Raw genomic sequence first — 115,343 nt, forward strand, 5'->3', positions numbered from 1 at the left:
GTTCGGTTCCACTAGGTCTAATCATTACCCAATTTTTAGGATCATCAGAAATTTTGATTCCATCAGTGATATCTGAACTTGGAAACTCTTCTTTAAGAGAGGAAATCAATTCTTCTACTTTTTCAGAGGGGCATGATACCTTGTCCTTTGTAGTAAAGGAGGGGGGTAAAAGAGAAATCTCGTCAGATAATGATTTTCCAGAAGTTGCCAAAAGATCAAGCATTAATCCTAACGTCATACAACCATCTCGTACTTGATTATGTTTACCATACATAAATCCTCCATTTTCCTCAAATCCAATTAATGCATTAGTTGGAACCATCTTCCTAGAAACTTCAACACTCCCAACTTTGGTTCGAATAACTTTAGAATTAAACCTCTCAGCAATTTTTTCAATGTTAGAACCCGAATTCAAACAAGTTACAACCAAAGAGTTCGTATTCTTCTTTAAGATATGTTGAGTAAGTAAAAGTGCAGACTTGTCACCGGTTAAAATATTACCTTTATTATCACAAAATATACTTCTATCACCGTCACCATCAAAAGCAATTCCAAGATCCGCATTGTTTTCAATTACTGTATTTGATAGTGTTGAGAGATTTTGGGGTGTTGGCTCTGAACCACGTCCGGGAAAATTGCCATCAATGGTTTGATTTACCAAAAAAGTTTCACATTGTAACTGTTTACAAAAATCTGGTGCAGATACTGCCTGTGCGCCATTTCCTAAATCTAAAACAACTCTAAACTTTTTTGATTCTATAAGCCTAGAATCAATATGAGAAAATATTCCATTCAGATATGTCTCAATTGTTCGCGTCTCTATTCCTGTAGTACCCCATTTTGAAGGACGTGTAATCCAATTTTTTTTAAAGTAAATATCTTCAATGATTAATTCATCATCACGAGAAATCTCCACACCATCTTTTGCAGCAGGCTTGATGCCATTGTATTGTGGAGGATTGTGCGATGCAGTGATCATTATACCACCAGAATATCCCAAACTCTTTACACCAAATTCAAGACATGGTGTTGGAACAATTCCTGCAACATTGCAATCAATACCAATTGAATTAAGAGATGAACTGACAACCTTGGAAATAATTGGACTTGATTCTCGTCCATCATATCCAATTAGAACAGGTCCTTTCTCAAAATAAGTTCCAATAGCCAAAGTCATATCATGTACAAATTCCAAAGTAAAATCTTCAGAGAAAACACCACGTATTCCATTAGTTCCAAAAAATTTTGCCATGTCATTGTTCAATAATAGATAAATTTGTGTTTAATGGCAAAATCGTTGCGGGAGTCGCCCAGCCTGGTCAAAGGCGTAGGGCTTAGGACCCTATCTCTTAGGAGTTCGTGGGTTCAAATCCCACCTCCCGCACCATTTTATTTCTGTGAATGATTAATAATGAGAAAATATTCATGAAACAAAGTCATGAAAAAGACAGTAGTTGGAATTACAGTTGTTGGTAAAGATAGAGAGGGAATTGTAGCTACATTCACTAATTTTGCATTTTCAAAAGGTGGTAACATTGAAAAAGTAAATCAAAATGTAATCAAAGGTCTTTTTGGAATGTATCTGGAAGTATCATTCTCAAAATCAGTTGATGTAAAGGAATTTGATTCAGAGATTCAAAGTTTAGCTAAAAAAGAAAAGATGGATGTAAGTACACATCATGAAACTAATTCGCAAAAAAACATTGCAGTATTTGTAACAAAAGAACCATTGTGCCTTGAAACTATTCTTAAAAATGCAAAGTCACTAAAAGGAAAAATATCAGTTATAGTTGGTACTGAAAAAACATTAGAGCCATTAGCAAAAAAGGTAAATATTCCATTTGTATCAGTAGACGAAAAAAATCAAGATAAAGCAGAAGAGAAAATTATTCAAATCTGTAAAAAATACGATATTGATTTGATTACTCTTGCAAGATATATGAGAATTCTTAGTCCCAACTTTGTTTGGAGATACCCAAACAGAATCATTAACATTCATCCTTCATTGTTACCTGCATTTCCAGGTGCACTAGCATATGCACAGGCTTTTGAGAGAGGCACAAAAATTGTTGGTGTAACTTCACATTACGTTACAGAAAACTTGGATCAAGGGCCAATCATATTCCAAGATTCCTTCAAGGTTGATCCTAATGATACTCTTGAAAAAATAAAGACAAAGGGGCAAAAACTGGAGGCAGATACACTACTCAAAGCAACAAAAATGCATCTAGAAAACAAGCTTGAAGTTCGTTGGAGAAAGGTTCACATTAAATCTAAGTGAATTAGATGGTAGAAATTAAATCTCAGTTTGATCCAAATCTTAGAAGATTAATTTTAAAGAAAAAACAAATTGCAGTAATTCCAGTAGGTTCAATTGAACAACACGGTCCACATTTGCCAATATCTACTGATACAGATATTGTAAGTGAGGTTGCAAAAAGAATTTCTGAGAAAAATGGATTTTTCCTACTTCCAACTATTACATATGGAGTTTCATTTGAACATGCACCATTTTTTAATCTGAGTATTAAAGAATCAACTCTTCGTACAGTTCTTTCTGATTTGTGTATGTCGTTATTATCAAATGGAATTAAAACAGTTTTCATAATTAATGGGCATCATGGTAATCTAAAACCAATAAAAAATATGGATGTCAAACTAAAGAAACTCTCTAAAAATAAGCTGAAGGTCTTCCCATTATCATATTGGCATTTTATGAAAAAAGAGTTTGATCATGCAGGGTTTGTTGAAACATCACTAATGCTTGCAATTTCAAAAAATGTCAAAATGCAATCAGCTAAAAAAGGACTGATCACAGATAAAATGACAAAAAAGGAAATTCAGAAACTTGGAAAACTAGCCAATCAGTCATTTCCAAAAGCAACAAAAAATGGAATTTGGGGAGATCCAACAAAAGCAACAAAGAAAGAAGGGCAAGCAATTTTAGCTGAAATCATCAATAATCTATCAAAAAGGTGTCAAACTTGCCTTACTGGGCATAGCTCATAGTTTCACCAATGGAAATTTAATATAACGCCTCAATATCCAAGTCAATAAGTGATTATAGATGTCCGTTGATATGGCAGTAAAAGTATTGGATGAGAGTATCAATCAAGTAGTATTGATAAAACTCAAAGGAAACAAAACCATTAGAGGCTTGCTTCTAGGTTTTGACCAACACATGAACCTGCTACTCGATTCTTCAGAGGAAATTCCTGCTGAAGGCGATTCAAAAAGCCTTGGAAGCATTGTAGTTAGAGGAGACAATGTTGTTATGATATCTCCTCCACCAGCACAACATTAGGTGATTTGAGATGACTAAAGGCACAACTTCTATGGGTGGTTTTACAAAGAAAAAAGTTCACATCAGATGTAGACGATGTGGTAAAAACTCACTCCATAAGCGTCATCACGAATGCGCAAGTTGTGGATTCCCAGAGGCTAAACGCAGAAAGTATTCCTGGATTAAATGGTATACATAGATGCAAGAAATTGTTTTAATTCTTAGTTCATTAGCAGGTGTTGCAACTGCTGCTGCAGTACGAAAAATGCCAAGAGATAAAAATCAACTACTTAGTCTAGGAGCAAGTTCTCATATTAAAAGTCAAATTAGTTCTTTAAAAATTGAAAAAGATATTCTTACCAAAACAATTTCAAGATTATATCAAGCAGACACAGAATTTTCTAAAATTCAAAAAGATAAACTGTTACTCAAATATCAACATCAACTAGGAATTGTTTTAGCAAAGCTAGAAAAACTTGAACAGGCAAGCAAACATCCAGACTTGGGCCCAGTTGGCGACGGTTTGATTACTTTGATGGATCAAAAACTATCAAAACTAGACGATAGATTGTACGAGTTATCATCAAAGATTGTAACATCTAAAGTTGAAGCAGAAAGTAAAGAGAAAGAAGTAAAGAAAGAATCAAAACAAGATATTTCAAAATCTTTCAAAAATACATTCAACTTTGATATCCCAAAGAAGACAGAGTCAAAACCAATTGAAATTCCTGCAACAAAATCAAGACAATCATTTGAATTAACTACACTAACAAACATTTCAAAAAGTGAACCAAAATTCCCACTCTTTGAGAAAGAAGAAAAACAAGTTGTGAAACCAATGCCAGAACCAAGAGTGATGCAAACTGAACTAATCAAACCTAAAGAGGAGATAGTTGAAGAAATAATTCAACCAAAACCAAAAGTTGAAGATAAAATAGAGATTATTCAATCAGTTACACCAACACCAGAAACAAGTATTGAAACTAAACCAGACATTAACAAAGTAGCAAAAATTACAGAACACAAAGCATTACCAGAACCAGAAAAACCAAAAACTACAACATTAGATGATGACTTTGATGATGATACTGATGATTTAGACAAAATCAAAGGAAACATCATGAGAGTTTTATCAAAGCTCGATCAAGCAGAGGTAGAGTAATTGTCCTTCGATAATGCCATCGTGGCATTGTCAAATGATGCATTAAAGTTGGTTAAAGACAATCAGATCATTGGTTTAGGTAGTGGAAGGGCAGCTACTACACTTGTAAAGTCACTTGGAAAATTAATCAGACTAAAAAATTATAACATAACAGGAATTCCAACATCTTTGCAAATCAAATTGATTGCAGAAAAAGTAGGTATTCCATTAGTAGAAGCTGATCAAGTTAACCATATTGATGTCGTTTTTGATGGTGCAGATCAAATTGATTCTCAAAAATATGTTATCAAAGGAGGCGGAGGAGCATTATTACGAGAAAATATTTTGTTTAGTCTTGCAAAAAAAGTTGTAGTCATGGCAGATAAGACAAAGTTTGTAAAAAATTTCACAAGAACTGTCCCAGTAGAAATTCATCCACTTGCAAGAAATTCAGTAGTTAGATCCATTGAGAAATTAGGAGGAAAGACAGAATTACGCTCACTTGATAGAGGATATCCATTCTTTACAGAAAACGGCAACATAATCTTAGATTGTGATTTTGGAACAATAAAAAATCCCAAAATACTTTCTCAGAAAATTAAGCAAACAACAGGAGTTTTAGAGTCAGGCATTTTTCTGAGAAAACCAGATACCATTTACAGAGCCAAAACAAATGGCAAATTCGATATCATTTAGAATTTATTTTATTAAAAAAGAAAATCTTTACTTTTTTCCAAATTTTCCACGTAGTGGAACAAAGACATAATGTGATTCGTTTTTGATTTCAATAATTCCTTTTAAAGTCTTTTGTAACAAAACTAATGATTGTGAAGAGTCACCAACAGGCGCAATTATGAGTCCACCTTCTTTTAGTTGCTCAATTAGTGGCAAAGGAATTTCAGTACATGCTGCAGTAATTATGATTCTATCATAAGGTGATTCTTTAGCATATCCAATACTACCATCACCGAGAACTACATGAACATTATCTATGTTTAATTTTTTTAGATTTTCTTGTGCAAATTTTACTAGTTGTGTATGTCTTTCAACAGAATAAATAGTTCCTTCACCAACCAAGTAAGAAAGAATCGCAGCTTGCCATCCAGAACCAGTACCAATCTCAAGGATTTTTTGTCCGTTTCTAACATCTAACCATTCAGTCATTCTTGAAACTACACCTGGTTGAGAAATGGTTTGATTTTTCATAATTTGGAGTGGTTCGTTGTTATATGCATAATCTAATTCAGATGATGGAACAAATTCATGTCTAGGAATACTTCTAAAAGCATCTTCAACTTTTTTATCATTAAGAAATCGTGAATTTTTTAAATAATTAATTAAATCATTTAATGCTGTGTGGTATTTTTTTTCTATTGGAATTTTTATCAATTAATTTAATTTGTATTTTTTCCAATTAAAACACTCTGCAAATTGCCCTAAATGATTTTAATGGTCAGCATTTGTTTCAGAATTAGAATGTCTTATAGAGTTCATAAATTCAGGATGTTCTAACAATAATTCTATCATTTGCGGACGTAAATCTTCATCATTCATTATTGAATCAAGTATTGGATTCATCATTTGTTCTGACATCGTTGACATGTGTGAGGGATTTTGAATCATTAGTTGATGCATGTCATAACTCATGCCAGAATTAACCCACATTCCATGCATAATACCCATCATTCGATCTGAATTTGAAAATTCTGTTGAAATGAAACTAGAATCCATCTTGTAACTAGGACACCAGGAGCATAAAGTACCATGCATTCCTGTACCCATTCCAGAATTCATCATTGAGTGATGAACTGAATCCATCCACGCTGAATGTATTTTAAGAGAGTTTTCCATGTGAGGATGATTTTTCATTGCCTGAATCATTTTTTCACGTAATTGAGGTTCACTAGCCATAGGACCCAAGATATTTCTCATTAATTCAGGATTTTCTTTCATTTGAGATACCCAATCATTCATTGTATGCATCAAGATAGTTGGATTTTTCTGCATCATCTCATGCCAATGATACATTAATTTTTCATTTGATACCATATTTTGCATCAGTTGATTCATCATAACGGGACGTTTACTCATAATTGATGAATCATAGTTGCCATATCCTCTATCAATCAGTTTTAGGTATGTGGAAGGCATCACACAAGAAGGAGTACCATCATTTTTTTGCAATAATAAATGACCAGATTTACAGGTGATAGTATCAGGATCTGCGATAGTTGTCCATTGGTGGTGAGGAGACATATTTTGGGCAAAAGAATTTTCAATAGATACTATAGAAATGCCAAGAACAATCAAAAGTAAAAAAATAAAATAAAAATTCAATAGAATAAATTCAATTTTTATTCATAAAAAGTAATCGCACAATATTAAATATAAAATCCTGAATTAAATTTTAAGTAATTTTTCTATCTACTAGTTTGCCATGTCCAAGTTTACCGATGACTTCAAAGTTATCAGTAATGACTTCACCTCGCACAAGTGTTTTTACAGGCCAGCCTTTTAGATTTTTTCCCTCATATACAATATAATCAGAAAATCCCCCAAACAAATCTGATGTAACCTTTTTTTCTTTTTTTAAATCTATCATAGTAATGTCTGCATCTGAATTCTTTTCCAGAGTTCCTTTTTGTGGATACATTCCAAAGATTTGAGCAGCGTTTTGGCTAGTAAATTTTACAAATTGTTCTAAAGATATTCTATTTTGATTTACTCCATCATTGAGTAGTATTGGAAGTGCAGTTCCAATTCCTGGAAAACCTGCAAGTGCCCCCCATACATCATCTCCACCAAGTTTAAGTTTTAATTGATTTGCAACATGATCTGTACCAATTGTGTTTATCAAATTGTTTGCTAAAGCATCCCATACAGCTTTGGAGTCTTTTTCTGTTCTAATTGGAGGCATTACTTTAGCTAAATACCCCTGTTGTTTCTCATAAGATAGGGTAAGATAGTGAGGACAAGTTTCAACAAAAATTTTAGTTCCTAGTTTTCTTTCTTCTTCAATTTGTGCCAAAGCTCTCTCAGAGCCAATATGCACAAAGTAAATCACACAATTGTAATCCCGTCCAAATTTAGATACTGTCTTGATTGCTTTTGCCTCAAATTCAGGTGAGCGACTTTCAGACCAGGCATGCAATCCATCTTGTTTTTTCTCTTTTGCAGTCTTTATTCCACAACCACATGACTCGTAATCTTCAGCATGAACTAATACTGGACAACCAAGGGACGCTGCATTCTTTACTGTCTGTTCAACTATTTCATCAGTTACATCTACTTGGGCAGATACAAGATCAAACGAATCAGGGGGCATATCCATGTAAACATGACCAATTTCACCACCCAGATTCATGTAAATCTTAAAAGATGTGATTCCTTTATCAACACAAAAATTCATCTCATTGATTTGAGTTTTAGTAAAAATTGAAGCATGAATAGCATAATCTACATAATGATACTTTGATGCCGCATTGAGTTGAGCTTGCAATGATTTTGTAAATGGATCTCCTAATCGTAGCATCCTCATCATAGTTGTAATTCCACCAATTGCTGCTGCATGAGATTCAGTTTTTGCTGCTTCATTAATTGGAGAATAGACACCATAGTGAACATGAGTATCAATTGGGCCCGGGACAGAAATCAATCCATTTCCATTGATTTTATTATCACATGCAGGAGTATCATGTGTTAAACCAATTATTTTTCCTTCATCAATGATTATATTTTTGTCAACCATTCCTTGAGGAAGAATAACGTGTGAATCAATAATCACAGTGTCATACGTCATATGAGAACATTATGCTTGCAGTCTATTATGCGTTGAGAAAATGAATAAAAGCACAACTCTAAGAGATAGTTCATTGGGCCGGTGATTTAGGGGTATAATGCCTCGTTCGCAACGAGGATGTCGAGGGTTCGATTCTCTCCCGGTCCACCATAACTTTTCAAAGTAATGCAACTATAATTTTATTTTAAATTTAATTACCATTCATCTAGGTCATAATCAGCATCTTCAGAAATATTTTTTCTTGAAGGTCTAATTGGAATATAGATTCTCACAAATTTTCTACAAAATTATTACACTTAGTATGGTGTTTGATTAATCTGAAAACTGTGCATGGATTGAAATAATTGGTCTAGAATAAATACGGCAAAAGAGGAAAATTCCTAAAATTTCAACTTGCTCTACAAGTAAAATGAAATACAAGTGTTCTAACCATCCACCAGAAAACTCATTCATTATAGCATATGTAATTGAAAATGCATAATCAAATGTAGAGTATATTCTGTTCTCAGAATCATATACAATATGGATATTTTTTAGATTATTTGGATTAATTTGGTTTAAATCATTGTTTGAAATTATAGCATCATAAAACATTGCCTTGTCCTCAGAAAAAATAGATTCTCCTCTCTCCATGAAAAATATTGAACTGCCGAAATAAAGTAATGAGAGAACAGATATTCCAATTACAAATTTTCCAGTCTTTCCAAAAATGGTCTTTTTCATTTGCTTTTCTAAAATACTTCCAATTTTTCCCAATCTTTCTTTTCTGGCTAAAATAAGTATCAAAATACCTAATCCAGAAATTAGACCAAAATTGCCTAGCCAATAATCAGATACATATTCTACAAAAATCAATCTTAGAGGCAAAAATATTCCTACAAGAAATCCGATCACAATTAGCTTTTCTTTAAAATCACATTTTCCCATGCCCCTTAACCCAAACATAATAGCTATCCATTAAGTTAAAACATTTCGAATGAATACTATTCCAGAAACTATTATACATAAATAAAAAATATAATATTCATGGAAGTTTTTGACGGCAAAAAAGCTGCACAAGATTACATGTCAAAACATACTTTAGCATTCTCTACACCCGAATTAACTCTAATGAGATTTGCATTTTGGTTAGGCGATTCAGTACCAGATCCAAAAAATGAGGGAGAAGGAATTCCAAGAATGATGACTTATTTGATAGAACAGGATTTTCAACCAGTCTTAATTGATGATGATAAATATGAACCATCAGGAGCTGTCAGAAGTTCAGCAGTTGTAGGAAATGCATTCAATGAAGTACAGACAGATGGGAAGTTTTGCTCAGAATGCGGATCGAGTTTATCTGCTACTGCAAAGTTTTGTCCTGAATGTGGTACAACACAATAAAATAATTAAAAATTTTTTAAATAATTTTATGCTTTAGCGCCACATTTTGTACAAAATTTTGCATTGGCTCTTAATGCAGCACCACATGAAGTGCATCCATCAGCATTAGTTTGTGGAGCAGTTTGTCTAGGCACCAAAGCTGGATCAGGAGATGGTAAAGTTCCAACATCTCCAAATGCTTCTTGTGCAGAAACAATTCCTGGCGGACCGCCACCAACTGGATTTTGTGCAGTTCCGGCTCTAGGTGGTGCACCCATTCCTCCTGCCATCATTCCAGGATTAGCCATTCCAGGCATCAAACCAGGAGACTGGGTATTTCCAGAACCAGAACCCATTGATTTTTTCATTTCAAATATTACTTTGATTGCAAGAAATTCTAATGCAGAATATGCTACTGTATAATCACCTAATTTTTGGAAGAATTCTTTGTCACTAAGCTGACCTTTTTTGTACATGTTATTTGTATCTAGAAAAGATTCATAGTAGCCTTGAGATTCATCAAACAAACTCTGTAGTTTATCAAATAACATGTTTAGTGTATCTACTTCACCAAATGACATATTCTCACTAAAGTTTTGGAATATTAATTACTTTAGGATCAAAAAAGAGGAAAACGTGTTTGAGTTTATGCAAGTGCTCTATCAATCATATTTTTGTATGATTCTTTTGAAGCTGCACCTACTTGTTGGCTAACTATTTCGCCTTTGTTAAGGAGGATTAAGGTTGGAATACTAAAGACATTGTATTTAGATGCCAATTCATTGGCTTCATCAACATTAACCTTGACAAATTTTACTTTGCCATCATAGTCATTAGCCAATTCTTCAACTACTGGACCTACCATTCTACATGGACCACACCATTCGGCCCAAAAGTCTACAAATACAGGAACGTCAGAATTTATCACATCGACTTCCCACGACTTTGCATCTGAAATTTGAGTAATTCCCATTGTAATAATATTGAGTTAAACGTACCTAAAAATGTTCACCAGAATTAACACCATATTTTTTGTTGTACAATAAAATTTCATATATACTTAAATGACGTTTTGACAAAACCCAGACATGAGTTCGGAGCTTAGATTAAAGAAATTACGGGGTTCTGGAGGCTATGTTATGGCCACAGTTACAGATGAACAACAGATGAAAGGCAATCTAGGCGGCCCAGATCTATTTTTAGCACCAATTGGAAGACTAGAAGCTGAAAGAATCACTAAACATTTTTGCAATACTTGTGAAAAAGAATTTGAGGGTTCTCCAAAAATAGAATTTGAAAATCCCAATGAAGAAGTTGCTGAAAATCTTATACTATATGAAAAAGGTCAATACATTTGTAATTCATGTAATGCATCAATTGCGGAATATAGAGAATTTAGAAAACAAGATGAAGCTGGAGATGTAGGAGTTGCAAAACCATTAGAACCTTCAGTTGAAAGTGCACCCCAACAAGTTGTACAACCTACAGTAGAACCTACGGTACAAACCCCACAAGAAACAGTTACACAACCAGGTCCAGCAACATCAGTTAGTTCAATTGAAGGAAGAGGTGTATATGATGAAAATGCAAACAAGATTGGAATAGCAAAACAAGTTGGAATTGATTCTACACAATCAATGGTTTTAGTAATTACTAAAAATGATGGTTCTGAAGGTAGTATTCCATGGAGTAATATCAAAAAGGTTGGCGAAGTAATTCTTTTAGGAAATCCAGAAGATACATCTCAACCTGGAAAATGCTCAAATTGTGGATTTGGAAATAAAGAAGGTTCCAAATTCTGTGAAGAGTGTGGAACCAAGATTTAGTTAGCAAATTTAATCAATGACACTAAGGCGATAATGTAATTGGCAAAAAAATCCATCTCCAAAGGTGTTATCAAAGATATTGTCATTGTAGGCGTTGGAGTTTTAGTTATTTGGATAGGATTACAAGTTGCTTTTGGAACCCAAAATCCATTTTATGTAGTTGCAAGTGGAAGTATGATTCCTGTTTTAGAAGTTTATGATGTACTAGTAGTACAAGGACATGAACCTTTTGAAGATATTGAAGTTGGAGATATTATTGTTTTTAATCGGCCATCTGATCATAATAGAGTAATTGTGCATAGAGTAGCATCAATAATTGATGATGATCCAAAAACAATTAGAACAAAAGGTGATGCAAATCCTGCATCAATTCCAGGAACTGATTTTCCAATTACTGAAGAGGAATACATAGGCAAAGTAGCACATGTAGTTCCTCAGGTCGGATATGTTACACAGTTACTAAAACCACCAATCAACTATGTCATTATTGCAGTTGTGATAGGAATAATGGTTGTAAAACAGATGGCAAAGAAGAAAAGTGAAAAAGAACTACCACTTTCTGATCCGCTTAATTCTGAAAACGCTGAAAATATAGAAGAGTTATCAGATATTGATAAAATAGAAAAAGATTCTGAATATTCTGAGCATACAGAAAAATCTAAAGAAATTGATGAATTAGGAAACTCGGAGGATTCTGAATATTTAGAAAAAATGGAAGAAATGAAAAAAGAAATGGAAGGCATAGATGAATCCATCGAAGAATCAGTTGATGATAAAAAAACTGATGTAAAAAAGAAATAGATAAGTTCGGCTAAAAATCAGGCAAACAGGTTCACATATGCTTTTTTAGATTCAAGCAATAGATCGTCCTGCTTGCATGGTGATGTTATTACGAGAAATTTACTAAAAAAGGATACTCAGAAATTATTAGTTTCAATAGTAGAATCATTTATGAATTAGTAAAAAATCTAGGCTTGAATATCTACTTGTTAAATTGAATTGGGAATAATTTAAAGAACAGATTCTTTAGTTTTGAAAACTCGCTTAAAGTAATCAGATGGTTCATGTGGTTCTTCAACATCATTTGTAATGCCAGCCAAATGTTTTGCAAGATTCTTTTTGTATCCTACTTGCATTTGTCTTTGAATTTGAATTCTTTGTGCTTGTGGAGAACCTGCACCATGCATGGACTCGGTAAGATATCCAACTGCATTCCTACCAAGAGTCATGTTTTCAATTAATCTTAATATTCTCATTCTATTTTCAATATCAACGCCCTTGCGACCTGCCAAATATTTTTTCAATAGAGGTCCTGCTACTGGATGTCGAAAATCTTTTTCAGATGGAAGAGTTACTACCAGTCCTCCAGCAATATCTTGTGCAAGTCTACTAATCTCATATGGGAAACGAGTTACATTATGCTTACAAACTTGAGCAAGCATATCATCATTAAGATAAACACCAGATTTCATCTTATGTCCTTGGTGAGAAGATGCAAGTCCTGCAGCAAATATTGTTTCATTTAGATGAGTCATCTCAATTATTTTGTCTTTGATATGGGATACCTTTGGAACTCCATTGTAATCAGCAATAGTTGCTGCTGCACCAATTAGTACATCACCAAGGCCTGTTTTACAGACATAACTTCGTCTATGATAACAAGTAAAACGCTCTATGAGCATTGACGCAAATTCATATTCGCCATTCATGAAAACTTTATCCCATGGAATAAACACCCGGTCTAAAATGATTAATGCCTCTTGTCCACCATATTTTGCATTACCATCATCAATATCACCTTCCTCCATACTTCTAGTGTCACATGACTGTCTACCATAGATGTAAGTAACACCTTTTGCATCAGCTGGAATTGCTCCAACAATTGCCCAGTCTTTATCATTTTCTGTTAGTCTAACTGTTGGCATTAAAATAATCCAATGTGAATTGATACAACCCGTTTGATGAGCTTTTGCACCAGAAACATAGATTCCTTTCTCATCTTTATCTACAATTCTTGTAAACAGATCTGGATCATCTTGTTCTGCAGGTCCTTTGCTTCTATCACCTTTAGGATCAGTCATTGCCCCACCGATAACAAGATTTTCTTTTTGAACCATCTTTACAAATTCTAAAAATTTTTTATGATAATCTGTTCCGTGTTTCTCATCAATCTCAAATGTAGTAGAGTGTAAAGAATTCAATGCATCCATTCCAACACACCTCTGGAAACATGTTCCTGTATTCTGTCCTAGTTTTCTTTGCATTTTATTTTGCAACACTAAATCTTGAGCACTTTCTGCAATGTGTAAAAATCTGTTAACCTTTAATCCAGTAAGGGATGAATTTGCAGAAGCTAGTTCTTCCTCTCTAACTGCAAGATCATAAGTTTCAGCAACTGCATTTATTGATGGTCTAATCATTGGATGGTCTACTGGTTCTTTTACAAGTTCTCCAAAGAGGTAAATAGTAAGATCCCTACCTCTGAGACTTTCAATATAATCATCGCCTGTTCTAATCGTCTTCAAAACGTTAGCCATCTAACAATATTAGTTTCGATGTTGTATAAATATTCTAAAAACGCATGAATTAGATATAGGAATGAAATGCGATCAGAGTCCAATTCGGACATCAAGAATTCGACATCCCTTACCCTTTTCCATAACAAGTACTGGATTCATGTCTAATTCTTTAATTTCTTTAAAGTCAGAAACAAGTTGTGATAATCTCTGAATGCATTCAGAGAGTTTTGCAATATCAGATGGTTTCTCACCTCTAACACCTTGAAGAAGTTTTTGAGTTTTAATTGAGGCTATCATGTCATCAGCTTCAATATCAGTAACTGGTGCAAGTTTGAATGTAACATCTTTTAGAACTTCTACATAGATTCCACCCATTCCAAGCATAATAACTGGACCAAAACCAGGTTCAAGTTTTGAACCAATGATTAATTCCTTACCACCTTTTACCATCTCTACAATCAAAACTCCTTTAATCTCTGCGTTCTTGTTGTATTTTTTAGCATTTTTGATAATTGTTTTGAATGCATCTTTGATCTCAGTGTCATTTGTAAGATTTACTTTAACACCACCTGCATCAGATTTATGAATAATCTGAGGGGATGCAATTTTCATCACAACAGGATAACCAATCTTCTTTGCAATCTTAATTGCTTCTGCTTCATTTTTTGCAAGTGCACTTTGAGGTAATGGTAACCCATATGCTTTGAGTACTTCCTGTCCTTCTTCTTCAAGAAGATTAGGTCTCTTTTCTTTTTTGACTTTATCGAAGATCTTTTTTGCTTTTGCTTTGTTTACTTTGAATTTAGTAATTTTTCCATTTGGAGATTTAATCCAATTAGAAAATCTTATCATTGCAGAAAGTGTTCTAATTGCACCTTCTGCATATGTATAGTATGGAACATTTCCATCAGCTAAAATTTCCCTGTTTGTAATTCCTTCATCTAGTCCCATCAGACTTGCGAGCATTGTTTTTTTGTATTTCTTTGACATTTCAACAATTACTTCGGCAAGTTTATCATAGTTGAGAGTTCCAGATGGTGTACACATAGAAATTACAGAGGCAACTTTTGGATGCTTTAGTACTCTATCTAAAACATTATGGAATCTATTAAAATCAGCATCACCTACAATATCAACAGGATTTCTTGAACTTCCCCATGGTGGAATAACTTCGTCAATTTTTTTTCGGACACTAGTAATATCTGCCATTTTAATTTTCATTTTTGAACATGCATCAGTTGATATTATTGCAGGACCGCCAGCATTTGATACAATAACCAGATCACCACCTGTTGGTAATGGTTGTTTTGAAAATGCAGTTGCATAATCAAATAGTTCTTCCATAGTATCAACTCGGATTGCGCCAGATTGTTTTAGTAATGCATCATAGATTTCATCTGAACCCATCAAAGCACCAGTATGAGACATAGCAGCCTTTGCACCCTCTGGACTACGTCCTGATTTGAGCACAAGAACTGGTTTTTTGAGTTTTTTAGTAATATTTTTACAAACTTTAAGAAATTCTTGACCATCACCCATGTCTTCAAGATACATTACGATTACTTTGGTTTGTTTATGATTTGCAAGAATCTTTAGAACATCAACTTCGCTCATTACAGCTTTATTTCCAAGACTTACAACTGCTGAGAAACCTATTCCTTGTGCACTAGCATCTTCAACTAGTGCTGCACATATTGCACCACTTTGAGATACAAGTGCAATTTTTCCAGACTTTGGTGTAACCTTAAGGAATGTAGAATTCATCATTGTTTTTGGATCAAGATTCATTACACCAAGACAGTTTGGTCCAATTACATGAATGTTGTATTTTTTAGCGATATCTTTTAGTTCTTGTTCACGTTTTGCGCCTTCTTCATCAACTTCTTTGAAACCTGCAGTGATGATAATTACTCCTTTGATTTTCTTTTTACCACATTCTTCTAAGACAGGTGCAACTAGTGTATTTTTAATTACAACAACTGCAAGATCAATTGGTTTTGGAACATCCAAAACGCTCTTGTATGCTTTTTTGTAAAATACAGTTTCCCGTGATGGGCTAATAGGATAAACTGAACCTTTGAAACCATTCATAATATTAGATGTAATTGTAGCACCAACACTTCCTCTTTTATCAGATGCTCCTATGACAGCAATTGATTTGGGAGATAAAATTACAGAATCTGTCATGATAAATTGAATCTAAGGATTTTGTATAATAAAGTTATTCATAGAAAATTCTGATCTCTATTTTTTTAGCTTCCCAACATCTTTCCTGCCAGATTCTCTTTTCTAGGAATCCAAATAATTGAAAGATTTGAAAATCTACCCATTACATTCCAAGCTTCACGTGCTAGATCTCGAAGCTGTTCATTATTTATTGCAAATTCATGATTGAGTTGATTTACAGTATTTTTAGAATCACTGTAAATTATAATTTTATCATTAGAATTAACAAATTTGTTTAACGCAGAAATTATTGCCATGTATTCAGCTTGATTGTTTGTAATCTCTGGTTTTTTTTCATAAAATGATTCTCCTGTTTCTTTTACAAAAAATCCAAAACCACTATTTGGACCTCCAGAACCATCTACATAAACACTAATTCCCATCTTTGTATAACCTCGTAATCTTCACACTAAGATTAACTACTACCATGTAAATTATTGTTGATATTCCTTGTGATGCAATTGATGCCAAATACGGATCATAGTTAATTGTCAAAAAATAAAACTGTAAAACCCATCGAACAACGGTATATACAATTTCTGCTATTCCTAAAGACGTAACTAATTTTTTTAGATCTGCCTTTAGTTTTACAGTATCAGTGTCACCAGATACCAACCGATATTTTTTTCTATTTTCAAAATAAAATAATCCGCTAAAAACTGAGAAAAAAATCACATAATCGACAATTGTGGTATAAGTTGTATTTAGATAATCTGTTTGTTCAGATAAAATTTGTGCAATTAATGCAGAAATGATGATTGATGCTGCAAATGCAATTAGAATATTTTTGTTAAGCTTCAGATATTCTTGTAACATATTTTTTGGTTCTGTTTGTTACAATTAAACTCAATCTAAAGTAATCTTAAGGAAAATTAACAATCCCGCTAGCTCTGCAATTCCCACTCCTAACATGTATGGGAATATTTCATGAGAAAAAATTTCTTCCATTGAGAAATATGCAAGAGATCCAATAACATTATGTAAAAACAACATACCTGCAACAACAATCATTCCTAATGGAAGTTGTGCACGTGTTTTTGTGTACATATTTCCAAATATTGCAATCAAAATTCCCAATATTCCCATATTGGCAATTGAAACAATAGATAAGATTAGAGAAGTAGTTTCCATTTAGTCAAAAACACCTTTAGAGCTTTTATTTACTTTTGTCCAATTTTGCTTCAATTTCTTCAAATGTCGCCATATTTACTTCAAGAAAGTTAGAGATAAAGTATGCAACACCATATTTTTCCCCAACTTTGGTAACCATGTTATTCTTTTCAAGAACTCTGATGTGATGCTGAATGGCTTTGTAGTCTAATTTCATCTCTTTAGCTAGTTGATTAGTATTGAATGGTTTTTCATTTAATTTTGAAATAATTTTTAATCTATTTAATCCCCCACGTGAACCTGCAAAAACAAACCAAAGGAGTCTTTTTGCATCAGGATCATTTGCCATTAGATATGAAATTCTTTTGAATTACTACTAAAAGGTATTTTGGGGTTGAAAGAAAGTATAAAGTATAAAAACAGAATAAAACAAATTTCTTTGAAAGATATGATGTTAAATTATGATGCACCACTATACAGACCTCCATCAGAAGCTAGATCATTAATTTTTCAGGTGACATTAGGTTGTTCGTTTAATGAATGCTCATTTTGTGATATGTATAGATCAAAAGAATATTCAGAAAGACCATGGGATGATGTTAAAGCTGAAATTGACATGATGGCAAATTATCTTCCAGAAACTAAACGAGTTTTTCTTGCAGATGGAGATGCATTAAATCTTGATTCTGAATATATGATAAAAATTGTAAAGTACATTAAAGAAAAATTTGCAAATCTTGAAAGAATTTCATGTTATGCAATGCCAATGAATATTCTAAAAAAATCATCTGAAGAATTAAAGAAGATGAATGAAGCAGGTTTAGACATGTTTTATTTAGGAATAGAAAGTGGTTCAGATATTGTTTTAAAAAAAGTAACAAAAGGAGCCATTGGAAAAACAATCATCAAGTCTGTTAACAAAGCAAAAGAAGCAGGATACATTATGTCATGTATGGTGATTTTGGGATTAGGAGGGAAAAAATATTCAAAAGAGCACATCAAGGGGACTGCTGAAGTTATAAGCGCATGTTCTCCAAATTATGTAGGGGCGCTGACTCTCTATTTAGAAAATGGAATCAAACAAGAATTTCTTGACAAGTATAATGGGGAATTTGTCAGAATTAATGATGATGAATCATTAGAGGAACTTCATGATCTGCTAAGTCAAATTGATACAAAAGATGAGATTGTTTTTAGAGCAAATCACGGTTCAAATGCATATACAATCAAGGGTACTTTTCCTCAAGACAAGAAAGAGATGATAGAGAAAGTAGAATGGATGAAGCAGCATCCAGAAATTATGCGTCCACAAGGTCTGCGCGGATTCTAAATTAGATTTTCTTGATTAAGATAGACAACTTTGAATATCTTTACTGAATAATCCCCTTCAAATATTTTGGTTGTATGATGTTTGTCAGAATTTAGTATTCTAAATTTGTATTCGTAAACACCATCTTCTCCAATATCGGTTTGGGCAAAGTGAACAGCATCATTATTTTTGAAGATTTGAATTATCACAGGATATCCTTCAACATGATTTGTAACTGTTCCTTCAACAAATCCCCATGGTAATGTATTTCCTGAAGGAGCATGGAAGAAAACAGTTGATTTTTCAAGTCCAATCATTGAATTAATTGGAATAATCTCTATAAATGGTTCATGAGTGTGATTATTGATCAAAATATTTCCTGGATGTGGATGAGCAAAAGCTGGATCGAAAGAAAAAGACAAAAGAATTGTTAAAGTCAAAATGCTTGAAAATAAAATGAATTTTTTCATAATAAATCTAGAATTGGAGTGATTTAAGAATTTTTAGATTAAAGATTTTCAATTATGGATTTAAGGTTTTCTGGAAGTTCAGGAAGTTCGGTATGACTCTCGTTATTTTGAATATTTTCTGGACCGATTCTCCTTACTTTTTGAGTTCCAATAAGAGTATCGATATTTCTTTGAATGTCTTTTTCAGATAAGATATTTTTTAATTTTTCAAGGACTATTTCCTCATTTTCAAATTTTTTAATTGCATATTGAACAAGGATAATTTTTTCTTCAAAAGTGAAATCAGTCATAGGTTTTCTCATTCTTTTGTGGCTAAGAATCTTTGGTTGTATATAGTTAAAATATGATGAATTGTGAATTATCCTACTTGGTAAGCAAATTACAGTTAATTTCAAATGTTCTTACAACAAGAAGATATGCTACAATAGCCATAATTAGTGGTCTTGGATTGGGAATAATCTATTATTTTTTGACAATGTCAATGCTAGTATCTCATTTAGAGACTACAATGGAATTAATGCCATCTTATATCATTACAACAGTTGTATTAACAGTAATCATTTCAGCTTTGGCTGGGATCAATTTTGCAATGATGGCTTTTAAGATTAAAAGAATGAAGATGGTGAATTCCATCAAAGGTAATTCATCAGCTGTCTTAGGAGGGGCCTTTGCAGCATTTACTCCAGGATGTCCTGCATGTACCGCTCCACTAGCTGTAATTTTGGGGGCAGTAGGAGGATTATCATTATTTCCAATGCAAGGATTAGAATTAAAATTTATTTCAGTAGGAGTTTTGATTTTCTCCATTTTTTGGATTACAAGAGGTCTTCAAAGTAAAAATTGTTGTAAGATAGGATGAATGAATCCAGTGTTTTTCCATATTGAAAACCAAATATTCTAATTCAAAGAAAGGGTAAATGAAAGGCCAGATTGATCAAAGCCTAATTTTTTATAAAACTGGTGTGATTCATTTCGTTGATTGCCGGATTCAAGCCTAATTCTATGACATTTTTTCTCTTTTCCAATAGATATGCAATAGTTGATTAGTTTTTTGCCTACTCCCTTATGCTGAAATTTTTCACGTACAATCAATTCCGGAATATATAATTCTAAAGAATTTTGATTGAGTCTTTGCATAAAAATCATACTTACCATTGCAATTATTTCAGTATCATTAAGTTGCACAAGAAGAATTTTTTTATCATCATCATCAATGTGTTTTTTTACTAGTTTTCTAAAAGAATCAACATCTGAGTCTTTTTGGGGTTTTGGACGACCAAGTTCATAAAGCAATCCAAGAATAATAGGAATATCTTTAATTGAAGCCTCTCGTACATCCGTATTTTCCATATAGATCTCAGTACATCATACTTTAAGAACTGCTTGATACTAAAAGAAACATGGAAGATGTAGGACAGGCAATTATGATTGTACTAATAATATGTGCAGTTGGGATATTTGTTGGTTCCAGAATTTGGATGCTTTTTAGAAAATAGTTCAAAGTGTTAGCATCAGACAAAAACATTGTTCATGGTTAAATATTATTTTGAAGTATTATTCATAACGATAATCCCTTGTTCTGCGTAATAGAGTGATAGGTTTGGAAAACAATCCATGTTATAGAAATCATTCCTAGATTTACATATTTCCCAAGAATTTCTCGTTGTTTAAATTTTGAAAAATTATGGCTTTATTTTTGCTTCAGTATATTGTTGTGCAAGAGCAATTAATTCATCCACACCTAATGGTTTTGAAACTATTTTGATTAATCCTTCCTTTACAGCTTCTTGATTTTTTGGATCAAGTTGTGAATAACCAGTTACCATCACAACTTTAGCATTTTTATCAATCTCTTTGATTTGTTTAAATGCTTCATATCCATCAAGTATGGGCATATCACCATCCATTATTACTAAAGATGGATTTACATTTTTGAATTTTTCAATTGCTTCTTTTCCATTAACTGCTGTCTGAAGTTCAAATCCATGTAATTCTAGAATTTCTTTATAGATAGAGATTAGGTCTTTATCATCTTCAACTAACAGAATAACACTGTTCATGATACATCATATACTCATACTTTACTATTAAAGACTACGTTTGTCACAATTTATACATACTAGAATATTTTTTTAAAAAATTAAGCCTAAAACTATCAGCATATACAAAATACATCTTTATACATTCTCAAAATAGGTGATTCGGGAGGCTAATCGTTGAGCAGTAATAGTATTTTATCAAAATCAAGTGTAAATCATAAACAGGTTCTAATTTTTTTAATTTTAACTTTAGTAGCAATTAGCATCATCTATCAATTAAGAACATTTCTTAATGATGAACAATTTGGGTGGATTTCAATTCCAGTGTATGTTATTCTTCCAGGAATCCTAACTTTTTATTCATCCGTTCTTACAATAAAGTTATTTAGACAAAAACACTTTCAGGCAAAAGCATTTTTCTTTTTTGCATTAGGTGCAACATCATGGTTCATAGCTGAACAAATTTGGCAAGCTTATGATTTTATTTGGGAAGGAGAACCATTTCCATCAGAAGCTGATATTTTTTATTTTTTATCATATCCATTATTTACAATATTTTTATTTATTTCAATAAAACCAATAATAAAATCAGTTAGCAAAAAAGTTTGGTTATTTGCAATTGTGTTATCTTTTTCATTTTTGATTCCTTCACTTTTTTTTACATATGACGATATATCAGAAAAAGAAGTTTTTGCAGTACTAATTGCACTTTCATATCCAATATTAACATCATTTGAAATGATTCCAGCGATAATTGGAATTTTATTTCTTTCTAAAAAAGGTGCAAACTTTTTTTGGATTTTATTATTATTTGGAATAATAATATATTCAATCTCAGATACATTTTTTCTTTTTTCTACTTTAGATGATTCATACTATGACGGACATCCAGTTGATTTGATGTACAACTTTAGTTACATTGTATTAATTTTTGCGCTCTACACCCGTTTAAAAATTATAAGTTCATCAAATGATGAAAAGCAATCTTCATTTTTTTCTGAAAATATAAAATATGAATCAATCAAGCAGTACGGAATTCCATTAACTTTGACTATAGTATCTTTGGTAACCATTACATCAGTAATTAGTGCAATCTACATTCAAACAAATCAGAGTGTTTCTGCACAAAATCTATTATTTGGAGTGCTCACAATGCTTGCAGTTTTTATAATTATTGTTTTAGTTATCAACAAGAATCTATCAAAATTAGTCGAAATTAGAACTGATGAATTGGAAAAACAAAAAAATAATCTAGAACATCTGGTAGAGGTAAAAACTCAAGAACTATTAAAATCTGAACGCCTTTCTACGATAGGGGAGTTATCAGGTCGTCTAGCACATGACATGAGAAACCCATTGTCAGTAATGAAAATGTCTGTAGATTTGATAAATCAGAGTAACAGTGATACAAAAATTTCTGATGTTAAAGTAATGGAACGATTAGATTTGATTAAGAAGAGTATTGATAGAATCTCTCATCAGGTAGATGACGTCTTGGGTTATGTAAGAAGTTCTCCATTAAAATTAATATCAGTATCTTTATCAGAACTGATACAAAATTGCATAGAGAAAATTAACGTACCAGACAATATAAAATTAAAATTTATTGAAAATGATTTACAAATAAAGTGCGATCCAGTAAAACTAGAAGCTGTTGTAATTAATCTTATTGTAAATGCAATTCAAGAAATTTCAAATGGGGGCAATATTGAGATAAAATCATTTGAAAATAATGAATTCATTATAATCGAATTCATTGACTCTGGAGAAGGAATATCAAATGAAAATATTGACAAGGTATTTGAACCTCTATTCACAACTAAACAAAAAGGAACTGGTTTAGGATTGGCTAGTTGTAAAAATATAGTAGAACAACATCTAGGTAAAATTTCTGTGAAAAACAACCCTACAACATTTACTATAATGATTCCAAGATAATTAAAAAAATTTCTAAAATTAGAAATGATTCATAATTTCTTTAGTAGGGTAAATCTAGATTTATCAGGATCTATGTCTTCATGCATATCCACGTTACTTACAATACGTACATTGTAGTTTATCCATCTTTTGTAGACATTTCGAAATTTATGATTTTCATCTATCTGTTTTTCTGTTTCTTCAAATTTTTCACAATTCATAATATATTTTCCAGTAACCCTATACATTTCTGCAATTCCTTTATCTAATGTGTCATCATCTAAATAATTCAATAATTGATGTGTGAAAATAAAATCAATTGAAGAATCCTCAAAGGGCAAATCAATAATACTTGATTTTTTAAAATTTGCAAAAGGTATCTTTTCTTTTGCAATCTCTAGGGCATTATCATTAAGATCAACTCCATTAATTTGAAAGTCATTTGAAAATAATCTCAAGTCTATTCCAGTTCCACAACCTATCTCCAGTATACTGGTGCAGTGTAAGGATGTAGCCAAATCTCGAGTGAATTTTGCAAATTCTTCATTGTATCTTGCTTCATTCTCATTAGCATATTTGTCCCAAAATTCCTTGTTGTAACTCATAAAATTATTCATACAAAGCAGTATTTGATATTAATTATTCAGTGCTGACATTTACAAGGAATTAGTTTTGTGTCAAAAGTACAATCATGTGGTCCATCTGACCTACCTTGTGTTGGGATTTCTTTCATGCAATCTTCATGACGTCCTTTTCTACAAAACCAGCAAATATCATGAGTTTCACCTGGTGTACATGAATCCATAATGTATAATCAATTTTGCAGGTAAAAAACTTCGTGGAAAATTAGATAAATGTCAACCATGGCAAGAATCTTTCATCTTTTCCCATTACCACATCAGAAAAAGATTTTTGAAGTGCTTTTGTGATGTTGCCCATCTTACCGTTTCCAATCTTTACTTGATCAACCTGAGTCACGGATTTTACTTCAGCAGCAGTACCTGTCATAAAAATTTCATCAGCGGTATAAAGATCATCTCTTTCAAGATCTCGCTCAATTACAAATCCACTATTTTCTTCAATAATTTGAATAATACTATCTCTAGTAATTCCTTCCAATCCACCTGCTGAAAGCGGAGGTGTTTGAATGATATCATCTTTTACAACAAATATGTTTTCAGCACTTCCTTCTGCAACTTTACCATGTGAATTTAGCATTATTGCTTCATCGTATCCATTCTCTAATGCTTCCATTCTTGCAAGTGCAGCATTAGCATAGTTTGATGCAGCTTTTGCTTGCATGGGTTGAGATCTTGAATCAATTTTCATCCAGCTTGACATTTTACATTTTGCTCCAGAGAATTTACCAGCTTTTGATTCACCCATCTTCCATTCCCAACATGCAATAGAGACATCTACTTTATTCTCAGTAGGAGTCAAACCCATTGTCCCATATCCATAATATGCTAGTGGTCTAATGTATGATTCTTTAAGTCCGCTAGCTTTGACAGTTTTAATTATTGCATCTAAAATTTCTTTTTTTGTAAATTGCATTTTCATTGAATATAGTTTTGCAGATTTGAAGAATCTATCAAGATGTTCAGGTAATCGAAATATTGCTGAACCACCAGGAGTATCATAACATCGAATTCCCTCAAAGATAGATGTAGAATAATGTAATGCATGAGTTAGTACGTGTACTTTGGCATCTTTGAATGGTACTAATTTTCCATTCATCCATATTTTACCAACTTCTTTCATAGGAGTCGAAAAAAACAATGCTAATTTAAAGAATTATCTTTTTTTCATAGTTTTAGTAAATATAGAATCTAAATATCAGATAATTGACAAATAATGCTATGGAATGGACCATCGGATTTGTAGCAATTATTCTTCTCGTAATAGGATTAGTGGGTCAAGGTTTTGAGATGAGAAAAATTCGTTTAACTATCTACAAAGATGAAGATTTAGGCTCAGCAAATATTTTCATGAATAAAAAAAATCTAAAATGGTATGCAATATTGGGAATAGGGATTGTATTGTGGTACATCTCTGAGCGTATGTAAATTATCTATATAGATCAGCTCTATATACTAGAAAGAGTAACTTATAGTATCGCGTGTTTAGGGTAACGCCCGGACTGAATCTAGATAATGGTCCAAGAACAAACCCTCGATGGCGCTTACAGGTGTAAAAACCCGTACGCCACACTTTCACTAAATAAAATTAATTTTTGAAATCTCTTGATGAATTGCTTTGATTGCTTTTCTGATGTTGTCATTTGTATCTTCCACAACAATAATAATTCGTGAAGTTTCTTCTTGTGCATCCATATTCAATATGTTTAATCCTGCATCACCAATCTTTGCACTTGTCCTTGATGCAACTTGTTGAACTCGCCACATCTCATCACCAATTAGTGTAATTACACCTCTGTTGTATGTTATTGTTGCAAGAGAATCAAATGCCAACAGATATTTTTCATTTCTCTTAACATAATCTCCATCCAAAAATAAAATTCTAGAGAATTCTATTCCATCTTTTGTAAAAGGAGATAATATTACAAACTCACTGTAGCGTTTGTCTTTTTCTAATGATGTTAATAATTTTTGAATAGAACTAGTTTCAATTCTAAATATTGCGCAGTTTTTTTTTCCAGTTACTATTTTTATTGGATGTCCTTTTTGATCATCTAATACTCTCTTTATGGTAGTAATTTTTTCTGGATTATTCATATTGGTAATAATTATAGGCATATCTACACCGTTCTCTACAATCTCTTTTATTGCAATAGGATCTAAAATTTTCATCCCAAACATTCCTGCCAATCGCGCTTCATTATAGGATAATTGGAAAACTTCTCTTAGATCAGATTCTACAATTTTTGGATCTGCAGAAACTACTGCACTGTCTTTCTCAAAATCTATACGGGTGTCATATTTTTTGTGGAATAAAATTCCAAGATCTGCTGCAGTCCTATCTGATCCACCTCGCTCATAAGTGGTTGTAACATTCTCAATTGTTTTTCCAATAAATCCACCTATAGTAACTACTTCATTTTGTTCTACAAGTTGCGCAATTTTATCCATGTTCTCACGGGATTTAGATGCAATAAAATTAGTAGATTCAATGTTATTATCTGTGATTATTGGCCAATCATCAAAATCTACCGAATCAGATTTTATACCATTACTTTTTAGAATGTAATTCATCACATGAGACATTAGTATCTCGCCAGAAAATGCCAGTGCTCTTGAGCGTGTTTCATCTACAAATTCTTTGTTCCCAAATGCCTCATCAAGTGCTTTTTGTGCCTTTTCTAAATTCAAGTTTAGGATTTTTTCACAATTTTCTATGTTTTCAGAATTTATCATTCCAAGAATTTTTTGATAGGTAGATTTTACAATATCCAAAGAAGGAATTATTCCATTCTGTGCATTTTCGCCCTGCTCTAAAATTACATCAGTAAGTGAACGTTTTTTTCCATCATCCATAGTTAATGGTGCAGAAAAAACTGCAATTACTTTTGATTCTTTTTTTAAATTATTTATACGCTGAATAATTTTTGGGATGGATTCACCATTTGGACCTACAGCACTACCTCCAAATTTTGCAACTACAAGTTTAGTCATAGTATTTTATCAAAACTCATTGGCCTTCTATTAAGCATTTGATTGCTAGATTAATTTTTCAATAATATCTGAAGCAACTTTTGCACCATCAGTATTTACTGAATTTCTCTTTTCTTCAAGTTTTTCTAAAATTAGCATTTCCAGTCTATTGATATCATCAAAAGAAAATCCTTGTTCTCGAGCATTATCTTCTTGTTCAAAATGACCTTTAATTGGAATGAAAATTGCCGGTGTTCCATATGCATTTGCCTCATCTATTGTAGATTTTCCAGCTAGTGAAATGAGCAAATCAGCTGCAAAAATTAATTCGTGTAAATTATCAACAAAACCTAAATTTGTGACATTTTCAAATTTTTTAGTGACTGCAGGACCAGATACCAGAAAAACTTTGATGTCTTGATTTATTTTTGAAAGAGATTTTATAGCTTTTTCAATTAAAAATAATCCTGCATCGGTTCCACCAATAGATACAACAATAGTTCTTCCTTCAAATGAGAATTTTTTTCGTAGTTCAGATCTTGAAAAATTTGTAGATCTAACAATTGGACCTACTCTTTTTATGTTATCAGTATTATCACCATGTTCAGGAAGAATCACAAGATCACATTTTTTACTAATTTCTTTCATTGATTTGTTCATTTTTTTCTCAATTAGTGACACTAACCCTTTTGTGAAATGAGTCTCTAAGATATCAGTAATCAACACTGTTGGAATTTTCATTGTTTGTGCAACATTCAATGACGCAAAGTCTTCATCACTGATTACCATATTTGGATTATCATTTTGTAAAATCTTCTCTGAGATATTTTTACATTCTTTGTAATAATTATAATAATTCCAAAGCCATTTTGCTGGACTTTTCAAAGTTCCATTCTCAACAATAAATGATGGTGGATGATATACATCTTGAACTTTAAAATGTAAATTTTTTAGAATTTTGGCAGCACCACTACCTGTAACAAAATTTGTTGAGATGCTTTTGAAATTATTTACAATTGCAATATCTCGAGTTACATGGCCTAATCCAATAGGACTAGAAAAAAAATCACAATCATTCATAAAATTCTTATTTTTTTATCAAATTTCTAGATTCTCCCATGTCTCAAAGTTTAAATGGATTTTAACAAGGTAGGTTTCTGGGCTCATAGTCCAGGTCGGTTATGACGTCGCCCTTACACGGCGAAGATCCGGGGTTCAAATCCCCGTGGGCCCATATGAATTTCATAAAGTAATATTTTCTGAGATGATTTTGTGGCTGAATCCACGTGAAGTAGAATCAAGTAAAATGAATCCTATTCCAAACTGGTAGTATCTTTAAATGTTAAAACATTCTATTGTGTACATGGATTCAAAAGTTGCAATGTTTTCAATACTTGCATTAGCTGCAATATTCGCAATAGCACTTCCAATGAATTCGGTCTATGCACAAACCTCAGATATTATTCCTGATGGCGAAGATGGAGATCATGAAGGAAAATCATGTCCGTTCAAAAATAAAACAGCATCAGTAAACACTGGCTTGAATATCTAAATTTTTAGGTAATTCAAATTTAACAAAAATTTGTTTTAATCACTGTACTTCATTTTTCTTTTTATTGAATTTGTTGTATCCTTCTTGGTTGTATCCTTCTTTGTCGTAACCTAGGTGATCATATCCTAGGCCATCATACCCGTTATTATCATATCCATTTTCATCATACCCGTCTTTGTCATACCCATTTTCATCGTATCCATTTTCATCATACCCGTTACTATCATATCCATTTTCATCATACCCGTCTTTGTCATACCCGTCTTTGTTGTATCCTTTTTTGTTATAACCGTCTAGGCCATAACCGTCTTTGTTAAACCCGTTTTTGTTAAACCCATTTTTGTCGTATCCTTTTTTGTCGTATCCTTTTTTGTCGTATCCTTTTTTGTTAAACCCATTTTTGTTGTATCCTTTTTTGTTAAACCCATCTTTATCAAAAGCAATTTTTGTATAGATGTTAATTCCATCCATAGAAAAACCCCGATTATCATACCCGTCTTTGTTGTATCCTTTTTTATCATATCCTTTTTTGTTAAACCCGTCTTTATTGTAACCCTTGAAATCGAATCCATCTTTATCATACCCGTCTTTGTATCCTTTTTTGTCATAACCTTTTTTGTCATAACCTTTTTTGTTAAACCCTTTTTTGTTGTATCCATCCTTATCGTACCCATCTTTGCTGTATCCATCCTTATCGTACCCATCTTTGTTGTATCCTTTTTTGTCATAGCCATTTTTGTCATAACCATCTAGGTCATATCCATGCTTGTCAAACGTACGACTAAATCTATCCAACAAACCCATAACAGAATTTCATGAATTCAATTCAGATAAGCATTTTCACACCTATCTGCGTCTCAATTTATCCCCAAAATGGTAGCTGAGTCCCTGTGAATTCAAAAACGAAGAGTGATTCAGATAAGGAAGTTGAAAGAATTGTTGGAATTAGAAAGAGATTTTAAAATAATAAAGATTCTTTATTATTCAGAAAGTGATTTTGTAAATTCTATTGATTGTCTTTTCCACATAAAAACAACGCATAATGCCACAAAGTAAATAGATATTCCTAAAATCATTGCATATGAAGAACCATACAGAATACCTATTGCAACTGATAAAACTGCACCAAGTACTGAAAATGAACCATTTATTGCCCACATCCAAGGAACATGTGTTGGTTCATGAGACTTTAACAATCTCATTACTGTAGGTAATGGCATGCCCATCAATAATCCAATTGGGAAAAGAATACCAATACTAATCATTACTTTAATTTCAAATTCTTCTGCTATTACAGAATAGATGATTTCAGGCAATACTATTACATATGAAACGCCTATCACAAGTACTCCTGCTATGATGAATAACAGGTTTCTAGTATTGTGTTGAATTAAACGAGTACTAATTTGACTGCCAACTCCACTTGCTATAAGAATAGTAAAAAGCAATATCGCAAAAGTAGTTGTAGGGTTACCCAAAAGTAGAATAAATTTCTGTAATAATGCAAGTTCAATTAGAATGAACCCTAATCCTAATGAAGAAAAATACAAAACTACACTCCAAGTTTTCAAATCTGTTTTTTCAGTATGTTGTTTTCTTAACCAAATTAAGGGCCCCAAAATAAATGCCAAAACAATAATCAAACTCACGTAAACTAAAGACATAACAATTGTGGGAATGGGTTTCTCAAATGATAAAAAGAAGGGACTGTCATCAGTTACAGGATGAACTTTTGTTGAAAATAGTAAATAGAACTCTTCATTTGTAATTTCGCCATTCAAATAGGCTGGATATGGTTCTAATGTGACTAAATTAGGCACAAGAATTGGCTTGTATCCATTTTCAATGATTGAATCATACATGTATTGAGTTTCGTCACTTGTAAATGGAGATTTTGAAAAAATTGTCATTGTTACACTAGGATCTATCTCAACAGAATCAGAACTCACAATTATCAGATGCTTTTCTAGATCTGTAACTGCAAAACCATTTTGTTGTAATAGTTCAGCAAATGTAGTTACAAATCTCGGTGAATCAATTAGCCATCTAACTGTAATTATCTTACCATCTTCTTCTAAATGATCATAATATTCTTGAAACCCTTCAATTGTGTAAAGAAAGTTTTCAGATACGCCTAAACCGCCAGATGATACAGATGCCCAAGTATCAACAAATGGAATGTAAATAATATCAAACTTTTCATCTGAACGTGAAACAAAACTTCGTCCTTCATCTACATATGCACTAACAAATGGATGCGTATACAGATTACCTGCTTTATCACCATAGCTTTTGACAGTATCAAAAATTATGGGGTTTATTTCTACTGTGGTAACATCTTGACTTCCACTAACAAGTGACGCAACAACATCTCGTCCACCTCCAGAACCAATTATCAATACTTTGGGATTTTCTTTTGCTGTGAAAGGAAGATATTGCATCCAAGAGGATAATTCCTTTCTAGAGTTTACATCTCCATCCCAAGAAATTATGTTGGTTCCTGCACCTCCATCAATGAAAATTTTTGCAACCAAACCCTCACCTGCACATTGTGAAGGGTTTTGATCAGTAGCAACAAAATCAGAAATACAATCTCCAGAAATTCCTTCAACAACATCAATTCTAGAAAAAGAATTCCATTCTGTTTTAACAATATGTGAACCTGGATTCTCTCTTAGAAATATAGGCATATCTTTTTGTGCAGTTGGATCAGTAGGAATAGAAAAAATTTGAGTGACATCATTAATGTAGATTAATGATGATGCAAATACAATAAATGCAATTGATAAAAAGATCTTCTTTTTATTTTTAGATGCTATAGAGAATATAGTTACGCAAATTGCAGCTAGTAAACCAACAACAAGTGTAGTCCCTTCACCGCCCATCTTTTGTAAAAGAAAAACCACTAAGATAGCACCTAAAGAAGCACCTATCAAATCTGCAGCATATAATCGTCCTGCAACATTTGCAAAGGCACTAAACGCGGCAGAAATTATAATTCCTACAAAAAAGAATGGAATTGCAAAAAGTAACATGTAAAGTGGTAGATAAACAACTTGGGAGGCAAGAGAATGCATCACATAAAGTATCAGTGGAAGAATAACTACAATGCCCATAGAAGATCCAATAGTAAGATCTCCTGCCCAGTTTTCTTTGATCTTATTTAGTCTATAATGCACTAAAAGTCCTGAAGAACCTAAACCAACCAAAGCTACAGAAACTGCAACAAATGCAAAATGATACCAAATTGCAGCAGAAAATATTCTTGTAATTGCAATTTCTAGAACTATACTCGATAAGGATGCAAGAAATATACCAGAAAATAATATTCGACGATTAACAGATGATGGAACTATACCTAGAAAAGCCAACTAAATTTTCGTAAATTATTACTTTTATTATTCTTTTAAATTGATTATTCTAAATGTTGGAATGTGTATTGCTGCACCAACAATAGTTGCGTGGCAAATTAAAAAGAGAATTTAATTTTATGCCTATCTGCGTCCGTTTTTATCCCCAGAATGGTAGATGAGTCCCCGTGGGCCCACTTATTCTAAAAATTATAGTCATTTTTTAAAAAATTTAACATGATAATTCTTGAAATATCAGCTAAATCTAATATAGTATAATGGTATGATGATCATATCATACTATGACTATAACCAATAGGAATTACAAAGTATTGATAGTAGATGATTCATCATTTATGAGAACATTGCTTTCAAAAATTTTTTCAAATACATCTGGAGTAGGCGAGATATATCAAGCAAATAATGGTAATGAAGCTCTAATAACTTACAAGGATAAAAGGCCAGATTTGGTCACTATGGATATCGATATGCCTGAAATGGATGGAATTGAGGCTGCAAAACAAATAAAGTCAATTGATCCAAATGCAAAGATTGTGATGGTTTCATCATCTGATAAAAAAAATACTAGAGATGAAGCTGAAAAAATTGGAATTTCTCAATACATAAGAAAACCATTTGATCGCCTAGAAATTAAAAAAACAATTGAGAGTCTATCAAAAGAATAAATTTCCCAAATAATTTGAGAATGCCAGTGTGTTAGAAATGATCACACAAGATTATCTAATCTTTGAAAATAATATCAGTTTATTGTAAAATGAAAGTTATGATAATTAATGATTCAAGAGCAATGCGTCTCTTTATTGAAGATATGATAAAATCATTTTCAGAATGTGAAATAATTGGATCATATTTTGATGGAGAACAGGCATTAGATAATATTCAGTTTAAAAAACCAGATGTAATAATTTTAGATCTTGAAATGCCAAAAATGGATGGGATAACATTTCTTGAAAAATTAAATGATACTCAAATGTACCCCACAATTATACTCAGTAATTATGCAACAGAAAATTCCAAGATTGTTAATGATGCAATATCATTAGGTGCTGTTGATGCACTATTGCCTCCATCATCAAATAGGGACATAGACGTTAAAGCATTCAAAAGTATGCTTCACCATAAATTAATAAAAGCATCACTTAGATCTAAGAGATACTCTTTGTCTTGTCAATAAAGCATGAAACAGAATTTTATTGTTTATTGGTAAATTTGACGTATGAATTATTCTCAAAAAAATTAATCCAAATTATATCATGCTAAGAGATTTTAAAATAAGATCTAATTGTGATAATGAGCAAGGTTTTTCCATGATTTTGGATACGTTAAATGGTCTGATTTTTTCTCTATTTTTTTCATTATAGTGTCCGGTTAAAATTATGACTTTGGCATTAGGGTTAATTTTTTTGATATTTTCTAGACCATAAATTCCATCATAATTAGGCATTGAAAGATCTAATAGAACCACATCTGGTCGATACTCTTCATACAATTGAACTGCTTCTAATCCATTGTGACCGCATCCTAGAATGTTGAATCCTTTCATCTGAAGAAATTCACTGAGGGATTCAAGTAGATCATCATTATCATCCACTAGTACAACTGAGCCATTCATAATATTTGAGGCCTAAAAATTTCTTATAGGTATGAGTATGTATTTTTTAAGACACACTTTTGACATACAACATAAGTATCAGATAAACAGTGAGAGTATTAGAAATGGATGATGGAATAGATATTGAAAAGTGCGCAGATCCTTTAATGATTATTCAGAATTCATTGGAATTAATCAAACTTCAATACGATGGAGTGATGGATGATGGAATCAAGGCTTATCTAAATCGCATAGACAAATCTGCACAAAAAATAGAGCATTTACTCAAAGAGTTAAAATTAAAACACAAAATTTACAATTAGTATTTCAGTATTTTTAATCAATAAAGTATAAGATTATTTTTCAATTAAATCATCGTTAGAATTGAGAGCGGGTCTAAAGGGATTCGGACCCTTGACAACCGGATTAAGAGTCCGGTGCGCTACCTGGCTGCGCCATAGACCCACCAAAATTGATATGCCCAGAGTTGTTATTAATCTTAAGATTTTAAAATAAATTAAAATTTAGTTTTGGGTTTTTGCTTCAATTTCATTGTACTTTTCAATAATTGCTGTAAGTGCAGTTGAAACTGGAACATCGTTCATCTTTTTCTTTTCGGCAAGAAGTTTTTGGTATGCATCTAGTGTAATGTAAACTGGAATTGAACCATTTCCTTCTAGTAAACCTCTAACGTTGTAAAGAGCAGTTTCCATTCCTTTTTCAGCCGATTTTGCAAATTTTGCTTTATCCAAGATTGCTCCTAATGGACCAAATGGCATTTCATAATCTACTGACATGGTTACTCTAGTGAGATTATTTCCTAATGCTTTGAATTCATTTGTGATTTGCCATTTCTTAAATGGACCTTCAATTTGTACTGCTGAAATTTTCTCATTTCTAATGAATTCAGTTGTCTCACAATCCCACTCTAGACGTTTTCCGCTAAAGTCACCGATAATTCTAAAGGTTGTACCAACACCCATTCCTTCTTTGATATCCATAGGAACTACAGTCATACCTACTGTGTCATTTTTTATTTGATCAGAAACATGTTCTGGTCTTGCAAAATAGGTAAAAACATTGTCCACAGGTGTTTTAATATCGATTGATTTTGTAACGAGGGTCAACGATTGAGATTCTTGCCAATAAGGATTTAAAGGTTTTGAAGATTTTCGTATAATAATTGATTTACAATATATTCATCTAGATGATATAATATTTGAATGACTAAAAAGCGATCAGTTTTTTTGATCTTGATTTTGATATTTTCATCTTCCCCAATATTTAATGAAGCATATGCTCATTCTATGTTTAATTCTTCAGAGAAATTTGAGGCAGGGTATCGAGTGCAGGTAGCCACAGCGCCAGAATTTCCACAAATTAATGAGCCTTCGCAATTTTTAGTTCGAGTCACTGATGGGGACTTTAATGAGGTAGAGAGATTCACTATGGGGATTAGAGTGTATTTTAATGATCAACAAGTAGATGCAATACCACCAAAGTCAATTGAAGGTGCTCATTGGGATTTTGATTATGTTTGGAGACAACAAGGAAATCATATTGTAAAGATTGATTTGTATGATATGGGCGGAAAAGATGGAATTATTACGTATACGTTTAACATGGGAACTCAAAGCCCATTTGGAATAATTTTCTTTAGTGCAATAATTGTAGGTGCTCTAGTTTTTACAGGTATGATGATCTACATCTATTTGCCAAAAATGTTCAAAAAATCTAAACTGTAGATTTTAGTGGTATTTTAGAAATTCTAAATGCAAATATCACAGTCAGCAAAACCATAGCAAACAACCAAATTCCTATTCCCAAATGAATTGCAACTAGGACTGCATGAAGTTTAGTATCAATGACTAGTGCTCCAAGAGTGATTTGTGTAATTACTAAAGCAGTGGCAAGTGAACTTGTAATTTTTATTTTTATATCAGCATTCTTGTTAATCAGACTTGCAACCATAGTTGAAATCACCAATACTCCAGTGGTGGCAGCAGTAGTTCTATGAATCCATTCAATAAGATATTCTTCTGAAGGCATCACTCCGTTAGGACACAATGGCCATTCAGGACAAGTTAATCCTAGTCCTGCTGCTGAAATATATCCACCAATAAACATCAACGAATACAAAACTATCATTGTAGCTAATGCTAGATATTGAATTGCCAAAATTATTCTACGATAAAGCTACCTTGCATACCTTGTAATGCATGTCCTGGTACAGTACAAATGTAATAGTAAGTTCCTGGTACACCGGCAGTAAATGTAACACTGCCACCTTCACCAGGTTTTAATGGATTTGATGCTGCTGCAATTGCTGAATCCATCACTATGCTGTTAAAGTCTTCAGGATTGGTCACTACTCCAAATGCATGAAATGATTTACCCAAATTATTTGCAGTAACAGTTACTTCATCACCAGATTTTACACGAATCTCTGGGTTATGTCCATCTTCACCAGGTAATGCATTAAATGCCAAAGTTCTGAAATCACTAGATTCTACAAAGTCCAAACTAAAGTCATGAGATACACCTGTTGGTGCAGCTGCTTGTGAGACACTATCTTTTGATGGTCCAACAATTATTTCTCCAACCATTCCTTGTTCTCTATGACCTGGAACAGTACAAATGTAATAGTAAGTTCCTTCTTCACCAGCAATAAATGTAGACTCGCCGCTCTCTCCAGGCTTTAGAGGGTTTGATGCGGAAGCAATTGCTGAACTAGCGATAATTCCTGAAAATCCTTCAGTAGATTTTGTAACACCAAAAGCATGGAATGATTTTCCATCATTAACTATAGAGAAATTAATTTCATCACCTACATTCATGTTAATTGTTGGATTATGATCAGGCTCTCCTGGCAATGCATTAAATGCTAAAGTCTTAAAATCAGAGGACTCTATAAAAGATAAAGAGGATTGAATATGAACTCCTGAAAAAGCAGCTTTAACATCATGTTCAGTTGTTTCACTCATCATACCTACCACTGGAGGAGGTGTTGAAATCCAATAATCCCACATTGAAAAGAATATGACTCCACCAACAATACAAATGCCTAGCATAATTGCCATCATTTTTCCAGTTCTAGCTGGTGTTGTTCTGTAAATTGTTTGTTGGTTATCGTGACTCATTTCATTTATCTCCTAATGTGATGGGTTCTTTGCCTCAAATGGATAGTAATACTTGCCGCCTACGCCAAATGGGTCTTCGGTGTTTGCAAGTTTTCCTTTTCCAGAACTGTAAATCATGTTTGCCAAGAAAATTGCCATACTGACACCAATAATCATGGCACCAACTGTTGCAATCTGGTTCATAGCAATCCATTCTGGGATTGGAGGATAATCGAAAATTCTTCGTGGCATTCCATATAGTCCAAGTATATGTTGTGTAAAGAATACCAAAATTGTTCCTATAAATGACATTACAAAGTGTATCTTACCCATTGTTTCATTATACATTCTACCAGTTACATATGGGAACATGTAGTAGAGGAACCCAATTGAACCAAATGCAATAGTACCCATCACAAAGAGATGGAAGTGTCCAACTACCCAGTATGTATCGTGTGTTGAAAAGTCCAAAGGCATTGCACTGTTAACTACACCGCCTGCTCCTGCTCCAAAGAATAATGCAATTCCACCGACTGACCACATCATTGGTGTCAAGAATTTGATTCGACCATTCCACATTGTTGCAATAAAGTTAAAGACGTGCATTGCAGATGCTGGAACTGCTGCAAGAGTTCCTACCATAAAGACTGTTTTTTCAGTGAATGACATTCCGGTTGCAAACATGTGATGTGCCCATGATGAAAAACCTACAATGGATAACAAAACAAAGGCAAAGATTCCAGAGTTGTAGCTGTAAATTGGTTTTCTTGAAAATCTTGGAATAATCTCATACATCATACCAATTGCTGGAATTACAAGTACATACACTTCAGGATGGAATGTAAACCAGAACAGATGAGCATAGGCTATTGGATCCCCTCCCATTGCAGGATTGAAGAATCCACTAACACCAAGTCTGTCAGTAAGAAGCATTAGAAGTGCAGCTGCAAATGTTGGAATTGCAACAAGTATAATTAAAGATGATGATAGATAAGACCAAGCCAATAGTGGAACTTGTCCAATTGACATGTCTGGATGTTTACATTTAAGAATTGTAACTATGAAATTAATTGCACCAAGTACTGAAGAGATACCCAGAATTTTGAGGCCAAAGATCCACATGTCTGCTGCAGGTCCAGGGGCACTAATTATAGAATATGGCGGAGTGGCATACCATGTAAAGTCTGCAAAGCCTAACCAGATTAATGCACCTGCTGGTGGAATCATCCAAAATGCAATTGCGTTTAGTTTTGGATATGCCATGTCTTTGTATCGGACCATAATTGGAACGTAATAGTTTCCAACTGCAGATGCAAATGGAAGAATAAACAAGAAAATCAAAGTTGTTCCGTGAACTGTAAAGATTCTGTTAAACGTCATGGAATCAGTAATTATTTGTGCACCTGGCAAAAATAATTCGGCTCTAATTGCAAGGGCTAAGGAACCACCCAAGAACAAGAATCCAAGTGAAGTGATTAGGTAAAGTAGACCAACATCAGTATGATGTGTTGAAAACATTATTTGCCAAATTGGACGTGGCTTTTGTAATTCTAGAACCATTAGTTAATCTCCTCACTTGCGACAATTGAGAGTTGTGATAAAAGCGTTGTCAAGCTGGATCCTCCACATATAATGTTCCTCTCATGTTATAGTGAATTAATCCACAATATTCTCTGCATTGAATGTCATGAACTCCAGGTGCATCTGGTGCAAACCAAACAGTGTTAACTCTACCAGGAACTGCATCCATCAAAACAACATAATCATGAATATTAAAAGAATGTATCACATCTTTTGACACTACTTCAAATTTGTATGCTTTACCAGCTTCAACATGAAGTTCACCAATTTCTTTTGTACCATCTTCATGCTCAAAAGTCCAGAACCATTGTTGACCTGTAACTATGATAGTCTCAGCATCAGCTGGAACATGTTCTACTAGTCTTTCAGCTTCCCAAGCTTCAGCTCCGACCCAAGTCATTAACGCAATAACGATACCGACGTAAATCCATTCAGGCCAGTTAGAATGTCCACCCATTTCTACCAGTCAGTCCCCTCATATGGAGTTGGTTTTGCTTTTGGATGAGATTCTCTAAATCTCCAGACTTGCCAAATCATAGTTCCTGCAACTACTGCTCCAACGGTAAATGCAACGGTCATCATTCTAAAGAATAAATTCCAAATTATTACTCTACGATCAAGATATTCTCCAGGTTCATCACCAGCAGCAAATGCTGACTCTATAGCTGGAATAACTACTATAACTGCCAATACTAAGAATAATCCGACCAATTTCTTCATTAGCGATTGAATGACGTGGCCAATAATTTCTATTTAAGGGTTTTCAAGATTATTAGATGTTAACACAGATCGAAACGAGATGGGTGCATTACATTAAGTCCGGAAAGAGAGAACTTTCGATCTTTTTCACGAAAGAGATTCAGAGATGCATTTTCTATAATTAGTTCAAATAGATTGGTAGGAGATAAATCGACTATGGTAGACAGCATTGCTTTGATTGGATCCATGTGTGTAACAAGAACTACATTTTCATCAGGATGTTTTTCAATGACATGATCAACTATTCCCAAAACGCGTTTTTTAACTTCTGAGAATGTTTCAACTCCATTATGTGCAATTTCTAATTCCCCGTTGTAAAATTTCATAAAGACATTTCCATGACTAGTAAAAATTTCATCATATGGAACACCAGTAAATTTTCCCATATCAAGTTCAATTAAACGATCATCAATTGTTACATCAAGTGAATTATGTTTTCCAACAATTTCTGCAGTATGTTTTGCCCGCTGAATTGGACTTGAATAGATTGCAGAGACATTCATGTGTTCAAGTAATTCAGCAGTATGTTCTGCTTGCTTTATTCCAACATCAGTTAGTGGGACTCCTTCTGTTCTACCTGCTAAAATTCGCTCAGTGTTATTTTTTGCCTGACCGTGTCTTAGGAAAATAATATGCCCCAACTTGATCGGAAATTCAAATAAAGATAATAATAAGATTATCAGATGATTTATCATGAAAGTTGGGATTATTGGTGGAACAGGCGGAATGGGCAAAGGTTTCGCTTTAAGATGGTCACAAAATCACGATGTCATAATTGGCTCTAGAGATGCTGCAAGAGCATCAGAATCAGCAGTTGAATATACAAATCTTGCAAAAGAAGCATTTGGTGAAATTAAAGGAACAATTTCTGGAAATGATAATGTTTCAGTTGCAAAAGAAAGTGATGTTTTGATTTTATCAATACCTTATGAAAATATTGATTCTGTGTGTTCTGGAATTTTATCTGAAGTCAAAGACAGTTGCGTTGTTGTATCTCCAATTGTTCCAATGACAAAGACGGATGTTGGATTTGAATGCATTTCAATAAAAGAAAATAAACCATTCTCATACAAACTTGTACTTGATCATATGAAAAATAAATCAAAATTGGTTTCAGCATTTCATGTAATTTCTGAGAAAAAATTAGTAAATCCAACATTAGAACTAGATTATGACATATTTGTTTGCGGAGATGACAATGATTCAGTTCAAGTAGTTAATACTTTGATTGATGAAATCAAAGGTCTAAGATCAATTTACTTGGGACCAATTGAATTATCATATCTTGCAGAAATGTCTACACCATTGTTACTTAATGCAATGATTAAAAACAAGATAAAAAATCCAGGTATCAAAATCATCTAAGTCTATTTCATTTATCATGAGTCACGAATACTATAGACGTGGTAGAAATTGGTTTTCTGCAATTGGAGTTTTATTTTGTGTGATGGGCGGAATTGTTCTAATTCAGCAATTATTGATTTGGGGAGTAGAATTTGTTGAAGAGTTTTTGGTAAATGGAGAATTTACTAATGAGAAAGTTTCCGTGGCAATGCTAGGATTTGGGATTTTTATGATAGTATTGGGATTTAGAAAACATGAGCAAAAGAGATGAATTTCTAAAATCTCAAAAAATATTACGATTATCAACTATTGGAAAAAATAAAACACCACATATTGTTCCTGTTTGGTATAGGTATAGTAGAAAAAAATTCTACATTGGGACAAACACTAAAACTGAAAAAGTAAAAAATGCAAAAAAAAACAAACACGTTGCATTTTGTGTAGATGTAGGTGTAAAATCACCAGATATCTATGGAGTAATGGGACAAGGAGAAGCCAATCTAATTTTAGATAAAATTAAAGTAAAAACAATTGCAAAAAAAATTCTCTTGCGATATTTTGATACAATAGAGAATAAATCTGCAAAAGAATTGCTAGATGATACTGACTGTATCATAGAAATTATTCCAAAAAAGTTTTCTGTTTGGAGTTACTGACTAACAAAGTCTTGGATTTTATTCATTGCAGAATCTAGAATTTCAAGACTAGGAAGATAGACCAATCTGAAATGCCCACTACCATACTGTTCTCCAAATCCAGAACCATGTACTGTAAGAACGCCTTTAGTTTCCAATAATTGGGTTACAAATTCTTTGTCCGTTCCAAATCTATCATCTTCAATTTTTGGAAATGCATAAAATGCACCCTTTGGATTGGGACAAGAAAGACCAGGCATCTCATTAAGACGTTTTACAACCAAGTCTCGGCGTTTTTTGATTTCTGAAACAAATTCACTAATATAGTTTTGAGGACCACGAAGAGATTCCAAAGCTGCATGTTGTACTGGAAGACTGGTTGCAATTCTTACTCTAGCTAGTTTTGGCAGATGCTCTCGTAATGCATCTAATTGAGATGATTGATTAAATGCAATGTATCCAATTCTCCATCCTGACATCAAATGTACTTTGGAGAAACCATTGAGAACAATTACAGGTGAATCCCCTGCAACTTTACCAATGCCTACAAATTTATCATCAAAAATTATTTGATCATAAATTTCATCACAAATGATATAGAGATTATTCTGATTTGCAATATTTACTAGTTCTTTGAGGGATTTTTCATTGAATACAACTCCAGTTGGATTATTTGGACTGATAAGACAAATTGCTACAGTCTTTGCAGTGATTTTGGATTTTATATCATCAATGTCGGGTGTAGAGTTTTCCAAGTCAACTGCAAATTCTATTGGGATTCCACCATGAAGTCTGACATATGAGGCATATGGTGGATAGTATGGCCCAGGTAATAACACCTCATCACCTTCTTCTACAATTGAAGAGATTACCATATCTAGTCCTTCTGAAACTCCATTTGTAACTAGAATTTCATCAGCACCAATTGAGAGACCCTTTGCATTTTCTTTTTTAGCGATTTCTTCTCTTAATTCCAAGAGGCCTTCTGATGTAGAGTAATAATTTTCACCCTTGTTAATTGCATCAATCAAAGCTTGTTTTACATTGTCAGGTGGCTGAAAGCCAAATTGTACAGGGTCACCAATGTTCAGATAGTCAACTTGCATTCCTTTTTGTTGGACTTTACGTGCGGCAACTACAATATCTCGAATTGCATATTCAACACCTATGACTTTTTTTGACACTTTCAAAGTATCTAGACAGATATTTAGGCCTGTTAAATTCTTACTTGTTTGGACTCGTTGCACAGTCTGGATAGTGCGAGCGGCTTCGAACCGCTAGGTCGAGGGATCGAAGCCCTCCGAGCCCTTTAGATTATCTTATAAAGTAAATGAATAGTCAATATGATGAAATGAAAATATCACTATTAGTAATATCATTAGTATTAGTGATTGTGGGAATGGTTTGGGTAGCAGAAGTATTTTATGAAACTGAAAAAATGTATGATTCAATTTTATTAAAAGAATCAGATTCTTTTGAATCAAAATCAGAATTTTTAGGTCATGGTATTGGATACTATAAAATGTACATGCCTGAATTTTCAGGAGAAGCAATATTTGTCCAGATATTAGATACTAAAAATAACATTATTCAAGAAGAAAAAATTCAGACAAAACTGTCAGTGGGTTATTTTGATTTTAATGAAGATGGCAAATATATTTTAAAAATTACAAATATATCAAATAATTCAATTAATTTAGAAACAGAATTTGGTGATACAAATTCTCAAAAAATGCTTTTACCAGGAATGGTGATTCTTTTTGGTTCTTTGATAATGATGATAACATGTTATTTTAAAATAAAGAATTACAGAATAGAGCAGCCTGAAGAAAATATTTCATAGATTTGAATACATTGAATGGTATGACCAAATAACAAAATTATATTAAAAATCAGCCAAGTTGCAAAAAACAAGAATGCAATAATTGAGAAAGGAAGAAATGTTTTGAGTTTGGTGTGTTCTCTATTTTTTAATATTAAAACTGCCCCTAATGATGCAAGTACTAGTCCTAATTCAAGAGGTTGGTGTGACCAAGAGATAAGACCATCAATTCCATAGACATCATGAGATAAAGAATCTCCAAATCCTGAAACAATTTGTAATATCGAACCAAAAATTACCAGTTTAATTCCAGTTTTGAGAGAACCATGAACTGATTTTCTAAATATTAACATGCAACCCATTATTGCAGCACAAGCAGTCATTGAAACCCCAAAGTATACTACCATATGAGATGGACTCCAGAAAAATTCTGGTTCTTGTTGAAGATGAGATATTGCATCCCAAAACCCTGCTGAGACTATAATAATAGGACCAATTACTGCGAGAATTGATACTAGTGAAACTAGAGTGGAAGATTTAGCAAGTCTAGAATCAGATAATCTTTGAATTAGTCTCATTTTGATTATTCAATCTATTGAGGGTTATTTGTAATATTGTAAGAATATTAGAAAAATTCAACATTATGAGTAATTTTATGAGTAATTTTATGATTTAACTAAGTCCTGTGTATAACACTCTGATAACCACTTGGGTTTTTTATCAGTAGTCATACCTAGACACCTTAATGGCAGAAAATGACAGATATGAAGAGGCAGACAAGGTATTGCAGAATTTCCTTGATGCGGTATTTTCCACATCTAGCAGCCATGCATCTGTTCGCAGTTACTATTCAGCAATCAAAGGAAGAAAGAATGGCTTTAGAAAATTCCTTGACGAGAGTTACAGCATGGATGAATTGCAATTACAGGAAGAGGTAAGCAATAACAGAATAGACATCTACAAAGTTCTCAGCGATTATGTAATATTTTTGTCAAAGACTGAAATTTATCCGAGAACTGTGAAGCAGTTATTTTCAGGAGTCAAGGGATATCTTACACATATCGGTATTGAGATATACAATGAAAAATGCAAGCAACGAGTTAGATTACCAAAGATTCACAAGATTAGAGAAGAGCCACTCACAAGAGATCTCATAGTCAGAGTTCTCAATGTGTTGCCTTTCAAGCTTAGAACTGTTTTCTATGTTGCAATAGCCAGTGGGATGCGAATAGGTGAGATTGCAGAGTTGCTTTTATCGGATATTGATTTTAGTAGTAATCCTACAAAAATATTCATCCGTGCTGAAACAACAAAGACACGAGAAGATCGTGAAACATTTCTCACTGCAGAAGCTACGAGTGCACTAAAGGATTATCTTAATCGTTATTTTGCATGGAAAGAAAATGATCCTAATATTAATTTGCAAAATGTGAAAATCTTTGGAAGGACATCATTAGCAAAAAGAAAGATAATGCCAAAAAAAGACGAACAGCGTGGAACTGTTGACATTCTGGAGCAGTCACTTAACAATTATCTCAAAAATATTCCTGAATTTAACATGAGAAAGCGTAACGGTAAGAGATTAATCCACTATCATGCACTGAGAAAATTTTTCTATACTACAGTTAGCAACATTGCAGGATCAAACTTTGCGCATGCATTGATGGGACATCATAGTTATTTGGATACATATTATTCACTATCAGAAAAGGATCAGGTCAAGATGTATCTAAAATGTGAGGCACAACTTACAATGTCAGACTTTAGAAAAATAGAAGAGGAATTGGAGAAGACTAGAGAGAAACAAGTAGAGATTGAGGAAACATATGTAAAGCTTGCAAAGTTTCTTAAACAAAAAGATCCTTCATTTGAAAAATTTATTGAATTGATTAAATGAAAAAGCTATTTTTAATATAGAAAATTAGGATCCTTTTTAGAATATTAGAAAAATATAACATAGGTTTGACAAATCCAGAAACAAAGATCCAAGAAGAAAAAATTATAGAATTTCTTAAAAATTTAGAATTTGACTGGATCATTTCGAATCCAATCATCAAAGATGGTAAGGATCAGATAGGAGAAATAGATTCATTATTTGTGCATGAAGATTATCTTTTCATTATTGAGGTAAGTACAAAACAAGAACTAGATAATCAGAAAAAGAATTTCTTTTTTTCAAAATGGTCTGACGGGTATAATTTAAGAAAACTTAGAAAACAATGCAATGTTAATAAAAAGAAAACAGTTCGAGTATATTTTGATAGAGTTACAAATGCGCCTGAGAATCATGCAGGGTTAGATCACATTACAGAGAGAAGAAAAGGAAACAAGGTAATTTATGCTGACAAGTATGAAGAATTGCAAGAAGATTTGAAAAAAAGTGCATCATCTGCAAGGAATAATTTTCTAAAGTTCATAGAAACATAGTTACTGAGTCAGATCGGCTCGAACCAAATACGTTTAGGTCTTCATCAATCATTATCTCTATTCCCCCATTGATGATGACACGTGTTGCACTCCCATTTTGGATCATGGTCACTTACAATACAGCCTCCAAGAACAATTTCTTTTTTTTCTAATTGCTCCTAAATTGCATCTAAATTGCCAAGATATCCCCAGAAAATCTCTGCCATAGATTTACTTGAGCATAACGGACAGTTCATTATTTTCCTCCTGTATCTGGTGCAAGTTCCACTATACTATCCAAAGTAATACTCTCAATTCCACTTGAGAGTTCATTGTATGCTTTGAGTAGTTCCTCTTGCAAACTCTTTCTGTTTTTCCACAATGTTTGGTGATCTTTTTCTTCTTTTGATTGAAGATGGAACAGTTTCTCATTAAGATCAGACAGGGTCTTTAGAATTAATGCAAACTCTTGACTCATTATGTATGAGTATAGTTTGTCTTGTTTTTCTTGTCTGTCTTCTTTTCCTAGCGAGAGCTTTGATATCTCAATCATTCCATCACGGATTCTCTTTGACACCTCAACTACTATAGATGGATGTACAAGAATAATTCCATCCTTTTCTCCAAGTAATCCATTTGGCACACTAGTTTTTGGAAGATTGTTTCCTACTATCAAAACATAGGATGTTCCATGCATCTTTTGGTATTTTTTGGCCTTTGTGACATCGGCTTTGGTTATCGTGTTTGCGTTTTTGTTGTCATATACAATTGGCGTATCTAATACTGAAGAACCTGAACGGATTCTTTGTATCAAATCACCACTTGATATTCCTCTCTTTTGTCGTCTAAAGTTGTCTTGAGGAAATGCATCAGTCAGCGTAACAAAGAGGTCTAGCTCTCCGGCTTCACCTTTGAGTTCTGCCTGACTCTGAGTTAGTTGTTTTTTCAAACCATCAACTTCATCTTTGAATCGGGAAATCTGTATCTCACGTTCCCTAAGTTCTTCATGAAGATATCCCGATTTCAAATCAAACTCTGCCTTTGTTGCATTAATCACTGATTTTCGGAATGTGTCTTGTTCCTTTTTGATCAATTTGATTTGCTTTTCTTTTTCTACAAGGTCTTTTTTGTGTCCTGATTCTAGTTGTTTTTGCAAGTCTGCAAATTGTTTTTGGCTTTGTTTAGTCATCGATTCATAGTTTTTCTCCATGAATGTAAGTTGTTTTTTGTAGGTATCAGAAATGTCTGATTCTAGGCGTGAAATTTCTGCTTCGTGTGATTTCTTTTGAGACTCTAACAATTCTTCATGTTGTGCATGTAATTGTTCTAACTTTGAATTATGTTGATTCTCAAAAGTTTCTTGTTGTAGTTTGTAACTTTCTTCAACTTTGTTTTGTAGTTCTACTAATGCAGCATCATATTCTTCTGATGCCAAGTCTTGTCTGCATAAAGGACATTTTGATTCTTTAAGATTTGTAATCATTGTGATTCATCTCCTGTTGAATCTCTTACTGCATCACGAATACTGTTTTGTATGTGAGAAGTTCTTCGTTGTCGTCTAGTGATTTTTGTTAGTCTGTCTTGTTCTATTAGCAAGATAGAACCATATGTCATAGACATCTTTCTATGGTATTCGAGTTCTGCCTCCATTCTAGCAATATTGTATTCAGATTCAATTTTGGATATTTCACCCTCAAATCTTTTTGATTGTCTAGGCATTAGAACAATCCTCCAATTACTCGATGAACCCACACAGGTTCTCTATCAGACAATACTTGTTCTGAATCTCTCAAAATTTGCATTGTTGAGAGTTTTACTCCAAAGAGTCGCAAGATGTTCTGAATTGAATTTGTTGCAAGTTGCATGTCTTGGTGTAAGAATGCTATTGCTTCTTTACATGATTCAGTACGTCTAGCATGTGTTTTCTTACAGTTTACAATCGTATTGATTGCTTTCAAAGTATTGCCATAGGCATACTTGTTTAGACTCTTGTAAGAGTCGCCTACTGTTGACATTACAGTATCATAGTGATTTGGAATGTTGGATTTTTTGCAGACAATGTTTTCTTCAATAAGTTCGAAAACAAGATTGTCATATGATGCAGGAATTTCTCCTGTGACGATATGGCCGTCACCCATTTGGTATGAAATTTGTGTTTTCATACCATGATTATCACAATTAAATCATTGAGGTTTTTTTCGTATTATACGAAAAATTTCAGTATTAGTTTAATTTTTAGGCATGATTTTTGAATGACCAAACACATAAGTCATAATCATATCATTTTTGAATTTTTTTAAAGTTTCAATTTGTAATGAAATTTTATTTGAGAGTAATTGAATTTTGTCAATTTTTTTATCTAATAATTCTGAAATTGATTTCTGGTATTCAATTGGAGGAATGATACTAAAAAAAGCTCCAAGTTTTGATGAATTTATTGCGGGATATGAAACACCCACAGAATTTGCCATTACAGTATGAACATATCCATCAGTTAATAAAAAATAAAAGAGGAATTTTGGTATTAAGGTAGACTGCGGGGTAATAACTGCAAACCCAGTAGAACAAATATAATTATCCATATTATTTTCGATGAAACCTATCGCTTTCAAATTTGTTCGCACTGTTGAAAAAATTACATCATTATTAGATACTATTCGTTTAGCTCTACTAGGAGAAACTCCATAAAGCATTTTTGTTGGAGATTTGATAAATTCGCCTATTCTGACATCACCGATTTCAATGTAATTAATTTCTAAATCAGGATCTGTTTTATCAGATAAATCTTTTTGATTTATTATAGTATGATATTTCAATCTCTCCAATTTCCAATCTTTTGGTAATTTTCCTATCCAGTTATTAGATGAATTTGAAAAGTTTGGATTCATATGAAGGGATTGTGTAATGAAATTATTAATCATGGTTATTTTTTTTTCTTTCAATTTTGATAAAATGAAATTATAAAAATCAATTAGTTTTTCAATTTGTTGGTTTCTTTCATGAATAAAGAAAACAATGTTTTTTTGTTCTAATATAGAAGGTAAAAGTAAAGGTATTCTCTTTAAATCAGAAAATTTCATTGATTGTCTAACTCCCCCACCCATTCCATAGAAAACTTTACGAATATCATATGAATGAAGAAGGTAGTACAGATATTCAGGATTAAATTTTGAATTTGGTATCAATCCCACATATGCAGAAGTGATAATTCCTTTTTCTTTTGCAAGTCCTACTCTTAGACTTTTTTTGTCATTTTGTAGATCAGTTAATCGAAGTACTATAATTCCAGGTTTTAGAATTTGATAGGAATTGAAAGATTCAGGTATGAGTCCAAAATTATCCTCAACATTACGCCTAATTATATTTCCATAACTCAAAGAAAGGACATGGTCTACTTTTCCATCAGTATTCTTTTCATGATTTTCTTTACAATATGCAAAAAGTGGCTTTACATCCCATTCTTCAGGAATGTCTCCTATCCATGGAATATCTGAAGGTTTTGTGTTTTCATATTTTTGGAATTTCAACTAGATCCTCCCAACAGATGATAATGCTCAGAGCAATATGTTGGTCTAATACCATCAGGGGCAAATGGCACTTGGATTTGCTTTTCACATTCAGAGCATACAGCAGGATACATTTTCTTTGATTTTTGCTCAGAGATTTTCTTCTCAATTTTATCCCAATCTGAAATCAAATCTAAATTCCCAGAATTATTCCACCAATTATCAAATGGTGGTCTATTTGGTGTCTTTTTGATTTCACTGTATTGTCCCTTGTCTACTTGTTTTGCAGAAGGAACGTTATACACAACATTTTCTCCTTCAATAATTCTGTCATGCAATTCATAATGAAGATCCTTATCTACGATAACACGTAGTTTACAGTCAATTCCCTTGTTTTTCATCTCTTCTTGGAAATTCTTGAATTGACTGTAAAGATCTCTGTTCATTCCTGACTGGTAAATGCTAGCCAAGAGTTTCACCTCTGTTACATTTTCTGAATCCATGCCATCCATCAAATATTTCAGAGTGTCTGTTGCAAAGTATCTGTCTGTCCAGCTAATGTATCCCTTGCATTTGCCAATTGTTTGTCTGAAATTCATCCTGTTTAGTGCAGGAGTTGTTTTTGTTATTGGAGGAAGATTGTTTTGTTGTACCCATTTGTGATACAACTCTCCTGCTTTTTTACTGATTTCGTTTTTGAGCTTGTCATCACTGAAATATCTGGAAACTAGTTTTGGATTTGAATCAAAACTTCTAGAAACCACCTTATCAAATTCTTTTTCAAAATAGTTTTGGAAATATTCGTAATCATTGTCTTGTGCATATTCCCGCAATTCTGGAATGTTTTCTAAAATTTCTCTCCATTCATCAGCAGTGATTTTGTCCTCTGGAGTAAACTCGTATCCACCATTTCTATCATTAATTATTTTGATAATCTCTGACAGATACGCCAATTGCTCAGGCGTCTGGGGAGATGCAACAGTTCCCTGTGTTACTAGTTCTCCTGCCTCTTCGTCTAGCTTGATTGAATGTGTGCCTGTTTTTATCAGCCTATACTGCTTTAGTGTGAGATCTCCAGGCTCTGGAACATAGTCATAGTGACTTCCACCTTTGAGGAATTTTAGCAGATGAACACCAAATATGAACAGTCCTTCAAAATCAGGATTGTCATAAGTTGCAATCTGGCTGAGAAAAGAATAGTTTTTTGTAAATCTGCGAAGATTTAATCTAAATTCATCTTGTTTAACATCATCTAGTTTATCGTATGCAGAAATTATCGGAGAAATAATATTATTTTTCTCCTCTTCAATTTCATCAATTGGTCTTGTAGAGTCATCGAGCCACAATTTTACAAAATTATCAATATCATCTTTTGTCACCAGTCCTTTTCCTAAAATTAGATCATACAGTTCTTGTAAATATTTTGGACTAGTTTTATCTAGCAGTTCCGTTCTTGTATAGTATGGATCAAAGGATTCCTTGATGTCTTCTTCATCGTTTTTGAATAATAATACAAAGACATCGTGTTTTTCATCATATGTTCTATTTAGTCTAGATAATGTCTGAACTGCACGAATATCCTTTAGTTTCTTATCAACATACATTGTATGCAGTTTTGGCTGATTAAATCCAGTCTGATACTTGTCAGCTACAATTAAAATTCTAAATTCTGGCTTTTCAAATTCTTCTCTTAATTCCTCATCTGTTGCTGTACCGTTAATTTTTTGCTCGTTTAGTTTTTCTTTTGTTGTCTCATCAAAGAGATCTCCTGAAAAAGCTACTAATGTTTTGACGTCATCTCTCCCAAGTTCTTTTAGGTATTCGTCAATTTTTTGCTTGTACCTTAATGCCTGAGAACGCCTGGACGTTACAACCATTGCCTTTGCCTGGCCTAAAATTTTATGAATGGTATGTTTTAGGAAATGGTTTACAATCACCTTTGATTTTTGCTCAACATTAATCTCATGTTCATCAATGAACTGCATGATTGCACGTTTTGCCTTTGTAGCCTCTACAGCTTTGTCTTCAGGGATTGTTTTTTGAACCTCAAAGAATCGCTTGTATGTGATTACGTTTTTGAGCACATCTAGAATGTATCCCTCCTCTATTGCCTGATTCATGGAATACACGTGAAATGGTGGTTTTCCATTTTTTCCAGGCATGTCAAAGAGTTGTAATGTAGTATCTCTAGGCGTGGCAGTAAATGCGTAAAAGCTGAGATTCTTTTTTGGAGCCCTGTCCTTCATTGCTTTTTCTAATTTGTCAACAAAATCCTCATCTTCAAATTCAGTCTCTGATTTTTGAGAGTCCTCATTTAGAGACAATGTCATCTTTACCTTTGTGGAGCTTTTTCCACCTTGGGAGCTGTGAGCCTCATCTATAATTATTGCAAAATTATTTCCCTTGAGAGTGTCTAGCTTGTCCCCGTCTAAGAGATTATGGAATTTTTGCTGTGTTGTGATGAGAATTTTTCTTTCCTCTTTTAGATTATCAGCCAGACTTTGACTGGTCTTTATTCCCTCTACAACTCCCGATGTTTGCTCAAATTGTGATATTGTTTCTTGTAATTGGCCTACAATTCCCACTCTATCAGATAAAACAATCACAGAATCATAGACAGGCTTGTTGTCATTGTTGTGTAGTGAGAATAACTTGAATGCAAGCCATGCAATAGAGTTACTCTTTCCACTACCTGTTGAGTGCTGTACAAGGTAATTCTTTCCTGGACCGTTTTCCTTTGATGCATTTACTAAATCCAAAACACAATCTAATTGGTGGTATCTTGGAAAGATTACTGATTCTTTTGTTGGGACTAGCGCATCAACGGGATCTTCTGTTTCTATGTGAATAAAATTTTTGAAAATGTCAAGCCAAATGTCTTTTTGCCAGATCTTTTCCCAGAGGTATGATGTACGGTATGGCTTGTTGTCAGGATTTCCTGCACCGTCATTTCTTCCCTGATTGAACGGTCTGAATTTTGTTTTATTCCAATCAAGCTTTGTAGACATTGATACATTGTGCTGGTCTATTGCAAAGTGAACAAGGGTTCGCTTTTTGAATTGCAATAATTTTGCATCAGGATCTCTTGCTTCACGATACTGCTTTTCTGCATTCCTGTATGTCTGCTCTGTTTCAAGATTTTTTATTTCTGCAGTAGCTAAAGGTAATCCGTTTACACAGAGCAGAATATCAACTAATCCTGGCTTTACTGGATCAATTTTTGCCTCTCTGATGTATGAGAGAATATTCTTGTCATATTGCTCTTGGGCCTCTTTATTTAGTGTAGAAACAGGCTTGAAATAGGCACAATCAAATAAAATATCAGATATTCTAAGGCCATTTCGTATAACATCAATTGTTCCTCGAGAATCAAGCTCTGAGGATAAAGTATCCAAAACAAAATCATCCAAATCTGTTTCATGTATTTCTTGTAGTTTTTTCCATGAATATGGTTGAGATGTTTTGAGAAATTCTAAAACTAAATCTGCATCCAATGTTCTTTGAGGATCTAAATTTTTTGGGATTCTTTCTCGATAATTTCCATCTTGTAGTTTTGATACAATATGATCTCCAAAATTACTTTCTTGAAATTTCATTTTGCGATAACCTCACTCAAATCAATTTTCCCTGTTGAAATTTTTTCTATTAATGAATCTCTATAATGTTGTAATTGTTCAATCAAATTTTGAGTATTAGAAATCAAACCATTAATTTCATCTTCTTTTTTGGTTAGAACTTCAATTAAAATATCCTGCTCAGTTATAGGAGGGATAATTATAGGTAATCGTGTAAAATCATATTCTGTCATCCTTGAAGAATTAGGCCTAATTCCTCTAAGGTATTTTGGATATTCATTTAGATACAAATCGCTTCTTACTAAATAATTAAAAAATTTTGGACGAATGATTTTTGAATTAATTTGATATACATGATAATCAGGACTGACAATGCCTGTTGTAAACGATATTCCTATTCCTCTAAATTGCAACCACATTACATTGACAACTAAATCTGAAGGCTCAACAATAAAACATCTCAATGTGTCAACAATATCTTTAATTTGAGTGTCAGAATCATATTCTTTTTTAATTATACCCAAAGACTGAGATACAGAAAGCATGTTTGTTTCTAATCCAAATTGATTTCTAAGATTTTTTTTCTTAATTACTTTTCGAAATTTTGTTAGTTCCCAATTTTCAGGAATGTTTCCTAACCAAGAAATATGTGTTTTTTGTGTTAAATTATTTGATTTTAATCCTTTGGAAATAATTTTAGAAATTTGTGCAGATCTCTTTTTTTCTAACTTAGAAACGATTTTAACATAAAGTGAGATTTGATCATTAATTTTTTCAATTTTAATTTTTAAGTAGTTAGAAATTTGTTTTTGTGTAGATTCATCTAAAGGACAAATAATTTTAAAATTACCAAGACGGTTTTTATTTAAAATTGGTACTACAGTGGTATTTGCAAATGATCCTAAGATTTTTGAGTTTGTTTTGAGAATAAAATATAAAAATTCGTGATCAATTTTTGTAGAAAAAATTGAATTTATTTGTTGATTTGTAGACATTTCTGTTTTTGAAATTCCTAATTTTCCAACATCTCCAATACAACAAAGCATTATTGAATTAGTTGGGATTATTCTACTAAGATATTTTCCTTTTTCTGTAAGTTTTTTTTCAGTATTTTTTACGTAGATGTTATCAGTTAAATCAGTAGGACCAGCCCACAAAAATGAACCACCATAATTTTTGTCGTCAGTTGTAGAAGGAGTATTTCCAGTAATAATATTTCCAAGATATTTTAATTTAATAAGTTGCCAATCGTTTGGAATATTTGAAAACCAAGGTATTTCCATTAAATTGTAAATGTCTTGCTTCATTCATTTCATCAACTCGTCCAATCCTGAAACAATATCTTTCTGTAGTTTTCTTATTTCTGCATCAATTTCTTCAAGAGGACGTAGTGGTTTGTATTTGTAAAAGTGCTTTGTAAATGGAATTTCATATCCAATATTGTCTAGTGTAAATTCATCAATCCAGGCATCTGGCACATATGGTTTTACTTCATTTTCAAAATACTCATCAATGTTTTGACTCAAAGGAATATTCTCATTGTCTCGCAAATCAGAGTCTGGGACAAGATTTCCATGTTTATCTAATTGTGGATCTGCATCGTCATCTCTTTCTGAGAAAGAATTCTCAATTGCGGTGTAAATTGACGCTTTGGGTTTTAAATTCTTGTCTTCAAATTCTTTTTTGACTACTTTTTTGAAATCATCATAATTTTTGTAAGCTTTTGTGGGAAGGGAATTTACCACTTCCAAGACATCTTCTTGGCTGACATCTTTTTTTGATTTTACTTCAGGCAAACTCTTGAATGTTTTTTGTTGTTGTAGTCTGTCTTTTCCCTCATCTGTAATTTGGAATCGTCTCTTTTTTGGCCTCTCAACAGTTACACGATAATATCCAAAGTCAGTGTTTTTGAAAATTTTACAGTTTTCGCCCTCTTTGAAGGATTTGTAAATATCTGTAATTTCCTTAATTTGTGCTTTGGTAATCTCGTTGCTTTTATCACCTACTTTCTTTTTCATTTTATCTGAAAAAGACTCTGCATTGACAAGCTGAACTTTGCCTTTTCTTTTAGGATCTTTTTTGTTTGTGACAATCCAGATGTATGTCTGTATTCCTGTATTAAAAAACAAATTCTTAGGCAATGCCACAATTGCTTCAAGCCAATCATTTTCTATAATCCATTTACGAATACTATTTTCATTTTTTGTTTTTCCAGCCTCTCCAGTAAATAGTGGAGAACCGTTGAATACAACTGCAATTCTAGAACCCGTCTCAGATTCTTTCATTTTTGAAATCATGTGCATCATAAACAATAACGAGCCATCACTTGTTCTCGGTAATCCTGCACCGTATCTCCCCTTGAAACCATGCTTTGCCTCAGATTTGATGTCTTCTTCGTATTTTTTCCAATCTACTCCATATGGAGGATTAGAAAGCATGTAGTCGAATTTTTCATTTGGAAATGCATCGCCTAATTTGGTGGGGGTTTTTACAATTAGACTATTTCCATAGGCAATATCATGCTCTAGTCCTTTTAGCATCATGTCAGATTCTGATATGGCATATGTCATGTCATTGATTTCCTGCCCAAAAATTTCAGGAGTTACATTTGGATATTTTTCTTTAATGTAATCTTCTGCAATGGAGAGCATTCCGCCTGTCCCACATGCAGGATCATAGATTCTTTTGATTAGTCGTTTGTTGCTAAGAATATCTTTTTCTCCGGCAAACAAGAGATTTACCATCAAGCGAATAACTTCTCTGGGGGTAAAGTGATCACCAGCTTCTTCATTTGATGCTTCACTTGATGTTTGAATCAGCATTTCATATGCTGTTCCCATTTTGTGATTGTCTACAGAGTCGACATCCAGTGGAGCATCTGCAAAATATTTTACGGTCTTGTATAGTAGGCCTTGCTCTTTTAATTTGTCAACATATGTTTGAAAATCAAATCGTTTAAAAATTTCAGATATATTTCCAGAAAATCCTCTCATGTATTCTTTAATATTTTTATGAATATGATCTGGATCTGCAACTAGCAGAGGCAAGTCATAATCGCTGATATTGTAAAAATCAAATCCAGTTAGATCTTTGACTCTGTTTTGAAGCAAAGCCTCTTTTCCTTTACCTAATCTCTTTGATTCTTTTATCATTACATCTTTTTTTGGCTTTACAACTCCGCCTAGTCTTCTGAGAACAACAAATGGCAAAATTACGTGTCTGTATTGACTTAGTCTGTAATCATTTCGAAGAATTTCCTTGGCATTCCATAGAATATTTGCTATTTGGGAAGGAGTTTGTTCTACCATTATTTTTCCATGTTTTGACCTGCTTATGGGGGTTGTGTTTGATTCATAAATAGTACTTTCATATTTTTTAGCCTTGTTTTTTAGGCTTTTTTGATTTGATTTTGTGTTTTTTCCCATATTATAATTAGTAATAAAATAATACTAGAGATTTTTTTCGTATCATATGAAAAATTATCGTAAGAGATTATTTGCGTAATGCTGCTTTTTTTGCCTGAATCTTTCCCAAATCAGTAATGCATACTAACATTTGATTCTCCAATATTTCTTCTACTTCAACAGGTTTTTGATCAGCACTGCCTTTCTTGTATTTGATTACGGGAACTCCTCGTTTAGTTTCAACAAATCTTTTCTTTACAAGTTCTTTAACGGCTGAATTCAATGATGATGTTCTCATCTTTAGTTTCTTTTCCAAGTCTTTGTTTTTCATGACCCCCAGTTGTTTTTCACCTTTCCACTCAAATGATCCGTTTTCTAAAGTTTGCAGAATCTTTTGATGTGACTTGCTTAGTGAGCGAATAATATTGATGGGGGGTATTGGAAGAAATTCTGCATATTTTTTTCTTTTTAGTCCTATTCTACTGTCTTGTACATAGTATGCTTTGGTACCTGTTAGCATTGCAGCAAGTGTAGCGCCTGATGCCATGATATTTGTTCCACCAGTAACATTTACTGCAAAGTCTATTGTATCTAAATCATAATCACTTTTTTTTATTTCATCAGATACTATTTTATCAATAATTTCTAAAATGTTCATCATTTCAAAAGCATTAATTTTTACAAGTACTGTTTCACAAAAAGTTTTTTCGACTTCTTTTTTGAGTTTTTTTGCTTTGTCAGCAAATTTGTCACGCTCTGTATTTGGGCTGTGAAGCAGGTACAGTTTATCTGCAGGGATTATTTCTTTCAGACCTGGCCAAACATGAGCAGTTTCCCTTCCAATTAATGCAATGTGAATAACCAAATTATACGATATTTTTTCGTATTGTCCGATTAAAAGATTATCGATTTTCTAACGTATTATTATTCATGAAACAGATAATTTCAAAACAAATGGGTAGCGACCTTACCGCTTTAGCACGAGAGATAGATCCACCAAAAGGAATCGTTAACTTTTTAGAAAAACGAAATGGATTATCAAAAATCAATTACAAGTCAAGATACTCAGTGACTGAAATTGTAGGATGTCAGAGAAAATCATCATACAAACAGCAAGGAATTCCTCAAGAGGAATTACTGGCAGACACAACACTAGAGTCAATGTGGGCAACAGTCCGTGGTGACTTTTTACACAACATGACATATGCCTACAAATGGCGAGAGATGGACATGGAATACTATGTTCCATTAAAGGATAAAAAAATCGCAACAGTTGCAGGAAGACTTGACATGTATGATTGGAAAACAAAAACAATCATAGATCTGAAAACAACAAAATTTGTCAAATGGCAAATAAAGCAAGGATTCCTGCCAAAGCCTGAGCATATTTTACAGTTACAGGTGTACGATACAATGTTCTCAGAATACATGCCTGTTGAGAATCTAAACATTGTCTATGCTGACATGTCAGACATTGTAACATACAAGGTAGAAAAGAGAGACTTGAGTGATTGGCTAAAGACCAGAGTCCAAGAAATTGAAGAGTCAATTACAGAAAAGAAAATACCAGCAGGAGAAGTTACAGGACTGTGCAAGTACTGTAAATACCAAACAAGATGCTTTGATGAAGGAAACGGGTTAACAGACAAGCCCTTGTCAATACCAAAGCCAAAGGAGAAGATATGATTGAAGATCTTTCATCAAATCTCAAGCAATCAAATAGAGAATCTAAGGTCAGCGATAAAAGGAATAGAAAAAATCCTGAGGATTTGGGTGAAAAGAAAATGAAGTGTGATAATGACAGCACAAAAGATGTAAAAAGTAAAAGTGCGTCTGAAGCATTTGTGAATTCTTTTGGAAGTTATCCAATAGGTTATGGTTTAGGAATCGTAATTTTACCAATCTCTATGGAATGGCTACAAGACGACCTCATGGTTGCAAATCTATTTGTCACTCTAGTTTATGCAACAGTATCTTTTGTGAGAACATACTATCTAAGACGAGCTTTTGAAAGAGTAGGGTTTGACGATAATTTTTTGAAATTAGGCATAAAATTAATCAAAAAAGTAGATCGGAGACAAAAATGAAACAACATACCAGAGATCCAAAAAAGCATGATGCAGAAACACTGTTTTTCTGGGAGATGGTAAGTTGAGTCATAACACTGATTCACAAATAGAGAATGAATTAAAAACTTCACAAATTCATAAGATTGAGAACATAATGGTTGAAGAGATTAGTGACAACATAACTGGTAAAATTACAACATATGATGATTTTCTAGATTTCTTAGAAACAAGACTTACATCTCATACAAAGGCAAATTATCAGCCAATAGTAATCAAAAAGTTACTAGAAGATGACGGATCTTCATTAAAATCTGAATTGTATTCAGTATTGCTAAAAAATAATCCCAGTCTTGAATCAAAAAAGATTTCTCGTATTCCAGTTTTTGATGTACTTGAAGATAAAATCACTGAAACAAGCGATGAAAAAATTTCATTATTGATTAAAAATTTAACAAAAGACCAAAAAGAAAAATTAATTCAAACTTGCAATGATTGGCTAAAGTATATAGACATACTAGAATCCCTTAACACTCTAGAATTAAAAGGAATTCCAGAGCGGCATATCTCTGCATTAAAGTGGTTTTTCAAAAGGATTGGACAAAATTATACAAGACAAGGAATCACAAGCGGAAGACGTGCAGGAGGGATTCCTGAAGAGAATCTGTTATCTGAAGATCAAATATTACATGACAGAATCAAAGGCGTTTACAAGCCAAAAGGCGATGATTATGCTCAAAGTATTCAGTTAATTCCACAATCTAAAGGGAATTTGGAAATTGATAGGGATCATCCTACATTGTTAATCAATTATGATTTGGATGATGCTACAAAAAACAAAAAACAAATGAGTTGGCTGAGAAAATGTCATGAAGCCGATATTCCCATTGGGATATTTTTTAGAATTGCAGAAAACAAATACAAGTGTCTTGGATTAGGAAAAATAACAAAACAAAAAGACACATTGTTTCAAATAGAGTATTTTGGCGTATCTGATGAAAGGTCAAAATGGATTAAAGAAGAAGCATTAGAAGAATATGACAATTATAATTCAGATCCTGAAATTGATAAAATCAAAAAAATCAACTGGGATGAATTATTTAAAACAGTAGACCCAAAACAGCAGAGATTTCTTGATTTACAAAGATCAATAAAAACACTCGAAAGACAGCCTACACATATTAGTGAAATTATTGATGAAATTCAAGACTGCAAGTGGGTAATTCCTAATTTTCAGAGATACTATGATTGGAAAAAAGACGATGTCAAAGATTTTCTAACATCAATATTCAATGAACAGTATGTAGGCTCAATTTTACTCTGGAAGGCAGATCAAGATGAAAAATTAGACACAATTCCCGTGCATGGTGTAAAATCCAAAAAACAATCAGAGGAATTAGTTGTATTAGACGGACAACAGAGAATTACCTCCTTAAACTATACAATCAATCCTCCAGAATTTGCAAAGAAAGAAAAACGAGACAAAAGATTTCCAGGTTATTTTTATATTGATTTTAACGCATATCTGCATGATTCTCAATCAGAAGACATTATTCTAGTATCTGATGAAAAATTAGAAGACAAGATAACTCTTGAAAGACTGCTCTTTCCATTCTTTAAATTAAATCATGTAGAGATGAACAGTTGGATTCAAGGGTTAGAGGATAGATTTAGTGAGTCATCTGAGAGAGAACAACTAAAAATTAATCAGATTGGAAATATAATTAGAAACAAACTAGTCAGGGTTTTTGCTCAGTTTGAAATTCCCAGAATTGTTTTACCAGAAACTGTAAAGTTTGATTCAGTAGCTGTAATTTTTGAGAATCTCAATTCAAAAGGAAAGCCGCTGAATACTTTTGATTTACTAAATGTCAGACTGAGCAGATACAATGTTCCTCTCAAAGATTTGTGGGATGAAACACTGGAAGATTATCCAAAAATTAAAGAATACTTTGAAGAAGAGCCAAAAATTACAAAGATCAATCGGTACATAATTGAATCAATTTCTTTGGCACACACTGAACTAAAGTCTTGTAAAAGAAAAGACATTCTAGATCTTTATGTCAAAAACAAAATGACTGTTCAGAGTTTTACAGAGAAATGGCAAGAGATGTCAAAATATGTAGAGGATGCATTAGAATATCTCGAAGACAAAGATAATGGATTTGGTGTTTTAACTAGACAAGAGTTGCCTTATGAGCCAATGATTCCAATTTTGGCTGCATTACGTAGAGAAATCACTGAGAATTTTAACAGTGATCAGCATAATTGTATGAAGAAAGTCCATTATTGGTATTGGTCATCTATCTTTGATGTAAGATTCTCCTCAGGAGTTGAGAGCAAAAAGTCAGGCGATTTTACAGATTTGGTTGAATGGTTTGCAAATGATGTCAAAGTTCCTACATTTATCAAAAACTTTAGAGAAAATTATGATTCTAAGCTTAAACTAAGAGATGTAAGATCTGCTGATAATACAATTTATCGTGGAGTTTATTGCATGCTTACAAAAAATAATGCAGTTGATCCTGAACACATAATTGTTATTGACGGAAGTAAACTTCACAAAGATCATATTTTTCCAAAATCAAAATTTAAAATCAAAGAACTAGAAGGCCTTGAGAATTCTATTCTCAATATGACGTGGCTAACAAAAGATACCAATACAAAAACAAAAAGAGACAGAGTCCCCTCTAAATATATCGCCGAAACAATCAAAGAAAAGTTTAGAGGAGACGAGGATGAATTTTTACAAGTTTTGAATTCTCATTTTATTAATCAAAGATGTCTAGAGTTTCTCAAAAATGATCAATTTGAAAAATTTGTAGATGAAAGGGAAAATATTCTCTTAGAAGAGATTAGGAAAATTATAGGTGCACCAGTAAACAAAGAAGAAAAAACAATGATCAAGCCTGAAACACCTTATGAGAATGTCAGAATTTTACGCAGAGCAGTAGAATCATGCATGGACTATGTATACTGGACTGACAAGTATTTTGACTTTGAAGACTTTGATATTTTGCTTGATGGGACAAAGAAAAACAATGTGAAAGAAATTAGAATCATCTCTATTCTAAAAGAGATGGACACTAGACTTCGAAGTCACTTTTTGCGATTTAAAAAAGATATGAAAGGACGCGGAATCACATGTGAAATGAGAGTTGCACCAGATCCCAAAATTTTTCAGAATCATGACAGATGGATTATTTCTAAAAATATTAGCTATAATGCAGTTTCTGGTAGTACTGCAAGAAAAGGGGACTATGGCTCAGTTACGCCCACCACGGAAGTTCCGCCATTTGAGGAATGGTGGAAGACATCCCTTGATGTAGATAAGAGATGGGATGAAATCAAGCCAAAGCTAGGCCAGGCAATTAGGCATCAAGCCACATGCACAACATGCGGTAAAGAGTTTTCAGTTCCATTTGTTCCTGATGGAATAAGGCCTGTATTTTGCCATAACTGCAGATGAGAAGGGTAAATTACAGAATGCAATAATAATCTCAAACAACTAATGTTTTTCAAATGGTTTTTTGGATATCTTGTAAGAATCTGTTCACTATACCAAAACAGTCGCGTGCATCATCTTCAGTGATTTTGCATCCACTGTCATGTGCTGCCTCACTCCTGGTAGTATATGCATGATGCAAGTTTCTGACATGACTTTTCAGTTCAGGATGGGAGCGCAATGATTCAATTTTCTTGCGCATTGGGAGTTTAGAGTTTTTAGAAAATGTATTCACTGCACTTTCAATTGCTTTGGAAATAGAGATTACCGCCATGCTGTAATTTTTGGATTCAATAAGTTTTTCTGAATCTTTGAGATGGTTTATCGCCTCAGAGTAATTTTTTGATATGTACGGTCCCTTTAGAGAATCTTTGAGCCTGGAAATGTATCTGTCTCTAATATCTGACCATTCATTTATTGTAGAGTCTAGTTTGTCTTGAATGAATTCACCAAATGAGATGAACTCGACATTAGGAATTTTAATTTCTGATTTTTTCAGTAATTCTCTAAAATTGTATTCTGTACAAAATACAATCTCTCCACTGCCAAGTATTTCACTTCGTTCCATATACGATGATCGATTCCATTTCTCATTAGTCATTATGTCATTTGGAAAATCATACAAATCATCGTTCATCTCGTTTAATGCTATGATAAAATCCGCAAGCTTGTCAGATCTTAGAACAAGCTTGTGTGCATCAGCAAAATTCTTGTCTTTCAAATGTTTCATGTACTTTAATAAAGATTCAAAATTTTTCTTGGTCCTTAGACGAAATTCATTTTTTAGTTCATCAGTGTATTTTAATTCTTCAGGAAGTTTTGATTTTTTTAGCGCCAGTCCACATTCGTAAAATCCATACCAATCCAACAGAATACAAATCGTGATGTCTTCTCCGAGTTTGTTTGAAAACTGCTTGAATACAAAAGGCTGAATGCCATAGTTGTCTTCATTTAGGAAACTTAATCCCATAAACTCGGGCTTCTCCAGAAAATCTACCCACCATGAGTTGTCCTCCAGGTCTGCCTTGAAATTTTCGGGCAGTTTTGGCTTGTATCCTAGCTTGAACATAACAAATGTCAGGAATCCGTTGAATAATGCATATGCCCCATCCATTGCATTTGCCCTCATCACCTCTTGTGCGGTCCATAGAGGGATTTGCATCTCTATTATTTCTGATTCAAAATCTCCCCAAATCAGTTCATCAGTATGGCGTTTGTCCATGTGATATTTGGAAGCATGATGATTTTATGAATTTCTGATAATGCTCTTCGTTTGCTTGAATTTTGAAAAATGGAAACAATTTTCGATACCGATCAAATTCTGATTTTTGAAATTATTATGGATGATTATGGACTAGTTCCAGTCACATTTATCATAATTGTGTATTATTTTTTGTTGATTTAGTCGATTATGGGCGAATTTGGATCGCAAGGTAGTTTTATTCAAAACCGATCAAATTTCAATTTTTGAAAATATCATACGATAATTAACATTAGTTCCAGTCACATTTGTCACACTTGTCATAATTATGAATTGGTTTTTGGTCAATTAACTAGGGATTCAGATCGGAAAACAAAATTTTAGGCATTTGTAGTTCTAGTCTTCAGACTGATTGCCATATCTAGTCCACGACGAGTCATAGATGGGATCTTTTTTTCCTCTTGCAAACATTTCCAACTTTTTTGTTCTTGGAAATAGCTTTTGAATAATTTCGATAAACTCCAACGGCTTTGACGAATGTCCTGTGGGCTCTGCAAACACCACGGAAGGAATCCTGTCAGACTCAAAGGGAACACCAGGACTTCCACGTACTCCAATGAGTAGCAGCTCATGCGCTCCACGTACATAATGTCCAGTGCCAGATTTTACCTTGTTATCTTTCATTTTTACCCAGACAATGTTTGTTTTGTACTCCAGTTCATAGAAGCTCATCAAATCCACTGCCTCTTTCAGTTTGGGGTTTGTTGCCCACATAAAGACAATACTGTCTTTAGCAAGTGGAAGTTTTGGAAACTCTTTTTTTATTTCATCTAGTGTCATTGTCTTGTAATTTGGTGCTCCAGATAGAAGCAGATTGTAATCCCAGGCAAAATCAACATAGATCAGATTGAATTCTCCAGAAGGGAGAGACGGAGTGGGTTTTTTTCTGTTTTCTTCTCGTTGTACCATGCCATATCCATAATCTAAGCTAGTCTTTCCAGAGTCTAGATTCTTTTTGAGATTCTTGAAAAGTTCAGGATTTTTTTCTATGGCATCAAAGACATGCTGTCGCTTTCGTACAGTTTCATGACTCTCTTTTGTCAGATTGCCCACTATTTCGTAGCTTCCGTGTCTTACTTTATCCAAATCCTTGGATGAAGTCTCAAGGTCTGTTCTTTTCCCCTGCTGAGAGTATTTCTGTATTTCCTCTAGCAGAATTTTTTGTTTTTTTGACTTCTCACTTTGAGTCCATGGTTTTTGTGTATCGTTTTCTAGAATCTCAATCTGCAGTTTTTTAGGAAGTTTGTTTAGAATATCTTCAATGTTCAATTTGTTCCTCCGTTTCTGATGGAATAATATTTGCATCAATTGTATCCCATCCAAGTTTTCTGCATCCCTCCAAGCGACGCTTTCCTGCAAGTAATAGATAATTATCATTGTCTAGTTCCATTACCGTTATTGGGTTTAACAGACCAGAAATTGTGAGAGAAGACAGAAAGATCTTATCAATATTCAGATCTTCCCTAATACGTTCTTCTTCGATAATTTTCTCTAGTGGAATTTTTTTAATGTTCATACAATTTACTTTCCATATTTTTGTTGATAAAAAGCCCATGATGGTTTCAAAGAGATTTGTCAATCATTTTTTGTAGTTCATCTGAAAGTGGGTTTTTAGGAATAACAATTTTCTCTAATCTTGGATACAATTTTTTTCCTTTCTTTTTTGAATAAAAGCGAACTAAGCCAGATGTGAAATCATTGTATGTGACATGAAATGTTTGACCATTGTATTCCTCAGCTGCATCTATGCCAAAGTGATAGTGAGTTATAATCCACTCTTCCATAGGCACAAAACTTGCCTTGAAATTCGAGTATGCTTGGAGCAGTGTGTAAAGACGTCCCAAAACAAAGGAAAACCGTACTGCTCCCATAGCATCATATATGATAGGCTCAAGTGTACAACCTAAATCAATCTGTAATTTGTCAGGATAGACAAGGGCTGTAGCTTGGATGTTGTAATCAAGTTTGTAAGTGAACTTAATGCTGTGATTACGTTTGTGCATTGTTTCATGTGAGATGAAATCATGAAGATCAGATCGTGCAGTAATCTTGATATCATGGATTGCCGGAGGTTGTTTCTTTTGTCGTTTTAGAATTCGTATCATACGATCACCTGCAATCCCCGTATGGTGATGCGTTAGTGGGATTCGTTTATTCAAAGGTGTGCCGTTTACTCTGTAATAACAAGGCCTGCCTTTTGACTCTACGCTAATGACATTCCGCAGTCGCAATATCATTTGTCTAAAGTTTTCAGGTGACATGTTTGAGAAATCATATAATGAGAAAGGTCTTTTTTCCTCAATGTTGATTTGAATAGCGTCGTGTAAAAACTTCTTTTGCGATACTGTAACCCTATGAGTGTTACAAATTTCCGTTAGTAAAGCGTTAGTTTTAGAAATTCTCATTGGGAACACTTTACTCCATAGAACATTCCCAAGTGTAGTGCTTCTGCAACATGTGTAGCTACAGAATAAACTTTGTTTACTGATAGTCCAGACTCAATAGAATCTGAAGTGTCATGTGAAGATGTTAGATGGTATTTGAGAGCATATGGAGTTTTAAATTTTTTAGTTTTCCCATATAACTTCAAACATATTGGACATCCAATGTTTATTTTATTAAAGTCAGGTCTTGTACATTGATGAGGTTTATTAGAATCACAAGTTGTTTTCATTAATAGAAGCCTCCTCTGAATATTGTTGGTTTCGTTTAGTGGGTTGCAGTCTCACTTGTGGACCCACTAAAACAAAATTTTTGTTTTTATCAATTCTAATTTGAAATGTAATTATATCATCGATGAAGAAATCATCCCATTTTTTCTCTAGTGCAATAAGACGTTTTCCTTGGAAAGAAGTTGAGAGAACTAATCCAAGATTGATTTCCCTCAACTGCATCCCCCTTCTAATTTCATTTTTCCATATTCTGCATGGATGAATTCAACAATCAGTTTTTCTATGAACCTTGAGCGAGGAATCATGCCTCTACGAGCATCAACTTCTGTGACAATATTCTGCTCTAAAGAAATTCCTATGCTTAATCTAGTCATCAAATACATTTAGTTTATTAAATATATCTGATTGACTGTTGTAATGCTGACGCTGACGGCTGATTGTAAATATGATAATTGGTTAAGCGATTATCCATTTTTAGTAAGAGATTTTGATCGAATTTATGGAGGTCCAAATAATGCAAAAAAGTCTTTCATTAGGGGAAGAAAGATCTTCTTGGAAATCATGTCATACCTCTCAAAACATAAGAAATCAAGTTGTGAGGATATTGCCAAAGATGAATATAATAGAAAACCTAGTGGAAAAAGAAAAATTAAATCAATTACAGACGATGTTAGAAAATTTATCAAAGATAATTTAATTTCAGCTATTATAGTGAAAGAAGATGGATTTGAAAAAATATACAATAAAACAGTGAGAACGTATAGTTTAACGCCTTTTGGAATTTTATATGCTATTCATCTTGATGAAAAAAATCTGAGCAACATTGCTAAAGAGTATGAAGAAAATATTCCAAAGGTTTTTGGAAATTTTGAATTTTTGGAGAAAAAATTTGGAGAAAAATTTATTGATATTATTGGAATTAAAGAGTTAGCAGATACTGGAAAATCAAAAGCTTTTATGCCGACTGCAGGAGTTTTAGCATCTTTTGTAAATGATATGGATGGAGGATATTACAGTGATCCTGTATTTTTAGGCGGAAGATGGACCGATCAAATATCATTTGTGGTTTATTGTAATATTTTGAGTCATATTCTATTGCAATCGAAAGATCAGCAAATGGAAACTGGTGAAAAATATGAAACTATTTGTCAAAGAAATGTAAATGAATTTTGGAATGAGATAAACATAAAGGATTCTGAGATTAAGAAATGGTTTCATGAATGTGTTAAAGAAGCCTTTTTTGTTTACTCTGAAAGGAAGAAATTATTATCAAACGCTAAAAAGTGGTTTAAGAGATAAAATATAGTTTTAAAATGTTAGTTATTTCAATGCCAATTTGTTAGGATAATCTGGTAAATAATGAATACTTACTCGATTCTCTTCTTCGTCATAGCTAAACTTGATTCTTTCTTGCTCTTCAAAATCTCTTAATCCATTAATTGTTGCCTGATCAATGTTAAAAGATGATACTTCATTCCAGTTTTTATGGTTAGATCTTGTTTTTCGAAGTATTGCAACTCGTTCATTTTCAGTGAGTTGAATTTCCTTTGCTTTTGACCATTTAGGCATAATAGATATGATGTAAACAAATTCTTAACTTTTTTTCTAATATTGTTAGTTGTAATGAATAAATTTCATATGTTACAATCCACATTAACCATAATCCATTTGTTTACATTCCTTTCCCTGCTTCTTCAAGTTTTTTTGGCAGATCATTAATACCTGCCATAAAACCATACCCAAATGAAATTAGCCTCACTCCTGATTCTTCACAAGCTTTTGCAATACATCGTTCATACAATTTTCTAGACCCTGCTTTGAAGAAAACTATTGCATCATAATTTTTGATAGTTTCTTTGATCTTTGGAATTAATTCCTGACATCTTGTTTCATCCATCAGTCTGTTATAGGGAGCAGTAATCTTTTCAGCAGGAATAAGACCGTGTTCTGCACTAAGAATAAACATATCATTTTTTCCTTTGCGATTGTAAACTGCCTTGATTCTTGGAGATTTGTATAATTTCCATGCAGGTAAGGAAAGTTCTTCTTTTTTATTCCCACATGCAGTAACAACGGAAACTTTCATTTTTCATCATAAAGTTTAGAGTCTATTATTATAAGATCGTTTTGATTAATTTTGATGTCAGATGAAGGATTATTTGCTGTACAGTATTTTTCTAATTTGCATTGATTCCTGATTGGACACACACTACCATTTTTATGATTTGTGCATCCAAATCTGCTTAGATTCCAAAGTGCCTCATCAAGCTCCAAAGGATAGTGATCAGTTCCATCACATGCGTCAATCCATGCTTGTTTTGAAAGTTCTGCCAAAGTTGAAAAATTGCCCTCAAACGTTCCTGATAAGCATCCGGTCATGATAGTAGAGCGGGCAGTATGAATATCGATGGGTATTGGAACTTTTTGTAAATTTTTAAATTGAATCTTTGCTTCTTTGTGAAGCATTCTAATCCATAATGAAAGAATTTTTCCCGTACCAGTAGAGCCTGCAAGATATGGAAAGTTTTTCCCATATTCTCGTCTCATCGCAGTAACAATTTGATATGCATCATAGTTGAATTTTTCAAAAAGATTTCTAGGATCACCATTAAATAAGTCTGCAAGAGACTGGGATATGGTTCTCCAAATGTCGGTATCTTTTTCCCTTTTCTTACTAAGTTTGTATTTTGCAAGAGATTCAACTAGCTCATCCCTTGTTTTGTGTACAACATCTTTCGGAGAAAAAATCCATCTGGTGTTAATGTCTTCCCAAGATTTACGTGATGCATTCCAAAGATCATTAGCAGAACGCTGATAGTCAATAGATACAGTCATGGTAAGAAACATGACTTGTTCATAGCTTCCAATTTCCAAACCTCTTGGTGTTTCAGATTCAGGAAGATCAGATCCAGAGAATATTCCGTCTCTTTTATCATACCAATCAAGAAGAATATCAATTACTTTTCTAGTATGTTCAGGATTTGTCTTTAGCATGGATTACATTGATGTTTGAAGTATTTAGGAAATTAAAATGGACAAAAATATTTCAAATCATTTCTCGTTATTAGATCCTAAAAACATTTCAAAAATTGACGGATCAAAAAATAAGCATACAGGATATACCAAAAGTATAACTCATTTTAGTTCTAAAGATAAATGGTTCAGTTAAAGTAAGATCTGAACTACAATTTGCTCAATCATCAAAACTAGACAAAAAATCAATGTTAGTTGTTATAGATAATTATCCATCAAACACACATATGTTTACTATTCCACAACTATAATTCCTGTTTGCCAAGGATGCACCATACAGAAATAATGATAAGTTCCTTTTTCCTTAAGTTTACAAGAAAAAGTGTTATTACTCATGATTAATCCACTGTCAAATTTACCACTTGGACCTGCATCAGGAGTACCGCTAGTGATTGTATGTGCTGCCGAGTCAACATTCTCCCAAGTAACATTACCATTTTGTTTGATAGTGCATTGGTGAGGTTCAAAACAAGAATGTGTTTCTTCACACCCAGGAACAGCAGTTCCGACTGGTATTTTTACTATATATTCAGGAGATGGTTTAACTGATTGGAGTTCAATTAAAACAGTTTCAAGGAATTCAATATGTTGTCGTAAATTGCTGAAACTAAGTTTGATTGCGTTATGGGAAATAGAATCTCTAAAATCAACTAGTTGTTGAAGTTGTGAATATAAAGAATTTGAAATTTGTTCTTTATTTTTTAATTCTTTAATTCTATGAACAGTAGTTTTTGTCCCATGATCATATTTTGGAGAATTTGTAATATTGAATAGAAGTTTTTCTAAAGCAGTATATTTTATAAAAAATTTATGGATTAAATTGGAATAATGAGGATAATAGGTTACTGTTCTAGAAGCAACCATTTCGTTGTGAATATCTATCATTTTTTCAATATGTTGATTTTTACTCGAAGTATTTTCAAATTTATCTACTTGCATTTCACGTCTAAGTTTTGAATATTTTTTTTCTAATTCATATTCGTCAAGCTTGGATTTTTCTATCAGTTTCTTTCTTTGAGTATATCTAAAGAAAACAATAGTTATCAAAATGGAGGCAATCACATAAGATATTATTACTGCAGGAATAGCTGTTTCCCAGTAAGATAAAGAGGATAAAAAGAAGATAAAAGGAGACAATAATCCTAAATGCTCATCATCCCTAGTGAAATCATATTGGTACCCATTTGCATCATTAGCAGTAATTATTAATGTGGATAAACTTTCGTGAGGCAAATCATAAAATTCTAAAATACAATCAATGTCAGTTGAGAATTGGGATAATTCCAACAAAATAAAATTTTGTTCATTTGTAATGTGTTGGCTTTCAAAGCAAGAGTTTTTTGTTAAAATTATGTTATTTTTTGATTCTATGAAAATTTCTACATTTTTAGCTTGAGAACTACCAATATTTTGAGCACGTATTTTTTCACCATGAGTGGAATTATTCAATTCCAAATCAATTTCTGCAAAAAACTGAGGTTTGGGTTTCAAGATTTCAGTTTCAGATACAGTACTACTAATGGTAGTACCAACTACAGTAATAACCACAGCAATAATTGTGATAATAAGATCTCTAGTTTCCAATAAGAAGTTATGAAAATCACTTAACTTAACTTTTTGTCACAAAAATAATGTTAGTTATTATGAATAATTTCAAATGTTTTTAGTAATACCTAGGAAACAGAGCTTTCCATGTATCAGTTGAACGATGTAAAATTGGCAAGGAGTTATTTGGAGAAGCATCTGAAAAAATGACTAAAGATTGTCCATTTCTATGTCCATATACATGCTGTTCTGAATTAGGAATCTTTTTACAATAATTTTGTAAAATTATTTTTTCTTCTTCAGTAAAAGTTCGATTACTAGGATGAAACGCTCTAGTTTCTTCAGAAAGTTCACTAGAGCATATTATTTCAAAGTGATTAGCAGTTTCTTCCTCTACTCTATTAATTGCATCAGTATAACCAACTAAAGCACCTACAAAATATGAATGGTTTTCATTTTCCCACATTTGAACTCGTCCCCATGCTTCAATGACAGTATCACCAGAACCAATGAAGTCATCAACAAAGAAAATAGACATTGATGTATCAATATTAGCAAGTTCACTTAGATCCATAAATTTAATGAATTTTTTACTTATTGCAGTACGTTCTCGTGCAGTCGTTGCCATAGTTTGTCGTAATTTACGTTGAATAGATTCAGAACTGGTTCCAATTACTGGTTTGATAGGAGAGATATTAACATCATCAAGATCAGCATTTGTCAGAGAGCGAATTCTTTGTCCAAGATCTCGTGCAAGTGCAATTGTTCTAGGCCCATCATAGAAGTCAACATGCTCTAGTAATTTTAAAGCAAGTTCACAGTGTTCAGGTTCAAATTGACTAACGAATTGATCTAAATTGGTTCTAGAAATTCCTGAAGAATAACTACTAAATCGAGATGTAAGATTTTCTAAATCGTTAGACTTGTCAATAAGAAATCGTCGTATATCTTCATGCAAAAATAATACCTCATAGATTTAATAATTCAGTAATACGATCATCAATATCCATTAACAGATTCTTAAAAGATCTTTTGTCTTTTACTTCAGAATATTCAATTTTATTCAAAAGTTTTAATAATTGAGTACTAACTTTCATGATTTCTTTTTCAGTATAAACACCGGATGCTGTTTTTTCGTATACTTCTTCTATGTGCATTGCTTTGGATGTAGGATTATCTCTAGTTGGTTTTGGTGTTGATTTAATATATTCAGTAACATGCTCAACAATTCGTCTTTTTGGAACACCTTCTTTTTCTGAACTAAGAATTTGTTTTAAAAGTCTGAATTCTTTTATCATGTTTACAATTGTACCATCTTGTTTTTTCTTAATCATTATATCAATAAGCTTATTTTTTGGAAATTCTTTTGTAATTTCTGGGAATTTTTCAATTTTATCTAATACTAAATCTAATTGAGAAAAGAAATCACCACCAAGACGTTTTTTTGGATCTTTAGTTAGTGCTAAATCAAAATATTTTTTATATTTTAAAGCTCTTCTATATTCACCAATTCTTCCTGATGGAATAGATGTTAATTTGGATAATTCTGTGTTAGTAATTTTGGTTTTGTTTTTTTGTTCAAGTAAAATAATTAATTGTTCTAATGACAAAGCTGTAGGTACAAATTCCCAATCAACTCGAACATTATGAATATTGAACATTAAAATTAAATTGGAAGTTTTATCTGGTGGGGCAATTTTATTACAAGGTATTTCAGACAAACTTAGATTTTTTGCACATCTTAAACGACGATCACCATCTAATAGGACATATCTATCAGAACCTTTAGGTTGGTATACTGTAAGTGGAACTAAAACACCCCTTTGCTTAATGGATTTTTTTAAATCCTCTAAATCTTCTTCGTCAAATAATCTTCTAGGATTGTACTTATTCGGTTCTATTTTTTTAGGATTTATGTAAATTAGTTCTGAGGGTTCTTCACTCATATGACTTCGTAAAAACTACTCCCATATAGGAATTATAATACTTAATTTTAAAAACTATATTCCAGTTCTACGTGTAGCGACAGTAATTTGTGCCCAATCTAAGAAATTATTATAATAATATCGAAGAGGGTATTTTCCATATTGCTCTAATTCTGAAGGGGAAGGACAGTGACCTAATTTTCTTGCAACATTTTTTACTTCAATCTGAAGTTGCATTTTTTGTATTTTAGATTGATGTTTTACTTCAGGATATCCTTTATTCTTACTTGTTGATTTAGATTGAGTTTTGTCAAATGGATTTAAGCCATTTTGAAGTAAACTATGTCTACCCAAGGATGTTTTGTAATATGATTTATTTTTTTCAATTCCAATATATTTTCGAGCTAAAGAATCTGCTACCAAAGAGGTCGTTCCAACACCATTAAAACAATCAAGAATTACATCATTAGGATTACTAAATATAGAAATAATTCTTTTTGCAAGTTTTTGTGGCATTAATGTTGGATGATTGTATCTGAATGAATTATGTCTTATACGATGAATGTCTGTCCATAAATCAGATATTGGTTTTCGATCATGTTTCATTTTATTAGTTCTTTTTTTCAAACAAATTGAACGAATACAATAGCCAAAATTTAATGGATTTAGTATTTCTTCATCAGAATTTTTTAAGTTTGAATTATCAACGTGGCGAATAGTTGGACCTTTTGAAAAACAAAGTATTGGATAATGTGCTGGAATAACAGGTGTATGAGGATAAGAAAAAGCATCCCATGATATCCATCCTTGAAAAGTAAGTCTTTTCTGAAGATATGGAAATAATTCTATTGACCATAATGGTATGTTAACTAGTGTAAGCAATCCACCACGTTTCAAAGTTCGGGAAATTTCATCAATCCATTTTTTACACCATTGAAGATATTCATAATCATCTAAATTATCAGAAAAATCCCCATATTTGATAGATATATTGTAAGGTGGATCTACAAGAGCTAAATTAACTGAATTGTCAGGTATTTTTTTAAACCCAGTAAGAACATCAGAATTGAAAATAATATTGGTTTTTAATTTGAGTTTTTTACTTTTTATCTCAAATAAAGCAGGATTAATTTTTTCAAATTTTTCAGGACTTAGATTAGATAATTTCCATTTATTTAGCATTTTTTTATCTAATGAAAAAAAATGAATATTTTCATTTTTATCTTTTTTAGTAAGATCTAATACTCGTTGTAATATAGATAAAGGGATTTTTTGTTTTAAGTTAATCTGAATATCTGTCCATACATCTGAAATTCGGGTTCCTTCTTTATTTAACAAATGTTTCTTCCCCCCATAATCTTTAACGGTATTTTTACAACATTTACAAAATTGATATGGTTTTCTTACATGGTTAAGGGATTGTTTAGTAGTAGAGAAAATTATTAATCCCACATGTTCATTAGGTAAAAAATTATCTATTTTTTTTACTTTCTTAAGACGAATAGATATTAAATTCTGAAAATGATATTTTTTATCTATTGAATGATAGATGTAGGGTAACATATGCATCGAACCCAAAACGATAAGATGTCGAGATGTATTATCTAAAGAAGTTAAATGCTGAATAAATTCACAGATCTTAGTCATCATACTATTTTTAGAAAAATTTTGAATTTCAGATTTATCAATAAAAGGTAATTTTATGAAAAAAATTTTTGAATTTAGTAATTCCGTTTCAATTTGTTCAATCTTAGTAGTAGTCACTATTTTGATATTATTAGATTTCAAAGTAAGACCTCATTATTGATAAAAATTGGTGGTTAATAAAATATGGAATTTGATTAATCATTTTATTTCATAAATCCAGGTTACAATTCATACAATACCACTGTCCATCTGAAGTTTTATCCCTCATTTTCTTTGGATGTTTGCAGTTCACATGAAGCTCCTTTTGGATTGCCTCCAGGATTTTGACATTGTCATCTAAAATACCAGCCCATGTCTGAACCAGACCGTAAAAGGAATCATGCTCAGAGTTCCATTTCTTTGAAGGATCAAGCATTCCATCTCTTAGCTTGATATCTCCTTTCAACAACAAATCTATCAGATGAATTGCCTTTTTTGATACCATCAGTGTGTGACAGATTATACGTATGCAAAAAATACCGATGGTCAAAAATCTCAGGCTTCATCTGACCTGACATGTGACTGCAAAAAGAGGTTATCCCTAAAAAATACTATGGTAAATTAACTATATTAGATGGAAAATTCAAACGAATTCTATGAGTCCTGGAATAGGGTTAATGAAAAGGAGATTAGAGAAAGAAAAAGATGCAATCGCTTTGGCAGTATCAGGTATTGCAAAAAAATATGATGTTAAGCCAGACAATATTGAGACTTTGGAGACAAAATATCATGATGATGCAGGAGACTGGTACGTTGCATTAGGATGGGATGAAAAAAAGGCAGTTATCCAGATGGATTCAGTTTTAGGAACAATTACAGAAATTAAAGAAATTTAATTATCCATAAAGATATTGAGGATGTTATGACTAGTGCAATTGTACTTGGGGGTTCAAGAGGTATTGGGAAAGCAATAGCTGAATCACTAAAATCTATAGAAATTGATGTATTTGCAGCTTCCAAAAAAGATATCGACACTTCAAATTTAGATAGTGTGAAAAAATTTCTGGATACACATAATCAAACAGATATTTTAATACTAAATACTGGAGGGCCTACACCAAAACAATTTTCTGAAATAACTGAAGAGGATTGGAAACTATATCACAATCAGTTGTTTTTAGGATTTTGCACAATTTTACAAAAGTTAAAGATTAATGATGGGGGTTACATTTTTGTGATTAGTTCAAGTGTTATTAAAGAACCAAATATGAAACTAATAATTTCTTCAGCATACCGTGTCGCATTTAGTGAAGTTTTCAAAGTATTAAGTAAAGAATATGCTCAAAAAAATATTAGTTGCATCAACATAGCACCAGGTCCTATCAATACAGATAGAACTAAAGAATTAATAAAAAATGTAGAAGAATATGAAAAAACACTTCCAATGAAAAGACTTGGAGAACCAGAAGAGATTGGAAATTTTGTGAAAGGTATAATTGAAAATAAAATAAAGTATCTATCAGGAGTTACGATTAACTTTGATGGTGCAAATTCAAACTATGTTTTTTAAGATTATTTTTTAAATTCAACATTTGGAGTGTCAGGTTGACCTGCTATTGCAATTAATCCACCTTCTCGTAACTGTTGTAATAATTGCATGACTTCTTTTTCTACTTGGTTTCTCTGTAATCCTGTTTGCTGTGCAAATACTTCAACTAGTTCTGTAACTTTGCGTTCTCCGTTACAAGATTTCCAAAAATCAACAATAGCTTGGTTCACCATAAATCCTTGTTCATGTTCGTTAGCTAACACCATAGAACCATCTTCTTGTTGAACTAGTTTTCCAACACCTTGTGGTAATGCAGTTTCATAGTTAATTGGTGCAGGAGTATTCATTGCGGCACCCATATTTTTTAATTTCATTTTTCCTTCATCAGTCATTTTATCCATCGACCATGCAGGCTCCCAAACAATGTCTATTTTGACATTGTTTACTCCAGGAACTTTTTTGGCATATCTTGTTGCATCTTGAACTAGAGTTTCATGTAGTGGACAACCTTGTGTAGTCATAGTCATTTTGATATTAACATCATTATTTTCTGCAACATCAATTCCATAGATTAATCCCATCTCTACAATATTTAGAGGGACTTCAGGATCCATACATTGCTTTAAAGAATCCTCAATTGCTTGCGCAGAAACACTACTCATATTTTAAAATGAACTTTGAAAAACAATAAAAACTTTCTATTAATTAGCTTGAAATAATTTTGGGATAGATTCTTCATAAGGGGCCTTAGCCACGCCTTTTTCTGTAATTATTCCTGAAATTAGTTCAGGGGGAGTCATATCAAATGCAGGATTTATCACATTAATATCATCAGGAGCTGTTTTTTTATCACCAATTCCAGTAACTTCACTTCCTTTTCTCATTTCAATTATGACATCTTCTACTTTGGTTTCCAAATCAATTGTCGATAATGGTGCTGCTACATAAAATGGGATTCCATGTTGTTTTGCCATGGTCGCTACCTGATATGTTCCAATTTTATTAAAGACATGACCAGTTTTTACTATTCTGTCTGCTCCAACAACAACTTTATTCACTAAACCATTTGCCATAGAATATCCTACTGCAGTATCTGGGATTAAACTAACATCAAATCCATCATGTTTTAATTCAAATGCAGTAAGTCGTGATCCTTGTTGAATAGGTCTAGTCTCTGTAGCAATTACTTTAACATTTTTCCCACTATCCCTAGTTGCTCTAATAACACCTAGTGCAGTTCCGTATGCAACAGTAGCTAGTGCACCAGCATTACAATGAGTCATTATTGTATCATTATTATCAAAAAGAGGTGAACCATTCTTTCCCATAGCTTTGTTTATTTCAATGTCATCTTCTGCCATTTTTTTGGCAGTGGAAATTACTAGTTCTCTAATTTGCTCAACTGTTTCTCCAGTCTTTGCCACATTCATGATTTTCTCCAATCCCCAACCCAAGTTTATTGCAGTAGGTCTAGTTGCAAAAAGAATTTTTCTTGCATTTTCTAAATCTAAGAATAATTCATTTTTTGTAGTTGCATGACTTTGTAATGCTGCCAATGCCAATCCAAAGGCTCCAGAAACACCTATTGCGGGGGCACCTCTCACTACAAGATTCTTGATAGCATTTGCAATTTGATTAAAATCATCGTATTCTACAAAAATAAGATTATTTGGTAGTTTAGTCTGATCAATCATTATAACTTTATTATTTTCCCATCTAACAGTTTTTAGAGAATTTATTTCTGTACTCAATATTCATTCACAAAGCGTACTCAAGATTAGTGATTTATTAAGTATTATATTATTGATATCTAAAATATGATGTTGTGTTTGATCTAAAAACTCTCAAAAAAATAGATAAAAAATCAATGTATCAAGCATATGATAGTTGGGCAGAAATTTCTAAAGAATCCTATAATTCAAATATAAAAATTACAGAATTTAGAGATATTGATCATATCGTATTTATAGGAATGGGGGGTTCTGGAACAATTGGAGACATCTTTTCTTCAATCCTTTCTAAGACAAACATCCATGTATCGATAGTTAAGGGATATTTGTTACCAAAAACAGTTGATAAAAAATCACTATTAATTTTCACTAGCGTATCAGGAAATACAATAGAAACATTGTCTGCTCTAAAAAACGCAAAAAAACAAGGATTCAAGACTATTTCATTTTCATCAGGAGGATTATTAGAAAAATATTGTGAAAAAAACAATTTAGAGTACAAAAAAATTAAAGAAAATCATTCACCTAGAGCATCTTTTGTATCATATCTTTATTCAATTTTGAAAATTCTGGAAGATATGTTTCCAATTAAAAAAAAAGAAATTATTAATTCAATTAAAGAATTAGAGAAATTAAATAAGAAAATATCATCAAAAAACTTAACATCGAAAAATCCAGCTATAAAATTAGCAAAAGAAATTTCTGGAATTCCACTAATTTATTATCCATCAGGATTACAAGCAGTTGCCATAAGATTCAAAAATTCATTACAAGAAAATGCAAAAATGCACACATTTGTTGAAGATGTAGTGGAATCTTCTCATAATGGAATTGTTGCTTGGGAAAAAAAATCTCAAGTTTCTCCAATATTACTTCAAGGATATGATGATTATATAAAAACTAAAGAAAGATGGAAAATTATTAAAACATATTTTGATAATAAAGAAATTAGTTATGCCGAAGTCTTTTCAATAAAAGGGGACATATTATCAAAAATAATTCATTTGGTTTACTTATTAGATTATACTTCAATTTACAAAGCAGTGTTATCAAACATTGATCCATCACCCGTAAAATCCATAGATTTCATTAAATCCAATCTAGATTAAGAAAAATTTCAGTCTACAACTTTAAAAGGACATAATTAAATTCTGATATATGAAAATAATATTTGGGATTCCAGCTTTTAATGAAGAAAAAAACATAGCAGCGATTTTACTAAAACTAAAAGAAATATCTCCAGAAATAATTGTATGTGATGATGGTTCAAAGGATCTAACGGCAAAAATTTCTGAAGAGTTAGGAGCCACTGTCATTCAACATGAAAGAAATTTTGGATATGGTGCATCCATAAGAACTATTTTTCTGAAAGCCAAAGAAATGAAGGCTGATGTTTTGATTACTTTTGATGCTGATGGACAACATAGAGTTGAGGATATCTCAAAGGTGTTAGAACCCATTGAAAACAATGATGCAGATGTTGTTATTGGTTCTAGATTTTTAAATAATGAGCAAAAAATTCCAAAATATAGAAAAGTTGGAATAAGAACAATTACAGAACTTACAAATATAGCAGGAGGTACTAAAATTACAGATTCACAAAGTGGATTTAGAGCATACAATAAAAAAATATTAGAAAACATTCAACCTACAGAATCAGGAATGGGAGTATCTACAGAAATTTTGATCAAAACACAAAAAGCTGGATTTAAAATATCAGAGGTCCCAATAATTATTTCATATGAAGGAGAAACATCAACTCATAATCCCATAGCACATGGATCATCAGTGATTCTTAGTACAGTAAAATATGTAGCAATTGAACGTCCACTCACTTTTTATGGTATTCCAGGAATGGTTTTTTTAGTAATTGGTCTTTCTTTTGGATTATGGGCAATACAGATTTTTTCAGAACAAGGGAAAATTATTACAAATATAGCATTAGTGGGATTAGGTGGAATAATTCTTGGCACAATACTAATGATTACAGCTACAATTTTACATTCAATTGTAAGTGTTGTGAGAGAGAGAAAATGAGTTTTAAATAGTATTGAAAATTTTAAATTTAATTTTAATATCAAAGTCATTTGGCTATGGTATGTATATAAATATGAAAAAATGAGTAATATAGTTGTCAGAAGAAACCTCAAAATTAATTCAACTTCAAAAAGAAAATCCATTTTTAACTTCAAAAGTAAAAAGAAAAATGAATTCTCGAGATTGTAGAGTATTATTTTTGTATCCAAATGAACGAGGAATGAGTACAATTCCCCCTTCAATCACATCACTTTCTCAAATTCTCAAAAATGAGGGTCATCAGACTGCTCTTTTTGATACCACGTTTTACAAATTTGATGATGAAATAACCCTTGAAGATTCAGATGATGTTAAAGCTAAAGCTGTGGAAAATAGACCAATTTTAGAAATGGATGATGATGATTTACATTTTAAAAAAACTACAAGATCAGCTGTTCTCGATTTTGAAACAGCTATTGAAAATTTTAAACCAGACTTTATTGCAGTTTCATGTACAGAAACTACATTTTTACGTGCAATGAAATTAATTGATCAAACAAGACATAAAAATATAAAAAATCTTTTTGGCGGGGTATTCCCTACTTTTGCACCAGATCTTGTAATGAGTTACAAAAATATTGACATGTTATGTGTTGGCGAAGGAGAAAATGCTATAATTGATTTAGCTAACTCGATTTCAAACGAAGAAGAATATTCTAATGTTACTAATTTATGGATTAGGCAAAAAGATGGAACAATTACAAAAAATAGTATATCTCGTCCAGTAAATATAGATGAAATTCCTACAATCACAGATATCGGGTTATTTGGTGAGAAACGATTTTATCGACCAATGGGTGGAAAAATCCGCAGATTATTACCAGTAGAAACTCACCGTGGTTGTCCATATACTTGTTCATTTTGTAATTCTCCAGGTCAAAATAGACTATACGGAGATGGTGATTTTTTAAAAGGAATGTCATTTTTTAGAAAAAAATCAATGAACCTTGTTAAAACAGAAATTGAAAACCATATTGACAAATATAATGTTGAATACATCTATTTTTGGGCAGATACTTTTTTGGCATGGAACAATAATGAATTTGATGAATTTTGTGATATGTATTCTGAATTCAAATTACCTTTTTGGTGTCAAACAAGGATTGAAACCATTGAAGAGGATAAATTTAGTAGATTAAAAAAGTTAGGTTTGGATAGAGTAACTTTTGGATTAGAACATGGGAATGAGAAATTCCGTAGAGAAGTTGTTAAACGAGATTATTCAAACGAAGATGCCATTAAAAAAATAAAAATAATAGAAAAACTCGGAATAACTTTTAGTGTAAATAATATCATAGGTTTTCCTGATGAAACTAGAGAACTAGCTTTTGATACAATTGAATTAAATCGTAGATTTAATTCAGACAATACTAGTTGTTCAATTTTAGTTCCATTTCATGGGACAGAACTTCACGACTATGCTGTAAAAAAGGGATATATTGATCCAAACATTATTTGTGCCGTAAGTAATTCTGGAGAAAGTTTACTAAATATGCCTCAATGGGATAAAAAAGATATGACTCGATTACGTGATGTATTTGCAATGTATATCAAATTTCCGAAAGATAGATGGGCAGAAATTAAAAAAGCAGAAACAGATGAGGAATTACGGTCAGAATTAAGAGAAGAATTTGTTGAAACTTATTGGTCAGATTCATCTGCAAAAATTGAAGATGATATAGCAGAAGCTGCAAAAGGTCTTTTTTAATAGTTAAAAAAATCAATTATTGATAAAACCTAATAAACCAGAAAATCTTGGTTGTCATATTTGAAGGCATTAGTAATTGGATATGGTTCAATTGGAAAAAGACATACAAATAATTTAATGATGTTAAAACAAATTGAAATTTCAGTATGTAGTAAAAATAAAGAAGCATTGCAATTAAAGAAAAAAGGAATTAAGGTATATGAAACAATTGAAAAAGCACTTAAAGAAAAACATGATATTGGAATTATTTGTAATGAAACCAGTTTACATATTGAAACTGCGATAAAATTAGCTAAGAAAGATTATCACATATTTTTAGAAAAACCACTATCAAATTCTTTAAAAAATATTTCATTATTATTGAAATTAATTAAAAAGAAAAAGTTGATCACCATGATTGGATGCAATATGAGGTTTCATGAAGGAATTAAAATGGTGAAAAAAATGATAGATAAAAATGAAATTGGTAGAATTATATCAGCATCATCAGAAAATGGATCATATATGCCTGACTGGCATCCTTGGGAAGATTATCAAAAAAGTTATGCATCGCAAAAAAAACTCGGTGGAGGTGTAGTTTTGACTCAAATACATGAAATAGATTATCTTTATTGGTTTTTTGGAAAAATAAGTGAAGTATTTGCAATTACTGGAAAATTAAGTGATTTACAGATAGATGTTGAAGACTATTGTGAAAGCTTATTAAAATTTAGAAATAATATCGTAGTAGATCTACATCTAGATTATTTTCAAAAACCTAGTAAAAGAACGTGTAAAATTATTGGTGTAAAAGGACAAATAAAATGGGATTGGAAAAATAATCATGTTCAAATTTTTAAATATAGAAATAATAAATGGAGAACAAAATTAATTGATAAAAAAATGGACCGAAATAAAATGTATTTGGATGAAATGAAATATTTTTTAAACTGTGTTAAAAAGAAAAAAATCCCTATGAATTCAATTAAAGATTCCATTGAATCACAGAAAATTGCTTTAGCAATTAAGGAATCAGCAAAAAAGGGACATAAAATTATAATTAAATAAATTTTAGGAGTTTATTTTTTATTATCATCTCAGCTGTTTTAAATTCTAATTCAGTATCAATCATCAAACCAGATACTGGTGGAATTTCAAAAGGTAGTCCTTTAGGAGGATACTGATTTTTGTATTTCATGAATTGTTTTGTATCATATACAAAAAGGCCATTTAATTGATAGACTTTTGGGGCATCTTGCCTTCGAGTAGGTTTAATTTTCATTTTTTTAGAGAATTTCAAATATCCTTTAGAATCAATTTCCATCATGTTAAAATAAGGATTGAAATGTTGGACATAAACTCCATAAACTGCATCACATTTACTTTTTTTTAATAATTTAATACTTGATTCAATATCAGAATTACGTAAGAATGGAACTGTACAGTCACGATTAACAAATGTATCAAAATTATATCCTAAAGAATTTAGTTTTGAAACAGTATGGATTAAAACTTCGGCCATTCCGGTTGTATCTTTTGCTAAATTTTTGGGCCTCATAAAAGGTACTTCTGCACCATATTTTTTTGAAACTTTGGCAATTTCTTCATCTTCTGTAGAAACTACCACACTACTAAATAATCCAGATTTTAACGCATTTTCAATGGAATGTGCAATAAGAGGTTTATTTACCAATAATCTAATATTTTTTCTCGGCACTCCCTTTGAACCCCCTCTTGCAGCAATAATACAAATTGGTTTCATGAAGTTTAAGCTGAATGAAAGGTTATAATTCTAATCATCTGATAATAAATAGAAATTGAGGAAATCTAAGAAAAAAATAATTGTTACAGGGTCAGAAGGAATATTGGGAAAAGAAATTTCCAAATATCTTCAAAAAGATAATGTAGTTTCAAAATTAGATTTAAAATTAGGAAATAATCTAAATGATGAGGATTATGTAAAGAAATGGTTTTCAGAAAATCATGGAGAGTATTTGATTAATTGTTTTGCAGTAAACGATCATTTAACTCAAAAAAGGAAAAAAGGAACATTATTTGATTATGATTTAGAATCATTTAGAAAAACTATGGAAGTGAACATAGTATCATTATTTTCAGTGTGTAGAGAATTTGCTAAAAATAATAAAAATGGCGGGATAGTTAACTTTTCATCAATTTATGGACTTCAATCGCCAAATCCTGATTTATATAATAATTCACATAAAGAAATTGGATATTGTGTATCAAAATCAGGAGTAATTAATTTAACAAAATATTTAGCTGTTCATTTAGCCCCAAAAATCAATGTAAATTGTATTGTCCCAGGAGGAGTCATAAATCTGCAAAATAAAGAGTTTATAAAAAAATATTCAAAATTAACACCAATGAAAAGAATGATGATGAAAAATGAAATTAATGGATTGGTTGATTTTCTATGCAGTAAAAATTCGAGTTATATGACAGGTTCAATATTAGTTGTGGATGGAGGTTATTCTTCATGGTAAATTTTATTAATTTTCAGAAAATGGATCAGTTTGTGATTTTACAAATTCTAAATCATGTTCGACCATAGATTTTACCAATGCTTTAAAATTCATTTTAGGAATCCATCCTAATTTTGTTCTAGCTTTTGAAGCATTACCTACCAAATCATCAATATCAGTTGGTCGTAAAATTGATTTGTCAATCTCAACTAAATCATGCCAATCACCTAATCCTGAATACTCTGTTGCCAAAGTAAGAAATTCTTCTACAGAATGGGATTCCCCAGTAGCAATAACATAATCTTCAGGATTCTTTTGTTGAAGCATCAACCACATTGCTTCAACATAATCTCCTGCAAAACCCCAATCACGTTTTGCATGAATATTACCCAAGTTGAATTTTTTTTGTTTTTTATATTTTATTTGAGCAAGTTCATATGTAATTTTTCTTGTAACAAATTCAAGACCACGTAATGGGGATTCATGATTAAATAAAATACCGCAACATGCAAAAATTCCATATGCTTCTTTGTAGTGATTTGTTATATGATGAGCAAAAACTTTGGCTGCACCATATGGACTTCTTGGTCGAAATTGAGTATTCTCATCTTTTATACCAGGAAAATTTCCATACATCTCACTAGATGATGCTTGATAAAATTTTGCATCAGGCGAATTTTCTCTTAAAGAATCTAAAACTCTTAAAGTTCCTAGTCCAGTTATATCCGAAGTTAAAATTGGTTGTTGAAACGAAGCACCTACAAAAGATTGAGCAGCTAAATTATACACTTCATCAGGTTCTGCTTGTCTAATAGCTGAATTAATTGATGTTTGATCTGAAAGATCAGCCTTGATTTTTGTAATTTCATCAAAAGTCCCTAGTTCTTCTACTCGTTCAAAACACCGATGACTGGTTCTTCTAAAAGTTCCAAATACATTATACCCTTTTTCTAGTAAAAATTTTGATAAATATGCACCATCCTGACCAGTCACACCAAATATCAATGCATTTTTCATGATATAATCAAACCTACTTCTGTTATCTTATCTAAAAATTCTTCGAATCCTTTTCCTTTTTGTTCATGACCTTTCCACACCTCAATAGCAAAGCTTTTTTCATTATTTTTATTAAGAATAGGTATTACCTTATCAAACGGTAAATCACCTTCACCAAATTGTAATCCTTCACCGTCAACACCACTTGCATCAGATAAATGAAAATGATTTGTATAATCCTCAATTTGTAACAGTTCATCTACTACAGATAATTTATTTTTGTTACAATAGAGATGTGAATGACATAAATCATAACACACTTTCAATCCAGTTTCCATACAATATTTTTTCATTTCAGAAGTACTCAAAAAAACATTACAATTCCAACGACCACCAAAAAACCAAGCATATGGAGGCATGTTTTCTAAAAGAAAATCCACATTTTTAAAATCTAATTTCTCTATGGAATTTACTATCATATTTTGCATTTTTTCAACATCAGATTTTGTGGATTCATTTAATGAATAACCACCAGGATGTACTATTAATGTAGGTTTTCCAACAAAATTTTCATTTAGAGAAATTGTTTTATCAATTGCTTTTTGGATTAACTCTAATGATTTTTCTCTGGAATGGACTTGATTAGTTTCTTTTAAACTCACAATATCTAATAATTTTCTTTCAAAATATTCATAGCAATGAACAATTAATCTTTGATCAAATTTTTCATTTAATTCAAGATTAAGATCACTATCAGAGAAATGGAATTCTAAAACTTTAGGATTAAATTTTAACATATCATCAAGGTCACGTTTACGAACTTTCATTCCAAGAATCATGGTAAATCATCAATTTGAAGATATTCATTTTTTTTAAAATTTCTAGGGGATTTTTTTCCAATAATCTCAAAATAATATTGAGGAGAAATCCCCCTTGCAGGAGTTTTAATTTCAATATTTTGTGCAGAAAATAATTCACCTTGTTGGATATCATTTGAACAAACAATACTTTTTCCTAAAACTTCTCTTTGAAGAGTTTCACCTCTGGTCATTTTTTTGACAGGTACTCCTTTTGCTATTTCTGAATCTCTAATATTCTGTACTAAATTTTTAAATTCATCAGGTTCAAGAGATGCTGATTGATCTAATCCTTCCATGGTTTTATCTAATGTGATATGGCGTTCGATAATAACTGCTCCCATGTTTGCAGCAAGAATAGATGGAAGTATAACAGATTCATGTCCACTATATCCTATAGGTACATTAAATTTTTCTCGTAACATTGGAATTAATGAAAGATTTAATGATTCTATTGGAGATGGGTACGTACTATTACAATGTAATAATGCAAATTTAGAATTATGTTCCATTACAAAATTAACAGTTTTTTCAATTTCCTCTATGGTAGACATTCCAGTAGAAATAATCATGGGTTTGTTAAATTTTGAGATATAAAGTATTAATGGGAAATTTGTTAAATCTGCAGAAGCAATTTTGTATGCTGAGATGTTTAATTTTTCTAAATAGTCTACACTTTTAGTATCCCATGGCGTACAAAGAAAAGTAACATTTTTTTCTTTACAATAATTCACAATTTCTTTAAAATCATCTTCCTCAAATTCCACATCATTTAGAACATCAATCAATATTTCAGTTCCTTGACTATCTAGTGATGGATCATCCAATATTTCTTTTTGATATAAGGATTCCAAATGACGCTTTTGAAATTTAACGGCGTTAACACCTGCATTAACAGCTGCATCAATAAGCTTTTTTGCTAAAACTAAATCTCCATTATGGTTGATTCCAATTTCAGCAATGATATAACAAGGTTCATCATATCCAACTTTAACTCCATCAATTTCAAATTTATTTTTAAAACTATAATCCACACTTGGCAAAAAAAAATGGCATATTTATTTTGTCATATGTTTTTTAAAATACATCTAAAAATGAAAGAAATAGGCACGATTTTATAAAAAAAGAAAAATACAATAACAAATTAAAAAAAAATAATCTAAGGCTTAAATAATAAAAATTAAGAATCTGATGAATGACAGATAAAATTATTGTTTGGTTAGGCAATGATTATACACATTATTGTCTTTCATATGCTCTTCAAGAAAAAATGGATGGTGATCTATATGGAATTACAGAAATTACATCTAGACCAAAAGAATTTTTTGATTCTCAAAAAATTGTAGATTTCAAAAAAATTTGGTTTTTTCATGATCATATTAAACAAAAAAAATCTGAACCTGATATTGAATATTTATCCAAATTTGAAGAAAAATATCAAATTGATTTATGGAAATTAGTTTTAAATGAAAGGATTTTTTTATATTTTAAAAATTTTCATAATTTTTCATATAAAGAAATTCTAAATATTTTGGAGCAAGAATGTAAACTTTTTGAGTCTATTTTGGACAGAGTTAAACCAGATTTTCTAATGACAAAACTTCCTAGCTTACATCACCAAGAACTATTTTATGAAATGTGTATAAATACAGGTGTTAAAGTCTTAGCATTAAACTATACAATTTTAGGAAAGCATTCAATGATTTCACAAGATCAATCCAGATTAGATAAAATAGAAGAATTAAAGAATATTGAAATAGAAGGTAAAGATTGGAATGAATTACAAAAAACTCTACAAAAATTTGATTTGACAGATTCGTTGAAAAATAAAGTAATAAAATCTGATTCAGGTAAAAAAGAAAGTATAACTGCCCTAAGAGAATTTTTATTTAATTTTGATTCAGGAAATCTGAAGACACATTATACATATTATGGAAGAACAAAATTCAAAGTCTTACTAAATTATTTTAAAGAATTTCTCAAAACAAAATATCGTAAAAGATTTGTAGATAATAATCTAATTAAAAAAATAAATTTCCCCAATCCATTTATTTATTTTCCATTGCATATGGAAATGGAGAGAGCATTATTAATTTCAGCACCATTTTACACTAATCAAATTGAGGTGATAAAGAATATTGCAAAATCTTTGCCAATTAATTATAAATTAGTGGTCAAAGAACATCCTGCTCAAATAAAAAGATCTTGGAGACCAATTTCTGAATATAAAGAAATTATGAGTATTCCAAATGTTATTTTATTACATCCAGATTTCGAAAATCGAATACTTTATGAACGATCTCAGGCAACAATTACAATATCAGGAAGTGCAGGTTTTGAGGCATCTGCATATGGAAAACCTGTAATTACCTTTGTGGAAACAAATTATTCAGTATTACCAACAGTGCACACATTAAAAGAAATTCAAGAATTACCTAAACTTATTAAAAAAATAATTTCTGAGAAATGTAATCCTAATGATTTTGAAAGTTTTATTAATGTATTGGAAAAAAACTTATCTAAATTTGATTGGCCAGATTTTTTACTTAAAATAGACAAAGAATTTTTTTATGGTGGAAAAATACACGATGTAAAAATTTCGGAAGAAAGAATGAAAGGATTTTTGGACGAAAATAAAAAAATACTTTCAAATTTTGCTGATGAGCATGTGAATAAAATTAAATCGTTTAAAGAAAATAGTTAAATTTAGATTGTCAGGAATGAAATAATTGAATAAAGTACAAGAATCTGTTGAGAAGATAAAATTATTATCATATATAATTAAATTAAATTTAAAAAAATCTAAAAGAACATCAAAAAAAGTAATAGAAGAATATGAAAATTGGTGGAAACCATATGAAGGAAAGGAATTAGATAAAACTATTGTTTATAGTAATTTACTTAGAATGAATGAGATAGGGGTTTTTTCAGTAAATAATAAAATGATTAAAACGATTAGGAAAGATTATGATGAAAAATATACAAATCAGTTTATAGAAATAATGAGAAATAATTTTGAAAAAGATGAACCAATTATAGAATTGGGAAGTGGTGTAGGTTCAAAATTATTTGTTTTAGCAAAAAATGGGTTTTCGAATCTTAAGGGATTTGAATTAACTCACCAAGGAGTGAAAATTGCAAATGATTTTGCTAAAAAAAGAAATTATTCAATTGAATTTGAACAATTGAATATAGCAGAAAGTCTTCCAAAAAAAGAATTGGAGAACAAAGTTATTTTTACATATGCTGTTCTTGAGCAATTGAAAAATTATATGGAAAATATTATTTCAAATCTAATATCAGTAAATCCAAAAAAAGTAATCAATTTTGAGGTAAATTATGATGATTCTTCTTTACTTACCAAAATGTATCTAAATTCCGTAGATTATCAAAATAATTTAATGCTGAATCTGAAAAAATATCAGAGTAAAAAGAAAATAAAGATTTTATTTAATAAAAAATTAAGTATTCAATTTTCACCTGTAAATCAGCTATCAAGTATTATTTGGGAACCTGTAAAAAATTAAACAGGATAATTTGATGATGAGAATTCATCCTTGATTTTTTAAAAATTCTCTATCTTCTTCTAAAGATCTTTTTAATCCTTCATTTGGTTCGTGATTTTTGTTTATTTCTAATAGTTCAGGTTCTGAATTTATCAAATTTAAGATATCTTTTAGATGAATGGGTCTCGAATGAATCTTTGATATAAAAATTTTAACCAGACGTAGATCTTCAGGAAAATCTACGGTCCATCTTAAATTAGATAAATCTAAGACGTGTTCAAAATTTTTTATTTTAAATTCTTTTTTGTGATTACGAAAATACGGCGTAACATGTTCACGTTCAGATGGTAATTTGGCATTTTCCCATGCTTTTTTTAATGCAATAAGAGTAAAAATTTCAGTTTCATTTCCATCAGGGAAAGTTCGAGGGAACGTATTTGTAACATAGTCATAATTTTTAGATAGAAAAATTTCAATACCTTGATCAACTATTAATGGATCTATTAATGGACAATCCGCAGTTATTCGAATAATATTGTCAACATTGAAAAAAGTTGCACATTGAAAATACCTATCAAGAACATCAGTACTGTTTCCTCTAAAAACATCAATTCCTAAATTTTTAGAAAAAGTTTCTATTACATCATCTTCTTCCAATACTGTTGTAGCAACAATGATTTTATCAATTTTTTTACAATGTTTTAATTGTGAAATTGTATAATACAAACTAGAGTATTTCCCATCAACTGTTTTCATTACTTTTCCAGGTAGTCTAGTAGAACCCATTCGTGCTTGAATAATGCAACAAATCACAATATAACATATCAGAGGTTTTTTATTAATCAAATGAAAAACAGTATAAAATCAAAAAGCCCAAAATAATACAAGATAAGATATATGTAAAAGATATTTCGCCTTAATTAGATGGTAAGTATTAGTATTGATGGAAAAAAAATCGGTGATGGATTTCCATGTTATACAATTGCTGAAGCAGGAGCAAATCATGATGGCACTTTAGATAAAGCTCTAAAATTAATCGATGCTGCTAAGGAGGCTAATTCGGACAGTATAAAATTTCAAACATACAAAGCTGAAAAATTGACTACTAAAACAGCACCAAAATATTGGGAAGATGGGAATTCTAAAGAAACTCAATACGATGTCTTTTCAAAACTTGATCATCTTACAAATAACGAATGGAAGGAAATTTTTGAATATGCTAAATCAAAATCAATTACATGTTTTTCAACGCCATTTGATGAAGAGAGTGTAAATTTGTTATATTCTTTAGATACACCAGCATTCAAAATAGCATCTGCAGATATTACTCATATTCCACTTATCAAATTAATTGCTAAAAAACGATTACCAATTTTTATTTCAACAGGAATGGCAGCGGATGAAGAGATTAATTATGCAATAAAAACCATTGAAAATGAAGGTAATCATGATATTGTAATCATGCATTGCATTACATCTTATCCGACAGAACCCAAAGATGCAAATTTATCAATGATAAAGACATTAAAAGAAAAATTTCCAAATTATGTAATTGGATATTCTGATCATACTATTGGAACAAATATTGGAGTATATTCAACATTTTATGGTTCTACTTGTATTGAAAAACATTTTACTTTTGATAGTGCTTTGACGGAAAGCCCAGATCATAGGTTATCATTAGATATCAAAGGATTCAAAAGATTAGTTGATGAATTGAGAATTGCAGAAATTTCAAAGGGAGAAGCCATTAGAAATGAATTTGATTCTGAAAAAGAGGCAATCAAATATGCAAGAAGGAGTATTGTATCTACAAGAAAAATTAATGAAGGTGAGAAAATATCAAAAGAAATGTTAGATGTAAAAAGACCAGGTACTGGAATTCCCCCAAAATTTTTTGATGAAATTATTGGAAAGATTGTAAAAAAAGAAATTGATGAAGATCAACCAATTCAATGGGATAATGTATATGAATAAAATTGAAAAAGAAAATGTCATAATTATTTTATCACGAAGAGGAACAAAAAATATTGCTAGACAAAATGTCAGGCTTGTAAATGGTAAACCTCTGATTTACTACATAATTAAGAAATGTCAAGAAATAAAATCGGCAGATATTTTTGTTAGTACTGATTCTGAAGAAATAAAGCAATTATCCGTTTTATATGGAGTAGATTGGTTAGATAGACCTCTATCTTTAACAAAAGATCAAACACCAATGGAAAAAATTGCATATAAATCATTAATCCAATTAAAAAAGAAAAATTTGAATTATAAAAAATGCCTAATATTAAATCCACATTTTCCACTGATTAAGACATCTACCATTAACAAATTTTTTTCAGAGTTAAACAATAAAAAAGAAACAATTTTTGGATTTCAGAAAGATGTTGAAGCTGAATATATTAAAATTCATAAAACAAGAAAAGGGAAAAAACTTGAATCAATTTATAACAATCTTGCAGAAAAAAGAAAAATTCTATCATTTAATTGTAAGAAATTCTTATCTGAGAAAAAATGGAACAAGCCTGAATATGGTATTGAATTAAGAAAGTCAGAAATATTTTCACCAGATAGCTATCATGATTTTGGAATTTTAGAAAATATCATGAAACGAAGAAGAATTCTTGTCAGATTAGACGGTAGTAAGTCAATTGGTTTAGGTCATGTATACAATATGTTGACAGTTTTGAATCATTTTAGAAATGATGAAATTCTTATTTTAATGAATAATAAAAAATGCTTAGGAAAAGAAAAACTAGAAGAAAACTTATTTAAAGTAAAATTATTTTCCACTGAATCAGAATTATTTAAAGAAATAACAAAATTCAGGCCAGATATTATTTTTAATGATATTTTAAATTCTAAAATAAAATATATGAAAAAAATAAAAAATAAAAAATGTTTTGTAGTCAACTTTGAAGATTTGAAAGAGGGTAGAAAATTAGCAGATTTAGTTTTTAATCCCATTTTTTCAAACTATAAGAAATTTAGGAATGAATTTTATGGTGCAAATTTTGCTTGTGTAAGAGATGAATTTAGGATTTTTAAAAGAAATACCATAAGAAGAAATATTGAAAAAGTAACTATAACATTAGGAGGAGTTGATTCTAATAACAATACATTACGTGTAATTGATTTAATCCAGAAAAATAAAATTCTGAAAAATATTCATATCAATGTAATTCTAGGATTTGGTTTTAAACACAAAATAGAACTTACAAAAAAAATACATCAGATGGAAAAAAATAACTATAACATTAAAATTATTGAGAAAACAGATTTTATTTCAAAATACATTATTGATTCTGATTTTGTCATTACATCAAATGGAAGAACAGTTTTTGAGATTGCTTCATTGAAAATTCCTATCATTTCACTTTCTGTCAATTCACGTGAAGGACTTCATAATTTTGTTAAAGAATCAAAAACAGGGTTTCAAATTGACTTTACAAATAAGACATCAGAAAAAGAATTTATCAAAGCAATTTCGTCAATACAAATGTTTGCCAAAAGAAAAGAATTTCTCAAAAAGTTAGAAATAATTCAGTTAGAAAAAGGAATCGAAAGGGTTGTTCATATAATTAATTCAGAATATGATATGAAAAAATTAAATTTAAAATTAGATGATTAAAATTTTGATTATATAAAACTCAAGTTAGCATATGTTAAAAAAATTCTTGGAATTTTTATAACAGAATTCTATTACCAAGCAGTCCAACCACCATCAATAACGAGATTTGAACCTGTCATATATGACGATGCATCTGATGCGAGAAAAATAATTGCTTCCACATATTCATCTTTTTTTGCCATTCTTCCCAACATAGTTTTTTCTGAATATTTTTTTATAAATTTAGTACCTTGTAAATTTTCTACACCACCAGGAGATAGTGTATTTACTCTTATTCCAGTTCTACTCCAATACGAAGCTAAATATCTTGAAAAATTGATTACTCCAGCTTTTGTTACAGAGTAAAATGCCGCTGCATTTTGACCACTATCACCATAAATCCTCTGATCAGGTGCAACTAGACCATAAGTTGATGAGATGTTAATTATATTCCCATTTTTTTGTTTTAACATAATTTTTCCTACTTCTTGACAACACAAAAAAATTCCCGTTAAATTAATTGATAAAGCGTTATTCCAATCAGAAAGAGGGAAATTTTCAAAAGGGGTTGTTCTAAGTTTATCGTTTCCTTGATAAGCAGCATTATTAATCAAAACATCAATTTTTGAAAATTTTTTAATGGTTTTTGCAACCATGTTTTTAATAGAATTTTTTTTTCTAAGATCTAATTTTACAGGAAGAGATTCAATCGAAAATTCATTTTTAATTTCTTTTGCAATTTTTTTACATGCATTATAATTAATATCTGCAAGAACGACATTTGCTCCAGAGCGACTTAATCCCTTTGCATATTGAGAACCTAAATTTCCGGCTGCACCAGTGATAATCACAACCTTATTTGACATGTCAAAAAATTTTTTCATCTATTTTAATTTGAAATAGTATTCCTACTTCAATCTTACTTTTTTTGTAAATCTCTAAAAGAAGTAATTTATTATCTATTTTTTTCAATAATATGATTATCTAGCCATAAAACTTCTAATTCTGATTTTTCAAAAACTCTTAACCCGTCTTTAATTGTTCTAACAATTGGTTCACCATGGAGATTAAATGATGTGTTTAATAATGCTGGAATCCCAGTTTTTTCATAAAATTTAAAAATTAAGTTCCATAAAACTGGATTTTGTTCTTTTTTCAATAATTGTGCTCTGGCAGTTCCATCTGCTTGATGAACCGCGGCTGGAATTTTGTTTTTTCCATCCTTGGTTTCAAAAGCTATTGTCATAAAAGGAGATTCTAAATGTTTGGGATTTTCTATCAATAGATCTTGATATTCAGACAAAATGATTGGGGCAAATGGCATCCAAAAATCTCTTTTTTTAATTGAATTATTAATTTTTTCAACATTTGAACTAGTTCGCGGATCTGCAATGATGCTTCTATTTCCTAAAGATCTTTGACCCATTTCCATACGACCTCGGCATACTGCAACAATCTTATTTTCTAAAATTTTATCAAGAATTTGATCTTCAGAATTAAATTTTTCAACATTATATTGTGATAGAGGTTGAATATCTTTCTCATCATAAGAAGCATTTGAGCCAAGATAAAGAGAATTGAGAGGTTTAGGTTTAATTCCATTCATTTCTGCCCAATGATAACATGCACCAATAGGAAGAGTTTCATCAGTTCCTGCCCCACAAACAAAAAATCTCTCAATATTGGGAATTTCTGAAATTTTTAGATTAGCTTTAACGTTCATTGATACACCACCTGAAAAAACCAAATTTTTAGCGTTGTAAAATATACATGCACTAGAAATCCATTTTACCAAGATCTTCTCAGTGAATGATTGTAATCCTGCTGCAATATAATCAAATCTAAAATTCTTTAAATTATTTTTTAGATGGTCATAAATATCTGGGATATTCTTATTGAAAGTAAATTCTAAACCATCAATTTGTAATATATTTTCAAATACTTTTTCTACTTTTTCAATCATAGGTCCATTATAATATGATGCAAGACCCATTACTTTGTATTCATGTTCATTTGCTAACATCCTCAAAACAAGTGTTGTGTATCTATAAATTCTTGCTAATTGAAAATCTTTATGATCATATTCTTTAACTCTCTCAATTTTATTTTTTTCTTTTGAATATAAGGAAAATGTACCACTTAGATCATCACCCCAAGCATCAGCAGTTACAATTAGAGTATTATCTTCTCTAATTGGACTACCATAAAACCCATACGCAGCATGACACCAATCATGTTCCATGTGAACAATTTTCTCTTGTTCAACATCTAATAATGAAGAAAGAATTTGTTTGAAAAAATTAGATACTTTTTTTCCATCTTCTTCAGTATACGGATTTTGTAATTTAAAAATTTCAAATTTTTTACCAATTTCAGTGTCATATGGAAATTGATTTAGATTTATTTTTTCCTTAAAAACTTCTAAAAACGATTTATTTTCACCCAATACAAGATTTGGATACCAATACTCTTCCATTGCTCTTATTTGATCATCTAATGAAAAAGTAGAATATTCATTAATCAATGAGGGTATAAGACTAATTTTATTACCACAAATAATTATTTTATCAAGATCTTTTCCTTCAAGTCCAGAAAATTGCAATGCTTCTTTTATAGAATTTACTGGGAAAGATGAATCAGATTTTATCCTTGAATATCTCTCTTCACTAGAAGAAAAAATTACATGATCATCAACAAATACTGCACATCCCGAACATTTTTCCAGTGTAACTGCCAATATCTTCATGTTTTTGCTTATTTTACATTCAAATATATATTCAAACTATCACATTGACAATTCATCTTTGAATATATTTGTAATACACTACAAGAAACTAGAAATATGTGCTGTAATTTTAAAACATAATTGAAAATATGCAAAAAATGCATTCAACCAAATACTAGACCAAGTGTATTATTTAACGATGAATCAATATGCGGAGCATGTTTGTGGGAAGAGGAAAGAAAACTAATTGATTGGGATAAACGAAGAGATGAATTAAGAAAAATTGCTCAAAATGCAAAAAATAAATCAAAAGGACCTTATGATTGTGTAATAGGTGTAAGTGGAGGAAAGGATAGTACTAAACAGGCAATTACTGCTAGAGATGAATTAGAGCTTAGATGTTTACTAGTAAATTATGAACCAGAAAATATTACTGAATTAGGAAGACAAAATATTGAAAATCTAAAGTCTCAAGGATTTGATGTTATTACTATTAGACCCAATCCTAATGTAATGAAAAAACTGATCAAATATGATTTTTTAAAACATTTGAATCCGGTAAAGGCATCTGAATTTCCACTATATTCTTCAACATATGTAATTGCTGAAAAATTTGAAATTCCATTAATCATTCAAGGGGAAAATCCAGGTTTAACAGTTGGTGCAAGCTTAACAGGAGTAGGAACTGATTCAGATGCATTAAAAGCATATCAATTACAGACACTATCAAGTGGATGGAAAGAATATCTCAATGTAGACGGGATCACAGAAGATGAATTGTATCTATTTCACTACGATGTTAATAAATTAAAACAACTGGACATTCAAGGGATATGGATTCAGTACTTTCTCAAAGAATGGTCATATAGAGGAAATGCTGAATTTTCTAAAAAATATGGATTTAAAGAACGTGAAAAAATTCAACCTTATGAAATTGGAACATATGTAGGATTTGCTCAAATAGATTCAGATTTAGTTCATGTTAATCAAATGCTAAAATATATCAAATTTGGTTTTGGTCAATGTATGGATCATGCATGTTACGATATAAGAGATGAATTAATGGATCGTAAGACTGCAATTGATCTTGTACTAAAATATGATGGAAAATGTGCAGATAGTTATGTAAATGATTTTTGTAAGTATATTGAAATTTCTCAGAGTGAATTCTGGGATACTGCTGAAAAATTCCGAGGTGAGATATGGTATGATGATGGTAAGTTACATAATAAATTACATGATTTATTACAAAATGAATTAGATACATAAAAATATCATTAATTTTATTCTAATGAATTAATTAATACATTTGAAGCTCTATTTCTATTTTTCATATATCGTTGTAAAAATTTTTGAGAATTTTTTATAATTTCCAATGAATTATTTTCATCAAGAAGATCTAAAATTACATCTGCCAAATTTTCAGAATAATTAACTGTTTTAATTGCATTGTCTTTAATAAATTCAAATTCAATTCTGTTTTGTTGTAATTCAATATTTAATGTAGGTTTCTTAGATAACATTGCTTCTAAAATTACACTAGAAGCATCAAAATTATCGGTTGCAACATTAACATGAAGATCACAATTTTGAAATAATTCATTAATCGGTTCATATTGAAAAAATTTTATTTGATTATTTGTAATTATCATATTTTTTATTATTTCATTACTTTTATTTTGTTGTGGATGTAATTTAAAAATTATTTCAACATCAGGGTTATTTTTAGTAATTTGATAAATTTTTTTCAAAGTTTCTTCATATCTGTCAAAAAGACTAATTCTTGGGCCTTCCATATGAGTGATAACAGGCCTCAATGATACTAAGATTGTTTTTTTGTCAGTTTTTTCCTTGGTTTTAGTAACAAAGGAATCATATTTTGGACTACCAGTAACAAGAATTTTACTCCTATCAATTTTTTTTATATTAATTAAATAATCTCTCACAACATCTCCCCAAACTGCTATTTTATCCCTCACAAAATTAAAATCATCTAAGACATCAAAATGAGAAATGGATTCAGTATAATTTGCAAATGCATGTTGTAGATGCAAGATTGGAATATTTCCTCTTACATTTGAAAAAACTTTCTCAGTTTCTCCTGAAAAATTTAGTGTAAGGATACTCTTAACATCTGATCTAGATTGAATTGATTCAGCAATTAGGATTTGAAGCATGTATTCATCAAATCTTTGAATTAATAGTTGATTGAGTTTGTGTTGAAGAAACATACTAAAATTGATTTCATTGTAATCAAAATCTAAAAGATTTTTTTTATTATCGATTATTTTATTTATATTACTTAATAATTTATTCTTATTTTTTTCAAATTCATCTAATGTATTTTTTTTTATCCAATCTTCCGGAATAATTATAGTAGAATTAGAATTAACCAAAAATTTTAATGACTTTAAATTATTAATTGGTGATTTTCTGAAATTTAATAAAACTGGTTTAAAACCTAATTTGTTAATTTCTTCTAATAAAATATGATATGTTTCAGGATTAAATTCCAACAAAACAATTTTTTTCTTATCATTTTTTCTTAAACCAAAAAAATACCCCATATATTTTTCTAGTAATTGTTTAATTTTCTTGTACTTTTTTCTTCCAATAGTTATTTTACTTTTTATAACTCCAATCTTGATTGGAATAATTATTTTTTCAAAACTGGTAAATTCGTCTGGAGTTTTATTTATAAAATCAATTTTTTCTTTATATTTAGATTCTACAAATATTTTATAAATATTGTAAGGAAGAAAAATTTTTTCATAATTGTTATCTTTTAAAATTTGATTTACAACTTTAATTTTAGGAATTATATCCATTAGAAATTCATGTAGTTCATTTCGATCAATTAAACTTAGAAGATTTATACCGTGAAAAAACAATTCATGACTATCAAATTCTTCTATTTTTTTTAAACATTTATTGCAATATTCAAATAATTTTTTCCTATCAAAATCAGTTAGGAAATCATCAATTAATTTATGAGAGATATTTCTGATTGATAATTGTTTATGTGATTCATAATCAAATGCAATTAAGTCTAAAGAATTGGTTTTTAAAATTTGATTTAAAACCGTATTATTAATTTCATCCAAAATATATAATTTAGTCATAAAAAATCATTTTTAAAATAATTTTTTAGTTATATAAAATAACTAGTAGAATTAATTTTAATGATTATAAGTCATATAAATTTCATTTTAGAAGAAACAATATAGGCACAAAGATGATACTAAAACGGAATTACCTTTTAAAAAACATCATGTATATCATTTTTGTTCATTTCAATTAATACGATTATTAGCAAATTGTGAATTTTCATTTAATTCTACTATGAAAAACTTTCAATAAGAATTGTAATTAAATTATTTAGAGACTATAGTAGATTAAATTATTAATGAATAATTGAAGATAAAAATATGAATCCAAATTTTTTCATTGTTGGTGGTTCAAAATGTGGAACTACTAATATTTCGTATTATCTTAATTTGCATCCAAAAATTTTCTTTTCACAGTTAAATGAACCATATTATTTCTGTCAATGGGATATTCCAGAAAAATTTGAACGGGATTCTATGATTACAGATATGAGTAGATATCTTGATTTGTTCAGAAATGCTACCACTGAAACAATCGTTGGTGAAGCTAGTTCTACATATCTTAGTTGTCCACATGCTGCAACAGAAATTAAAAAAGCATTTCCAAAGTCTAAAATATTAATTTCAATACGAAATCCAATTGAACGAGCTCATTCAGCATATTTTTCATATCAATTTATGCATCCTACAAACCAAAGTTTTTTAGAAATGATTAAAGAACATGAAAAATTAATCAATGACAGGGTTTTCTATATAGATAGTATTTTAGAATCAGGTTTTTATAAAAAAAATATTATGCGATTTCAAGAGGTTTTTGGAGAGAACAACGTCAAAATTATAATTTTTGAAAACTATATTAAAAATATCGAATTTGAAATTAAATCTATTCTAAATTTTTTGGAGTTGGATGAGAATATACATTTAGAGGAACAACCTAAAGGTTCCTACAGAACCCCAAAAAATTCTATCTCAAAAATATTATTGAATAATAAAAATTTTAGAAAATTAGCGACATTTCTAATCCCAACAGTTATGAGGCAAAAATTAGGGGACAAATATTTTTTAAAACAAGTAAAAAAACCCGAAATGCTAGAACACGAACGTAATTATCTAAAAAAATTTTATATGGATGAAGTAACTAAGTTAGAAAAATTTTTAGATAAAAGACTCCCATGGAAAGATTTTCATTAGTTTGAGTTTGATAATTATTAATTCTTACTAGAATCAATCAGATAATTCATTTTTAATCGTAGTGATTACTAGATTCTGCTCTTTTTTACCGATATCCGGATATAATGGAAGAGACAGAATTTCATTGTATAATTCATTAGAGTTTGTGAGTTTATCTCGAATTATTCCTTTCTTTCTATAAATAGAAAATTTGTGGAGAGGCTTGTAATGAACAGTAGTTCGAATACCAGAAGATAGTAGTTTCTCAAATAATTTATTTCGAGAGATGGGAAATTTTTTATTAATTCGTAAAATGTAAAGATGACATGCATTTTCTAGTAAATTTTTTTCAGTAGGAATAGTTAATCCATCAATATTTTTAAAATGTTTATTATAATATTTGAAAGCACTTTGTCTTTTTTTATTCAAAATTTGAATTTGTTTTAACTGACTAATGCCTAAAGAAGAACGAATTTCATCTAATCGATAATTATAACCTGCCTCTTTTATATCATAATCCCATGGGTATCCTTTGGAATATCTGTCTTTAAGAGAGCGTGAGATTCCATGATTTCTAATTATTCTTACATGTTCCGCAAATTTTTTATTTTTAGAAACAATCATTCCTCCTTCAATAGTAGTGATATTTTTTGTAGGGTAAAAACTAAAACAACCAGAATCACCAAACGTACCTACATGTTTATTTTTAAATTTAGTTCCAATTGCATGAGCACAATCTTCTATAACAAATAGTTTTTTAGCTTTTGCAATTTTCATTATTTTTGTCATGTTACATGCCAAACCTGCAAAATGAACTGGAATTATTGCTTTGGTATTTTTAGAGATACTAGATAAAATAGAATCTGAAGAAATGGTCATAGATTCTTTATCAACATCCACTATGACTGGTTTTGCTCCAGTTAATAGTACAGCATTTACAGTAGCAACAAAAGTAAGATCAGGCACAATTACTTCATCATTTTTTCCTATTCCAAGTCCCGTTAGTGAAAGATGCAAGGCAGATGTAGCGTTAGATACACCAACAGCAAATTTGGAATGAACATAATTGGAAAACGATTTTTCAAATTGTATTAATTTAGGACCGTCTGTAAGTAATTTTTCGTTTAATGCTTCAAAAACAGCTTTTTTATCTAATTCAGACAAGGATGGGATGAAAAATGGTACTTCGATTTTAGGATTATTAAATGAGTCTTTTTTATTTTTCATCGTATCCCCTCATCAGGTTCATTTTTTTGTGATTGAATTGTATCATCATAAACCTTAAACACTGCATTTGACATACTATCTAAATTACCTTCCTTATTTACCATATTAAATCCTGATTCTGCCAATTTTTGACATTTCGATGGATTTTCTAATAATTCAATAATAGCATCAGCAAGTTTCTGTGAATTTGAAGGTGGAACAAGTAAACAGTTTTTGTTATGAGTTATTGTATACGGAATCCCATGTGCGGTTGTACTGATTACAGTTTTTTTACAAGCAAATCCTTCTAAAGGTGTCAGAGGAGATAATTCCCATCTTGAGGGTAGTACTAAAAACTTACATTGATTATATGCAGAAATTACATCTTCTCTAGGAGGTTTTTTTATTACAATGATGTTTTTCGATAAATTAAATTCGTTGATTTTTTGTTCCATTTGGGATTCAAATCCAAAATCAACACCCAGTATTGCAATTTTAAGTTCTTTTAGATGAGAGTGATTTTTTATTAAATTAATTGCTTCCAAAAGAGTATCTACTCCTTTGACTTGATGAAATCGTCCTAAGAATAGAATGAATTCATTGTGAATTTTATATTTTTGACGAAAATCCACATTAGACGATTTTAATTCATCCAAATCGATTCCATTTTTCACGATTGAGATTTTTGATGCATTGCAAAATTGTAAAAATATATTTTTTTCATATTCATTTGCAACAATTACTTTACTTGATTGATTGATTATGAATTTAATTAATGGTTTTTGTAATTTCACTAAAAATCTCTTTTTAAATGAAGATTCCTTTAGATCAGGATGGGTGGTAAGTCCACCTTGATCTGAAATAACTAAAGGGATTTTTTTTCTTTTTGAAACGATTGCTGAAATTAAAGCCTGGAAACTCCGAATGCCCATGGTATGAATGATTTCATAATCATCATTCATCATCTGTTTATACATTCCAAAATTCATGAAGAAAAGAAAAGATGAAAACCATACATGTGATCTCTTTACGGTAAAATTTCCTATTTTTTCCTGTTTTGGTAATTTTTTATTGAATGTATTTGTATTATTTGCAAAATCAAGATCAGTGGTATAGATGGTAATGTTATGACCATCATTTGATAGTTTTTTTGCTATATGAATACAAAGGAACATTATTCCTCCAAATTGTGTTGCGGGTAATGAAGCTGGGCACGTGATTGCAATTTTCATTTTTTAACATTTTTTTTGGAGTATTTACTTCTAGTTAAAGTAATTAACATAAATTCATAACTGTAGGTATAATTTTTCTACAACTATGAACTAATATATGAAAATTCTAAAAAAGACATAGAATGAATAAAATGTCTATTATTTTTCAAATTTTAACAAACTCCATTTTTAATCCAAAATTAGTTTTTGATCTTATTGAAGAAAGATCACAAATTCAAGACGATGAAAATCATAAGAAACATGAATATAATTATGATTTTCAGTCTGTTGAAGATTTTTTCAAAAAAGTTTTCCCAAATTCCAATATTTGCAGATATGATCAAGAATTGATTGAGTTGAATTCACATGTTAAAAAGAGATTTGATGAATTAAGGTTTGAAAAATATCCATCGAAGAAAAAACCATATCCCGTAAATTATTCAATTAATTCAGATTCAAGGAAATTTTTGTACTATTTGATCAGAGTTTTAAAACCAAAAAATATTGTTGAGACGGGTGTAGCATATGGAACAAGTAGTGCATACATTCTGAAAGCATTACATGAAAATAGAATTGGCAAATTATATTCTATTGATTCAGTTTTTAGACCTTGGCAAACTGAAAAAATGATAGGTGCAATCATACCAGATAATTTAAAGAATAGGTGGGAATTGGTTTTAGGAAAATCTACTAAAAAATTAAAAAATCTTTTTGATGAACATGATGGCATAGATATTTTCATTCACGACAGCTTACATACATACAAAAATATGATGTTTGAATTTGATACAGCATTTGAAAATATTAATAAAAACGGAATGATAATATCAGATGACATATTTGAGAATGATGCATTTTATGATTTTTCTAATAAAAGAAATCTAAAAAATTATTTGATTAGAGTTGATGAAGGAGTAGGATTAGGAATCATCAAGAAACCTTAACTTTTTTTGCATAAAGAAATCCAATATCTGAAAATAATGATTTTATTTCAATCTCAAAATTTTGATTAGTAAGAATCCTCTTTAATTCTACAAGTAATTCAGGTTGTGAGTCTGCCATATGATATTCTATTACCATTTTATCAATTTTTTCAAAATATATTGAAGGTAGATTTCTCAAAATTTCGTATTCAGCACCTTCACAATCTAGTTTAAGGAAATTACATTGTTCAATTTTATTGACATCAAAAATTTTTTTCAAAGAGATTGAATCAACAGAAACACTTTGAGATGACTGAGAAAACATGCTATGTCCAGACTCATCATTATTAATGAATAGTGTTATTGGTTGATTGGAATTTGAGACTGCAGTATTAAAAGTCCTTACATGTTTCAAATCATTTAATTTAGTATTTTCTACTAATAATTCGTAATTTTCTTTTACAGGTTCATAGGAATAAACCAATCCTTGAGTACAATATTGAGATGCATATAATGTAAATAATCCAATATGGGCTCCAACATCAATAACTACATCATTAGATTTAATTTCAAAATTTGGTCTTTTGTATTCTTCAATTAACCAAACATGAGTTAATGCCATTAAATCAGTTGAATTTTTTCTGATTTTGATGATTTTGTTAGTTCGTGTTTTAAAAATAACAAAATCTTTTTGTGTTAAATTATAATATAATAACGGATAAACAAGCCAATTTTTGAATACTTCTTTAGATTTCCTTAAAATTGAAAGTTTTTCTGAAAATGTAGTCAATTATATCAAATTTGACACAGATATTAATAAATCACAAGGAATTTTTTTAAAGCGACATTAGGATTTGGATTACATGAAAATAATGATTTCAGGAGGAGCAGGTTTTGTGGGAAGCCACCTTACAGAATATTTGTTGAAAAAACACCATAAAATAATCATTATTACTAGAAAAAATACACATAATCTTAAAGATATCAGGAAGGATGTAAATATTGAAAAAATTGATGTTACAAATTTTACAAAATTAGAAAGATGCATTATAAAAAATAAACCAGATGTAATTATTCATTTAGCAGGAAATACATCACATTCAAAATCATTTGAAGAGCCTCTAAATGATCTAAATTCCAATACTAAATCCACATTAAATATTCTTGAAATTTTGAAAAAGTCTTTACCAAATTGCAAATTTGTTTTAGGCAGCACATTTGTTGTAATTGGTAAACCACCAAAGCTCCCAGTAAATGAGCAAACACCATGTAATCCAACTACACTATATGGTGTAAATAGACTATCAAGTGAATATTATACAAAAATTTACAATCAAGTTCATGGTTTGGATACAAATATTTTTAGAATAACAAATTCATTTGGACCAAGAGAGCAGGTCATTCCTAACAAAAATGCAATAAATTATTTAATTTACAAAGCTTTCAAAAGTGAAGATATAACCATTTACAATAAAGGTAAATTTTTTAGAGATTTGATTTACATTTCAGATGTAGTAGATGCAATTGAAAAAATTATCAGAAAAGGAAAATCTGGAGAACTGTATTGGATATCATCAAACAAAAAAATATGGTTTTATGAAATAGGAGATTTACTTCAGAGAGTAACAAATGCTAAAATAAAATATGTGAAACAACCAAAATATACCAAAAAAGTTGATGTAGGGAATTTTGTTGTTGATAATACTAAAATGAAATCATTAGGATGGAAACCAAAAATCTCTCTAGAAGAAGGGATTCAAAAAACATTAAAATATTTTAAAGAAAATAAAATGTGAAAAAATTAAGACATTTTCTGAATATATTTTTCAAATGAAGTAAATTGATAATTTGAAAGTAATTCACTCATTCTATTAACAATTTTATCTAAATTATGATATGTGATAAAATTATTTTTTACAGAAAGTTTCACTTTAGGCATATATTCTGGTGTTAATTCCCATGAATGAATATAAAAAACTCCTGGTAAGTTTTGTTTTTCATATTCATTTATTGCTTTTTTTGTAATACTAAATGGAAGTGTTCTTAGATAAAACCCACCTCCTGCAGGAATAGTTTTTCCTAAAAATTTGGTCACCATTAATGGAAATTCAAGAATTTTTCCGTTGGAATTATCATGATCTAAGGAATCACTAGTAATTTTATATGGGTTTTTTGGTGCATTTGGATTTCCGTACATGATAGATTTCGCGGGTACAATACTACTATCATAAACATAATCATATTCTTCTAGAACATCAATTACCCATGAAGACTTTTGATTTAAGGAAAAAGTAGGAGCACGAAATCCTTTACTTTTATTATTAGTCAGCATAGCAAATTCATCCAATTCTTTTGAGAATTTTTCTTTGAAATTTGGGGAATCAAGTCTAGAATGATACATTGTATGAAATCCTATTTCATGTCCTTCATTCAGAATTTTATCTAATAGTTCTGGAAAATTTTTAAGGATTTCACCTACCATGAAAAATGTTGCACTAGTTTTATGCTTCCTAAGTAATTCTAAAATTTTATCAATACCTTTTACTATTTCAAAAGATTTTTTTTCATTTGTTAGAGCTTTTTGAATTAATTCAGGATGAAACCAATCTTCAAAATCAATTCCTAATAGATTCAATATGTTTAAAAAAATAAATTACTTAATAACCCTTAAGAATACTAATGTTCAATTTTTTTTATAACTCTTGCAGGATTACCAGCCACAACACAGTAATCAGGAACGTCTTGAGAAACTACACTGCCAGCACCAATTATTGAATTTCTACCTATGGTCACGCCAGAAATTATAATGCAGCCAACACTAATCACTGCACCAGTTTTGATAGTTACTGGTTTTATTTTCCTAGGATAGCCATGATTTTTTAAAAATTCATTCGTTGTAGGGTTTACATGAGTGAAGATCATCGAATTTGAACTTATAGTCACATTATCTTCAATTGTGACTAATTCAGGGTGCAACAAATCAATTAAAACATAAGGTGAGAAATGACAATTTTTTCCAATTTTAACACCCCTATAACGTTGAAATGTAATTACAAAATTTGGGAGAGGTGAAGAATAAGCTAGTGAATGAAATACCCAGCTTTTAAAAAATTTGAAACGTAGTTTTAGTTTTCCCAGTGTTCCTGAAAATCCGTAATATTCCATTAATTCAGATTCATTCTTTTTAAAATAATTTGGATTACTCATATCTTATATTGTTACTTCAACATAAAGCGTTTAACTTTTCCGTATTCTGTTTTAGGAATATTTGCTACAAAATCTATTTTTGTAGGAATTTTATATTTTTCAAGATATTTAATACAATGACTCAGTATTTTTGATTTATCTAAATCAGAATTTAGTGTTTTAACTACATGTAACTTTATTACTTGACCAAAAATTTTGTTGTCTATTCCAAATGCTGCAACATCTTCAACTCCATCAATTTTTTTTACAATTGATTCTATTTCTTCTGGCATTACTTTTTCTCCTCCTATGTTAATAATGTCATCATTTCGGCCAAGAAGATACAGATATCCATAATTATCAATATAACCTAAATCCCCAGTTTTTAACCATCCATCAACTATATTTTTGTCAGTAAATTGTTTTTCCCAATATGTTTGAATTACATTATTACCTTTAATCCAAATTTCACCTTTTTCAGAGTTATTTTTGGTAGCATTAACTATTTTTATTTCAACATTTGGGGCTGGTTGACCTACAGATTCATCAAAAAAAGAATCTTTATCAAACACCATAAAAGTGGATCTTGATGCTTCAGTTAGACCATAATAAGTAGCCAAATTTCCGTTAGAAAGTATTTTTTTGAAATCTTGAATTGTTTCAAGTGGAATTTTTGTACTATTAGTAATTACCAGTCTAACATTAGAAAAATAATTTATTAACTCATTTTTATTAAATTTTAGAAATTTTGTTAATGTAGATGGAATAGCTGCTAGTGTAGTAGCTTTATGTTCTTTTATTAGATTTAAAATATTTTGTAAATCGTTAGTATTTTTTAATAGAATTAATGTAGAACCAACACATAATGAAGTATGCAAACACCCTAATCCAAAGGAGTGATGTAATGGTAACGGTAAAATATCAATATCAGAATTTGTATACTTTAAAATTTGAAGGATATTTTTGGTAGTAAAATCAACCATAGCATGAGTCACACCAACTCCTTTAGGGACAGATGTTGTTCCAGATGTATATATCAAATATGCAAAATTATTTGTTTTTAAATTGGTATTTGGATTATAGTTATTTTGTGGAATTTCATTAAACTGAAAAATAGGTATTTTTATTGAGTCAAATTTTGAAATCTTGTTAAAAACTGTATTTGAACAAATAATAGCAGATGAACGAGACGAGTTAATTTGGGCCTGTAAGTTAGATTCAGATATCTCAGGAGGTATTATATGAACAGTTTTTCCAGAATTAATGATACCTAAATAAGAAATTACAAATGAAGGAGAATTTCCAGCCATTAGACTAATAATTTTTTTATCATTAAGAGTCGAAATAGAATTGGAGAAAAGAACTACAGAATTCCAAAGTTCTTCAAAAGTAAATGAGTTATTTTCAAAAATTAATGCGGTTTTTTTTGGGAATTGTTGTACTGAATTTTTTAAAAAATTAATAATGTTCATGATAAATGAGAACGTACACATTCAAGAAGATCATTAGCTGATTTTATTTCTATTGCTTCATCCAAAGTAAAAGAAATATCGAATTTAGCTTCTGCCAGAGTAATGAGGTTTAATTGTGCAAAAGAATCCCAATTTTCATAGTCTTTTTGTTCTTTCTTCCATGAGAAATCAGATTCGGATAAATTTGGAAAAGCTTCAAAAAAAATGTTTTTTACTAAATTTTCAATATCCATTTTCACAACATATTGCAAAAATTAGTGGATAATAAATAAACCTTCTCACCATAGAAAGTGTGCTTGAAGGAATTGGAATTGGAATTGACATTATAGACATTAAAAGATTTCAAGAGAAACCATTTGATAAAAATCAAAAATTTTATCAAAAAATCTTTAATGTATCAGAAATAAATTATTGTTTAAAGAAAAAAAATGCTGCTGAAACTTTTGCTTCAAAATTTGCAATTAAAGAAGCAGTCATCAAATCAACAAAAAAACAATTGGATCTGTTGGATATTTTAACAGATTATGTAGATTCAAAACCCACAGTCAGTTTGTCAGATGATTCAACATTTAATTTTCTTGTTAGTATAAGTCATGAAAAATCATATGCAATAGCAATGGTGATTTCAGAAAAAAAATAAAATTAACGAAAAAATCTTTTAGTAATTTTTGCTATTGAAATAAGGAAATTATTAAATAAATTATTCTTTTTTTGATCTAAAACCCAAGCAGGGACTAAAAGTTCATTTTTGAATTGTTTGAGTAGTGTAGAATCAGGAACGCATTTTATTTTTTGATTTTGCGCATATTTACTATTAATTATCTTTAAGTTTCTTAGTATTTCCCAATCTGCTAAAATTTTCATTTTTCCAATACCTCTTGTAACGTAAAAAAACAATACTGCTACATCTATAATCAATAATGATGGAAGCATTTTCAAAAGAGTACATCTATCATAAAGAGTAAGTAAACAATATTTTCTATTTCGTTCCATGAGCTTAAATTTAATAGGACTCCATTTGAAACTATATCCCTCTTTTGGATGATATACAATAGATTTTGGGACATAGAATGAATGGATATTCATTATTGCTCCACGCCAACATAATTCTAAATCATCATGAAATGCAAACAGAAAAGATTCAAACAATCCAATTTTTTCAATTAATGCTCTAGAAGTAAAAAGACATGTTCCTGATGCATAATCAATTTGTTCAAATTTTTCAAATAATTGTTTGTCTTTCTCGCCTTTTGAACGTGAATAACCAAAACCAAAAATTTGAATCATGTTTCCAGTGCTTAATAACATTGAATGATCTGTTGTAGCCAAAAATTTTGGTTGATACAAACCTTCACCATTAGTTTCATAAGCTTTTAACAATTCATCTAACCAGTAAGAATCAACAATTGTATCAGGATTTAAAACAACAACAAATTTACCGCGGGCTTCTCTTAAACCAACATTATTTCCTTCACAATAACCTAAATTCTCAGAATTTTCTATTAGGTTAATAGTAGGAAATTTTTCTTTACATTTCTTATGACTTTGATCACTTGAAACATTATCAACTAAAATTATTTCAAAATTTTTGTAATGGGATTTAAGGATGGATGATATACAATCTACGAGTAAGTCACCAGCATTATAATTTAAAATAATAATACTGACTAATTTTTTAGAAATGGATTCTTCGTCTATTTTTTTATTTTCTGGAAATGACATATTTTTTAATTTTAAAATAGATATAAAACTTAAAGGGAATTTAATTTCCATTCGTGAGGAAGTTCTCTCATATGTTGACTTTTTTGTTGTTTAATATCTTGGAATTTTAGTAAGCTTCGTATTTTTTCTTCAGACAAATTGGAAATTTTTTGTATTTCTGGAATGATAAGATGATTCTCTCTAGAATATAAAATTAAATCAACAACATCATATGGTACAGAATAAAAAAACTCTTCATCAGTAGTTCTATAGCTCCAAACATCAGGTGATGCATCATTATTCATAATATCTTGATTAATATTCAGAAAATCACCAATTTGATAAATTTGTGATTTGTATAAATTTACAAGTGGTTCTATGTCTGAACCACCATCACCATATTTAACAAAATAACCTTGTAAATATTCTGATTTGTTGGTAGTACCCACAACAGAAAAATTATTTTTTTCTGCATAATAATACAACATAGTCATTCTCACTCTATGTTTAATGGATGTAGCAGCTGTAAGTGAAAGAAAATCAGAAGAAGAAATTTTGATTTTATGCTGTTCATTTTTATCATCTAAAATTTCTAGATATGGCATCCCCACTGAACTAAAATTTGGGGGAACAACAACACGATATTTACAATTAGAATTAAAATTAGGAAATCTATTTTTAACAATTTTTTCTCTATTTGAATAAACTCCAAAAGAATCTAAAATTGGAGTAATGTCTATATTTTGAATATTGATATTATAAGCTTCAGAAATTTTATCAATTAGAGATTTATTGTTCTGATCAGATTCTTTTTCAAACATGGTCAATCCGAGAGTTTTTTCTGAACCCAAAGCTTTAACACATAACGCCATAGTAACTGTAGAGTCAATTCCTCCACTAAGTCCTATAACTGCTCCATGTCTGTGAAATTTTTCAAATATTTCATCGTGTAAAAAATTACATATACTATCTACATGTTTTTCAACGTTCTTTAATTTCAAAAAATCAGGCATACTTTCCATCAGTAAGCTTGCGAATTGGTAATTAATTAAATATGTAGCTAAAAAAATTATTTTATTAGAGAAAACGAAAGAAATTGTCAAAATCTGAAGATAAGATCACAAAAAAAGTAAAAGAGATGTATCTCAAATATCCTTATCCCTCTCCTTCTAGAGAAATATCTCAAACCAATGAATTACTAAATTTATTGAAGATTTTTGAAATTGAGAATAAAAAGAAAATTGAAAATATGAAAATTTTAGATGCAGGATCTGGTTCAGGTCATAGAATAATTAATGTTGCCAAATATTTTAAAAAATGTGAATTTATAGGAGCAGATATTTCAAATTATTCGTTAGAAATTGCAAATGAATTAAGAGAGAGAAATAAGATAGAAAATATTCATTTTGTTCAAAAAAATATTTTAACTAATATTTCAAAGTTAGGAAAATTTGATCTTATTTTATGTATGGGAGTTTTACATCATCTCTCAAATCCTAAAAAAGGATTACAAATTTTATCTAAAATGATTAATTCTAATGGCATAATTTTTCTTTATGTATATGGAAAATTAGGAGGCCACAAACGTATGCTAAATAAAGAATTAATCTCTAGCCTTCTTGGAGAACAAAAAACTGATTATGAATTAGGAATAAAATTGGTAAGAGGTATTGGTTTCAATAAATTTGATTATGGTTGGAATTTAAAATGTGGAAATATTGAAGAAGAAAATTCATTGATTGTTGATTCCCTAATGCACATTAATGAAGAACTTTATGATTCATCAGACATTGATAATTTGTTTAAAAAATCAGGATTGTATGGATATGCAGTCTATGGAATTAGTGTAGGAAAGAAAGGGTTGCTTTTAGATATAGCTACAGAAACAACTCAGAAATTACTAATTCCACAAACCAATATTGCTAAAAAATTAAACTCAAAACTTGCTTTGGAGAAATACGAATCAAAAAATGTCAAAGAAAAGTACAGGATATTAGAATTACTTTATGAACCAAACGGATACACAATTGTCGGATTCACTAAAAAAGGGTATGAGAAAATTACCAATGATAGAATAAAAAGGAATTTTATAAAAATCAGTTAAATAAAAATTCTAGTACCTTCACCTAGCAGAAAAATTTTTTCATCTTGAGAATCATTTTTCATTTGAATCTGTGAATTTGAAGAAATAATGCTATTTCTAATTTTAATAGGACTGTTAATAATACAATCGGACATTACTATGCTATTTTCAATATCAGAATGAATAATTTTTGAGTTATCGCCTATACTTGAATTAGGTCCAATACAGACATTTTCCAAAATACAATTTTCTCCTAGAATTACAGGTCCAGTAATTTGAGATTTTCCTAGGATTTTTGTATCTTTGCCAACAAATACAGAACCAATTAAAGTAGAATCTTTACTTTTTTCACCATAAAAATAACTTTTTTTATTTTCTAGAATTGTTTTATTTGCATCAATAATATCTTCAGGAGTTCCTGTATCTTTCCAATAATCAGTAATTATATGATATGAAATTTTATTATTTTTAGATAAAAGAATTTGTAATGCATCAGTAATTTCCAATTCATTCCTCCAAGAAGGTTTTAGATTTTCAATTATTTCAAAGATTTTTGGAGTGAGAAAGTAGATTCCAGTTACAGCATAATTTGTTGGAGGATCTTTTGGTTTTTCCATTATTTGAGTGATTTTACCATTTTTCATATCTGCAATTCCGAACCTTGATGGGTTTTCAACTTCACAGAGCAATATTGAAGCATCATCATCAGAAATTACAAATTCGTTTGCAAAGTCATGAATATTTTTATGAATTATATTATCACCAAGAAAAACCAAGAATTTTTCATTTCCAATAAAATCATTACACAGACCAATGGCATGAGCAATTCCTCTAGGGCTATCTTGTTCTACATAGATTATTTTTACACCAAACTTTTCACCATTTCCATAATATTCACGAACTTTATTGGAGCCTACACCTCCAATAATCACTGCAATCTCTGTTACTCCAGCTTCTTTCATGGATTCAATACAATATTGAGACATTGGTTTATTTGCAATGGGAAGAAGTTGTTTTGGACCGGTATGAGTCAACGGTCTTAGTCGTGTACCATGCCCAGCATGTAATAAAATTCCTTTCATATAATGAATTATGGAAGATTGGTTAATAAAATAATGCTATTTTTTCCATGGAGTATTTTCAAGTGTATGTTCTGACAAATCTTTCCACCATTGTGTGTTAGAAAGATACCAATTAACAGTATTTTTTAAACCATCATCAAAATTGATTTTTGGATTCCAATCTAATTCATTTCTTAATTTATCTGAATTCATACTATATCTAAAATCATGACCTGGTCGATCTTCAACAAACTCAATTAAATCTTCAGACTTTTCCATTATTGAAAGAATTTTCTTTACAATGGTTAAATTATCTATTTCGGTATTGGATGAAATGTTGTATGATTGACCTGATTTTCCATTTTTTAATATAGAATAGATTGCATCGCAATGATCATCAACAAATAACCAATCACGTAAATTTTTTCCAGTACCATATATTGGGATTTTTCTATTTTTTTCAGCTAGCAAAATAATTTTTGGGATAAGTTTTTCAGGAAACTGTCTTGGGCCATAATTGTTAGTACATCTTGTAATTACAGTGTCACAATCATATGTTATATGATATGAATTTACTAACATTTCAGCACTTGCTTTTGTTGCGGCATATGGACTAGAAGGATTAAAGGGGAATTTTTCAGTAGCACTGTCTTTTTCTAAACTCCCGAAAACTTCATCAGTAGAAATTTGTACAAATTTCTTTTTATGTTTTTTTATAGATTCTAAAAGTGAGAAAACTCCATCAATATTAGATTTAAGAAAAGGTTTAGCATCTGAAATACTTCGATCAACAAATGATTCAGCAGCAAAATTAATTACCGCATCACAATCTGAGATTAATTTATCAATTAATTGTGAATTACAAATATTTCCTTTAATGTATTGATAATTTTCTGATAAAGGTAATTCAGCCAAGCTAACAGAATTAGAACCATAAAACTCTGCATCTAGATTAATTATTTCATGTTCATCATGATTTTTTAGTAAATTTAGAATAAAATTACTGCCAATAAAACCTAAACCACCAGTCACAAGAAGTTTCATGAAAAACCATTCTTTGGTATTAATAAAAGGATATAGATTATTTCATGCTGAATTTTTTCACCAGATTTTTATGTATTGTCTCATCTTAAAAAAAAATGGAAGAAAAAACGGAAATTATTAATTTAGAAAAACATGAAACCAAAGATATTTCTGATCATCATATCAATGGAAGCCTAACTGTAATTTACAGAGATTATGATGAAATCATCAAGAACCAGCCCAAAATGGTATATGTTAGTTCAGTTAATCCTGGTGAAATTAAGGGGCCTCACTTACATAAAAAAAGAAACAGCTATTTTACATGTATTCATGGGAAAGTAGTTTTTATCATTGAAGATAAAGATAGAAAATATTTAGAAATTGAATCAAGTTCTGAAAATCCAGTTGTGATAAAGGTTCCAAAAGGAATAGCATCTGCACATATCAATCCAACAAATGAAATAGGAAGGGTATTAGTTCTTACGGACTTAGCCTGGAAGCCAAATGATAACGAAATGGAGAATGTTACATTTGATGATTATAAATGGAAGAAATGGAAAGAATAATCCTGCAATTTTTCTTAAATAGGGTCTAATTTTGTTTATCTTTAAGCACATTACATAAAAATAATAAATTTTTGATAAAGATGAAGCAGATTAATAACTTAGCAAACATTGGATTAGCAGATATTATAGGCAGTGGTGTTTCTGCAGTGTTTTGGTTTTATCTTGCAATTCTAATAAGTCCAGATAATTTTGGTGAATTACATTATTTCATAAGTATTGTTGGTATTATAGCTTATTTATCATTAATAGGAGCTCAAAATACAATCACTGTTTATGTTGCTAAAAAAATTCCCATACAAAGTACTTTCAATTTTATTTCATTAATAATAGGAGGTGTTGGTTTTGTCACATTATATTTAGTATTTGAAAGAATAGATATGGGATTTTTAGTTATAGGATACATAATTTATAATTCAGCAGTAGGAGAGATATTAGGAAAAAGAGAATACAAGAATTATTTCAAATATGTTTTGATTCAAAAACTTTTAACACCTATTATGGGTTTAAGTTTATTTTATCTTTTTGATGTAGAAGGAATCATTTATGGATTAGCATTTAGTTATATAGCTTTTTCAGTAATAATTGTCAAAAGTTTTAAAGAAACAAAAATTGATTTTACATTATTAAAATCAAGAAAAGGGTTCATAATTAATAATTATTTGAATTCTTTGAGTGGAACGTTAAATGGTCAAGTGGACAAGATGATGATCATGCCAATTCTAGGAGCAGCAGTTCTAGGAAATTATTCACTTTCACTTCAAATAATTTCTGCAATGATGATAATTTCTTCAATTTTTTATAAATATATGCTTCCACAACAATCAGCTGGATTTAATATTGAAAAAACGAAAAAATTATTAATTTTATCAAGCATAATTTTAACAGTCATTGGTTTTTTTATTATACCAGTTACACTACCAACAATTTTTCCAAAGTATGTTGAAGCAATTGATACAATAAAAATAATGAGTTTGGCAATAATCCCATTAAGTATAGGGCAAATTTTTACATCAAAATTTTTGGCAATGGAAAAAAGTCAATATGTTCTATTCGCATTAATTATTTCATTATCAGTTTTAATACCAACAATGATAATTTTTGGCATAATATTTGGGATTTTAGGTGTGGCAAGCTCATTTGTTTTTTCAATATCAATTCAAGCATCATATTTCTATTTAGTAGATAGAAAATTAAATGAAGGTAAAGGAAATTGAAAGGAAGTAACGAAAAACTAAAGATTTGTAGTAGTAATAATTCATTATTAATTTTATTTTTTTTAATTGGAATAGGTCTTTTGATCAGATTATATTATATTCCATTTCATGTTCCAATAACATTAGACGGGATTGATTATTTTGCTTATACTGTTGCAATAAACAAAGAAGGGTATTTTCCAGAAGGATATTTATCGTTAAATTTTGGATGGTCAACGTTTCTTTCACCTATATTTTCATTATTTCCAAATTATGAAATGTTAGAATTAATGAATGTTCAAAGAATTTTTAGTAGCATTGTATCAACGTCCACTGCAATTCCAATTTATTTTCTAGCTAGAGAATTTTTTAAAAAAAATATTGCAGTATTGTGTGCATCGTTATTTTTATTTGAACCTCACATAATTGAGAATGCAGGGTTAGGAATTACTGATCCATTATTCATTTTATTTGTTACAATCACAATTATGTTTGTATTTATTAAAGAAAGAAAATTATTTTATCTTTCATTTATCTTTGCAGCATTTGCAACATTCACAAGATATGAAGGATTTCTATTAATTTTTCCAATTTTAATTTCGTTTATTATTAGAAAAGATTTTCAGAGAAATTCTATTTTACAAATTGGTATAGGAATTACATTGTTTTTTACTTTTCTATTCATGATAAATATTTCAGCATATGAACATACAGACTTAAACATAATATCACCATTGTTAGGAGGAACAAATTATGTTTCAAATTTTATTTTAACTGATACACCTGATCCAGATGATCAATTTTTTGGTGAAAATGTTGAAAATAGGCTTCAAGTTTTTATCTATAATTCAGCAATTGGATATTCAAAATATCTCGGATGGATATTAATTCCAGTTTTAGGGTTATTTATAATTCCAGGATTATTAACAATTAAGAAAAAACCAACTAAAAATAAAATAATTTTTCTATTATTCATAATTTTTATTTCAATTTCAAGCATCTATGCATATGGAAGAGGTATTCAAGAAACCAGATATTTGTATCCATTAATTCCAATCTTGAGTTTGTTCGCATGTAGTTTCTTCAGTTTTTTAGAGATGAAATTTGATATTAGAAAAATCATGATTGTTGTAATATCTTTAATCATATTGTTATCTATCGTATTTTTAGAACAAGATAAAACAGATTATAAATTTCAAAGTGAGATTTATGATATTACTTTGTTTGTTGTAAAAATCGCAGATGGAGTTAATGATTATGATGGAGCAAAATTTGTTAGAACTGCTTCACTTGAGAATTCATGGCCCGA

At 30.9% G+C, this 115,343-nt stretch carries 126 protein-coding genes and 5 tRNA genes (1 of these 131 running past the window's edge); 52 read left to right on the forward strand and 79 right to left on the reverse strand.

The window, feature by feature from the left end; translation table 11 throughout:
* Positions 1 to 1,252: phosphopentomutase/phosphoglucosamine mutase (locus ACW9W3_RS02045; protein ID WP_457764507.1), on the reverse strand; the 1,252-nt coding region annotated here is incomplete at its 3' end.
* Positions 1,253 to 1,299: 47 nt separating this feature from the next.
* On the opposite strand from ACW9W3_RS02045, the gene ACW9W3_RS02050 reads away from it, so the two are divergent.
* The 7 genes from ACW9W3_RS02050 (at position 1,300) to rpiA (ending at position 5,120) form a co-directional block, all read left to right on the forward strand.
* Positions 1,300 to 1,387 (forward strand) — tRNA-Leu (locus ACW9W3_RS02050).
* A gap of 51 nt (positions 1,388 to 1,438) precedes the next feature.
* Positions 1,439 to 2,281 carry a formyltetrahydrofolate deformylase gene (locus ACW9W3_RS02055; protein ID WP_457764508.1) on the forward strand — a complete coding sequence of 281 codons (843 nt, stop codon included), beginning with the start codon at positions 1,439 to 1,441 and terminating at the stop codon, positions 2,279 to 2,281.
* A 5-nt stretch (positions 2,282 to 2,286) separates the two neighbouring features.
* Positions 2,287 to 3,009, forward strand: a complete 723-nt coding sequence (locus tag ACW9W3_RS02060) for a creatininase family protein (RefSeq protein WP_457764509.1) — start codon at positions 2,287 to 2,289, stop codon at positions 3,007 to 3,009.
* Between the two features lie 58 nt (positions 3,010 to 3,067).
* Complete coding sequence (locus ACW9W3_RS02065) at positions 3,068 to 3,304, forward strand: LSm family protein (RefSeq protein ID WP_457764510.1); 237 nt, start codon at positions 3,068 to 3,070, stop codon at positions 3,302 to 3,304.
* A gap of 10 nt (positions 3,305 to 3,314) precedes the next feature.
* Positions 3,315 to 3,482: a 50S ribosomal protein L37e gene (locus tag ACW9W3_RS02070; RefSeq protein ID WP_014964369.1), complete on the forward strand. Its 168-nt coding sequence runs from the start codon at positions 3,315 to 3,317 to the stop codon at positions 3,480 to 3,482.
* Positions 3,483 to 4,445: a hypothetical protein gene (locus ACW9W3_RS02075; RefSeq protein ID WP_457764511.1), complete on the forward strand. Its 963-nt coding sequence runs from the start codon at positions 3,483 to 3,485 to the stop codon at positions 4,443 to 4,445.
* Complete coding sequence (gene rpiA / locus ACW9W3_RS02080; RefSeq protein ID WP_457764512.1) at positions 4,446 to 5,120, forward strand: ribose-5-phosphate isomerase RpiA; 675 nt, start codon at positions 4,446 to 4,448, stop codon at positions 5,118 to 5,120. It begins immediately after the preceding gene.
* Positions 5,121 to 5,147: 27 nt separating this feature from the next.
* Here rpiA and ACW9W3_RS02085 read toward each other — a convergent pair whose 3' ends face one another.
* The 3 genes from ACW9W3_RS02085 to ACW9W3_RS02095 form a co-directional block, all read right to left on the reverse strand.
* On the reverse strand, positions 5,148 to 5,813 hold the full coding sequence (locus tag ACW9W3_RS02085) for a protein-L-isoaspartate(D-aspartate) O-methyltransferase (RefSeq protein WP_457764513.1): 666 nt from the start codon (positions 5,811 to 5,813) through the stop codon (positions 5,148 to 5,150).
* A gap of 57 nt (positions 5,814 to 5,870) precedes the next feature.
* Positions 5,871 to 6,761 carry a hypothetical protein gene (locus ACW9W3_RS02090; RefSeq protein ID WP_457764514.1) on the reverse strand — a complete coding sequence of 297 codons (891 nt, stop codon included), beginning with the start codon at positions 6,759 to 6,761 and terminating at the stop codon, positions 5,871 to 5,873.
* A gap of 70 nt (positions 6,762 to 6,831) precedes the next feature.
* The gene (locus ACW9W3_RS02095) at positions 6,832 to 8,223 is read right to left on the reverse strand and encodes a dihydroorotase (protein ID WP_457764515.1); all 1,392 of its coding nucleotides are present in this window, start codon (positions 8,221 to 8,223) and stop codon (positions 6,832 to 6,834) included.
* Between the two features lie 75 nt (positions 8,224 to 8,298).
* Here ACW9W3_RS02095 and ACW9W3_RS02100 point away from each other — a divergent pair.
* Positions 8,299 to 8,373: transfer RNA gene (locus tag ACW9W3_RS02100), tRNA-Ala, on the forward strand.
* A 162-nt stretch (positions 8,374 to 8,535) separates the two neighbouring features.
* Here the strand turns inward: ACW9W3_RS02100 and ACW9W3_RS02105 are convergent.
* Complete coding sequence (locus ACW9W3_RS02105; protein WP_457764516.1) at positions 8,536 to 9,150, reverse strand: hypothetical protein; 615 nt, start codon at positions 9,148 to 9,150, stop codon at positions 8,536 to 8,538.
* Positions 9,151 to 9,249: 99 nt separating this feature from the next.
* On the opposite strand from ACW9W3_RS02105, the gene ACW9W3_RS02110 reads away from it, so the two are divergent.
* Complete coding sequence (locus tag ACW9W3_RS02110; RefSeq protein WP_457764517.1) at positions 9,250 to 9,606, forward strand: zinc ribbon domain-containing protein; 357 nt, start codon at positions 9,250 to 9,252, stop codon at positions 9,604 to 9,606.
* Between the two features lie 26 nt (positions 9,607 to 9,632).
* Here ACW9W3_RS02110 and ACW9W3_RS02115 read toward each other — a convergent pair whose 3' ends face one another.
* Together ACW9W3_RS02115 and trxA are read right to left on the reverse strand one after the other, a co-directional pair.
* Positions 9,633 to 10,166, reverse strand: a complete 534-nt coding sequence (locus tag ACW9W3_RS02115; RefSeq protein WP_457764518.1) for a zinc ribbon domain-containing protein — start codon at positions 10,164 to 10,166, stop codon at positions 9,633 to 9,635.
* Between the two features lie 65 nt (positions 10,167 to 10,231).
* A complete protein-coding gene (gene trxA / locus ACW9W3_RS02120; protein ID WP_048118145.1) occupies positions 10,232 to 10,558 on the reverse strand; it encodes a thioredoxin in 327 nt (108 codons plus the stop codon).
* Positions 10,559 to 10,673: 115 nt separating this feature from the next.
* Here trxA and ACW9W3_RS02125 point away from each other — a divergent pair, with 115 nt between their 5' ends.
* Both ACW9W3_RS02125 and ACW9W3_RS02130 read left to right on the forward strand, forming a co-directional pair.
* On the forward strand, positions 10,674 to 11,411 hold the full coding sequence (locus ACW9W3_RS02125) for a hypothetical protein (RefSeq protein WP_457764519.1): 738 nt from the start codon (positions 10,674 to 10,676) through the stop codon (positions 11,409 to 11,411).
* 39 nt (positions 11,412 to 11,450) lie between these two features.
* Positions 11,451 to 12,212, forward strand: coding sequence for a signal peptidase I (locus ACW9W3_RS02130; RefSeq protein ID WP_457764520.1), 762 nt, complete (start codon positions 11,451 to 11,453; stop codon positions 12,210 to 12,212).
* A gap of 209 nt (positions 12,213 to 12,421) precedes the next feature.
* Here the strand turns inward: ACW9W3_RS02130 and ACW9W3_RS02135 are convergent, their stop codons facing one another.
* The 6 genes from ACW9W3_RS02135 to ACW9W3_RS02160 form a co-directional block, all read right to left on the reverse strand.
* On the reverse strand, positions 12,422 to 13,948 hold the full coding sequence (locus tag ACW9W3_RS02135) for a 4-hydroxyphenylacetate 3-hydroxylase family protein (protein WP_457764521.1): 1,527 nt from the start codon (positions 13,946 to 13,948) through the stop codon (positions 12,422 to 12,424).
* 72 nt (positions 13,949 to 14,020) lie between these two features.
* Positions 14,021 to 16,117, reverse strand: a complete 2,097-nt coding sequence (locus tag ACW9W3_RS02140; protein ID WP_457764522.1) for a 4-hydroxybutyrate--CoA ligase — start codon at positions 16,115 to 16,117, stop codon at positions 14,021 to 14,023.
* Between the two features lie 65 nt (positions 16,118 to 16,182).
* On the reverse strand, positions 16,183 to 16,539 hold the full coding sequence (locus tag ACW9W3_RS02145) for a reverse transcriptase-like protein (RefSeq protein ID WP_457764523.1): 357 nt from the start codon (positions 16,537 to 16,539) through the stop codon (positions 16,183 to 16,185).
* Positions 16,529 to 16,972 carry a hypothetical protein gene (locus ACW9W3_RS02150; RefSeq protein ID WP_457764524.1) on the reverse strand — a complete coding sequence of 148 codons (444 nt, stop codon included), beginning with the start codon at positions 16,970 to 16,972 and terminating at the stop codon, positions 16,529 to 16,531. Before ACW9W3_RS02150 ends, ACW9W3_RS02145 begins: the two co-directional genes overlap by 11 nt.
* Before the next feature lie 30 nt (positions 16,973 to 17,002).
* Complete coding sequence (locus tag ACW9W3_RS02155; RefSeq protein WP_048118166.1) at positions 17,003 to 17,287, reverse strand: hypothetical protein; 285 nt, start codon at positions 17,285 to 17,287, stop codon at positions 17,003 to 17,005.
* 25 nt (positions 17,288 to 17,312) lie between these two features.
* A complete protein-coding gene (locus ACW9W3_RS02160; protein ID WP_457764525.1) occupies positions 17,313 to 17,615 on the reverse strand; it encodes an ArsR/SmtB family transcription factor in 303 nt (100 codons plus the stop codon).
* A gap of 99 nt (positions 17,616 to 17,714) precedes the next feature.
* Between ACW9W3_RS02160 and ACW9W3_RS02165 the strand changes: the two genes are divergently transcribed.
* Positions 17,715 to 18,596: a radical SAM protein gene (locus ACW9W3_RS02165; RefSeq protein ID WP_457764692.1), complete on the forward strand. Its 882-nt coding sequence runs from the start codon at positions 17,715 to 17,717 to the stop codon at positions 18,594 to 18,596.
* Here the strand turns inward: ACW9W3_RS02165 and ACW9W3_RS02170 are convergent.
* Both ACW9W3_RS02170 and ACW9W3_RS02175 read right to left on the reverse strand, forming a co-directional pair.
* The gene (locus tag ACW9W3_RS02170; RefSeq protein ID WP_457764526.1) at positions 18,593 to 18,997 is read right to left on the reverse strand and encodes a hypothetical protein; all 405 of its coding nucleotides are present in this window, start codon (positions 18,995 to 18,997) and stop codon (positions 18,593 to 18,595) included. The genes ACW9W3_RS02165 and ACW9W3_RS02170 overlap by 4 nt on opposite strands.
* 86 nt (positions 18,998 to 19,083) lie before the next feature.
* Positions 19,084 to 19,335, reverse strand: coding sequence for a hypothetical protein (locus tag ACW9W3_RS02175; protein ID WP_457764527.1), 252 nt, complete (start codon positions 19,333 to 19,335; stop codon positions 19,084 to 19,086).
* A gap of 77 nt (positions 19,336 to 19,412) precedes the next feature.
* Here ACW9W3_RS02175 and ACW9W3_RS02180 point away from each other — a divergent pair, with 77 nt between their 5' ends.
* Complete coding sequence (locus ACW9W3_RS02180) at positions 19,413 to 19,904, forward strand: hypothetical protein (protein ID WP_457764528.1); 492 nt, start codon at positions 19,413 to 19,415, stop codon at positions 19,902 to 19,904.
* Between the two features lie 38 nt (positions 19,905 to 19,942).
* Here the strand turns inward: ACW9W3_RS02180 and ACW9W3_RS02185 are convergent, their stop codons facing one another.
* Together ACW9W3_RS02185 and ACW9W3_RS02190 are read right to left on the reverse strand one after the other, a co-directional pair.
* A complete protein-coding gene (locus ACW9W3_RS02185; RefSeq protein WP_457764529.1) occupies positions 19,943 to 20,395 on the reverse strand; it encodes a GNAT family N-acetyltransferase in 453 nt (150 codons plus the stop codon).
* A 332-nt stretch (positions 20,396 to 20,727) separates the two neighbouring features.
* Positions 20,728 to 21,105 (reverse strand): response regulator, encoded by a 378-nt coding sequence (locus tag ACW9W3_RS02190; RefSeq protein ID WP_457764530.1) that lies wholly within the window; start codon positions 21,103 to 21,105, stop codon positions 20,728 to 20,730.
* 156 nt (positions 21,106 to 21,261) lie between these two features.
* Here ACW9W3_RS02190 and ACW9W3_RS02195 point away from each other — a divergent pair, with 156 nt between their 5' ends.
* Positions 21,262 to 23,022 carry a sensor histidine kinase gene (locus ACW9W3_RS02195; protein ID WP_457764531.1) on the forward strand — a complete coding sequence of 587 codons (1,761 nt, stop codon included), beginning with the start codon at positions 21,262 to 21,264 and terminating at the stop codon, positions 23,020 to 23,022.
* Between the two features lie 29 nt (positions 23,023 to 23,051).
* Here the strand turns inward: ACW9W3_RS02195 and ACW9W3_RS02200 are convergent, their stop codons facing one another.
* From ACW9W3_RS02200 to ACW9W3_RS02210, 3 genes are read right to left on the reverse strand one after another with little or no spacing between them, the layout of a single operon-like run.
* Positions 23,052 to 23,606, reverse strand: a complete 555-nt coding sequence (locus ACW9W3_RS02200) for a class I SAM-dependent methyltransferase (RefSeq protein ID WP_457764532.1) — start codon at positions 23,604 to 23,606, stop codon at positions 23,052 to 23,054.
* 38 nt (positions 23,607 to 23,644) lie between these two features.
* Positions 23,645 to 23,806 carry a hypothetical protein gene (locus ACW9W3_RS02205; RefSeq protein WP_457764533.1) on the reverse strand — a complete coding sequence of 54 codons (162 nt, stop codon included), beginning with the start codon at positions 23,804 to 23,806 and terminating at the stop codon, positions 23,645 to 23,647.
* Positions 23,807 to 23,847: 41 nt separating this feature from the next.
* Positions 23,848 to 24,762: a branched-chain amino acid transaminase gene (locus ACW9W3_RS02210; RefSeq protein WP_457764534.1), complete on the reverse strand. Its 915-nt coding sequence runs from the start codon at positions 24,760 to 24,762 to the stop codon at positions 23,848 to 23,850.
* 98 nt (positions 24,763 to 24,860) lie between these two features.
* On the opposite strand from ACW9W3_RS02210, the gene ACW9W3_RS02215 reads away from it, so the two are divergent.
* Entirely contained in the window at positions 24,861 to 25,067 is a 207-nt protein-coding gene (locus tag ACW9W3_RS02215) for a hypothetical protein (protein ID WP_457764535.1), read from the forward strand.
* Between the two features lie 150 nt (positions 25,068 to 25,217).
* Here the strand turns inward: ACW9W3_RS02215 and ACW9W3_RS02220 are convergent, their stop codons facing one another.
* Together ACW9W3_RS02220 and ACW9W3_RS02225 are read right to left on the reverse strand one after the other, a co-directional pair.
* Positions 25,218 to 26,633 carry an amino acid kinase family protein gene (locus ACW9W3_RS02220; protein ID WP_457764536.1) on the reverse strand — a complete coding sequence of 472 codons (1,416 nt, stop codon included), beginning with the start codon at positions 26,631 to 26,633 and terminating at the stop codon, positions 25,218 to 25,220.
* A 45-nt stretch (positions 26,634 to 26,678) separates the two neighbouring features.
* Entirely contained in the window at positions 26,679 to 27,692 is a 1,014-nt protein-coding gene (locus tag ACW9W3_RS02225; protein WP_457764537.1) for a glycosyltransferase, read from the reverse strand.
* Between the two features lie 79 nt (positions 27,693 to 27,771).
* Between ACW9W3_RS02225 and ACW9W3_RS02230 the strand changes: the two genes are divergently transcribed.
* Together ACW9W3_RS02230 and ACW9W3_RS02235 are read left to right on the forward strand one after the other, a co-directional pair.
* A tRNA-Val gene (locus ACW9W3_RS02230) sits at positions 27,772 to 27,846 on the forward strand.
* Between the two features lie 129 nt (positions 27,847 to 27,975).
* Positions 27,976 to 28,164: a hypothetical protein gene (locus ACW9W3_RS02235; protein ID WP_457764538.1), complete on the forward strand. Its 189-nt coding sequence runs from the start codon at positions 27,976 to 27,978 to the stop codon at positions 28,162 to 28,164.
* Positions 28,165 to 28,203: 39 nt separating this feature from the next.
* On the opposite strand, the gene ACW9W3_RS02240 is transcribed toward ACW9W3_RS02235, so the two are convergent.
* Positions 28,204 to 28,959: a hypothetical protein gene (locus ACW9W3_RS02240; protein WP_457764539.1), complete on the reverse strand. Its 756-nt coding sequence runs from the start codon at positions 28,957 to 28,959 to the stop codon at positions 28,204 to 28,206.
* Between the two features lie 185 nt (positions 28,960 to 29,144).
* Positions 29,145 to 31,535, reverse strand: a complete 2,391-nt coding sequence (locus ACW9W3_RS02245; protein WP_457764540.1) for a spermine/spermidine synthase domain-containing protein — start codon at positions 31,533 to 31,535, stop codon at positions 29,145 to 29,147.
* Positions 31,536 to 31,816: 281 nt separating this feature from the next.
* Between ACW9W3_RS02245 and ACW9W3_RS02250 the strand changes: the two genes are divergently transcribed.
* Positions 31,817 to 32,200 (forward strand): response regulator, encoded by a 384-nt coding sequence (locus ACW9W3_RS02250; RefSeq protein WP_457764541.1) that lies wholly within the window; start codon positions 31,817 to 31,819, stop codon positions 32,198 to 32,200.
* An 89-nt stretch (positions 32,201 to 32,289) separates the two neighbouring features.
* Positions 32,290 to 32,709: a response regulator gene (locus ACW9W3_RS02255; protein WP_457764542.1), complete on the forward strand. Its 420-nt coding sequence runs from the start codon at positions 32,290 to 32,292 to the stop codon at positions 32,707 to 32,709.
* A gap of 72 nt (positions 32,710 to 32,781) precedes the next feature.
* Here ACW9W3_RS02255 and ACW9W3_RS02260 read toward each other — a convergent pair whose 3' ends face one another.
* Entirely contained in the window at positions 32,782 to 33,147 is a 366-nt protein-coding gene (locus tag ACW9W3_RS02260) for a response regulator (RefSeq protein ID WP_457764543.1), read from the reverse strand.
* Positions 33,148 to 33,251: 104 nt separating this feature from the next.
* Between ACW9W3_RS02260 and ACW9W3_RS02265 the strand changes: the two genes are divergently transcribed.
* Entirely contained in the window at positions 33,252 to 33,449 is a 198-nt protein-coding gene (locus tag ACW9W3_RS02265; protein WP_457764544.1) for a hypothetical protein, read from the forward strand.
* Positions 33,450 to 33,517: 68 nt separating this feature from the next.
* Here the strand turns inward: ACW9W3_RS02265 and ACW9W3_RS02270 are convergent.
* Both ACW9W3_RS02270 and ACW9W3_RS02275 read right to left on the reverse strand, forming a co-directional pair.
* Positions 33,518 to 33,591: transfer RNA gene (locus ACW9W3_RS02270), tRNA-Lys, on the reverse strand.
* A gap of 59 nt (positions 33,592 to 33,650) precedes the next feature.
* Positions 33,651 to 34,253: an SRPBCC family protein gene (locus tag ACW9W3_RS02275; RefSeq protein WP_457764545.1), complete on the reverse strand. Its 603-nt coding sequence runs from the start codon at positions 34,251 to 34,253 to the stop codon at positions 33,651 to 33,653.
* Between the two features lie 96 nt (positions 34,254 to 34,349).
* Here ACW9W3_RS02275 and ACW9W3_RS02280 point away from each other — a divergent pair, with 96 nt between their 5' ends.
* Complete coding sequence (locus tag ACW9W3_RS02280; protein ID WP_457764546.1) at positions 34,350 to 34,871, forward strand: hypothetical protein; 522 nt, start codon at positions 34,350 to 34,352, stop codon at positions 34,869 to 34,871.
* Here the strand turns inward: ACW9W3_RS02280 and ACW9W3_RS02285 are convergent.
* Genes ACW9W3_RS02285 through ACW9W3_RS02310 form a run of 6 tightly spaced genes read right to left on the reverse strand, consistent with a single transcriptional unit; the run spans position 34,861 to position 39,226 of the window.
* Positions 34,861 to 35,304, reverse strand: coding sequence for a COX15/CtaA family protein (locus ACW9W3_RS02285; protein WP_457764547.1), 444 nt, complete (start codon positions 35,302 to 35,304; stop codon positions 34,861 to 34,863). The genes ACW9W3_RS02280 and ACW9W3_RS02285 overlap by 11 nt on opposite strands.
* Before the next feature lie 2 nt (positions 35,305 to 35,306).
* Positions 35,307 to 36,266 carry a plastocyanin/azurin family copper-binding protein gene (locus ACW9W3_RS02290; RefSeq protein WP_457764548.1) on the reverse strand — a complete coding sequence of 320 codons (960 nt, stop codon included), beginning with the start codon at positions 36,264 to 36,266 and terminating at the stop codon, positions 35,307 to 35,309.
* Between the two features lie 12 nt (positions 36,267 to 36,278).
* Entirely contained in the window at positions 36,279 to 37,805 is a 1,527-nt protein-coding gene (locus ACW9W3_RS02295; RefSeq protein ID WP_457764549.1) for a cytochrome c oxidase subunit I, read from the reverse strand.
* Between the two features lie 49 nt (positions 37,806 to 37,854).
* Positions 37,855 to 38,283 carry a hypothetical protein gene (locus ACW9W3_RS02300; protein WP_457764550.1) on the reverse strand — a complete coding sequence of 143 codons (429 nt, stop codon included), beginning with the start codon at positions 38,281 to 38,283 and terminating at the stop codon, positions 37,855 to 37,857.
* Between the two features lie 2 nt (positions 38,284 to 38,285).
* Positions 38,286 to 38,546: a heme transporter CcmC gene (locus tag ACW9W3_RS02305; RefSeq protein WP_457764551.1), complete on the reverse strand. Its 261-nt coding sequence runs from the start codon at positions 38,544 to 38,546 to the stop codon at positions 38,286 to 38,288.
* Between the two features lie 59 nt (positions 38,547 to 38,605).
* The gene (locus ACW9W3_RS02310) at positions 38,606 to 39,226 is read right to left on the reverse strand and encodes a histidine phosphatase family protein (protein ID WP_457764552.1); all 621 of its coding nucleotides are present in this window, start codon (positions 39,224 to 39,226) and stop codon (positions 38,606 to 38,608) included.
* A 52-nt stretch (positions 39,227 to 39,278) separates the two neighbouring features.
* Here ACW9W3_RS02310 and npdG point away from each other — a divergent pair, with 52 nt between their 5' ends.
* From npdG to ACW9W3_RS02325, 3 genes are read left to right on the forward strand one after another with little or no spacing between them, the layout of a single operon-like run.
* Positions 39,279 to 39,950 carry an NADPH-dependent F420 reductase gene (gene npdG / locus ACW9W3_RS02315; protein ID WP_457764553.1) on the forward strand — a complete coding sequence of 224 codons (672 nt, stop codon included), beginning with the start codon at positions 39,279 to 39,281 and terminating at the stop codon, positions 39,948 to 39,950.
* Between the two features lie 16 nt (positions 39,951 to 39,966).
* Positions 39,967 to 40,200 carry a hypothetical protein gene (locus tag ACW9W3_RS02320; RefSeq protein WP_457764554.1) on the forward strand — a complete coding sequence of 78 codons (234 nt, stop codon included), beginning with the start codon at positions 39,967 to 39,969 and terminating at the stop codon, positions 40,198 to 40,200.
* Positions 40,184 to 40,585 carry a pyridoxamine 5'-phosphate oxidase family protein gene (locus ACW9W3_RS02325; RefSeq protein WP_457764555.1) on the forward strand — a complete coding sequence of 134 codons (402 nt, stop codon included), beginning with the start codon at positions 40,184 to 40,186 and terminating at the stop codon, positions 40,583 to 40,585. The genes ACW9W3_RS02320 and ACW9W3_RS02325 overlap by 17 nt, the downstream gene beginning before the upstream one ends.
* Here the strand turns inward: ACW9W3_RS02325 and ACW9W3_RS02330 are convergent.
* On the reverse strand, positions 40,579 to 41,754 hold the full coding sequence (locus ACW9W3_RS02330) for an aminotransferase class I/II-fold pyridoxal phosphate-dependent enzyme (RefSeq protein ID WP_457764556.1): 1,176 nt from the start codon (positions 41,752 to 41,754) through the stop codon (positions 40,579 to 40,581). The two genes, ACW9W3_RS02325 and ACW9W3_RS02330, sit on opposite strands and share 7 nt — an antisense overlap.
* 44 nt (positions 41,755 to 41,798) lie before the next feature.
* Here ACW9W3_RS02330 and ACW9W3_RS02335 point away from each other — a divergent pair.
* Both ACW9W3_RS02335 and ACW9W3_RS02340 read left to right on the forward strand, forming a co-directional pair.
* Positions 41,799 to 41,873, forward strand: a tRNA-Arg gene (locus ACW9W3_RS02335).
* 42 nt (positions 41,874 to 41,915) lie between these two features.
* A complete protein-coding gene (locus ACW9W3_RS02340) occupies positions 41,916 to 42,407 on the forward strand; it encodes a hypothetical protein (RefSeq protein WP_457764557.1) in 492 nt (163 codons plus the stop codon).
* Here the strand turns inward: ACW9W3_RS02340 and ACW9W3_RS02345 are convergent.
* Positions 42,371 to 42,964: a hypothetical protein gene (locus tag ACW9W3_RS02345; protein ID WP_457764558.1), complete on the reverse strand. Its 594-nt coding sequence runs from the start codon at positions 42,962 to 42,964 to the stop codon at positions 42,371 to 42,373. The two genes, ACW9W3_RS02340 and ACW9W3_RS02345, sit on opposite strands and share 37 nt — an antisense overlap.
* Positions 42,965 to 43,131: 167 nt before the next feature.
* Here ACW9W3_RS02345 and ACW9W3_RS02350 point away from each other — a divergent pair, with 167 nt between their 5' ends.
* Positions 43,132 to 44,283 carry a tyrosine-type recombinase/integrase gene (locus ACW9W3_RS02350; protein ID WP_457764559.1) on the forward strand — a complete coding sequence of 384 codons (1,152 nt, stop codon included), beginning with the start codon at positions 43,132 to 43,134 and terminating at the stop codon, positions 44,281 to 44,283.
* A gap of 65 nt (positions 44,284 to 44,348) precedes the next feature.
* The gene (locus tag ACW9W3_RS02355; protein ID WP_457764560.1) at positions 44,349 to 44,813 is read left to right on the forward strand and encodes a nuclease-related domain-containing protein; all 465 of its coding nucleotides are present in this window, start codon (positions 44,349 to 44,351) and stop codon (positions 44,811 to 44,813) included.
* Positions 44,814 to 45,048: 235 nt separating this feature from the next.
* On the opposite strand, the gene ACW9W3_RS02360 is transcribed toward ACW9W3_RS02355, so the two are convergent.
* The 8 genes from ACW9W3_RS02360 to ACW9W3_RS02395 all read right to left on the reverse strand — a co-directional run bounded on the left by ACW9W3_RS02360 (position 45,049) and on the right by ACW9W3_RS02395 (position 56,142).
* Entirely contained in the window at positions 45,049 to 46,275 is a 1,227-nt protein-coding gene (locus ACW9W3_RS02360) for a DUF2130 domain-containing protein (RefSeq protein ID WP_457764561.1), read from the reverse strand.
* Complete coding sequence (locus tag ACW9W3_RS02365; RefSeq protein ID WP_457764562.1) at positions 46,272 to 46,511, reverse strand: hypothetical protein; 240 nt, start codon at positions 46,509 to 46,511, stop codon at positions 46,272 to 46,274. Before ACW9W3_RS02365 ends, ACW9W3_RS02360 begins: the two co-directional genes overlap by 4 nt.
* Positions 46,511 to 46,954 (reverse strand): hypothetical protein, encoded by a 444-nt coding sequence (locus ACW9W3_RS02370; RefSeq protein ID WP_457764563.1) that lies wholly within the window; start codon positions 46,952 to 46,954, stop codon positions 46,511 to 46,513. The genes ACW9W3_RS02365 and ACW9W3_RS02370 overlap by 1 nt, the downstream gene beginning before the upstream one ends.
* A 66-nt stretch (positions 46,955 to 47,020) precedes the next feature.
* Positions 47,021 to 48,319 carry a restriction endonuclease subunit S gene (locus ACW9W3_RS02375; protein WP_457764564.1) on the reverse strand — a complete coding sequence of 433 codons (1,299 nt, stop codon included), beginning with the start codon at positions 48,317 to 48,319 and terminating at the stop codon, positions 47,021 to 47,023.
* Complete coding sequence (locus ACW9W3_RS02380) at positions 48,316 to 51,894, reverse strand: DEAD/DEAH box helicase family protein (protein ID WP_457764565.1); 3,579 nt, start codon at positions 51,892 to 51,894, stop codon at positions 48,316 to 48,318. The genes ACW9W3_RS02375 and ACW9W3_RS02380 overlap by 4 nt, the downstream gene beginning before the upstream one ends.
* The gene (locus tag ACW9W3_RS02385) at positions 51,891 to 53,180 is read right to left on the reverse strand and encodes a restriction endonuclease subunit S (RefSeq protein ID WP_457764566.1); all 1,290 of its coding nucleotides are present in this window, start codon (positions 53,178 to 53,180) and stop codon (positions 51,891 to 51,893) included. The genes ACW9W3_RS02380 and ACW9W3_RS02385 overlap by 4 nt, the downstream gene beginning before the upstream one ends.
* A complete protein-coding gene (locus ACW9W3_RS02390; RefSeq protein WP_457764567.1) occupies positions 53,181 to 55,298 on the reverse strand; it encodes a type I restriction-modification system subunit M in 2,118 nt (705 codons plus the stop codon). It lies immediately after the preceding gene.
* A 67-nt stretch (positions 55,299 to 55,365) separates the two neighbouring features.
* Positions 55,366 to 56,142 carry an HFX_2341 family transcriptional regulator domain-containing protein gene (locus ACW9W3_RS02395; protein ID WP_457764568.1) on the reverse strand — a complete coding sequence of 259 codons (777 nt, stop codon included), beginning with the start codon at positions 56,140 to 56,142 and terminating at the stop codon, positions 55,366 to 55,368.
* A gap of 65 nt (positions 56,143 to 56,207) precedes the next feature.
* On the opposite strand from ACW9W3_RS02395, the gene ACW9W3_RS02400 reads away from it, so the two are divergent.
* The 3 genes from ACW9W3_RS02400 to ACW9W3_RS02410 all read left to right on the forward strand — a co-directional run bounded on the left by ACW9W3_RS02400 (position 56,208) and on the right by ACW9W3_RS02410 (position 60,812).
* Positions 56,208 to 56,963 (forward strand): PD-(D/E)XK nuclease family protein, encoded by a 756-nt coding sequence (locus ACW9W3_RS02400; RefSeq protein ID WP_457764569.1) that lies wholly within the window; start codon positions 56,208 to 56,210, stop codon positions 56,961 to 56,963.
* Positions 56,960 to 57,364 (forward strand): DUF7220 family protein, encoded by a 405-nt coding sequence (locus ACW9W3_RS02405; RefSeq protein ID WP_457764570.1) that lies wholly within the window; start codon positions 56,960 to 56,962, stop codon positions 57,362 to 57,364. Before ACW9W3_RS02400 ends, ACW9W3_RS02405 begins: the two co-directional genes overlap by 4 nt.
* A gap of 64 nt (positions 57,365 to 57,428) precedes the next feature.
* On the forward strand, positions 57,429 to 60,812 hold the full coding sequence (locus ACW9W3_RS02410) for a GmrSD restriction endonuclease domain-containing protein (protein ID WP_457764571.1): 3,384 nt from the start codon (positions 57,429 to 57,431) through the stop codon (positions 60,810 to 60,812).
* 49 nt (positions 60,813 to 60,861) lie between these two features.
* Here the strand turns inward: ACW9W3_RS02410 and ACW9W3_RS02415 are convergent, their stop codons facing one another.
* From ACW9W3_RS02415 to ACW9W3_RS02445, 7 genes are all read right to left on the reverse strand, one after another.
* Positions 60,862 to 62,070, reverse strand: a complete 1,209-nt coding sequence (locus tag ACW9W3_RS02415) for a DUF4145 domain-containing protein (RefSeq protein ID WP_457764572.1) — start codon at positions 62,068 to 62,070, stop codon at positions 60,862 to 60,864.
* Between the two features lie 375 nt (positions 62,071 to 62,445).
* A complete protein-coding gene (locus tag ACW9W3_RS02420) occupies positions 62,446 to 63,378 on the reverse strand; it encodes an MT-A70 family methyltransferase (RefSeq protein WP_457764573.1) in 933 nt (310 codons plus the stop codon).
* Positions 63,368 to 63,625, reverse strand: a complete 258-nt coding sequence (locus ACW9W3_RS02425; protein WP_457764574.1) for a ParB N-terminal domain-containing protein — start codon at positions 63,623 to 63,625, stop codon at positions 63,368 to 63,370. Before ACW9W3_RS02425 ends, ACW9W3_RS02420 begins: the two co-directional genes overlap by 11 nt.
* A gap of 46 nt (positions 63,626 to 63,671) precedes the next feature.
* Positions 63,672 to 64,514 (reverse strand): hypothetical protein, encoded by an 843-nt coding sequence (locus ACW9W3_RS02430; RefSeq protein WP_457764575.1) that lies wholly within the window; start codon positions 64,512 to 64,514, stop codon positions 63,672 to 63,674.
* Complete coding sequence (locus tag ACW9W3_RS02435) at positions 64,511 to 64,783, reverse strand: hypothetical protein (RefSeq protein WP_457764576.1); 273 nt, start codon at positions 64,781 to 64,783, stop codon at positions 64,511 to 64,513. The genes ACW9W3_RS02430 and ACW9W3_RS02435 overlap by 4 nt, the downstream gene beginning before the upstream one ends.
* The gene (locus ACW9W3_RS02440) at positions 64,767 to 64,997 is read right to left on the reverse strand and encodes a hypothetical protein (protein ID WP_457764577.1); all 231 of its coding nucleotides are present in this window, start codon (positions 64,995 to 64,997) and stop codon (positions 64,767 to 64,769) included. Before ACW9W3_RS02440 ends, ACW9W3_RS02435 begins: the two co-directional genes overlap by 17 nt.
* Positions 64,994 to 65,155, reverse strand: a complete 162-nt coding sequence (locus tag ACW9W3_RS02445; RefSeq protein ID WP_457764578.1) for a hypothetical protein — start codon at positions 65,153 to 65,155, stop codon at positions 64,994 to 64,996. The genes ACW9W3_RS02440 and ACW9W3_RS02445 overlap by 4 nt, the downstream gene beginning before the upstream one ends.
* 43 nt (positions 65,156 to 65,198) lie before the next feature.
* Here ACW9W3_RS02445 and ACW9W3_RS02450 point away from each other — a divergent pair, with 43 nt between their 5' ends.
* Positions 65,199 to 66,080: a hypothetical protein gene (locus ACW9W3_RS02450; RefSeq protein WP_457764579.1), complete on the forward strand. Its 882-nt coding sequence runs from the start codon at positions 65,199 to 65,201 to the stop codon at positions 66,078 to 66,080.
* A gap of 21 nt (positions 66,081 to 66,101) precedes the next feature.
* Here the strand turns inward: ACW9W3_RS02450 and ACW9W3_RS02455 are convergent, their stop codons facing one another.
* From ACW9W3_RS02455 to ACW9W3_RS02490, 8 genes are all read right to left on the reverse strand, one after another.
* A complete protein-coding gene (locus ACW9W3_RS02455) occupies positions 66,102 to 66,350 on the reverse strand; it encodes a hypothetical protein (protein ID WP_457764580.1) in 249 nt (82 codons plus the stop codon).
* A 103-nt stretch (positions 66,351 to 66,453) separates the two neighbouring features.
* Positions 66,454 to 66,867, reverse strand: coding sequence for a DUF6884 domain-containing protein (locus ACW9W3_RS02460; RefSeq protein WP_457764581.1), 414 nt, complete (start codon positions 66,865 to 66,867; stop codon positions 66,454 to 66,456).
* Positions 66,864 to 67,775 carry a hypothetical protein gene (locus tag ACW9W3_RS02465; protein WP_457764582.1) on the reverse strand — a complete coding sequence of 304 codons (912 nt, stop codon included), beginning with the start codon at positions 67,773 to 67,775 and terminating at the stop codon, positions 66,864 to 66,866. Before ACW9W3_RS02465 ends, ACW9W3_RS02460 begins: the two co-directional genes overlap by 4 nt.
* 273 nt (positions 67,776 to 68,048) lie before the next feature.
* Entirely contained in the window at positions 68,049 to 69,398 is a 1,350-nt protein-coding gene (locus ACW9W3_RS02470; protein WP_457764583.1) for a plastocyanin/azurin family copper-binding protein, read from the reverse strand.
* A 79-nt stretch (positions 69,399 to 69,477) separates the two neighbouring features.
* The gene (locus ACW9W3_RS02475) at positions 69,478 to 70,317 is read right to left on the reverse strand and encodes a phosphoribosyltransferase-like protein (RefSeq protein WP_457764584.1); all 840 of its coding nucleotides are present in this window, start codon (positions 70,315 to 70,317) and stop codon (positions 69,478 to 69,480) included.
* Between the two features lie 10 nt (positions 70,318 to 70,327).
* The gene (locus tag ACW9W3_RS02480; protein ID WP_457764585.1) at positions 70,328 to 71,305 is read right to left on the reverse strand and encodes a ParB/RepB/Spo0J family partition protein; all 978 of its coding nucleotides are present in this window, start codon (positions 71,303 to 71,305) and stop codon (positions 70,328 to 70,330) included.
* 54 nt (positions 71,306 to 71,359) lie between these two features.
* Positions 71,360 to 72,934, reverse strand: a complete 1,575-nt coding sequence (locus ACW9W3_RS02485) for a DNA-methyltransferase (RefSeq protein ID WP_457764586.1) — start codon at positions 72,932 to 72,934, stop codon at positions 71,360 to 71,362.
* Positions 72,935 to 73,139: 205 nt separating this feature from the next.
* On the reverse strand, positions 73,140 to 73,415 hold the full coding sequence (locus ACW9W3_RS02490; RefSeq protein WP_457764587.1) for a hypothetical protein: 276 nt from the start codon (positions 73,413 to 73,415) through the stop codon (positions 73,140 to 73,142).
* A 151-nt stretch (positions 73,416 to 73,566) separates the two neighbouring features.
* Here ACW9W3_RS02490 and ACW9W3_RS02495 point away from each other — a divergent pair, with 151 nt between their 5' ends.
* A complete protein-coding gene (locus tag ACW9W3_RS02495; protein WP_457764588.1) occupies positions 73,567 to 73,806 on the forward strand; it encodes a hypothetical protein in 240 nt (79 codons plus the stop codon).
* Positions 73,807 to 73,832: 26 nt separating this feature from the next.
* The gene (locus tag ACW9W3_RS02500; RefSeq protein ID WP_457764589.1) at positions 73,833 to 74,480 is read left to right on the forward strand and encodes an SDR family NAD(P)-dependent oxidoreductase; all 648 of its coding nucleotides are present in this window, start codon (positions 73,833 to 73,835) and stop codon (positions 74,478 to 74,480) included.
* Between the two features lie 2 nt (positions 74,481 to 74,482).
* Here ACW9W3_RS02500 and ACW9W3_RS02505 read toward each other — a convergent pair whose 3' ends face one another.
* Positions 74,483 to 75,121, reverse strand: coding sequence for a PqqD family peptide modification chaperone (locus ACW9W3_RS02505; RefSeq protein WP_457764590.1), 639 nt, complete (start codon positions 75,119 to 75,121; stop codon positions 74,483 to 74,485).
* 39 nt (positions 75,122 to 75,160) lie between these two features.
* Positions 75,161 to 76,210: an S-methyl-5-thioribose-1-phosphate isomerase gene (gene mtnA, locus ACW9W3_RS02510; protein ID WP_457764591.1), complete on the reverse strand. Its 1,050-nt coding sequence runs from the start codon at positions 76,208 to 76,210 to the stop codon at positions 75,161 to 75,163.
* A gap of 74 nt (positions 76,211 to 76,284) precedes the next feature.
* Between mtnA and ACW9W3_RS02515 the strand changes: the two genes are divergently transcribed.
* The 4 genes from ACW9W3_RS02515 (at position 76,285) to ACW9W3_RS02530 (ending at position 81,020) form a co-directional block, all read left to right on the forward strand.
* The gene (locus tag ACW9W3_RS02515) at positions 76,285 to 77,298 is read left to right on the forward strand and encodes an SIS domain-containing protein (protein ID WP_457764592.1); all 1,014 of its coding nucleotides are present in this window, start codon (positions 76,285 to 76,287) and stop codon (positions 77,296 to 77,298) included.
* Between the two features lie 49 nt (positions 77,299 to 77,347).
* Complete coding sequence (locus ACW9W3_RS02520) at positions 77,348 to 78,226, forward strand: glycosyltransferase family 2 protein (protein ID WP_457764593.1); 879 nt, start codon at positions 77,348 to 77,350, stop codon at positions 78,224 to 78,226.
* Positions 78,227 to 78,320: 94 nt separating this feature from the next.
* Positions 78,321 to 79,973, forward strand: coding sequence for a B12-binding domain-containing radical SAM protein (locus ACW9W3_RS02525; protein ID WP_457764594.1), 1,653 nt, complete (start codon positions 78,321 to 78,323; stop codon positions 79,971 to 79,973).
* Between the two features lie 60 nt (positions 79,974 to 80,033).
* Positions 80,034 to 81,020 (forward strand): Gfo/Idh/MocA family protein, encoded by a 987-nt coding sequence (locus tag ACW9W3_RS02530; protein WP_457764595.1) that lies wholly within the window; start codon positions 80,034 to 80,036, stop codon positions 81,018 to 81,020.
* Here ACW9W3_RS02530 and ACW9W3_RS02535 read toward each other — a convergent pair.
* A complete protein-coding gene (locus ACW9W3_RS02535; protein ID WP_457764596.1) occupies positions 81,013 to 81,714 on the reverse strand; it encodes an acylneuraminate cytidylyltransferase family protein in 702 nt (233 codons plus the stop codon). The two genes, ACW9W3_RS02530 and ACW9W3_RS02535, sit on opposite strands and share 8 nt — an antisense overlap.
* A gap of 55 nt (positions 81,715 to 81,769) precedes the next feature.
* On the opposite strand from ACW9W3_RS02535, the gene ACW9W3_RS02540 reads away from it, so the two are divergent.
* Positions 81,770 to 82,456: an SDR family oxidoreductase gene (locus ACW9W3_RS02540; RefSeq protein ID WP_457764597.1), complete on the forward strand. Its 687-nt coding sequence runs from the start codon at positions 81,770 to 81,772 to the stop codon at positions 82,454 to 82,456.
* A gap of 6 nt (positions 82,457 to 82,462) precedes the next feature.
* On the opposite strand, the gene ACW9W3_RS02545 is transcribed toward ACW9W3_RS02540, so the two are convergent.
* Genes ACW9W3_RS02545 through ACW9W3_RS02555 form a run of 3 tightly spaced genes read right to left on the reverse strand, consistent with a single transcriptional unit; the run spans position 82,463 to position 85,322 of the window.
* A complete protein-coding gene (locus ACW9W3_RS02545; RefSeq protein WP_457764598.1) occupies positions 82,463 to 83,452 on the reverse strand; it encodes a GDP-mannose 4,6-dehydratase in 990 nt (329 codons plus the stop codon).
* Entirely contained in the window at positions 83,449 to 84,270 is an 822-nt protein-coding gene (locus ACW9W3_RS02550) for a TIM barrel protein (protein WP_457764599.1), read from the reverse strand. Before ACW9W3_RS02550 ends, ACW9W3_RS02545 begins: the two co-directional genes overlap by 4 nt.
* Entirely contained in the window at positions 84,267 to 85,322 is a 1,056-nt protein-coding gene (locus tag ACW9W3_RS02555) for an N-acetylneuraminate synthase family protein (protein WP_457764600.1), read from the reverse strand. The genes ACW9W3_RS02550 and ACW9W3_RS02555 overlap by 4 nt, the downstream gene beginning before the upstream one ends.
* A gap of 161 nt (positions 85,323 to 85,483) precedes the next feature.
* Here ACW9W3_RS02555 and ACW9W3_RS02560 point away from each other — a divergent pair, with 161 nt between their 5' ends.
* Entirely contained in the window at positions 85,484 to 86,992 is a 1,509-nt protein-coding gene (locus tag ACW9W3_RS02560; protein WP_457764601.1) for a capsular polysaccharide export protein, LipB/KpsS family, read from the forward strand.
* A gap of 25 nt (positions 86,993 to 87,017) precedes the next feature.
* Entirely contained in the window at positions 87,018 to 87,815 is a 798-nt protein-coding gene (locus ACW9W3_RS02565) for a class I SAM-dependent methyltransferase (RefSeq protein WP_457764602.1), read from the forward strand.
* A gap of 24 nt (positions 87,816 to 87,839) precedes the next feature.
* On the opposite strand, the gene ACW9W3_RS02570 is transcribed toward ACW9W3_RS02565, so the two are convergent.
* Positions 87,840 to 88,607 (reverse strand): cytidylyltransferase domain-containing protein, encoded by a 768-nt coding sequence (locus ACW9W3_RS02570; protein ID WP_457764603.1) that lies wholly within the window; start codon positions 88,605 to 88,607, stop codon positions 87,840 to 87,842.
* Positions 88,608 to 88,718: 111 nt separating this feature from the next.
* Between ACW9W3_RS02570 and ACW9W3_RS02575 the strand changes: the two genes are divergently transcribed.
* A complete protein-coding gene (locus ACW9W3_RS02575; RefSeq protein WP_457764604.1) occupies positions 88,719 to 89,771 on the forward strand; it encodes an N-acetylneuraminate synthase family protein in 1,053 nt (350 codons plus the stop codon).
* The gene (locus ACW9W3_RS02580) at positions 89,764 to 91,428 is read left to right on the forward strand and encodes a cytidylyltransferase domain-containing protein (protein WP_457764605.1); all 1,665 of its coding nucleotides are present in this window, start codon (positions 89,764 to 89,766) and stop codon (positions 91,426 to 91,428) included. Before ACW9W3_RS02575 ends, ACW9W3_RS02580 begins: the two co-directional genes overlap by 8 nt.
* Before the next feature lie 71 nt (positions 91,429 to 91,499).
* On the opposite strand, the gene ACW9W3_RS02585 is transcribed toward ACW9W3_RS02580, so the two are convergent.
* Positions 91,500 to 92,291 carry an SDR family oxidoreductase gene (locus ACW9W3_RS02585; RefSeq protein WP_457764606.1) on the reverse strand — a complete coding sequence of 264 codons (792 nt, stop codon included), beginning with the start codon at positions 92,289 to 92,291 and terminating at the stop codon, positions 91,500 to 91,502.
* Positions 92,292 to 92,362: 71 nt separating this feature from the next.
* Positions 92,363 to 94,153, reverse strand: coding sequence for a carbamoyltransferase C-terminal domain-containing protein (locus ACW9W3_RS02590; RefSeq protein ID WP_457764607.1), 1,791 nt, complete (start codon positions 94,151 to 94,153; stop codon positions 92,363 to 92,365).
* A 120-nt stretch (positions 94,154 to 94,273) separates the two neighbouring features.
* Here ACW9W3_RS02590 and ACW9W3_RS02595 point away from each other — a divergent pair, with 120 nt between their 5' ends.
* Positions 94,274 to 95,401 (forward strand): N-acetyl sugar amidotransferase, encoded by a 1,128-nt coding sequence (locus ACW9W3_RS02595; RefSeq protein WP_457764608.1) that lies wholly within the window; start codon positions 94,274 to 94,276, stop codon positions 95,399 to 95,401.
* Positions 95,402 to 95,415: 14 nt separating this feature from the next.
* On the opposite strand, the gene ACW9W3_RS02600 is transcribed toward ACW9W3_RS02595, so the two are convergent.
* A complete protein-coding gene (locus tag ACW9W3_RS02600) occupies positions 95,416 to 97,254 on the reverse strand; it encodes a UDP-N-acetylglucosamine 2-epimerase (RefSeq protein WP_457764609.1) in 1,839 nt (612 codons plus the stop codon).
* Between the two features lie 306 nt (positions 97,255 to 97,560).
* Between ACW9W3_RS02600 and ACW9W3_RS02605 the strand changes: the two genes are divergently transcribed.
* Entirely contained in the window at positions 97,561 to 98,430 is an 870-nt protein-coding gene (locus ACW9W3_RS02605; protein ID WP_457764610.1) for a sulfotransferase, read from the forward strand.
* A 33-nt stretch (positions 98,431 to 98,463) separates the two neighbouring features.
* On the opposite strand, the gene ACW9W3_RS02610 is transcribed toward ACW9W3_RS02605, so the two are convergent.
* Positions 98,464 to 99,636, reverse strand: a complete 1,173-nt coding sequence (locus ACW9W3_RS02610; RefSeq protein WP_457764611.1) for a DegT/DnrJ/EryC1/StrS family aminotransferase — start codon at positions 99,634 to 99,636, stop codon at positions 98,464 to 98,466.
* Positions 99,633 to 100,847 carry a glycosyltransferase family 4 protein gene (locus tag ACW9W3_RS02615; RefSeq protein ID WP_457764612.1) on the reverse strand — a complete coding sequence of 405 codons (1,215 nt, stop codon included), beginning with the start codon at positions 100,845 to 100,847 and terminating at the stop codon, positions 99,633 to 99,635. The genes ACW9W3_RS02610 and ACW9W3_RS02615 overlap by 4 nt, the downstream gene beginning before the upstream one ends.
* A gap of 122 nt (positions 100,848 to 100,969) precedes the next feature.
* On the opposite strand from ACW9W3_RS02615, the gene ACW9W3_RS02620 reads away from it, so the two are divergent.
* Positions 100,970 to 101,770 (forward strand): class I SAM-dependent methyltransferase, encoded by an 801-nt coding sequence (locus ACW9W3_RS02620; protein WP_457764613.1) that lies wholly within the window; start codon positions 100,970 to 100,972, stop codon positions 101,768 to 101,770.
* Here the strand turns inward: ACW9W3_RS02620 and ACW9W3_RS02625 are convergent.
* Positions 101,757 to 102,539: an FkbM family methyltransferase gene (locus ACW9W3_RS02625; RefSeq protein ID WP_457764614.1), complete on the reverse strand. Its 783-nt coding sequence runs from the start codon at positions 102,537 to 102,539 to the stop codon at positions 101,757 to 101,759. The two genes, ACW9W3_RS02620 and ACW9W3_RS02625, sit on opposite strands and share 14 nt — an antisense overlap.
* A gap of 73 nt (positions 102,540 to 102,612) precedes the next feature.
* Here ACW9W3_RS02625 and ACW9W3_RS02630 point away from each other — a divergent pair, with 73 nt between their 5' ends.
* On the forward strand, positions 102,613 to 103,545 hold the full coding sequence (locus ACW9W3_RS02630; protein ID WP_457764615.1) for a GDP-mannose 4,6-dehydratase: 933 nt from the start codon (positions 102,613 to 102,615) through the stop codon (positions 103,543 to 103,545).
* Between the two features lie 5 nt (positions 103,546 to 103,550).
* Here ACW9W3_RS02630 and ACW9W3_RS02635 read toward each other — a convergent pair whose 3' ends face one another.
* From ACW9W3_RS02635 to ACW9W3_RS02650, 4 genes are read right to left on the reverse strand one after another with little or no spacing between them, the layout of a single operon-like run.
* Entirely contained in the window at positions 103,551 to 104,384 is an 834-nt protein-coding gene (locus tag ACW9W3_RS02635; RefSeq protein WP_457764616.1) for a polysaccharide deacetylase family protein, read from the reverse strand.
* A gap of 41 nt (positions 104,385 to 104,425) precedes the next feature.
* Positions 104,426 to 104,956, reverse strand: coding sequence for an acyltransferase (locus ACW9W3_RS02640; RefSeq protein ID WP_457764617.1), 531 nt, complete (start codon positions 104,954 to 104,956; stop codon positions 104,426 to 104,428).
* An 11-nt stretch (positions 104,957 to 104,967) separates the two neighbouring features.
* Positions 104,968 to 106,407, reverse strand: coding sequence for a class I adenylate-forming enzyme family protein (locus tag ACW9W3_RS02645; protein ID WP_457764618.1), 1,440 nt, complete (start codon positions 106,405 to 106,407; stop codon positions 104,968 to 104,970).
* Positions 106,404 to 106,640, reverse strand: coding sequence for a hypothetical protein (locus ACW9W3_RS02650; protein WP_457764619.1), 237 nt, complete (start codon positions 106,638 to 106,640; stop codon positions 106,404 to 106,406). Before ACW9W3_RS02650 ends, ACW9W3_RS02645 begins: the two co-directional genes overlap by 4 nt.
* Before the next feature lie 59 nt (positions 106,641 to 106,699).
* Between ACW9W3_RS02650 and ACW9W3_RS02655 the strand changes: the two genes are divergently transcribed.
* Positions 106,700 to 107,047 carry a holo-ACP synthase gene (locus tag ACW9W3_RS02655; protein ID WP_457764620.1) on the forward strand — a complete coding sequence of 116 codons (348 nt, stop codon included), beginning with the start codon at positions 106,700 to 106,702 and terminating at the stop codon, positions 107,045 to 107,047.
* Positions 107,048 to 107,049: 2 nt separating this feature from the next.
* On the opposite strand, the gene ACW9W3_RS02660 is transcribed toward ACW9W3_RS02655, so the two are convergent.
* Together ACW9W3_RS02660 and nadE are read right to left on the reverse strand one after the other, a co-directional pair.
* Entirely contained in the window at positions 107,050 to 108,129 is a 1,080-nt protein-coding gene (locus ACW9W3_RS02660; RefSeq protein WP_457764621.1) for a glycosyltransferase family 2 protein, read from the reverse strand.
* A gap of 29 nt (positions 108,130 to 108,158) precedes the next feature.
* Positions 108,159 to 109,121 carry an NAD(+) synthase gene (gene nadE / locus ACW9W3_RS02665; RefSeq protein ID WP_457764622.1) on the reverse strand — a complete coding sequence of 321 codons (963 nt, stop codon included), beginning with the start codon at positions 109,119 to 109,121 and terminating at the stop codon, positions 108,159 to 108,161.
* Between the two features lie 83 nt (positions 109,122 to 109,204).
* On the opposite strand from nadE, the gene ACW9W3_RS02670 reads away from it, so the two are divergent.
* A complete protein-coding gene (locus ACW9W3_RS02670) occupies positions 109,205 to 110,212 on the forward strand; it encodes a class I SAM-dependent methyltransferase (RefSeq protein ID WP_457764623.1) in 1,008 nt (335 codons plus the stop codon).
* On the opposite strand, the gene ACW9W3_RS02675 is transcribed toward ACW9W3_RS02670, so the two are convergent.
* Positions 110,209 to 111,273, reverse strand: coding sequence for a glucose-1-phosphate thymidylyltransferase (locus ACW9W3_RS02675; RefSeq protein WP_457764624.1), 1,065 nt, complete (start codon positions 111,271 to 111,273; stop codon positions 110,209 to 110,211). The genes ACW9W3_RS02670 and ACW9W3_RS02675 overlap by 4 nt on opposite strands.
* A gap of 36 nt (positions 111,274 to 111,309) precedes the next feature.
* Positions 111,310 to 112,296, reverse strand: coding sequence for a dTDP-glucose 4,6-dehydratase (gene rfbB / locus ACW9W3_RS02680; protein ID WP_457764625.1), 987 nt, complete (start codon positions 112,294 to 112,296; stop codon positions 111,310 to 111,312).
* A 95-nt stretch (positions 112,297 to 112,391) separates the two neighbouring features.
* Between rfbB and ACW9W3_RS02685 the strand changes: the two genes are divergently transcribed.
* The 3 genes from ACW9W3_RS02685 to ACW9W3_RS02695 form a co-directional block, all read left to right on the forward strand.
* The gene (locus ACW9W3_RS02685; RefSeq protein WP_457764626.1) at positions 112,392 to 112,841 is read left to right on the forward strand and encodes a WxcM-like domain-containing protein; all 450 of its coding nucleotides are present in this window, start codon (positions 112,392 to 112,394) and stop codon (positions 112,839 to 112,841) included.
* A gap of 80 nt (positions 112,842 to 112,921) precedes the next feature.
* Positions 112,922 to 114,055, forward strand: coding sequence for a lipopolysaccharide biosynthesis protein (locus ACW9W3_RS02690; protein WP_457764627.1), 1,134 nt, complete (start codon positions 112,922 to 112,924; stop codon positions 114,053 to 114,055).
* Positions 114,052 to 115,343, forward strand: partial view of an ArnT family glycosyltransferase gene (locus ACW9W3_RS02695; RefSeq protein WP_457764628.1) — the 5' portion only. The gene runs 286 nt beyond the window's last position; only the first 1,292 of its 1,578 coding nucleotides appear in the window; it begins with the start codon at positions 114,052 to 114,054; its stop codon lies beyond the right edge, outside the window. Before ACW9W3_RS02690 ends, ACW9W3_RS02695 begins: the two co-directional genes overlap by 4 nt.

It is taken from the genome of Candidatus Nitrosopumilus sp. bin_68KS, from assembly GCF_054095825.1.

Bases quoted from the DNA above. Each gene is read 5' to 3' on its own strand.
- ACW9W3_RS02460 (WP_457764581.1), bottom strand. From the start codon at position 66,867: ATGAAAGTTTCCGTTGTTACTGCATGTGGGAATAAAAAAGAAGAACTT.
- ACW9W3_RS02160 (WP_457764525.1), bottom strand. From the start codon at position 17,615: ATGGCAAATGATCCTGATGCAAAAAGACTCCTTTGGTTTGTTTTTGCA.
- ACW9W3_RS02365 (WP_457764562.1), bottom strand. From the start codon at position 46,511: ATGCCTAGACAATCAAAAAGATTTGAGGGTGAAATATCCAAAATTGAA.
- ACW9W3_RS02560 (WP_457764601.1), top strand. From the start codon at position 85,484: ATGACAGATAAAATTATTGTTTGGTTAGGCAATGATTATACACATTAT.
- ACW9W3_RS02350 (WP_457764559.1), top strand. From the start codon at position 43,132: ATGGCAGAAAATGACAGATATGAAGAGGCAGACAAGGTATTGCAGAAT.
- ACW9W3_RS02600 (WP_457764609.1), bottom strand. From the start codon at position 97,254: ATGACTAAATTATATATTTTGGATGAAATTAATAATACGGTTTTAAAT.
- ACW9W3_RS02580 (WP_457764605.1), top strand. From the start codon at position 89,764: ATGAATAAAATTGAAAAAGAAAATGTCATAATTATTTTATCACGAAGA.
- ACW9W3_RS02550 (WP_457764599.1), bottom strand. From the start codon at position 84,270: ATGATTCTTGGAATGAAAGTTCGTAAACGTGACCTTGATGATATGTTA.
- ACW9W3_RS02520 (WP_457764593.1), top strand. From the start codon at position 77,348: ATGAAAATAATATTTGGGATTCCAGCTTTTAATGAAGAAAAAAACATA.
- ACW9W3_RS02615 (WP_457764612.1), bottom strand. From the start codon at position 100,847: ATGAAAATTGCAATCACGTGCCCAGCTTCATTACCCGCAACACAATTT.
- ACW9W3_RS02305 (WP_457764551.1), bottom strand. From the start codon at position 38,546: ATGAAGAAATTGGTCGGATTATTCTTAGTATTGGCAGTTATAGTAGTT.
- ACW9W3_RS02110 (WP_457764517.1), top strand. From the start codon at position 9,250: ATGGAAGTTTTTGACGGCAAAAAAGCTGCACAAGATTACATGTCAAAA.
- ACW9W3_RS02255 (WP_457764542.1), top strand. From the start codon at position 32,290: ATGAAAGTTATGATAATTAATGATTCAAGAGCAATGCGTCTCTTTATT.
- ACW9W3_RS02115 (WP_457764518.1), bottom strand. From the start codon at position 10,166: ATGTCATTTGGTGAAGTAGATACACTAAACATGTTATTTGATAAACTA.
- ACW9W3_RS02145 (WP_457764523.1), bottom strand. From the start codon at position 16,539: ATGGGAATTAGTGTTTATGTAGATGGTTCTGGAGGTCCAAATAGTGGT.
- ACW9W3_RS02140 (WP_457764522.1), bottom strand. From the start codon at position 16,117: ATGACAGATTCTGTAATTTTATCTCCCAAATCAATTGCTGTCATAGGA.
- ACW9W3_RS02490 (WP_457764587.1), bottom strand. From the start codon at position 73,415: ATGGTATCAAAAAAGGCAATTCATCTGATAGATTTGTTGTTGAAAGGA.
- ACW9W3_RS02610 (WP_457764611.1), bottom strand. From the start codon at position 99,636: ATGAAAAATAAAAAAGACTCATTTAATAATCCTAAAATCGAAGTACCA.
- ACW9W3_RS02380 (WP_457764565.1), bottom strand. From the start codon at position 51,894: ATGAAATTTCAAGAAAGTAATTTTGGAGATCATATTGTATCAAAACTA.
- ACW9W3_RS02485 (WP_457764586.1), bottom strand. From the start codon at position 72,934: ATGATGACTAAGATCTGTGAATTTATTCAGCATTTAACTTCTTTAGAT.
- ACW9W3_RS02235 (WP_457764538.1), top strand. From the start codon at position 27,976: ATGGATTCAAAAGTTGCAATGTTTTCAATACTTGCATTAGCTGCAATA.
- ACW9W3_RS02340 (WP_457764557.1), top strand. From the start codon at position 41,916: ATGAAAATATCACTATTAGTAATATCATTAGTATTAGTGATTGTGGGA.
- ACW9W3_RS02585 (WP_457764606.1), bottom strand. From the start codon at position 92,291: ATGAAAAAATTTTTTGACATGTCAAATAAGGTTGTGATTATCACTGGT.
- ACW9W3_RS02390 (WP_457764567.1), bottom strand. From the start codon at position 55,298: ATGGGAAAAAACACAAAATCAAATCAAAAAAGCCTAAAAAACAAGGCT.
- ACW9W3_RS02455 (WP_457764580.1), bottom strand. From the start codon at position 66,350: ATGCCTAAATGGTCAAAAGCAAAGGAAATTCAACTCACTGAAAATGAA.
- ACW9W3_RS02200 (WP_457764532.1), bottom strand. From the start codon at position 23,606: ATGAGTTACAACAAGGAATTTTGGGACAAATATGCTAATGAGAATGAA.
- ACW9W3_RS02465 (WP_457764582.1), bottom strand. From the start codon at position 67,775: ATGCTAAAGACAAATCCTGAACATACTAGAAAAGTAATTGATATTCTT.
- ACW9W3_RS02685 (WP_457764626.1), top strand. From the start codon at position 112,392: ATGGAAGAAAAAACGGAAATTATTAATTTAGAAAAACATGAAACCAAA.
- ACW9W3_RS02495 (WP_457764588.1), top strand. From the start codon at position 73,567: ATGAGTCCTGGAATAGGGTTAATGAAAAGGAGATTAGAGAAAGAAAAA.
- ACW9W3_RS02070 (WP_014964369.1), top strand. From the start codon at position 3,315: ATGACTAAAGGCACAACTTCTATGGGTGGTTTTACAAAGAAAAAAGTT.
- ACW9W3_RS02290 (WP_457764548.1), bottom strand. From the start codon at position 36,266: ATGAGTCACGATAACCAACAAACAATTTACAGAACAACACCAGCTAGA.
- ACW9W3_RS02260 (WP_457764543.1), bottom strand. From the start codon at position 33,147: ATGAATGGCTCAGTTGTACTAGTGGATGATAATGATGATCTACTTGAA.
- ACW9W3_RS02205 (WP_457764533.1), bottom strand. From the start codon at position 23,806: ATGGATTCATGTACACCAGGTGAAACTCATGATATTTGCTGGTTTTGT.
- ACW9W3_RS02370 (WP_457764563.1), bottom strand. From the start codon at position 46,954: ATGAAAACACAAATTTCATACCAAATGGGTGACGGCCATATCGTCACA.
- ACW9W3_RS02360 (WP_457764561.1), bottom strand. From the start codon at position 46,275: ATGATTACAAATCTTAAAGAATCAAAATGTCCTTTATGCAGACAAGAC.
- ACW9W3_RS02605 (WP_457764610.1), top strand. From the start codon at position 97,561: ATGAATCCAAATTTTTTCATTGTTGGTGGTTCAAAATGTGGAACTACT.
- ACW9W3_RS02675 (WP_457764624.1), bottom strand. From the start codon at position 111,273: ATGAAAGGAATTTTATTACATGCTGGGCATGGTACACGACTAAGACCG.
- ACW9W3_RS02125 (WP_457764519.1), top strand. From the start codon at position 10,674: ATGAGTTCGGAGCTTAGATTAAAGAAATTACGGGGTTCTGGAGGCTAT.
- ACW9W3_RS02620 (WP_457764613.1), top strand. From the start codon at position 100,970: ATGAATAAAATGTCTATTATTTTTCAAATTTTAACAAACTCCATTTTT.
- ACW9W3_RS02295 (WP_457764549.1), bottom strand. From the start codon at position 37,805: ATGGTTCTAGAATTACAAAAGCCACGTCCAATTTGGCAAATAATGTTT.
- ACW9W3_RS02535 (WP_457764596.1), bottom strand. From the start codon at position 81,714: ATGAAACCAATTTGTATTATTGCTGCAAGAGGGGGTTCAAAGGGAGTG.
- nadE (WP_457764622.1), bottom strand. From the start codon at position 109,121: ATGCCTGATTTTTTGAAATTAAAGAACGTTGAAAAACATGTAGATAGT.
- ACW9W3_RS02250 (WP_457764541.1), top strand. From the start codon at position 31,817: ATGACTATAACCAATAGGAATTACAAAGTATTGATAGTAGATGATTCA.
- ACW9W3_RS02430 (WP_457764575.1), bottom strand. From the start codon at position 64,514: ATGAGAATTTCTAAAACTAACGCTTTACTAACGGAAATTTGTAACACT.
- ACW9W3_RS02065 (WP_457764510.1), top strand. From the start codon at position 3,068: ATGTCCGTTGATATGGCAGTAAAAGTATTGGATGAGAGTATCAATCAA.
- npdG (WP_457764553.1), top strand. From the start codon at position 39,279: ATGAAAGTTGGGATTATTGGTGGAACAGGCGGAATGGGCAAAGGTTTC.
- ACW9W3_RS02320 (WP_457764554.1), top strand. From the start codon at position 39,967: ATGAGTCACGAATACTATAGACGTGGTAGAAATTGGTTTTCTGCAATT.
- ACW9W3_RS02300 (WP_457764550.1), bottom strand. From the start codon at position 38,283: ATGGGTGGACATTCTAACTGGCCTGAATGGATTTACGTCGGTATCGTT.
- ACW9W3_RS02220 (WP_457764536.1), bottom strand. From the start codon at position 26,633: ATGACTAAACTTGTAGTTGCAAAATTTGGAGGTAGTGCTGTAGGTCCA.
- ACW9W3_RS02225 (WP_457764537.1), bottom strand. From the start codon at position 27,692: ATGAATGATTGTGATTTTTTTTCTAGTCCTATTGGATTAGGCCATGTA.
- ACW9W3_RS02645 (WP_457764618.1), bottom strand. From the start codon at position 106,407: ATGAACATTATTAATTTTTTAAAAAATTCAGTACAACAATTCCCAAAA.
- ACW9W3_RS02590 (WP_457764607.1), bottom strand. From the start codon at position 94,153: ATGAAGATATTGGCAGTTACACTGGAAAAATGTTCGGGATGTGCAGTA.
- ACW9W3_RS02450 (WP_457764579.1), top strand. From the start codon at position 65,199: ATGCTGACGCTGACGGCTGATTGTAAATATGATAATTGGTTAAGCGAT.
- ACW9W3_RS02630 (WP_457764615.1), top strand. From the start codon at position 102,613: ATGAAAATAATGATTTCAGGAGGAGCAGGTTTTGTGGGAAGCCACCTT.
- ACW9W3_RS02425 (WP_457764574.1), bottom strand. From the start codon at position 63,625: ATGAACATTAAAAAAATTCCACTAGAGAAAATTATCGAAGAAGAACGT.
- ACW9W3_RS02185 (WP_457764529.1), bottom strand. From the start codon at position 20,395: ATGGAAAATACGGATGTACGAGAGGCTTCAATTAAAGATATTCCTATT.
- ACW9W3_RS02480 (WP_457764585.1), bottom strand. From the start codon at position 71,305: ATGAGTGAAGAACCCTCAGAACTAATTTACATAAATCCTAAAAAAATA.
- ACW9W3_RS02690 (WP_457764627.1), top strand. From the start codon at position 112,922: ATGAAGCAGATTAATAACTTAGCAAACATTGGATTAGCAGATATTATA.
- ACW9W3_RS02650 (WP_457764619.1), bottom strand. From the start codon at position 106,640: ATGGATATTGAAAATTTAGTAAAAAACATTTTTTTTGAAGCTTTTCCA.
- ACW9W3_RS02215 (WP_457764535.1), top strand. From the start codon at position 24,861: ATGGAATGGACCATCGGATTTGTAGCAATTATTCTTCTCGTAATAGGA.
- ACW9W3_RS02400 (WP_457764569.1), top strand. From the start codon at position 56,208: ATGAAACAGATAATTTCAAAACAAATGGGTAGCGACCTTACCGCTTTA.
- ACW9W3_RS02545 (WP_457764598.1), bottom strand. From the start codon at position 83,452: ATGAAAAATGCATTGATATTTGGTGTGACTGGTCAGGATGGTGCATAT.
- ACW9W3_RS02345 (WP_457764558.1), bottom strand. From the start codon at position 42,964: ATGAGACTAATTCAAAGATTATCTGATTCTAGACTTGCTAAATCTTCC.
- ACW9W3_RS02060 (WP_457764509.1), top strand. From the start codon at position 2,287: ATGGTAGAAATTAAATCTCAGTTTGATCCAAATCTTAGAAGATTAATT.
- ACW9W3_RS02500 (WP_457764589.1), top strand. From the start codon at position 73,833: ATGACTAGTGCAATTGTACTTGGGGGTTCAAGAGGTATTGGGAAAGCA.
- ACW9W3_RS02150 (WP_457764524.1), bottom strand. From the start codon at position 16,972: ATGTTACAAGAATATCTGAAGCTTAACAAAAATATTCTAATTGCATTT.
- ACW9W3_RS02575 (WP_457764604.1), top strand. From the start codon at position 88,719: ATGGTAAGTATTAGTATTGATGGAAAAAAAATCGGTGATGGATTTCCA.
- ACW9W3_RS02385 (WP_457764566.1), bottom strand. From the start codon at position 53,180: ATGAAGCAAGACATTTACAATTTAATGGAAATACCTTGGTTTTCAAAT.
- ACW9W3_RS02210 (WP_457764534.1), bottom strand. From the start codon at position 24,762: ATGAAAGAAGTTGGTAAAATATGGATGAATGGAAAATTAGTACCATTC.
- ACW9W3_RS02075 (WP_457764511.1), top strand. From the start codon at position 3,483: ATGCAAGAAATTGTTTTAATTCTTAGTTCATTAGCAGGTGTTGCAACT.
- ACW9W3_RS02165 (WP_457764692.1), top strand. From the start codon at position 17,715: ATGATGTTAAATTATGATGCACCACTATACAGACCTCCATCAGAAGCT.
- ACW9W3_RS02640 (WP_457764617.1), bottom strand. From the start codon at position 104,956: ATGAGTAATCCAAATTATTTTAAAAAGAATGAATCTGAATTAATGGAA.
- ACW9W3_RS02415 (WP_457764572.1), bottom strand. From the start codon at position 62,070: ATGGACAAACGCCATACTGATGAACTGATTTGGGGAGATTTTGAATCA.
- trxA (WP_048118145.1), bottom strand. From the start codon at position 10,558: ATGGGAATTACTCAAATTTCAGATGCAAAGTCGTGGGAAGTCGATGTG.
- ACW9W3_RS02135 (WP_457764521.1), bottom strand. From the start codon at position 13,948: ATGGCTAACGTTTTGAAGACGATTAGAACAGGCGATGATTATATTGAA.
- ACW9W3_RS02095 (WP_457764515.1), bottom strand. From the start codon at position 8,223: ATGACGTATGACACTGTGATTATTGATTCACACGTTATTCTTCCTCAA.
- ACW9W3_RS02190 (WP_457764530.1), bottom strand. From the start codon at position 21,105: ATGAACAGTGTTATTCTGTTAGTTGAAGATGATAAAGACCTAATCTCT.
- ACW9W3_RS02325 (WP_457764555.1), top strand. From the start codon at position 40,184: ATGAGCAAAAGAGATGAATTTCTAAAATCTCAAAAAATATTACGATTA.
- ACW9W3_RS02505 (WP_457764590.1), bottom strand. From the start codon at position 75,121: ATGAGTAGTGTTTCTGCGCAAGCAATTGAGGATTCTTTAAAGCAATGT.
- ACW9W3_RS02660 (WP_457764621.1), bottom strand. From the start codon at position 108,129: ATGTCATTTCCAGAAAATAAAAAAATAGACGAAGAATCCATTTCTAAA.
- ACW9W3_RS02405 (WP_457764570.1), top strand. From the start codon at position 56,960: ATGATTGAAGATCTTTCATCAAATCTCAAGCAATCAAATAGAGAATCT.
- ACW9W3_RS02055 (WP_457764508.1), top strand. From the start codon at position 1,439: ATGAAAAAGACAGTAGTTGGAATTACAGTTGTTGGTAAAGATAGAGAG.
- ACW9W3_RS02445 (WP_457764578.1), bottom strand. From the start codon at position 65,155: ATGACTAGATTAAGCATAGGAATTTCTTTAGAGCAGAATATTGTCACA.
- ACW9W3_RS02280 (WP_457764546.1), top strand. From the start codon at position 34,350: ATGACTAAAAAGCGATCAGTTTTTTTGATCTTGATTTTGATATTTTCA.
- ACW9W3_RS02175 (WP_457764527.1), bottom strand. From the start codon at position 19,335: ATGACTGATTTCACTTTTGAAGAAAAAATTATCCTTGTTCAATATGCA.
- ACW9W3_RS02155 (WP_048118166.1), bottom strand. From the start codon at position 17,287: ATGGAAACTACTTCTCTAATCTTATCTATTGTTTCAATTGCCAATATG.
- ACW9W3_RS02105 (WP_457764516.1), bottom strand. From the start codon at position 9,150: ATGGGAAAATGTGATTTTAAAGAAAAGCTAATTGTGATCGGATTTCTT.
- ACW9W3_RS02435 (WP_457764576.1), bottom strand. From the start codon at position 64,783: ATGAAAACAACTTGTGATTCTAATAAACCTCATCAATGTACAAGACCT.
- rfbB (WP_457764625.1), bottom strand. From the start codon at position 112,296: ATGAAACTTCTTGTGACTGGTGGTTTAGGTTTTATTGGCAGTAATTTT.
- ACW9W3_RS02265 (WP_457764544.1), top strand. From the start codon at position 33,252: ATGGATGATGGAATAGATATTGAAAAGTGCGCAGATCCTTTAATGATT.